The following is a 115,343-nucleotide window of genomic DNA, read 5'->3' on the forward strand; positions in this document are numbered from 1 at the left end:
TCGACGAGGGACGCTTTGTCGACATGCTGTGCCTTCTGGTCGGATCAACCAGAATTTAGAGTATCCGAATTCGGCCGTCAAAGCAAAACGGGCACGCCTTCCTGCGAAGGCATGCCCGCTTGAAACTCTATTCGTGCGACGTGCGCGTGCTCAGTGCACGCTCACCGCTTGCAGCTCGTTGCTCCAGGCGTTGGCGATCGCGGCTTCGCGGCTGTCGGTCAGCATGATCGGCGTGCCGTCGGCGGCGTGGAGCGCGAAGAGCTTGAGGCCCGGCGCGATCTTCGGCGCTTCGGGAAACAGGCCCGGCACATCCTCGGAGCGGATCTGCTTCACATAGGCGATATGGCCTTCGCCGAGGGTTGCCAGCGTCTCTGGCGAGACGTTCTTGGCTTCGTATTCGAACGCAACGTGACCTTCACTCATGGTCTCGACTCCTCTGGAACACTAAGCGGTCGAGTCCGCTACTCGTTCCATTATTCGTGCTCATTGATAGCGATTGTCTTAACGATCCTCTCCGGTTCCGGCCGGGCTAGATCGATCGCCAGCAATCCGTTCTTCAGATCCGCACCCAGCACCAGCATCCCCTCCGCCAGCACGAAGGTGCGCTGGAAGTGGCGCGCGGCGATGCCGCGATGGATGTATTGCCGGGTCTTGTCGTCCTGCTGCCGTCCGCGAATGACGAGCTGGTTTTCCTCAATGGTTACATCGAGTTGGTCGCGGGTGAATCCGGCGACCGCCAGCGTGATTCGCAACCGCTCGGGCTGGCCCTCCGATCGGTCGCACCTCTCGATATTGTAGGGAGGGTAACCGTCGGCACCTTTGACGACCCGATCGAGCACGCGCTCGATCTCGTCGAAGCCCAAAAGGAACGGACTGGAAAGCGTGGGAACACGAGACATAGTTTACAAAGTCCTCTCGAAGCGACTTTGGTGCATCAGGGCCCGTCAAGGCACCCCTTGATCAGCAATATGGGCATATCCGCGTGTAGGTTCAAGGACGTAGCGGGGGCTGTGGATTGGCCATTTCCGCTTACGTGCACCGTTGCTTCCGCATCGTCATGGCCGGGCTTGTCCCGGCCATCCACGACCTTTACTCGCGCGTGAAGAACGTGGATGCCCGGGACAAGCCCGGGCATGACGACGAGTTAGCCGGCCGAATTCTCTCAACGAAAACAAACCCCCTTCTACTGTGCATGGGGTTGTTTTCGCGGTTTTTAATCGACGGCCCTGTGGAACCGGTCAGGCCTCGATCCGCGTCCGGCCGTCGCCGCTGAACAGATGCAGCTTTTGGCGCATTGCTGCGACGCGGATCTTCTCACCGATCGGCGGCGCCTCCGAGCCGGGAATGCGGACGATGACCTCGCCGGGTGGCAGCTCGCCGGGATTGGCGGCGATGCGCTGCTCGTCCTGAGCCCGCGTACCGTAGACGAAGGTTTCGGCGCCGACGCGCTCGATCGCTTCCACGGTGAGCGGAAGGGCGATGCCGCCCGCCGGCGTCTGGTCGGTGATGACGAAATCCTCCGGGCGGATGCCAAGGATGCCGGCATCGGTGCTGCCGAGCTGCGATCTGATTTCATCGGCGCGAATCGACATCAGATTCATCGGCGGTGCCCCGATGAAGGAGGCGACGAAAGTCGTCGCCGGCTTCTCGTAAATCGCGAGCGGATTGCCGACCTGCTCGACCTGGCCGCCATTCATCACCACGAGAACGTCGGCGAGCGTCATCGCCTCGAGCTGGTCGTGGGTGACGTAGATCGACGTGGTGTTGAGCCGGCGCTGCAATTTGCGGATCTCGACCCGCATCGCGATGCGGAGCTTTGCGTCGAGGTTGGACAGCGGCTCGTCGAACAGGAACACCTTGGGCTGGCGCACGATGGCGCGGCCCATGGCGACGCGCTGGCGCTGGCCGCCGGAGAGCTGGCGCGGCTTGCGCTCCAGCATGGATGTGAGCTCGAGCACGCGCGCGGCTTCGTCGACGCGGGTCTTGACCTCGGCCTCCTTCATGCCGCGGTTGCGCAGGCCGTAGGCCATGTTGTTGAAGACGCTCATATGCGGATAGAGCGCGTAGTTCTGGAACACCATCGCGATGTCGCGGTCGGCGGGCTCGATCTGGTTGACGATGCGGCCGCCGATGTCGATCTCGCCGCCGGTGACGGTTTCGAGGCCCGCGACCATGCGCAGCAATGTCGACTTGCCGCAGCCGGAGGGACCGACCAGCACGCAGAACTGTCCGTCGCCGACATCGACGTTGACGCCCTTGATGGCCTCGAAGCCGCCGGGGTAGGTCTTGCGGACGTTGCGCAGGGTGACGTTAGCCATGGGATCTACTTTTCCGTCTCCACGAGTCCGCGCACGAACAATTTCTGCATCACGACGACGACGAACACCGGCGGCAGCATCGCAAGCACGGCGGTCGCCATCACGATCGGCCATTCGGTCAGCGCGTCGGTGGTGGTGATCATCTTGCGGATGCCGACCTGGATGGTCTGCATGTCGTCACGGGTGGTGATCAGCAGCGGCCAGAGATATTGATTCCAGCCGAGGATGAAGAGGATCACGAACAGCGCCGCCATGTTGGTGCGCGACAGCGGCAGCAGCGTATCCCAGAAGAAGCGCAGGGGACCCGCGCCGTCGATGCGCGAGGCCTCCAGCAGCTCGTCCGGCACCGTCATGAAGAACTGGCGAAACAGCAGCGTCGCGGTGGCCGAGGCGATCAGCGGCAGCGACAGGCCCGCATAGCTGTCGAGCATGTGCAGATCGGCGACGATCTTGTAGGTCGGATAGATGCGGACCTCGACCGGCAGCATCAGGGTGATGAAGATGATCCAGAAGATCGGCATCCGGAACGGAAAGCGGAAATAGACGATCGCATAGGCCGAGATGATCGAGATCGCGATCTTGCCGACCGCGATCAGCAGCGCCATCACCAGCGAGTTCAGCATCATGTTGCCGACGGGCTCGCGGGTCGATCCGCTCGTGCCGACGAAAATGGTCTGGTAGTAGACTTCGAAGAAATGGCCGCCCGGCAACAGCGACATCTGCCCGTTGGCGATCAGCGCGTTGTCCTGGGTCGAGGCGACGAACGCGATGTAGACGGGGAAGGCGACGATCGCGATCCCGATCCACAAAATGGCGTGGGCGATGTAGCGCCGGAAGCCCTCTTCCTCGACCATCAGTAGGTCACCTTGCGTTCGACGAAGCGGAACTGGATTCCGGTGAGCACGATGACCATAACCATCAGGATCACCGACTGCGCCGCCGAGCTGCCGAGATTGCCGCCGAGCAAGCCGTCGGAATAGACCTTGTAGACCAGCGTGACCGTGGACGTTCCGGGACCGCCGCGGGTCATGGTGTCGATGATGCCGAACGTGTCGAAGAAGGCGTAGACGATGTTGACCACCAGCAGGAAGAAGATGGTCGGCGACAGCAGCGGGAAGGTCACGGTCCAGAACCGCCGCATCGGACGGGCGCCGTCGATCGCGGCGGCCTCGAACACGCTCTTCGGAATCGCTTGCAGGCCGGCGAGGAAGAACAGGAAATTATAGGAGATCTGCTTCCACGCGGCGGCGAGGATGATCAGAGCGGCGGCCTGGTCGCCGTCGAGCAGCGGATTCCAGTCGATGCCCATGTTGCGCAGATAGCGCGAGAGCACGCCGAGCGAGGGATGCAGCATGAAGATCCAGAGCACGCCGACCACGGGCGGCGCCACCGCATAGGGCCAGATCAGCAGCGTGCGGTAGAGCATCGAGCCACGCAGCGGCTTGTCCGCCATCACGGCGAGCAGCAGCGCGAAGGATAGCGACGAGACCGCGATGGCGAACGAGAACAAGAAGGTCCGGACGATCGCCTCGAAATAGGCCGCGTCCTTGAACAGCTCGACGTAATTCTCGAACCAGACAAAGGTGGTCGACAGCCCAAACGCATCCTGGAGCAGGAAGGACTGGATCACCGCCTGCAGCGCCGGCCAATAGAAGAAAATCAGGACGATCGCGAGCTGCGGCGCAACCAGCGCGTACGGTAACAGTCTTGACTGGAAAATGGCTTGCTTTTGCATGATGGGCGACGCCGGCAGGCCGTGCGGCCTGCCGGCGTCTTCGCCTTATTTTACGGCGGTCTTTTCGAACTGCCGCAGCATCGTGTTGCCGCGCTCGACCGCGGAATCGAGCGCCTGCTTGGCAGTCTTCTTGCCGGCCAGCGCCTGCTCGATCTCTTCCGACCAGACGTCACGCAGCTGCACCATATTGCCGAGGCGCAGACCGCGCGAATTCTCGGTCGGCTCCTTGTTGGTCAACTCGAGCAGCGGGGTCTCAAGATAGGGCTGGTCCTTGTAGAAGCCCTCTTCCTTCGCCTTGGCATAGGCCGCCTTGGTGATCGGCAGATAGCCCGAGGCCTTGTGGATATAGACCTGGCGATCGGTGTCCGAGAGGAAGGTCAGGAACTTTGCGACGCCCTTGTATTCCTCAGCCGACTTGCCGCCCATCACCCACAGCGAAGCGCCGCCGATGATCGAGTTCTGCGGTGCGCCCTTGATATCAGGATAATACGGCATCGGCACGGCGGTGAAGGCGAACTTGGCCTGCGCCTTGACGTTGCCGAAGAACGCCGACGAGGTCAGGTAGATCGGGCACTCGCCGGAGGTGAAGCGACCCTCGCCGGTATTGGTGCGGCCGGCGTAATCATACGTCTTGGTCTTCTGCAGCTCGACCAGGGTTTCGAGGTGCTTGACCTGAAGCGGTCCATTGAACTCGAGCACGGTGTCGAAGCCGTCGAGGCCGTTGGCCTTGCTGGCGAGCGGCACGTTGTGCCAGGCCGAGAGCTGCTCGAGGTTGACCCAGGTGACCCAGGAGCCGGAGAAACCGCAGGTGTCATGACCGGCAGCCTTCAGCTTCTTGGCGGCCTCGAACGTTTCGGGCCAGGTCTTCGGGATCTCGACGTTCGCCTTCTTCAGCTCGTCGAGGTTGACCCACATCACGGTCGAGGACGAGTTGAAGGGGAATGAGAGCATCTCGCCCTTGGACGTCGAATAATAGCCGGTGATGGCGGGCAGGTAGATCTTGGGATCGAACTTCTCACCGGCGTCGGCCATCAGCTTGTAGACGGGCTTCACGGCGCCGGTCGCGGCCATCATGGTCGCGGTGCCGACTTCGAACACCTGCATGATGTGCGGGGCGTTGCCGGCGCGGAACGCCGCGATGCCGGCGTTCATCGTATCGGGATAGTTGCCCTTGTAGGTCGGGATCACCTTGTAGTCGCTCTGCGACGCGTTGAAATCGGTGGCGAGCTTGACGATGACGTCGTTGTTGGCGCCGGTCATCGCGTGCCACCACTGGATTTCGGTCACGGCCAAGGCCGGCGAGGCCGATAGTCCAACCGTGAGCGCAATAGCGGCAGCCGCTCCAAAGTGTCTAAGAGCCATCAAGTAAACCTCCCTTGGCCGTTCTCTTGGGCCGTCAAAAATGATCGCTTGCGCTAGCAGCGCCATATGACGTTCACATGACTGTGTAAGCGGCCGAAACGAAAGCGGCAAGCGCGGCAAAAGGGAAGTCGTCAAATAGGCGAATGCCGCGCGCGCAGCGTCCTCCGTTCGCGGTGCACAGAGCGCCCGCGCCGCAGTGCGGCATTGCCGTCGGATGTGGAAGGCGAGGCGCTAGCGCTTGCGCTCGGGTCCGCAGACCGTGCCCTGCTCGACCATCGCGTCGATCTCGGACCTGGAGTAGCCGAACTCGCCCAGCACCTCGGCCGCATGCTGGCTGAATTTCGGCGGCAGGCGCCGCAGGCTCGGCTTGCTGCGATCGAGCCGGATCGGCGACGCCACGCCCTTGTACCAATCCTTCTCGATGATATCGCCGCGCGCGATCGTGTGCGGGTTGGTCAACGCCTGGTCGATCTTCTGTACGGGCCCTGCGGGCAGGCCCGCGGCGAGCAGGCGATTGCACAGCGGCTCGGCCTCGTGCTGGCTGAACACGGCGGCGAGCTCGGCCCGCAGAGCCTCGCGATTGGCGATGCGGTCCTTGTTGCGGGCAAAGCGCGGATCGGTGCCGAGCTCGGGCTTGCCGATCTCCTTGGCGAGCTTGCGGAAGGTGCCGTCATTGCCGACGCCGATGAAGATGTTGTCGGTCTTGGTCGGGAAGATCGCATAGGGCACGAGGTTGGGATGCTCGTTGCCGGTGAGCGCCGGCGGCTTGCCATGCATGAAATAATTCGCGGTGTGCGGATGCATGATGGCGAGGCCGGTCTCGTACAGCGTGGTCTCCAGGAACTGGCCCTGGCCCGAGCGCTGCCGCTCCGACAGCGCCATCAGGATGCCGATCGCCGCATAGAGGCCGGTGCCGATGTCGACCAGCGGCACGCCGATGCGCATCGGTCCGCTCTCGGGCGAGCCGGTCGCCGCGATCATGCCGGTCATGGCCTGGATGATGGCGTCATAGCCGGGATTGCCGCCGCGCGGGCCGTCGGCGCCGAAGCCGCAGATCCGGCAATGCACGAGGCGCGGAAATTTTTCCCGCAAGCTCTCGTTGCCGATGCCCCATTTCTCCAGCGTGCCCGGCTTGAAGTTCTCGATCAGGACGTCGGCGCTCTCCAGCATCTTGAGCAGCACGGCCCGGCCGCCCTCGGAGGCGAGGTCGAGGCCGATCGAGCGCTTGTTGCGGTTGATGCCGATGAAATAGGCCGCGTCCTCCTCGTGGAAGGGAGGGCCCCAGTCGCGCACCTCGTCGCCTGCGGGCGGCTCGACCTTGATCACGTCGGCGCCGTGGTCGGCGAGGATCTGGGTGCAATAGGGACCGCCGAGCACGCGCGTGAGATCGATGACGCGCAGGCCGCTCATTGCACCCGTGGCGGCTCCAGAACTGGCGGCTTCAGTCATGCCTTCGCGTCCCCTGTGTCGATATGATCACAGGCCTAACGAGGTTCGTCCGAGCCGGCAATGGCTTCCCGCGTAGGGCGTCATGCAGGCCGCTCGCCGCAATCCCGCGGGATGGCAAATCAAGCGAAGCGGCCGGCCCGAGGGGGATCCCGGGCCAGCCGCTTCAGTTACCCGATCAGACGACCGTCAGGCGGACGTCGACATTGCCGCGCGTCGCGTTGGAATACGGGCACACCTGGTGTGCCTTCTCGACCAGCGCCTCGGCTTCCGCGCGGGCGAGGCCCGGCAGCGAGACGGCAAGGTCGATGTCGAGACCGAAGCCGCCGGCCGCGCGCGGGCCGATGCCGACGGTCGAGGTCACGGAAGCGTCGGCCGGAACCTTGGGGCCGCCCTGCGAGGATACGAACTTCATCGCGCCGATGAAGCAGGCGGCATAGCCCGCCGCAAACAGCTGCTCGGGATTGTTGCCGGCACCGCCTCCGCCGCCGAGTTCCTTCGGCGTGGTGAGCTTGACGTCGAGCGCGCCGTCGAGGGTCGCAGCATGGCCGTCGCGGCCGCCGGTGGCTTTTGCGCTGGTCTTGTAAAGGACGTTCACTGACATTTTCGTCTCCCTGTGTTTTCGGGTGGGGTGCGATCTTTATCTCAAACAATTAGATTGCGCGCAATTGAAATTATGGGGTCTCACATTTAATTGTTCGCAATTGAATATGCCGCCGGCCGGCCCCAGAATGGAGCAAGTCCTGTGAGATTCTCCATGCCCCGGAAACATTCGGCAGCGGACGCGCCGCTGCGCCTCGAAAACCAGATCTGCTTCGCGGTCTATTCGGCCGCGCATGCCTTCAACCGCGTCTACAAGCCGCTGCTGGACCGGCTCGGCCTGACCTATCCGCAATATCTGGTGATGCTGGTGCTGTGGGAGCGCGACGACGTGCCGGTCAAGGACATCGGCGAAAAGCTGCACCTGGATTCGGGTACGCTGACGCCGCTGCTCAAGCGGCTCGAGGCGGCCCACCTCGTCAAGCGCACGCGCTCGAGCGAGGACGAGCGTCAGGTGCTGATCGCGTTGACCCCGCAGGGCCACGCCCTGAAGGACAAGGCCCGCGCCGTGCCGCAATCGATCCTGGCGGCGTCGGATTGTTCAGTCTCGGAACTGGTCGCGATGAAGGACGAGATTGTGGCGTTGCGCGATCGGCTGAATGCGGTGATCGGGGAGTAGGGGTTAGAGCCGTTTCTTGGCGAAGGCGCGACCGGACGCTGACTTCAGATACTTCTCGAATGCTACGGCTTGCTTCTCGTTGCTGAACGCAACGTAAGTCTTGAGACGCCAAGGCCCGTATTTCGAGGTGTGGGGCACCTCGCCAGCATTGTGCTTTGTCAGTCGGGCGCGCAGATCGTCGGTAATCCCGACGTAGAAGTGGAGCGAGTTGAGGCTTTCAAGGATGTAGACGTACTTCACAGCACACTCCCCAGTTGTCGAGGGAGAGCTTACATCCACTTCTGATCTGCTGAAGCCCGGCTTTGCCCTTCGGGCTACGCCGCGGCAGCCTTCGCTAGCTTCGCTACGATGGAGCGGAGCTGGCTTGCCGAGCCGTAGCTGGCGAAGCCAGCGAAGGCTGGTGGAGCCAGGCGGGATCGAACCGCCGACCTCTTGCATGCCATGCAAGCGCTCTCCCAGCTGAGCTATGGCCCCTTAACCGTCCGACGCGCCTTGGGCGACGCGTCGGGAAAGACCCAGAACCACAGTTCTGGAATTATCTCAAGTCTCTTCGTCACCGCCGACATCACCAATGATGTCGGTGACGTCCTCATCGCCTTCTTCGTCATCGGCGATAAAGGTCGAATCATCGTCGTCATCGTCCTCGATGGTCTCATCGACTTCGATGTCGTCCTCGGATTCGGGCACGACGGCCTTGACCTTGCCGGTGTTCTCCTCGGCATCGGCTTCCTCGAGCGAGACCTCCTCGACCTCCGCCGGCTCCGGTGTGGCGTCGGCGGCAGCGGCTGCGTGGCGAGCTTCGGCGCCGCGGGGCGCACGAGCCGGCGCGATGGGCGCGATCGGCACGACTTCACCGGTATAGGGCGAGATCACCGGATTCTTGTTGAGGTCATAGAACTTTTTGCCCGTGGTCGGGCAAATACGTTTAGTTCCGAGTTCGGACTTGGCCACGGCAGAGGAATCCTGGAAATGTCTGAAAAGCGGTGCTTCACTTGGCTAGTTGGCGGCCCGCTGTCAATAGCGCATTGCGGGAGAACGACATGCCCGTGACGGCGGGGGGACCATGTGGTACCTGCCCCGCGAGCCCCGCAGGGACATTTCGGGCCTATCCAAGGACACAAACTTGACCGATTCCGACAAGCCGATGCCGCTCCAGTCGCGCGCCAGCGGTCCCCTGACCGGGAAAGTACGGGTGCCCGGAGACAAGTCGATCTCCCACCGTGCCCTCATCCTCGGCGCGCTCGCGGTCGGAGAGACGCGGATTTCGGGCCTCCTGGAAGGCGAGGACGTCCTTAACACCGCCAAATCCATGCAGGCGCTCGGCGCCAGGCTCGAGCGCACCGGAGATTTCGCCTGGAAGGTGAACGGCGTGGGTGTCGCGGGCTTCGCGGAGCCCAAGGCACCGCTGTATTTTGGCAACTCCGGCACCGGCTGCCGGCTCGTCATGGGCGCCGTCGCGGGCTGCCCGATCTCTGCGATTTTCGACGGCGATGCCTCGCTGCGGACCCGGCCGATGCGCCGGATTCTGGACCCGCTGGAAAAGATGGGTGCGAAGGTCGTCGCCGGCGGCGAGGGCGGCCGTCTGCCGCTGACCGTCCAGGGTGCGCGCGATCCGCTGCCGATCACCTACAAGACGCCTGTCGCCTCGGCCCAGATCAAATCCGCCGTGCTGCTCGCGGGCCTGGCCGCGCCGGGCACCACCACCGTGATCGAGACTGAGGCCAGTCGCGACCACACCGAGCTGATGCTCAAGCATTTCGGCGCCGAGATCAGCTCGGTGCGGGAAGGTCAGCACGGCCGCCGTATCACGCTCGTAGGGCAGCCTGAGCTGCATGGCGCCAATGTCGTCGTGCCCGCCGATCCCTCATCGGCGGCGTTCCCCATCGTTGCTGCGCTGATCGTCGAAGGCTCCGACCTCGTCCTGTCCGATGTCATGACCAATCCGCTGCGCACCGGTCTTTTCACCACGCTGCGCGAAATGGGTGCCTCGATCGAGGAAAGTGAAGTTCGCGGCGACGCCGGCGAGCCGATGGCGAAGCTGCGCGTACGCGCCTCGAAATTGCGCGGTGTCGAAGTGCCGCCGGAGCGCGCACCGTCGATGATCGACGAATATCTGGTGCTGGCGGTAGCGGCCGCCTTTGCCGAGGGCACGACCATCATGCGCGGCCTCCAGGAACTGCGCGTCAAGGAATCCGACCGTCTCGAAGCCACTGCCGCCATGCTCCGCGTCAACGGCGTCAAGGTCGAGGTCTCCGGCGACGATTTGATCGTCGAAGGCCGCGGCCACGTTCCCGGCGGCGGCGTTGTGGCCACCCACATGGACCATCGCATCGCGATGTCCGCGCTGGTGATGGGCTGCGCGTCGGACCAGCCGGTGACCGTCGACGACACCGCCTTCATCGCCACCAGTTTTCCGGATTTCATCCCGATGATGCGTTCGCTTGGGGCCGATTTTTCATGATCATCGCCATCGACGGGCCCGCGGCGTCGGGCAAGGGCACGCTCGGCAAGCGTCTTGCCCACCATTACGGCTACCGTCATCTTGATACCGGCGTGATCTATCGCGCGGTGGCCTATTCCCTGATGCAGTCCGGTCATGATCTCCGGGACGAGGCGGCGGCGGTCGCTGCGGCGCTGGAACTCGATCCCGAGAAGTTCGGCAATCCCGCCCTGAAGACCCAGAAGGCCGGCGAGGGCGCCTCCATTGTCTCGGCGATCCCAAGGGTGCGCGAGGCTCTGGTCAGCTTTCAGCGGCAATTCGCCGCCGATCCGCCCGGCGCCGTGCTCGACGGTCGGGATATTGGAACGGTGATCTGCCCCCATGCCGACGTGAAGATCTTCGTCGTGGCCGACCCCAAGGTCCGCGCCCGCCGCCGGACCATGGAAGCCAAGGCGCGGGGCGAGGAGGCCGACGAGGCGGCCGTGCTCGCCGACATCATCCAGCGCGACGAACGCGACAAGAACCGGGCGATCGCCCCCCTGAAGCCCGCCGCGGATGCTTACTTGCTAGATAACTCCCAACTGGATATAGAAGGCGGCGTCCGGGCCGCCATCGACATTATCGAGGCCGTCCGAGCGGGCCGGTCGCGGGGTTAAGCCGCTGCCGTCATTGGAGGAAGCGCCCGCTCCCGCTCTTTGAGGTCGATACTCTCGGTCCCTGCTTGGGGCCGACGCGATCCAGGTTCCGGACAAAAGATTTCCACGTATCGAATGCGCGGGCCTCAGCCGGCCCGCTTCCGCTGTTCCGCCTCCAGGTCGGAACAGCGAGCGGTCGCTCGAAGGTTCTGCGGACCTTCCGACACTGCGCGTACGATGCGCCCAAGAACCCAACGGCCGGCACGACATCCGCAACTGGAGAACAAATGGCTTCGACTTCTGCTGATACCTATAGCCCGTCGCGCGACGATTTCGCCGCGATGCTCGACGAGTCCTTCGCAGGCGGCAACCTGCAGGAAAGCTCAGTCATCAAGGGCAAGGTTGTTGCAATCGAAAAGGACATGGCCGTCATCGACGTCGGCCTGAAGACCGAGGGCCGCGTTGCCCTGCGCGAATTTTCCGGCCCCGGCCGTGACAGCGAGCTCAAGGTCGGCGACGAGGTGGAAGTGTTTCTCGATCGGATCGAGAACGCCCTCGGCGAAGCCGTGCTGTCGCGCGATAAGGCGCGCCGCGAAGAGAGCTGGGGCAAGCTCGAGAAGGCCTTCCAGAACAACGAGAAGGTCAACGGCGTCATCTTCAACCAGGTCAAGGGCGGCTTCACCGTCGACCTCGACGGTGCCGTGGCCTTCCTGCCGCGTTCGCAGGTCGACATCCGTCCGATCCGCGACGTTGCGCCGCTGATGAACAACTCGCAGCCGTTCCAGATCCTCAAGATGGACCGTCGCCGCGGCAACATCGTCGTGTCGCGCCGCACGGTTCTCGAAGAGACCCGCGCCGAGCAGCGTCAGGAGCTGGTGCAGAACCTCGAAGAGGGTCAGGTCATCGACGGCGTGGTCAAGAACATCACCGATTACGGTGCGTTCGTTGATCTCGGCGGCATCGACGGTCTGCTCCACGTCACCGATATCGCGTGGCGCCGCGTCAACCATCCGACCGAGGTGCTCTCGATCGGCCAGACCGTGAAGGTCAAGATCATCAAGATCAACCACGAGACGCACCGCATCTCGCTGGGCATGAAGCAGCTGTTGGACGATCCGTGGCAGGGCATCGAAGCCAAGTACCCGCTGGGTGCCCGCTTCACCGGTCGCGTCACCAACATCACCGACTACGGCGCGTTCGTCGAACTCGAGCCGGGCATCGAAGGCCTGATCCACGTCTCCGAGATGTCGTGGACCAAGAAGAACATGCACCCCGGCAAGATCGTTTCGACCTCGCAGGAAGTCGAAGTGCAGGTGCTGGAAGTCGATTCCGTCAAGCGCCGCATCTCGCTCGGCCTCAAGCAGACCATGCGCAACCCGTGGGAGGTCTTCGTCGAAGGTCACCCGACCGGTTCGACGGTCGAGGGCGAAGTCAAGAACAAGACCGAGTTCGGTCTGTTCCTGGGCCTCGAGGGCGACGTCGACGGCATGGTCCATCTCTCCGACCTCGACTGGAAGCAGCCGGGCGAGCAGGTGATCGACAACTACAAGAAGGGCGACATGGTGAAGGCCGTGGTGCTCGATGTGGACGTCGAGAAGGAGCGCATTTCTCTTGGAATCAAGCAGCTCGAAGGCGACCCCTTCGCCGAGCCGGGCGATGTCAAGAAGGGCGCGGTCGTGACCTGCGAAGTGATCGAAGTGAAGGAGAGCGGCATCGAGGTGAAGATCACCGGTACCGACTTCACCACTTTCGTGAAGCGCTCGGAGCTCGCCCGTGACCGCAACGATCAGCGCGCAGAACGTTTCGCCGTCGGCGAGAAGGTCGATGCTCGCGTGATCCAGTTCGACAAGAAGGCCCGCAAGGTCCAGGTGTCGATCAAGGCGCTCGAAGTCGCCGAAGAGAAGGAAGCCATCGCGCAGTACGGCTCCTCCGATTCGGGGGCGACGCTCGGCGACATCCTCGGCACCGCGCTCAAGAACCGCGACACCAAGTAAGCGAAACGCAGGTTTCGCTGCATCAAAGCCCCGGCGCAAGCCGGGGCTTTTTTGTTGTTGAGGCCGTAGCCCGGATGGAGCGAAAGCGAAATCCGGGATTCGTGCGGCCGGCGGGATTCTCCCGGATTGCGCTCCGCTCCATCCGGGCTACGGACTCCATCCGGGCTGCGCCAGGCCTTGTTTTCTTCTAATTGCGCCGCAATTGATGTATCCAGATAAGCCAATGCTGATGCTGCGACGGCACAACGCGCTCGGCCTTTCATTTGGAGATATTGAGATGTCGCTCGATTCGGACATCATCGTCGATCGCCGCAGGATCCGCCGTAAGCTGACGTTCTGGCGCGTATTGGCCGCGCTGATCGCGATCGCGGCGATCGCAGGCTTCGCGCTGGTCGCGACGCCGGGTGCGCGCGGCACGTTCGCGTCCGCCGGCTCGATCGCGCGGGTCCAGATCGACGGCCTGATCCGCAGCGATTCCGATCGCACGCAGGCGCTGGAGCGGCTGGAGAATTCGCAGGCTGCCGCCGTCATCGTTCACGTCAACTCGCCGGGCGGCACCACCGCCGGCTCCGAGCAGCTCTATGATTCGCTTATGAGTCTGAAGGCAAAGAAGCCGCTCGTTGTGGTCGTCGAAGGCCTCGCCGCCTCCGGCGGCTACATCACCGCGATCGCGAGCGATCACATCATCGCCCAGCAGAGCTCGCTGGTCGGCTCGATCGGCGTGCTGTTCCAATTTCCGAACGTCTCGGAGCTGTTGAAGACCGTCGGCGTCAAGGTCGAGGAGGTAAAATCCACGCCGCTGAAGGCCGCGCCCAACGGTTTCGAGCCGACCAGCCCCGAGGCACGGGCAGCGCTCGATGCGCTGGTGAAGGATTCCTATGCCTGGTTCAAGGGATTGGTGAAGGAACGGCGTGGCATGGATGACACGCAGCTCGAGAAAGTGGTTGATGGCCGTGTCTTCACCGGACGCCAGGCCATCGATCTCAAGCTGATCGATCAGATCGGCGACGAGAAGACCGCGGTGACCTGGCTGGTCGAGCAGAAGGGCGTCAAGAAGGGGCTCTCCGTGCGCGATTACAAGCTGCAGCCGCGCTTCAGCGATCTGCCGTTCCTCAAGGCGGCGGCCGCAGTGACGCTGGAAGCACTGGGTTTAGGCTCGATTGCGCATCAAATCGCGCAAACCGGCGTCGTGCAGGCGGTCGATCGGCTCGGAATGGATGGGATGCTGGCTTTGTGGCAGCCGGCGGCGTCGAACTGACCGGAACCGGGCGAGCCCCAGAGGTTTTTCCCGTTCGGCGCGTGCAGGGCCAGCCCGCTTTTTCGGCATTTGTCACGTATTTTCACGACGCTCAACCTTCATTTAGCGTCTTGACAGATCACGGTATTTTCACGGAAATGGTCGTCCGCACGCTCCCGGGTCCTATCTCTCGATGATCAAATCCGAACTTGTTCAGCGTATCGCCGAGCACAACCCGCATCTGTACCAGCGGGATGTCGAGAACATTGTGAATGCGATTCTCGAAGAGATCGTAGCGGCTCTCGCGCGCGGTGACCGCGTCGAGTTGCGCGGCTTCGGTGCCTTCTCGGTCAAGCATCGCCCTGCACGCGCAGGGCGCAATCCGCGCACCGGCGCCCATGTGCCTGTCGATCAGAAGAGCGTTCCGTTCTTCAAGACCGGCAAGGAAATGCGCGAACGGCTGAATCGCGACCACCCGGATCCAGGCGCGCCAGACTGAGGTCCACCTCAGGGTTTCCCGCGGTCGCGAGCGATGCGGCCGCACCTTGATTCAAGGCGAGCGAGCCGAGATGCGAAAATTCCTGACCGCGCTGGTCGTAATTCCGCTGGGCCTGGTCCTGATGGTCTTTGCCGTCGCCAACCGGCATTTCGTCACGGTCTCGTTCGATCCCTTCGTTTCCAACGACCCGTCATTCTCGGTCACGCTGCCGCTGTTCCTGCTCCTGATCGTGGTGGCTGCGCTCGGGGTGGTCGCGGGTGGTTGTGCCGTCTGGTTCGGCCAGCGGCACTGGCGGCGTGCGGCGCGCCGGCATGACGCGGATGCCCGGGCCGCGCGAGGCGAGCTGGCTGATCTGCGGGCCCAGTCTGCCGCAGCAAGGCCCGAGGCCCAGCGCCTCCCCGTTCCCTCCGGTGTGGGGCTTTACGGGCCCGTCGGGCGAGACAAGCAGCGCGCGACGTTGTAGAAGCGGCCGCAACCGAAAAGCCCGTTTTCCGGCCGCGGACCTGCGGCCTCCATTTGCTTTGAGCCCACATCCCTCGAGAACATGTCCCTGCTCGTCAAAATCTGCGGCCTGTCCACGCCCGAGACGCTCGAAACGGCGCTCGAGGCGGGTGCCGACATGGTGGGCTTCGTGTTCTTCCCGCCGTCGCCGCGGCATTTGTCGCTGGAAGCCGGCCGGGAGCTCGGCCGGCAGGTGAAGCGGCGCGCGCTCAAGGTCGCGCTCACCGTCGATGCCGACGATGCGACGCTCGACAACGTCATGGACGCGCTGTCGCCGGACATTTTCCAGCTTCATGGCACGGAAAGCGTGGCCCGGCTGCGCGACATCAGGCAACGGTTCGGTCGTCCAGTGATGAAGGTCGTGCCGGTCGCAACGTCGGCCGATCTCGCCGTGCTGCCCGGTTACGCAGGGGTTGCCGAACGCATCCTGTTCGACGCGCGCGCACCGAAGGACGCAACGCGGCCTGGCGGCCTCGGTGCACCGTTTGATTGGCATCTGCTCGGAAACCTGGAGCTGAAGGTGCCGTATATGGTCTCGGGTGGCCTCAGCGCCGACAACATTGCCGAGGCCGTTCGCGTCACCCGCGCCGGCGGTGTCGATGTCTCCTCCGGTGTCGAGAGCGCCCCGGGCGTGAAGGACTCCGAGATGATCAAGGCCTTCATTCGCGCCGCGCGCGCAAGCCAAGATGCAAGTCAAGAGTTGAGCGTCCGATGAATGTTGTAAAACCAAATTCCTATCGCAGCGGCCCCGACGAGCGCGGCCATTTCGGCATTTTCGGCGGACGCTTCGTTGCCGAAACCCTGATGCCGCTGATCCTCGATCTGGAGAAAGCCTACACCGAGGCCAAGGCCGATCCGGCCTTCCAGGCCGAGATGAACGGCTATCTCAAGAATTATGTCGGCCGGCCCTCGCCGCTCTATTTCGCCGAGCGTCTGACCGAGCATCTGGGCGGCGCGAAAATCTATCTCAAGCGCGAAGAGCTCAACCACACCGGCTCGCACAAGGTGAACAATGTGCTCGGCCAGATCATGCTGGCGCGGCGCATGGGCAAGAAGCGCATCATCGCCGAGACCGGCGCCGGCCAGCACGGTGTTGCCACCGCGACGCTGTGCGCGCGTTTCGGGCTCGAATGCATCGTCTATATGGGCGCCGTCGACGTCGAGCGGCAGCAGCCCAACGTCATCCGCATGGAGATGCTGGGCGCGACGGTGATTCCGGTGCAGTCGGGCACGCGCACGCTGAAGGACGCCATGAACGAGGCGCTGCGCGACTGGGTCACCAACGTGCACAACACGTTCTACTGCATCGGGACGGTCGCGGGTCCGCATCCCTATCCGACGCTGGTGCGCGACTTCCAGTCGATCATCGGCAACGAGACCAAGGCGCAGATGCAGGAGATCGAAGGCCGGCTGCCGGATTCGCTGGTCGCCTGCATTGGCGGCGGCTCCAACGCGATGGGGCTGTTTCATCCGTTCCTCGACGATTCCTCGGTCGAGATCTTCGGCGTCGAAGCTGCGGGCCATGGGCTGACACAACTGCATGCGGCGTCGATCGCCGGCGGCCGTCCCGGCGTGCTGCACGGCAACCGCACTTATCTGCTGATGGATGCGGACGGCCAGATCCAGGACGCGCATTCGATCTCCGCGGGGCTCGATTATCCCGGCATCGGCCCCGAGCACTCCTGGCTGCACGAGATCGGCCGCGTGAACTATCTCTCCGCGACCGACGACGAGGCCCTCGCAGCGTTCCAGTTGCTGTCAAAGCTGGAAGGTATCATCCCCGCGCTCGAGCCGGCACATGCCATCGCCAAGGTGATGGAGCTCGCGCCGAAGCGGACGAAGGATCACCTGATGGTCGTCAACCTCTCCGGCCGCGGCGACAAGGACGTCCCGCAGGTCGGCGACATCCTGAGGGGCAAGAGCAAGTGACCACGCGTATCGACACCCGTTTCGCCGAGCTGAAAAAACAGGGCCGCGCGGCCTTCGTCACCTATGTGATGGCCGGCGATCCCGATCCGGCGACGTCGCTCGAGATCGTCAAGGCGCTCTCGAAATCAGGCGCGGACGTCATCGAACTCGGCATTCCCTTCACCGATCCGATGGCGGACGGTCCGTCGATCCAAGCCGCCGGGCTCCGCGCGCTCAAGGTCGGCATGACACTGAAGAAGACGCTCGATTTGGTGCGCGGCTTCCGCAAGGACGACAACGTCACGCCGCTGGTGCTGATGGGCTATTACAATCCGATCTACATTTACGGCGTCGACAAGTTTTTGGCTGATGCCAAATCGGCCGGCGTTGACGGTCTGATTATCGTCGATTTGCCGCCAGAGGAAGACGAGGAGCTCTGCATTCCCGCGCTGAAGGCGGGCCTGAATTTCATTCGCCTCGCGACCCCGACCACCGACGACAAGCGCCTGCCCGCGGTGCTCGCGAACACATCAGGCTTTGTCTATTACGTCTCTATCGCCGGCATCACCGGTGCGGCAGCGGCGGACGCGAATGCCGTCGGTGAAGCTGTCGCGCGCATCAAGCGGCATACCAAGCTGCCGATCTGCGTTGGTTTTGGCATCCGCACACCGGAGGCGGCACGCGCCATTGCCGAGAAGGCCGATGGTTCGGTGGTCGGCACCGCGCTGGTCGACGCCCTCAAGAACAGCCTCGATGCGGACGGGCGCGCCACCGGCAAAACCGTCAACGCCGTCGCCGAGCTGACGGCGGCCCTGGCCCAGGGCGTCAAAGGCGCGCAACAGGCCGCGGAATAGGCCATAATTCCGCTGCCAAGTCCGACGAGCAAGTCCGACGAGCAAGGCGGACGATCCGGCGGCTTGCCGGGCCGGGTCCCGGCCGCCATATATCCTTCAGGTGGTCCCCAGGCGGGATCGCACATCGGAGCAAACCATGAACTGGCTTACCAATGTGGTCCGGCCGAAGATCCGCAACATGCTGCGGCGGGAGACGCCGGAGAATCTGTGGATCAAGTGCCCGGATTCCGGACAGCTCGTGTTCTACAAGGACGTCGAGGCCAACCAGTTCGTTATCCCCGGCTCGAACTATCATATGCGCATGAATGCGGTGGCGCGTCTGAAGTCGATTTTCGACAACGAGACCTGGTACGACGTCGCGCTGCCCGACGTCACGCCCGATCCGCTCAAGTTCCGTGACGAGAAGAAGTACGTCGATCGCATCAAGGATGCGCGCGCACGAACCAACCTCAACGATGCGATCAAGGTCGGCTACGGCAAGCTCGAAGGTGCCGCCGTCGTTGTCGCCGTGCAGGATTTCGACTTCATGGGCGGCTCGCTCGGCATGGCCGCGGGCGAAGCCATCGTGCGCGGGCTCGAGCTCGCGGTCGAGAAGAAGTCACCCTTCATCGTATTCGCCGCCTCAGGTGGCGCGCGCATGCAGGAAGGCATCCTGTCCCTGATGCAGATGCCGCGCACCACGGTCGCGGTGCAGATGCTGCGTGAAGCGAAACAGCCCTACATCGTCGTGCTGACCAACCCGACCACCGGCGGCGTCACCGCATCTTATGCGATGCTCGGTGACGTGCAGATCGCCGAGCCCGGTGCGCTGATCGGCTTTGCCGGCGCGCGCGTGATCGAGCAGACCATTCGCGAAAAACTCCCGGAGGGGTTTCAGCGCGCTGAATACCTCAAGGAGCACGGCATGATCGACATGGTCGTGCACCGCCACGAATTGCGCCCGACGCTGGCGCGGCTCTGCCGCCTGTTGACCAGGGCGCCGGCGCTGGAGAGCGCATCGAAACCGGTGCAGCCGGTCGTGAGCCCGGCGCAGATCGTATCGGCTCCCGAGACGGCGCCGGCCGCGCCGCACGCGTGAACGCTTCCTCTGACAGCGCAAAGCCGCCGCTCGACGAATTGATCGGGCGGCTGTCGGCCCTGCATCAGAAACGCATCGATCTCGGGTTGGAGCGGATGCACCGCCTGCTCGATCGGCTCGGTCATCCCGAGCGCAAGCTGCCGCCGGTGATCCATATCGCCGGCACCAACGGCAAGGGTTCGACGCTCGCTTATCTGCGCGCGACGCTGGAGGCCGCCGGCCTGCGCGTCCACGCCTACACGTCGCCCTATCTCGTTCGCATCAACGAATGCTTCCGGCTCGGCCGCGTCGGGGGCGGCGTGCTCGTCAGCGACGACGAGTTGCGCGCGGCGCTGGAACAGGTCGAGCGTGTCAATGCCGGCGAGCCGGCCACCGTGTTCGAGCTCAAGACGGCGGCGGCGTTTCACCTGTTCGCGCAGAACCCGGCCGATGTGGTTCTGCTGGAAGTCGGCCTTGGTGGCCGGCTTGATTCAACCAACGTCATCGACGCGCCGGCAGCCTGCGTGATCACGCCTGTCAGCATGGACCACATGGATTTCCTGGGCGACACCTTGACGTCGATCGCGGGCGAAAAGGCCGCGATCATCAAGCGTGGCGTACCCGTGGTTTGCGCCGAGCAGTCGGGCGAGGCGATGGCCGTGATCGAGGCGCAGGCCAGGCGCATGCGCGCCCCGTTGTTTGCCGCGGGCGAGAGCTGGCACGCCAATGTCGAGCACGGGCGGCTGGTTTATTCCGACGAGCGCGGCCTGATGGATCTCACGGCGCCGCGCCTGTTCGGCCGCCACCAGTTCGACAATGCCGGCCTCGCCATCGCGACGCTGCGGGCCACCAACGCCTTCAAGATCAACCAGGCGGCATTCGAGGCCGGGATCGTCGGTGCGGAATGGCCGGCACGGATGCAGCGCATCGCGTCTGGAGAGCTGCTCGCTTGGGGGCCGCAGGGATCGGAGATCTGGCTCGACGGTGGCCACAACGCCGAAGGCGGCCGCGTCGCGGCGGCCGCGCTCGGCGATCTCGAAGAGCGGGTATCGCGGCCGCTGGTCGTGATCGCGGGCATGATGGCCAACAAGGATGCGCAAGCCTTTCTCGCCAATTTCGCTGGCCTCACCCGTCACATCATCGCGGTGCCGATTCCCGACACCGACAATGCCATGCCGGTCGACCGGCTCACGGATGCCGCCCGCAGCCTCGGCATGCGCGTCGAGCCCGCGCCCGGCGTCGAGGCCGCACTGCGCGCCTTGGCGAAACTCGCCTACGAAGTGCCGCCGCGCATCCTGATCACCGGCTCGCTCTATCTCGCCGGCCACGTGCTCGCCATCAACGGCACGCCTCCTGCATAGAGGTTGGGTAGCCCGGATGGAGCGAAGCGCAATCCGGGCCCGAACCAAAAGCGACAAAGGCCCCGGATTACGCTTCGCTCCATCCGGGCTACAGGAATCTCCATGCGTTTTGCCGTGATTGCCGACGTCCACGGAAATTACCTCGCGCTGGAAGCTGTGCTCGCCGACATCCGCGCGCAGGGCGTCTCCGACATTGTCAATCTCGGCGATATGCTGAGCGGCCCGCTCGATGCGCGCCGCACGATCGAGATTCTGATGAAGCTCGATGCCGTGCACGTGCTCGGCAATCACGACCGCTACCTGCTCGATCGTCCGCCGGAGAAGATGGGCTCGTGGGATCGCCCGGCCCATGCCGCGCTCGATGCCGCGCAACTGGATTGGCTGCGCGCGCAGCCGATGACGCGCGTGTTTCGCGAGCAGGTTTTCATGTGTCATGCGACGCCCGACAATGACGAAGTCTATTGGCTCGAAACCGTGCATCCCGACGGCGGGGTGGCGCTGTCGCCGCTCGACCGCATCGAGCAGTTTGCGCAAGGCATCGCGCAATCGCTGATCCTGTGCGCCCACACCCATCTCGCCCGTGCCGTGCGCCTTCGCGACGGAAGGTTGATCGTCAATCCCGGCAGCGTCGGCGGCCCGGGCTTTCGTGACAAGCATCCGTTCCCGCATGTCGTGGAGGCCGGCACGCCGCACGCGCGCTATGCGATCCTTGAGCTCACCGAGGGTGCCTGGCAGGTCACGTTCCGCCATGTCGTCTACGATCACGAGACGATGGCTGCGCTCGCTCGCCGCAACGGCCAGCCGGAGTTGGCGAACGCGCTGGCGACGGGATGGATCGGATAGTGGTCGGTTCGTAGCCCGGACGGAGCGAAGCGCAATCCGGGAATCGCACCACAAATGACGACCGCCCCGGATTACGCTGCGCTCCATCCGGGCTACCGGCTACAGCTGTTTTAGCAGCTTCATCGGATCCGCCACCTTCTGCTTCAGCTGCTCGAAGCTGCATTGCCGCGGCGCCTTGTCGGGGCGCCAGCGCAGGATCGAGGTGCCGTGGCGAAAGCGGTCGCCGCTGAAATGGTCGTAGCAGACCTCGATCACCAGCTTCGGCTTGAGCGGACACCACTTGGCCGAGCGCTCGGTGGACCAGCGGCTCGGCCCGCCCGGCGCGTTGCCGGTGAAGCCCGGCTCGCCGATCAGCGCCTCCAGTCGATCGGTCAGATCAGGCTTTTCCGTCGCCTTGATCGCCGAGGTGAAGCCGACATGGTGCAGGAGACCTTCGTCATCATACAGTCCGAGCAGCAGCGACCCCACCACCTTGCGGCCGGCGATCTTGTTGGTGGCATAGCGGAAGCCGCCGACCACGCAATCGGCGCTGCGGAATTTCTTGATCTTCTGCATGCCGTCGCGATTTCCGGCCTGGTAGGGCAGGTCGATGCGCTTGGCGATGACGCCGTCCGAGCCGCCTCCGGATTGCGCCAACCATTTCTTCGCAACGGCGTAGCTCGTCGTCGCTGGAGAGAGGCGGAAGATGCTGCCTGTCAGATTGGCTTTGGCAAACGCTTCCAGCGCCGGCCGTCGCTCACTGAGCGGCTGCTCGGCAAGCTGTTTCTCCCTGGCCGTCGCAAGCAGATCGAAGGCGAGATACAGCGCCGGCGTTTCCTGCGAGAGCTTCTTCACACGGCTCGCCGCCGGGTGAATCCGTTGCAGCAGCGCGTCGAAGGAAAACTCCTTGCCGTGTAGCACGACGATCTCGCCGTCCAACGTGAAGCGATCCGCCTTCAGCTTTAGCGCCGCGGCGACGATCTCGGGGAAATAACGCGCGAGGTCTTCGCCGGATTTCGAGCGCAGATCAATGCTGCCGCCGTTGCGCGACAGCAGGCAGCGGAAGCCATCCCATTTCGGCTCGTATTGCCACTCCTTGCCGCGCGGGATCGCGTCGACCGAGCGCGCCTCCATCGCCACGAGGGGGGCCGACTTTCGCGCGCGCTTTGCAGGAGGAGGAGGCAACAGGCGGGACTCATCAAACGCTGGACTGTCCCATCAACGCGAAACGGCCGACTTTCGCCGGCCGTTTCCAAAAATATTCTTGTGCGCGGCGGATCAGACCGCGGAGGTGATCCACTGCTGCAGCTTCGCCTTCGGCGCCGCGCCGACCTGACGGGAGGCCATCTCGCCGCCCTTGAAGATCATCAGGGTCGGGATCGACATCACGCCGTATTTCGACGCCGTCTTCGGGCTCTCGTCGACGTTGAGCTTCACGATCTTGACCTTGTCGCCCATCGCGCCGGCGATCTCGTCGAGCGCGGGTGCGATCATGCGACAGGGGCCGCACCATTCGGCCCAGAAATCGACGACCACGGGGCCGTTTGCCTTGAGCACTTCGGCTTCGAAATCGGTGTCAGAAACCTTACCAACGGCCATGGGAGTACCTCGTACCTGAGAGAAGGGCGCGACGGGAATCGCGCCAGAGATCATGGCGTCAACCTATGAATGGCTCCTTGCCGGGTCAAGGACGCTCACACCGAGATGAAGAGATGCCAGCGCCGCGTCCAGCGCGGGAGCCGAAATCTCCATATATTCAAGGGCCTCGGTCCAGAGCAGGACGGCGCGGACCGGCTTTTGGGGATAAAGCTTCGAAAGCACCGCCCGATATAGCGCCAGCTGCCGGACATAGGCGGCGGGCGCCGCGGCGGCGCTCTTGGGAGCCGCCTGATTGGTCTTGAAATCGACGATCAGGATCTCATCCGGCCGAACGACCAGCCGGTCGATCTGGCCGGACACCAGTGCAGGGGCGTGCCCCGGCCGTTCCAGCCGGCCGACAATCGCGACCTCCGCCCGGCTGCCGGCGGCAAACACCGGCGCAAACCGCGGCTCTGCGATCAAGGCGAGCACCTTGTCGGCCAGCGCGGCGCGGTCAGCCTCCGCCCAGTCCGCGGCATTGCGCGCCATGAAGCCGAGCGCGGCCTCGCGCCGGCGCTCAGTGGCGATGTCGGGGAGCGATTGCAGCAGCCGGTGCACCAGCGTGCCGCGTTGCAGCGCGAGCGCGCGGGAGTGCACTGATTCGCCCGACAGCACGGCGCGGCCGTCCCCGGACGGCTGGCCGGAGGGGCGAACCGGATCATCCTCGATGGTCTCGCGCGGTGCCGGTGTCCGCAGCCAGTCCGGGAGCGCGGTCGCCTGGTCCAACGAGGCCGCGGGCGTGCCCAGCGCCACGACATCCTCCGGTCGGGAGAAGCGCGTCACCTTTCCCAGCGGCGTCTCGATCGTCTCTTTGGCCAGCCCCGAGCCGGCGAGCCCGGTGTCGACCAGATCATACCAGCTCAGCTTGCGGACCGTCTTCATGTTGCCGGGCATGCAGCCGCCGACGATGAGCCGGTCGGCGGCGCGCGTCATCGCGACGTAGAGCAGGCGGCGATATTCGTCCTCGGTCTCCTCGAGCATCGCCTTGCGGGCGTCGGCGACGGGCTTGGGATCGTCCGCCTTGCGTCCGGCCCAGACCACCACCTCGCCGCCATTGCCGCGCGGGACGTGGATCAGCCGCAGCCGCTGCGAATCCGCGGGCGACGATGTGGTGTCGACCATGAACACGACCGAGGCCTCCAGGCCCTTGGCGCCGTGCACGGTCATCACCCGCACCTCGTCGCGCGAGATCTCCATGTCGCGCTTCACCTCGGTATCGGCCGAGCGCAGCCAGGCCATGAAGCCCTGCAGCGAGGCCGGCGCCTTGCGCTCGTAATTCAGCGCCAGCTCCAGGAACTCATCGAGCGCGTCATTGGCCTCATGACCAAGCCGGCGCAGCATGCGCGCGCGTCCGCCGTCGCCCCCGAGCAGCCAGGCGTAAAAGGCGAACGGCGTCTCTTCGCGGGCGCGGGTTTCGCAGGCTTCGAGGCGTCGCAACGCCGCGGTGAATTTTTCGCTTGTCGCGGCATGCTCGCCAAGCGCGCGGCGCAGCGATCCCTTGCGATCATGGGCCAGCTGGAACAGATCGTCGTCGTCGAGCCCGAACAGCGGGCTCTTCAGCGCCACCGCGAGCGCGAGATCGTCCTGCGGCAGCAGCAGCGCGTCCGCAAGATTCATCAGGTCGATGATTCCGATGTGCTCGGTCAGCTTGAGCCGGTCGGCGCCGGCGACCGGAACGTTGGCGTGCTTCAGCGCCTGGATCACCGCGTCGAACGCATTGCCGCGCCGGCGCACCAGGATCAGCATGTCGCCATAACGCAGCGGACGCCGCTCGCCCTCGTGCCCGGTCAGCGTGCCGCTCTCGACCAGCCGCTTGATCTCGGTCTGGATCCGGCGCGCGAGCTTCACCTCGGGGCTGGTGGCGGCGACGCCGTCGAACGGCGCGCGCCAGCCCTCGATCTCCTGCCTGTCGTCGGCTTCCGCAAGGTCCCAGAGCTCGATGACGCTGGGGCCGGCATCGCCGAGTGCATTGTGCAGGGGATGACCGGTCTCGAGCGAATGGATGCTCTTGTAGATCGCGGGCTCGCGGAAGACGTGGTCGACCGAATGCAGGATCGCCGCGCCGGAGCGGAACGAATAGGTGAAGGCGACCGGATCGAATTTCAGTCCGGCCGCCGTGAACTTGCGGTGCAGCTCGCGCCGGCGCGCGTCGAATTCTCGGGGCTGAGCACCCTGAAACGAGAAAATCGACTGCTTCTCGTCGCCGACGGCGAAGACGGTGCGGTTCAGCCCTTCGCGCGCGCCCTCGCCGGCGGTGAATTCCGAGATGATGTGCGCGACGATGTCCCATTGCCGCGGACTGGTGTCCTGGGCTTCATCGATCAGCACGTGATCGACGCCGCGGTCGAGCTTGTAATGCACCCAGCCCGAGGAAACGCGATCCAGCATCGCCAGCGTCTTGTCGATGAGGTCGTCATAGTCGAGCAGCCCGCGCTCCTGCTTCTCGCGGCGGTAGTTTGCGGCCGCCGCCGTCGCGATATGCAGCAGGGCTGCGGTGCGGTCCCGCAGGGTCACCGCACGGCGCTTCTCGACCAACCCACTGACGCGCTGCGCCTCGTTCTCGAACAGGCGGGCGACGGACGGCTTGTGATCGCAGAACTTCTTGGTCAGCACCGCCTTGCGCGGCAGCTTTTCGTCGGTCAGGAAAACGCTAAGATAGGCATCGACCTGCGCGGTGCCGGAAAAGACCTTTGCCTCGCGGAGCCGGCAGGCCTGGTCGTTGTCGGACTTGCTGCCGTCCTCCAGCGCAAAGGCGATGTCGTCCCAGCGCGATCGCGGCAGGAACGGACCGTCGACAATCTCGGTCTCGACGTCCTCGATCCGATCGCTCGCGTCCACGCCCAGCGCGGCCGCCATCTGCGCAGCAGCCAGTTCCGCGCTGCCGGCTTCATCAGTCCAGGCCATGAAATGATCGCGGCTCAGACAGGCCTCGCGCACCACCTCCTTGAAAGTGACGTCGGCGGCGCTCGCCATCGCGGTCAGCAGCGCGCGGCCGGTGACGCTGTCGGGGTCGCGCGCGGCCTCCAGCAGCACCTTCAGATTGGCGCGTTCCATCATGTCGGTCTGGTCGCGCTCGTCGATCACGGCGAAGCGCGCGGGGACGTTGGCCTCGAACGGAAACTGCTGGAGCAGGCGGGTGCACAGCGCGTGGATGGTCTGCACCTTGAGCCCGCCCGGCGTCTCCAGCGCACAGGCGAACAGCTTCCGTGCGTCGCGCCGTAGTTTTGCATTGGGGTGCGGGATGCCGACCGCGCGGATCGCCGCATCGAGTGCGGTGTCGTCGAGCGTCACCCAATGCCCGAGCGTGGTGAACACGCGCTCGGCCATGTTGGCGGCGGCCGCCTTGGTGAAGGTGATGCAGAGGATCTTTTCCGGCGGCACGCCCGCGAGCAGCAGGCGGGTCACGCGCTGCACCAGCACATGCGTCTTGCCCGAGCCCGCATTGGCCGACACGAAGGCCGACGCGGTCGGGTCCGATGCGCGCGCTTGCCTGGCGCGCACCTCATCCGGGATAGGGCGCGGTGCCTTCACCATTCCTCGATTCCCAATCCGCCGGCCGCGGACCATTCCTTGATCCGGGCGAGATCGTCATAGGCGCCGTAGCGGTTGGTCCACATTGGCAGGTTCAGCGAGGTGTAGGGCTGGTTCTCGTCCTCGAAGGCGCGGATCAGCGCCTCGAGCTTGGCCCTGGCCTCGGCAGCCGCGGTGTCCGGCGGCTGTGGCTCATCACCTTGCCTATACCTAAGCTCGAGAATGCGTTCTTCGCCCGGCGGATTGTTGCCGCTCAGGCGAACATAGACGAGCTGGCTCACCGACGCGCCGGCGTCGATTCCGGGAAAACCGCCCTCGCGCAGGATCGCGGCTTCCAGCGTGAGCTGCGGCGACAGGCCCATGCGGACCTGCTTGCCGGTCGGCGGCTGGCCGGTCTTATAGTCAAGGATGGCGTAGCCGCCGCCCTGGCGCCGTTCGATGCGGTCGGCGCGGGCGGAGAGACGGAAGCTGCGCCCATGGTCGAGCGGGATCGAAATCTCGCCGCGAGTTTCCGCGGCGATCGCCTCGATCGCGTCGCGCCGCGCCGTCTCCCATTCGCCGAACCAGCGCGCGATGCGCTGGAACCTCGGCCACCACAGCGCCCGCGCCTCGGGTCGCTCCATCAGCGGCGCGAAGTATTTTTCGCCGATCGCGCGTAGCACGCGTGCGGGATCATCGGGCAGATTCGTGGCGTAGCGCTCCGTGAACTCCCCGAGCGCATCATGGATGGCCGAGCCGCGGTCGGCGGCCGACAGCGGCATGTCGACGGGATCGAGCGCGTCGAGCCGCAAAATGTGTTTTGCGTAGATCGTATAGGGATCGCGCAGCCAGTCCTCGATCCCAGTCACAGACATCCTGAGCGGCCGGGTTGCGCGTGGCGGTCGCGGCTCGGGCTGCTTGATCGGCCTCACCTCGTCGGGCTGGTCCAGCGCGGCTGCGAATTGCACGTATGTCTCGCCCGCGCGAATCGCGGCCTTCCAATGCGCATCGCCCGCGACCGCCTCCAGCCGGTGCAGGAAGCGCGAGGCGACCGCCGGCGCGCCGCCAGCCTTTGCGGAGTGGGTGAGGATGACCTCGTCGCCGCCGAGCAGTTGCGCAAAATCGTGGGCGGAGAGGCCGATACGGCGTTCCGGCAGATCGAGGCCCAGCTGGTGCCGCATCGGCCGGCTCAGCCACGGATCGATGCGCGGCGCCGGCGGCCAGACCCCCTCGATCAGCCCGCCGACGATGATTCGGTCGGCCTGCATCAGGCGTGATTCCAGCGGGCCGTAAATCTGGAGCCGCGCGCCCGGCCTGTCCCGCCGCCGCACCGCGCGATCGCCGAAAGCGGTCTGGAACACGTCTGCGTAGTCGGGCAGCGTGACCATCAATCCGCTGGTGGTGCCGCCGCGCAGGAGATCGTCGAAGGCGCTCGCGAGCGCGAGGCCTTCGCGCTCCTCGAACGCCAGCGAGATGCCCTGCTCGTCGCGCGACAGCTCGATCATGATCTCGCGGTGCCGATGTGCGAGCTCGGCGAAGTCATACGGCTTTGATGACGCAAGACTCTCGATCGGCGCCAAGGCTTGTCGCAAGCCATCGATCAGCGCCTGAATGCGATCGAGGTCTTCCGCCTTGAGACGTGCCCGCGGCTCGGCCTTGTGCAGCGCGGAGACCTCGCTGCGCCACAGCTTTGCCAATTCCTCGCGAAAGCGATTGAACTCGCGCAACAGGCCGGCGGTGCCCGCAGGCGGCCGCGTGCCGCGCAATAAAGCGAGCTCCAGGCTTTCGATCGCCGTCTTCCATGCGCCGGGCGCCCGGCCGAGCCGACACAGCGGATGCTTCAGCATCGCCAGCAGCGTCGGCGGCTCCAATCCCTTGGTCGCCGCCTCCGCTGTCAGCCGCGCAAAGACGCCGGCGGAGGTTTCCATCAGGACGTCGCCGCCGGAATCATCGAATGCGAGATCCCATCGGCTCAGCGCGGCCATCACGCGCCGCGCCAGCGCGCGATCGGGCGTGACAAGCGCAGCGGATTTGTCGAGGTGCCGCGCCTCGCGCATCGCAATGGCGATGGCGAGCGCTTCCATTTCAGGATTGGGAGCTTCGACAACCGCGAGGTTCTTCATGCCGCCGGTGATCTTTAAGGCCACATCCGGCTGCTTCAGCCGGTCGTGCCAGATCTCGGTCTTGGCCGACGGCCGCATCGATTCCGACGCCAGCAGATCACGACCGCCTTCCGCCGGAGGCTTGAGGGTATCGACGTCGCTGCGCTTGATGCCAAAACGATCCAGCAGCGCGTGCATGGCGTATTGCGGATGGTTCGAGACCGGATGCTCCGCGAACTTGCCGAGCGAGTCGCGGACGCCGCCGATGCTGCGCCAGGCATCGTCGTCGAGATCGGTGTCGAGGCCGGGCAGCACCACGGCGCCATGCGGCAGCGAGGCGACTGCGTGGAGAAATCTTGCCGTGGCCGGCATCGAGCCGGTCGAACCGGCCGCGATCACGGGGCCATGGGGATGCGCGGTCAGCCGCTTGGCTTCGGCATCGATCAGAAGGTCGCGGCGGGCAGCTGGCTCGATCCGGTTGATCTCGGCGAGATGACCGGGCCAGGCGATGCGCGCGATGCACAAAAATTCAAGCGAGTGCTGCCAATACCGATCGAGCATATCGGGCACGAGGCCGTCGAGCGCGCTCCAGTCGACGCCGCGCGTGACCATGTCGTCGATCAGCCGCGCGAGATCGGACGCCAGTGCCAGCGTCGAGGCGGGGCCGCCGACGACCAGCGGAGACAGCACCGGGCCCTTAGCCCAGGCCGCGACGAGTTGCGCCAGGGTCAGCCGCCGTTCGAGCTCGCCGAGCCGCGGCGGAATATCGAGCGGCGTTGCGCCGGAAAACTGTTCGCCCTCATCGGCGAAGGCGAGTTCATCCTCGTCGATGTCGCCGAGCGCGACGATGCGCGGCAGCACGACGGCGTCCGCCTTCATCTCGTCGAGGAAGATCTCGCGGACGACACGCATGGCGCGCCGTGTCGGCAGGTACAGCGTGGCATCCGCCAGCCGTGCCGGCTCCTTGCGCGCCTCAAAGCCGTCGACCAGCCGACCGTCGAGCAGGCTCGAGACGACGGTGCGCAGGAACGGAACTGAGATGGGAACGCTGAAAACACGCATGAGCTGCCTGATTCGGGAATCAGGGGCCAATATAGGGAGGCGGAGTCAAATGGATATGGGCGGAGGGGGGATAGTCCCCGCTGTTCGTCGCACCTGGACCGGTGTCATCATCCGCGAAGGCGGATGATCCAGTATTCCAGAGCCGGTGGAGATTCAGCCGAGAAGCCGCGGCGTACTGGATGCCCCGCCCCCCGTGCGCAATTGCGCACTAGGCGGGGCATGACGGCACGGCTTAAGCCACGCTCTCCAGAAACGCCTCTTCCGCCGCGTGCACGGCATCAGGCGTGCCGACATGCATCCAGACGCCGTCGAGGCGGAGGCCGAACAGCCGCTCCTGCTCGTTGGCACGGTCGAACATCTTGGTCAGCGAGAACTCGCCCGTCGGAGCATCGGCGAAGATCGACGGCGACAGGATCGCCGCGCCGGCATAGACGAACGGAACGACCTCTTTTTCCTTGCGCTTGCGCAGGGCGCCGTCGGCCAGCATGCCGTAATCGCCGCGGCCGCTATAGCCGATGCTGGTCGCCGTCGGCGCCATCAGCAGCAAAATGTCCATCCGCTCAGGATCGAAGTTTTCGGCGAGCCGCGTCAGGTTGGAGCGCACGCCGTCGATCCACAGCGTGTCGGAATTGACGTGAAAGAACGGTGCGTCCCCGAGCAGTGGCAGTGCCTTGACCACGCCGCCGCCGGTGCCGAGCACCTGGTCTCGCTCGTCCGAGATGGTCACGCGCGGATGCTGGCGGGATGCGGTGTGATCGATGATCTGGTCCGGCAGGTAGTGTACGTTGACCACCGCCTCGTTCACGCCGGCCTGGGCGAGCTTGTCGAGCACGTGGTCGAGCAGCGGCTGGCCGGCCACCGGAACCATCGGTTTCGGCATCCTGTCCGTCAACGGACGCATGCGCAGGCCGAACCCTGCGGCGAGCACCATGGCTTTGGTCGGTTTGACGGACATCCTTCGCTTTCTCAGACCTACTGATCTCGCGTTCGCAGCAATCCTAACACGAGGCTGGACTGACCGCACCGCGTCTTAACCGCCTTAACCACCTGCCGTGACGCTTGTACGACGGGTGTTGCCGTTACGCCCCGATGGATGTGGAACGCGCCTTTTTCTTCTTGTCGCCGAGCTTGAGAAAGTTGACGCCGATCTGGTCGCCATTGACCCAGGCGAGCTCGCAGCGTCGGTACGCAAGTCCGGTGGACGACAGCAGCAGAAAGAACTCCTTCAGATGCAGGCCTTCGACCGAGCCGTCGATGGTCAGCTTGGCGCCGCTGTCGGAGACGTCCTCCATGGTGCACTCGCGCCGCCAGGTCCCGTCGATACCCATCATCTGGGCCGCGATCCCGCGCTCGAAAACAACCCGGCTGTTGCCGCGCTGGTCCGTCTTCACCGCCATCTGCCCTGCTCCAGCCCCGTAATCATCCCGGCTGCTCGCCGCCAGATTACCGGTGTCTTGGCTAACAGCCGGTAAATCGGGCCCCGAATCAGCCTTTTCAGCCCGTAATAGCCTTTCAGCCTTGGGCCGGCCTTTGGGGTGGCGGGACGTTGGCGAGATACCAGTCGCGCAGAGAGCTAAGCGCGGGATGCGCCAGGGAGCGCTGGAGATAGGTCCAGATCCGCGGCTGGTGACGCAGATAATGCGGCTTGCCGTCGCGGCGGTTGAGGCGGGCGAAGGTGCCAAGCAGACGCGTGTTCCGCTGCGCCGACATGATGGCGTAGAGCTCGGCGAAGCCGGCCGCGTCGAAGCTCGCGTCGCTGGCGCGGCGTGCCTTGATGTAGCGCGACAGCAGCGTCAGTTCGATCGCCTCGGGCACGTCGATGCGGGCGTCCTGGAGCAGCGACACCACGTCGTAGGATTGCGGCCCCAGCACGGTGTCCTGGAAATCGATCACGCCGACGCGTTCGATGCCGGTGCGATTCCCGAGCCAGATCAGGTTCGGCGAGTGATAGTCGCGGATGATCCAGGTCTTCGGTGCCGCCAGCGGTTTCTTGAGCAGCTCGCGCCACATCGCGAAAAATTCGGCGCGCTTCTCGTCGTCCAGTGGGGCATTGCGATCGGGCAGGTACCATTCCGGCATCAAGCCGATTTCAATCAGCAGCGCTTCGGCATCGAAGACGGGAATAGTGTAGGTCTGGCCCCCGAGCGGCAACGTTTCCGGCAGCGTCTTGCCGTGCAGCACGGCCAGCAAATCGACCGCGGCTTCGTAGCGTTCGGCGATCGGGCGCGGCGGATCGCCCTCGATCACGCCTTCGCTGCCGAAGTCTTCGCTGATCAGGAATCCATGCTCGAGGTCGCAATGATGGATCGCGGGCGCGGAGATTCCTTGCGCGCGCAGGCCCTCGTCGATGGCGACGAAGGGTTTGATGTTTTCGGCGAGATGCACCGCGGCGCTGTAGGATTTTCCGTTGTACATGGCAGCACCGTCCGGGCGCTGCGGAGAATTCATGAGGATGACGATCTGGTCGTCGCGCAGCAGCCGCGCATAGGAGCGGGTGGAGGCGTCGCCCGCCATGCGTTTGCGCGTTGCCTCCATGTAGCCGGATGCATCGAGGAATTCGCGCAGCGCCTGCAGCCGCGCGACGATAGCGACGGCCTTTCCATGGCCGGTGATGTCGGCGGCGCGTGCATTCGAGCCCAGTGCCGGCCGGTGCGTCAGCGCGATGTCGATGCGATCTTGAGGCATCGCCGACGGCGCGCGCTCCGGCCATTCGATCAGGACGAGGGTTGCTTCCGGCAACGGCGCCAGCCCGATCTCTTCGAGCTCGCTCTCGTCCTCGACGCGGTAGAGGTCGGCATGCATCACCGGGAATGGCGGCAGCTCGTAGCCCTGCACCAGCGTGAAGGTCGGGCTTGGCACTTCCAGTACATCATCGCCGGCGAGATAGCGGATCATGGCCCGCGCCGCCGCGGTCTTGCCGGCTCCGAGATCGCCGGTGAGCGTGATGACATCGCCGGAGCCAACCAGCAGCGCGAGGTCGGCCATCAGTTGCGCAGTGGCCGTCTCGTTGTGGAGCGCGACAGAGAATGTGGTTGGCGCAGTCATTCGGCGGCGTCGCGATGCGCCGCCTGGTCGGTCGGGAAATCACAGATCACGACCGTGCCCCTGCCCACGATCGAATCGACCCGGATATTGCCGCCATGCAGCTCGACGAAGGAACGCACCAGCGACAGGCCCAGCCCGGCGCCGCGATGACGCGAGCCTTGCGAGCGGCTTTCGAACCAGTTGAACACCTTGTCCTTCATGTCGGCAGGTATTCCAGGCCCGGAATCTGTCACAGTGAAGACCACACTGCGTTCGGTGCGGCGGGCGCTGATGCCGACGGTGGAATCCGGGGGAGAAAACCCGACGGCGTTGGCGAGGAGGTTATAGAGCACCTGCACCACGCGCTTCTCGTCGCCGGTGAAGCTGCCGACATCGGGCGCGATCTCGACCTTGAGGCGGATGCGGTCGGTGGCGAGCCGATCCTGGAGACCTTCGGCGGCGAGCTCGATGGTCTTGCTGACGTCGACCGGACCGAGTTCCAGCTTCATGGCGCCGGCGTCGATGGTGGCGAGATCCAGGATATTGTTGGTCAGCGCCAGCAGCGCATTGGTCGATTTGGTGACGTAGTCGAGATATTCGGCCTGTTTCGGCGTCAGCGGCCCGGTCGAGGGATCGCTGAGGAAATGCGCGAAGCCGATGATGGTGGTGAGCGGCGAGCGCAGCTCGTAGGAGACGTGGTGGACGAAATCCACCTTCATCTGATCGGCCGCCTCCAGCGCCTCGTTGCGCTCGCGCAGCGCGCGCTCGACGTTCTCGGTGTCGGTGATGTCCTGGAACGTCAGCATCGTGGCGCCGTCGTGCAGGGGCCGGATCATGCCGTCGAGCACGCTGCCGTCCTTGCGCTCCAGCTTCAGCGGAATGTCGGCGCGGCTCTCGATCGAGGTGACGGCCTCGCGGATCTGTCGCCAGACGATCGCGTCGTCGAACAGCTGATGGCACCAGCCCTCGACCGTCTGGATGTGCGGCTCGTCGCGCATGGCGTCAACGGACAGCTTCCACATCCGGACGAAGGCCGGATTGAACAGCTGCGCCTTGCCGTTGCTGCCGAACACCGCGACGCCCTCGGCGAGGCTGTCCAGCGTCTCGCGCTGGACCCGGATCATGCCGTCGAAGCGGCGGGCGAGCTCAAGGCTCTCGGTGACGTCGTCGAACAGATAGGTGACGCCGCCTTCGGGGTTCGGCGTGGTGACGACGGAGAGCGCGCGGCCGTCGGGCAGGTACCAGGTGTCCTTGGCAGCCTCGACCGCGCGATAGGCCTCGTGCAGCTTGGCCTTCCAGGCGCGGAAGTCCGGCTGTTCCGGCAATTTGCGCGCGGCGCGGAGCTTGTCGAGCACGCTGGAATCATCGGGGTTGGCGTCGAGAAAGGTACGGTCGAGGTCCCACAGCTGGCGGTAGGAATCATTGTAGAACGCGAGCCGGCGCTGGCCGTCGAACACGGCAACGCCGGAGGAGAGCTGGTCGAGCGTGCGGCGATGCGCCTCCGCCATCCGCACCAGCGCCGAGCTCAACGCATCCGCCTCGCTGGCATCGATGGCAACGCCGACATTGCCACCTCCGACATTGACGGCGCGCACGTCATAGATGCGCCGCTCGCCGCCGATCACGATCGGCAGGCGCGAGGTGAAATTGGCCGCTTCCTTCAGCCCCCGCTCCATCGCGCTCCGGTCGGCGCTGTCGAGCAGCTCGAGCTTGCGCTCCTGGGCGTCGGTGATGCTGGCCGCCTCGGTGGCACGGACATAGGCGGGGTTGGCGTAAGCCAGCGCGCCGTTCTCGCCCTTGGCCCAGATCGGCCAGGGTGCGGCGGTCGCGAAACCGCGCAGCATCTCCGTCTCGTCGGAGAGGGCCTTGTAGCGCAGATTGGTCTCGGCCAGATCGCGGCGGAGCCCTGAGAGCTCGCGAATCCTGACGATGGCCTGGCCTCCGATGGCGCGGCCGATCGCCTCCAGCGTGTGGCCATGCGCGGTGGTGAGCGTCAGCTGGAACCCGTCGCCGCGGTCGCGCAACGCATCGACGGCGTGATCCATCCGGAGCGCTGGTTCCGGCGGCAACCAGGTTCCAAACGCCAGCACACGTTGTGGAGAGGAGTCGCGCGGCAGCACCATGGAGGTGTCACCGGAGATCTGTGCGCGATTGTCGCCGGCCGGCCAGGAGATCAGGATCTGCGGCTCGGCGAACAGCAGTGCGCCGAAGCGGTCGGCCTGGAGCTGGAGTTCCCCGATCCGTGCGCGCAGTCGCGCCTCGTTCCTCGCCGTGCGCACGCGCGTGCGCATCAGGAGGATCGCGGCCACCACCGAGAAGCCGAGCAAGGCCAGCGCGGTGGCCAGCACCGCGAGCTCCTGCCGGTTGAAATCCAGCAACGATGAGAGTGTGTCGACGAGGTCGGCGGCCTCAGCCGGCGCAGCCGGCAGCAGCGCTGCGAGAGCGCTTCCTAACAAGCCGTTGCGCACGAGCGATGTGCACGACAGCAGCGTCCGACGCATCGACACGATCACGCCTGACATAGTTGCCCCAAGATCGCACGAATTTGCGCGCGGCGACCCCCGTCGCGCGCGAATCAAACGACAATACCCTCACCGTGACTCCAGCGGTAAGAGTCCAGATCGTGAACGCAAAGGCGGTCCCAAAAAAATGCGGGGCGCGGTGTTCCAATTCACGTAGTTCCTCGGTGATTCGGCCGGATGTGCCGCGCCTAGCGGCCGGTCGAGCCGAATCCGCCGGCGCCGCGGTCGGTCGTGGACAGGGTCGCCACGGGAACCAGCGCGGCCTGCACCATTGGCGCGATCACCATCTGCGCGATGCGCTCGCCGCGCTTGACCACGAAGGCGGTCTGGCCGTGATTGATCAGGATCACCTTGATCTCGCCGCGATAGTCCGCGTCGATCGTGCCCGGCGAGTTCAGCACGGTGACGCCGTGCTTGGCAGCAAGCCCAGAACGCGGCCGCACCTGCGCCTCGTAGCCGGGCGGCAACGCGATCGCGAGTCCCGTCGGCACCAGTGCGTATTGGCCGGGCGCGAGCGTCAGCGGCTCGTTCTCGGCCACCGCCGCCATCAGGTCGAGACCGGCGGCATCATTGGTCTGATAGGCCGGCAGCGGCAGCCCCTCCGCATGGGGCAGGCGTTGCAGTTCGACGGTGACTTTGGTGCTCAAGATGCGGGCTCCGGGGCTTTGTCGTTCAAGGATTTGCCGGTCACGCTCCTTGCGATGTGCGCGACCAGTTCAATGGCGACCTGTTCCTTGGTCATCGCCGGCCAGGAATCAACTGCAATCTCGCTATCCTTCTCGCCATCCTTCTCACCGCTCTTGCGACTGATGAGGTGCACGGTGTTGCGGTCCCCGCCCATCACGCCGGTTGCGGGAGAGACGTCGTTGGCGACGATCCAGTCGCAGCCCTTGCGGGCAAGCTTCGACTTGGCGTTGTCGATGAGATGCTCGGTCTCGGCGGCAAAGCCGATCACCAGTGGTGGACGCGTGTCGGTCAGCTTGGAGATCGTCGCCAGGATATCGGGGTTCTCGACCAGCTGGAGCGGCGGCATGCCGGCTGAAGTCTTCTTCAGCTTCTGCTCGCCTTCGTTGACGACCCGCCAGTCGGCGACGGCGGCGGCGAAGATCGCGATATCAGCGGGAAGCGCGGCCTGCACCTGCTCCAGCATCTGCCGTGCCGATTCCACATGCTTGACCGTCACGCCCTGGGGATCGCGAAGCTCGACCGGGCCGCTGACCAGGATCACCTCGGCGCCCGCGGCCTGTGCGGCGGCGGCGATCGCAAAGCCCTGCTTGCCGGAGGATCGATTGGCGATGTAGCGCACCGGATCGATCGGCTCGTGGGTCGGACCCGCTGTGATCAGCACGCGCTTGCCGGCGAGGGGGCGCGGCACTGGCGGCCGCAGCAGGCGCTCGGCGGCGGTCGCAATTTCGATCGCCTCGGACATGCGGCCGATCCCGGCTTCACCTGCTTCCGCCATCTCGCCGGAATTCGGCCCGATCAGCATCACGCCGTCGCGTTGAAGCTGCGCGACATTGCGCCGCGTCGCCGCGTTGTTCCACATCAGCGGATTCATCGCCGGCGCGAGCAGGACCTTGCGGTTGGTCGCGAGCAGGATGGCGCTGGCGAGATCGTCGGCATGGCCATTGGCGATCTTGGCCATCAAATCCGCGGTCGCAGGCGCCACCACGATCAGGTCGCACTCGCGCGCGAGGCGGATATGACCGGCGTCGAACTCGCTCTGGGGATCGAACAGGTCGGTGTAGACGCGCTCGTGCGAGAGCGCGCTCACGGCCAGCGGCGTGACGAATTGCTGCGCCGCCTTGGTCAGTACGCAACGCACCTCAATCCGCCGCTCCTTGAGCCTTCGGATCAGGTCGAGCGATTTGTAGGCCGCAATCCCACCGCCGATGATCAGGGTGACGCTGGCTTCTGGAACGGCGCCGGTGCGTTGGGGCAGCGGGGTGGTGGCCGAGGCCGCGGGCGGCGCCGTGAATGGCGTCAGGGGCTCCTCGCGGCCCTCGATCAGCTCCCCGAGGATGACCCGGACCTCTTCCTCGACCGACCTGCGGTTCTTGGCCGAGCGCAGGCGGAGGAAGGTTTTGACGTTCTCGTCGAGCTTGCGGATGGTCAGACTTGCCATGGCACTCTCCGGCGCGAAATGATAGCGATGCTATCATTCGCATGATTGCACTGCAATCAAAGATTCCGGACGGCGATCAGAATGCCGATGAAGGTCGCGGCGATGATCCAGAGCGCCACGGTGCGCCAACGGTTCTTGCGGCCCTCGCTGCGGCCCATCGCCGCGATGCTCTCCGGCGACAGCCGGATCCCCTCGCGGGTCATGGTCTCCAGCTGTTCGAGCACCGCAACCGAGCGCGCGGCGATATCAGGCAGACGCATCAGGATACGGGCGAGATCGCCGGTGCCGGAGATCGCGCCCTGGACCCGGCCGATCGGGCCGAGATTGCGCTCGATCCATTCCCGCACCACGGGGTCGGCGACTTTCCAGATGTCGAGCTTGGGATCGAAGCCGCGTGCCACGCCCTCGACCACCACCATGGTCTTCTGCAGCAGGATCAGCTCGGGCCGCGTGGTCATGTCGAAAAGGCCGGTGACCTCGAGCAGCAGCGTGAGCAGCCGCGCCATCGAGATCTCTTCCGCCGTGCGGTTGTGAATGGGCTCGCCGATGGCGCGGATCGCTTGCGCGAAGTTCTCGACCGAGTGATGCGCGGGCACATAGCCCGCCTCGAAATGCACTTCGGCGACACGGCGATAGTCGCGGGTGATGAAGCCGAGCAGGATTTCGGCGAGGAAGCGCCGCTCCTTCATGCCGAGCCGGCCCATGATGCCGAAATCAACCGCGACGAGGCGACCCGCGTCATCCAGGAACAGATTGCCTGGGTGCATGTCGGCGTGGAAGAAGCCGTCGCGCAACGCGTGGCGCAGGAAGCTCTGAATCACCTTGCGGCCGAGATCGGGCAGGTCGACCTGCGACTCGGCCAGGCGCTTGTGATCGTTCAGCGCGATGCCGTCGATCCACTCCATCGTCAGCACATTGTGCGTGGTACGGTCCCAGTCGACGGTCGGCACGCGGAAATCAGGATCGTCGCGCGTGTTCTCCGCCATCTCCGACAACGCCGCGGCCTCGAGGCGCAGGTCCATCTCCATCGCGACCGAGCGCGACATGGTGTTGATGACCTCGATGAGGCGCAGGCGCCGCGCCTCGGACGAATAGGATTCGGCCTTGTATGCGACGAAGAAGAAGTCGGAGAGATCGCGGCGGAAGCGTGCGGCCACGTTGGGCCGCAGCACTTTCACGGCGACCGCCTTGCGGATGCCGTCGCGCAGGACTTCGCCGCGATGCACCTGTGCGATCGAGGCGGCTGCGACCGGCGCACTGAGGCTCACGAACACATCGGTCAGCGGCCGTTCCAGCGACGTCGCGATCGCAGCCTCCGCCTCGGCTTGCGAGAACGGCGGCAAGCGGTCCTGCAGGCTTTCGAGGTCGCGCGCCATGATGACGCCGACGACGTCGGGACGGGTCGCCAGAAATTGTCCGAGCTTGAGATAGGCCGGGCCCATCCGGGTCAGCGCGCGCGACAGCCGCGGGCCCTGCTTCGGGCCGCGCCGCTCGATGATGCGCGCAAGTTTCAGCGCGAGCTGTCCGTGCGGCGGTACCAGACTCGGATCGACGGCGCCGAATACGCCCTCGCGCGCGAATACGAACGCGGCGCGCATCAGGCGCGCACTATGGGTTATAGCAGAGATCACAAACGCCAGCCCGAATGCAGTGCGACTATGCCGCCGGACAATATCTGCCAGTTCACGCGGGCGAAGCCGGCGTTGCGGATCATGTCGGCGAAGGCGTTGGGTCTCGGAAACTTGCGGATCGACTCGACCAGATATTGGTAGGACTCGGCGTCACCCGTGATCATGCGCCCGAGCGGCGGGATCACCTTGAACGAGAACAGGTCATAAAGGCGATCCAGCCCGGGCATCTCGACGGTGGAGAATTCCAGACAGAGGAAGCGGCTGCCTGGTTTGAGCACGCGATAGGCCTCGGCCAACGCAAGGTCGATCCGCGGCACGTTGCGAATGCCGAAAGCGATCGTATATGCGTCGAAGCTGCGGTCGGCGAAAGCGAGCGCTTCGGCATTGCCCTCGACGAAATCGACCTGGGTCTCGAGATGGCGCTTTGCGGCGCGCTCGCGGCCGACCTCCAGCATCCCGGAATTGATGTCGCAGACGGTGGCATGGAAGCCCGCGCCTGCGGCCTTGGCGGCGCGGAACGAGATGTCGCCGGTGCCGCCGGCAACGTCGAGCAGCGCGAACGGCCGGTCGCCTCTGGGCGGGTCGAGCGCGGTGATCATGATGTCCTTCCAGACCCGGTGCAGGCCACCGGACATCAAATCGTTCATCAAATCATAGCGCGACGCCACGCTGTGAAACACATCGTTCACCAGCGTCTGCTTGTCGCCCAGGGGCACGTCCCTGAAGCCAAAATGCGTGGTTTCGCCCGGCCGATCCATTACTCTACTCCACGAGGCGGACCATAGCGCGCCCGCCGCAATGGCGCTATCACACCGCCCTCATAAGGTGAATGCCTGACCATGCCCGAATTGCCCGAAGTCGAGACCGTCCGCCGCGGCCTTCAGCCTGTCATGGAGGGTGCGAAAATCCTGGTCGCGGAGGCCCGCAGGCCCGATTTGCGCTTTCCCTTCCAGCCCGACTTCGTGGCCCGACTGAAGGGGCAGGTCGTCACGGGGCTCGGCCGCCGTGCAAAATATCTCATGGCCGATCTCGCCTCCGGCGACGTGCTGTTGATGCATCTGGGCATGTCGGGCTCGTTCCGCGTCATCAAGCCGGACAACGAGGTAGCGCCCGGCGAGTTTCACTATCCGCGAGCCAAGGACTCCACGCACGATCACGTGCTGTTTCGGATGTCCTCCGGCGCCGACATCATCTTCAACGATCCGCGCCGCTTCGGTTACATGAAAGTGATCGCGCGCAGTGCGCTCGACGACGAGCCGCTGTTGCGCGGGCTCGGCCCCGAGCCGCTCGGCAACGAATTCGACGCAACGATGCTGGCCCGATCCTGCGCTGGCAAGACCACGAGCCTGAAAGCCGCGCTGCTCGATCAGCGGGTGGTCGCCGGGCTCGGCAATATCTATGTCTGCGAAGCCCTGCATCGCTCGCATCTGTCACCGCGCCGGATCGCCGCGACGCTGTCGACCAAGAAGGGCGAGACCACCGACCATGCGAAGCGACTGGTCGGCGCGATCCATACCGTGCTGAACGACGCCATCAAGGCCGGCGGCTCCAGCTTGCGCGATCATCGCCAGACCTCGGGCGAGCTCGGCTATTTCCAGCACTCGTTCAAGGTCTATGACCGCGAGGGCGAGAAATGCACCACGCCGCGCTGCGGCGGCACCGTGAAGCGGTTTACGCAGAACGGCCGGTCGACGTTCTGGTGTCCGAAATGTCAGAAGTGAGTCAGCAGCGTCGCGATGATGGAGTGCCGTAGCCCGGATGGAGCGCAGCGCAATCCGGGATCTTCATGCAATGGATGGAGGCGTCCCGGATTGCGCTTCGCTCCATCCAGGCTACGAAAGCGAATTCGCTGCGCTCGCAATGACGGCCGAGATAGAGTTTCCCCAGAAAGCGAAGCGAAGCAATCCGGCCGGGCTGGTGGCCGGATTGCTTCGTCGCTAAGGCCCCTTCCGGATGGTGAAGGGCCGGCTGGCGTCTGAGCGATTGCCCCGCTCAGGACGCCAGTATCGTGGTCTCGTCGGCTGCAAGCTCGGCGGCGACGTGCAACATTCCGTCCGCGGCCGCGATGACCTGGTCGATCAAGACGTTGGTGGTGGCGGCGAGCTCGAGCCGGGTCTCGATCCAATGCCAGAGGCCGCGGATCTCCTCGGTCGACTTGCCGTTCGGGGCGAATTCGCTGACGGCAAGGCCGCTCGCAAGCGAGTCCTGGTGGTCGTTGCGCATCACGATCAGCGGCCGCGCGAGCACCTCGGCGAGATCGAGGGCGGCTTCCTCGGCGAGGGTGTTGGCGGCATTGTCGATACGCTGGCCGCGGATCGGCGTTTGGTTCAACACGAAGCTGTAGGGCCGCTTCCAGGCACGCGCGACGCTGAGCGTCGAAACGGTCGCCTCGATGTCGGCGACGCTCGGGCGGGCCGGGATCAGGCAGAGGTCGGAATGGCGGATCGCGGCGGTGGTCGCGGCGCTGAGGCCGGCGGCGGTATCGACGATCGCGAGCTGGAGGCCGCTGTCGGCCAGCATCTTCAGCCGCGGCTCGATATCGGCGGCGTGATAGATCGGCTCGACGACGAGATCATCGGTGGTGCGGCGGCGCTGCCAGTTGGACAATGTGCCCTGCGGGTCGGTCTCGATCAGGCGAACGGTGAAGCCGGCTTGCTTGGCTGCCAGCGCGAGGCCGATGGCGAGCGTGCTCTTGCCGCTGCCACCCTTTTGGGTGGCCAGTACGATCGTGTGCATTGAAGATCAATCCTTTGGAGTGCTTGGGTCTCGGGAAACGCCACGCGAACGTGCATCGATCTCGATGCTGAGCTCTTCTCGCTCAGGACGTGCCGGCCCAATCCAAAGGGGATCGCGGAGGTCCGAATCAGCAGTCACGATGATGTCGGAATCCGGAATGCCAGCGAATCCGTACCATTACTGGACCCGTACTCGTACGTGTGCTGTGCTTGCTGCCGTGAATAAGAAGGACAAGAGGCATGGGCGGAAACTGGCGCGACCGGACGGCGACGAATTTTGAATGCCAGAAGATGCCCGCGGTATCGAGCCGCGGCATGGTGGTCAGCAACCATCCACTGGCCTCAAGCGCCGGCGCGGAGATGCTGGCCGCCGGTGGCAACGCCATCGACGCCGCGATAGCGACCCTGTTCACGCTGACCGTGGTCGAGCCGATGATGGTGGGCATCATCGGCGGTGGCATGGCGCACATCCGGCTCGCCGACGGCAGCCACCGTTTCGTCGACGGGCAGAGCACCGTGCCCGGGGCGGTGCTTGACACCAGCTACACCCCCACGCCGGGTTCCCCGCATGACGTGTTCGACACCGTCGGCAATGAAAATCTCAACGGCCCAAAGGCGGTCGCCACACCGGGTTCGCTGAAAGCCTGGTGCGAGACGCTGCGCCGCTTCGGCACCATGAGCCTTGCCGATGTCATGCAGCCCGCGATCAAGCACGCCGCGCGCGGCTACGCGGCGACACCCTATCTGCACGAATGCATCAGCGAGAGCGCCGCCGAAATGCGCAAGGACAAGCCGATCGCGGCGATTTACTTGCCTGATGGAGAGCCGTTGAAGGTCGGTGAACGCGTGGTACAGGCCGAATATGCCGAGACGTTGCGGCATATCGCCGACCACGGCGAGATCGCGCTCTACGAGGGGCCGCTTGGCGACATCCTGGTCGATTACATGGAAAAGGCCGGCGGCTTCATCCGGCGCAAGGACCTCACCAGCTACAAGACCGTCGAACGGCAGCCGATCCGCGCCGATTACCGAGGCTGGACCATCTTTGGCCCGCCGCCGCCCGCGGCCTCGGGCGTGCATATCGCGCAGATGCTGAACATCCTGGAGGGTTACGACGTCGGCAGCCTCGGCTTCGGTACGCCCGAGACCATCCACTATCTCGCCGAGGTCCTGAAGATCGCCTTCGCCGATCGCGCCGCGGCCAGCGGCGATCCTGATTATGTCGGCGTCCCCGTGGAGCGGCTGACCTCGAAGGCCTATGCCGAGGAGCGCCGCGCTGCGATCGATCCGGCGCGGGCGCAGAGCTGGGGCGCCGGCGTGTCGCAGCTTGAAGGCGCGCACACCACGCACGTGACTGCGGCCGATGCGTTCGGCAACGTGGTTGCGACCACGCAGACCATCAACAATCTGTTCGGTGCCAAGATCATGATCCCGGGCCTCGGCGCCATCGCCAACAACTACATGAACCTGTTCGATCCGCGGCCAGGCCACGCGTTGTCGCTTGCGCCGGGCAAGCGGGTGACGACCTCGATGTCGCCGATGATGGCGCTGCGTGATGGAAAGCTGCGCTACGCGCTGGGTTTGCCTGGGGGAAAACGAATCTTTCCGAGCGCGATGCAGGCGCTGGTCAATCTGATCGACCACGGTATGAGCTTGCAGGAAGCGGTCGAGGCGCCGCGGGTCTGGACCGAGGGCAATGCGCTCGAGGTCGAGCAGAAGGTGCCGCAGAGCGTGCGCGCGAAGCTCGAGAGCCTGGGCCACAAGGTGCAGCCTGTCGCGACAGTCGCTGGCGGTATGAACGGTATCGCCTTCCACGAGGACGGCACCATGAGTGGCGCCGCTTGCTGGCGGGCGGACGGCACGCCGGTCGGAATTTCCGGCGGGCTCGCGAAGGCCGGGATCAGGTTCAGGCTGAGCTAGGGAGCTACTTCCGCACGCAGATCACCCGCACGACGGCGGCTTTCGCATCCGTGGACGTGCCGTTCGCGGTGACGGCGTTCGCCTTCAGGAAATCACGTACGGCTTCCGCGGAGACCATCACCGCCTGCGACGCCGGTACCGACGTTGCGGGGCCCGCAACCATCGCCGGCTTCAACAGCGCGATGCCGGCGAACTTGCCGTCGGCGTCAATCGCGGCGCTGCCGGAAAATCCGACGGCCGGTGGCGGTGAGAGCGGGGAATCGCCGCCACCTACGGATGCCGGCGCGGCCTTGAGGGTCGACACACCGGCGGCTCCGCCCTGGCTCTGCGGGTCGGCGATGCCGATGACATCGACACTCGTCTTTGCCGCGCCCGCGACGAGGCTGAGCGGCTTCAGGCCGCGTGCGCCGTAGATGTGCAGCAGCGCCAGATCGTGCTCCTTGTCCTCGGCGAGACGATCGGCGCTGCCGTAGCCGGCGACCGTGATCGCAAGACAGCTATCGGTGACGAGGCGGTCCGTGATGATCGCGCCATCGTCGCTGACGACGAGGCCGGTGCCATATTCGACGGTCTTGCGCGGCGGCGGCCCGGCCTGTGGTCCCGATGGGAATGCATTGAACGCGCTCGACATCGCGATCACGACCGGCTCGACCGTGTTTTCGGTCGCCTGATCGTAGAGGATCGTCATGATGCGGACTTCATCACCCCGAGAGGTGCCGCGCATGTAAAATTTCTTGAGGCCCTGCAGACCCGACAGCACGAAGAAGTCGGGCTTCACCACGGTGTAGTCGACCTTGCGACCCGGCTCTTTCTTCTCCGCTTCGGCGAGCTTGGCTGTGGTCGGGTTCGCCTCCTTGCGGCGGCTGAGCAGCACCTGCACCGTACCGGTGGGCGAGGTCCATTTCGAGCCGTTGGCGTCGGTCGCCTGCTGCGGCACCAGTTTTGAGGGAATGCCAAGCCGCGCGCCGCTGGTCATCTCCGTCACGATCTTCCAGCCGACGCTGTCCTGTTTGCGGCGCGCGGTCTCGGCGAGCGCGGCGCGTTCCTGCGGATTGAGCACGCCCGTCGGCTTGCCGCCCTTGGCCTTCTGATACTCCTTGATCGCCTCGACCAGGCGCGCACTGACGTCGCCGGTGATAGCGCCGTTATATTGGCCAACCCAGGCAAGGTCGGACTGCAGCGACAGCCGCTCCGCCTGCGCCATGGCATCGGCCGTCGCAGCCGGCGTCTGCAATGCAGGAGGCCGGATCGGAACGGTCTGGACCGGCTTCGGCTTGGTGCCGGGGATCTGCGGTGTCGTCATCTGGGCGTGTGCGCCTGTCGCAGCCGCAAACATCAGTGTTGCCGCAAGCATCGATCTCATGACAAATCCAGCCAGCCCATTGAACGCAATGCCATTGAAGCACATCTCGTTGGTCGCGAACAATGTTGCCGTGGTTCAGGCGGGGAGAAGAGGTCTAGCTCCTCATCCTGAGGAGCCGCGTAAGCGGCGTCTCGAAGGATGAAGGCCGTGCAGCTGCAGCGGGGCCTTCATGGTTCGAGACGGCGCTTCGCGCCTCCTCACCATGAGGGGAGGATCTGGAAGGATAACGATGCTGAGCCCGGACGAACTCGAACGTTATGCCCGCCATATCGTGCTGCGCGATGTCGGTGGTCCCGGCCAGGCTGCGCTGAAGCGGGCCTCCGTGCTGGTGATCGGGGCCGGCGGGCTCGGTGCGCCCGCGTTGATGTATCTGGCGGCCGCCGGCATCGGTACGCTCGGCGTGGTCGATGACGATGTGGTGTCGCTGTCGAACCTCCAGCGCCAGGTTATTCACACCACGCCCGATATCGGCCGGCACAAGGTCGAGAGCGCCGCCGAACGGATTTCGGCGCTCAATCCGCATGTCCGCTTCGTCGGCCACGCCACCTGGCTCAATGCCGACAATGCGCTGTCGCTGATCGGCGACTATGACCTCGTGCTCGACGGCTCCGACAATTTCTCGACCCGCTATCTAGCCTCGGACGCCTGCTTCTTCGCCAAGAGGCCGCTGATCACGGCGGCGCTCGGCACCTTCGACGGCTCGCTCACCACCATCCGCGCCCATGAGAAGAACGAGCAGGGCGAATTCAATCCGACCTATCGCTGCCTGTTCCCGGAAGCGCCGCCGCCCGGGACCGTGCCGGCCTGCGCGGAAGCCGGCGTCATGGGCGCGCTGGCGGGCGTGATGGGCTCGATGATGGCGCTGGAGGCGATCCGCGAGATCGTCGGCTTTGGCGACGGCCTGGTTGGCCGCCTCCTGATGATCGATGCGCGCGCGATGCGCTTCGAGACGCTGCGTTACGCGCGCGATCCGGCCAATCCGCTCAATGGCGACGGGCCTGTGATCACTGACCTCAGCGTCCATCGCACCTGATCGCAGCCGCTACGCCGTGGCCGGCTTCTCGCTGTCGAGATGCGCCATCTGCTCGGCCGCGTAACGCGTACCGGCGGCGACATGGGGCGGGAAGGCCTTTGCCAGCACCGCGAGATGAGCCGGCGTCAGCGTGACCTTGGCCGCACCAAGTGCCTCGCTGAGGCGGTTGCGGGTGCGGGCGCCGACCAGCGGCACGATCTCCTTCCCTTGCGCCGCCACCCAGGCGATCGCGACTTGTGCCGGCGTCGCGCCAATCTCGGCGGCGATGGCGCGCAGCTGCTCCACCAGTGCCAGATTGACGTCGAGATTCGGTCCCTGGAAGCGCGGCGTCATCAGCCGGTAGTCCTTGCCCGTCTTGCCGGAGTCCTTCGACCAATGGCCGCTGATCAGGCCGCGTGCCAGCACGCCGTAAGCCGTGATGCCGATGCCGAGCTCGCGGCAGGTCGTCAGGATGTCGCGTTCGATGCCACGCTCGATCAACGAATATTCGATCTGGAGATCGGCGATCGGGTGCACGGCATGCGCGCGGCGGATGGTGTCGGAGCCGACCTCGGACAGGCCGATATGTTTGATGTAGCCGGCCTTCACGAGATCGGCGATGCCGCCGATGGTTTCCTCGATCGGAATGTTGGGATCGAGCCGCGCCGGGCGGTAGATGTCAATGTAGTCGGTGCCGAGCCGCTGCAGTGAATAGGCCAGGAAGTTCCTCGTTGCGGCCGGCCTCGTGTCCATGCCGGTGAATTCGCCGGCAGGACCGCGCAGCGCACCGAACTTGACGCTGATCTGCACCTTGTCGCGCGGCACGTCCTTGAGCGCTTCGCGCACCAGCATTTCATTGTGGCCCATGGCGTAGAAATCGCCGGTGTCGACCAGGGTGATGCCGGCATCCAGCGCGGCGTGGATCGTGGCGATGCTCTCGCCGCGATCGGCGGGGCCGTAGACCTCGGACATGCCCATGCACCCGAGACCGAGAGCGGAGACGGTGGGACCGGTTGAACCGAGTTTGCGCTGTTCCATGATGGCTCTCCTCGAAAGGGCGCTGACTGCGCCGCGTGACGAGGCCTGATATGCGCCTGATCGATTGCGCCGATAAGCTGGACAATCGAGAATGGCTTGTTCACATTGGCGAACAATGACTGAGCCCGACCTGCGTGATCTCGACGTCTTCGTGGCGGTCGCCCGCACCCGCAATTTCCGGCGCGCGGCGGTCGAAATTCGCGTGTCGGTGTCGAGCCTTAGCCAACGATTGCGAGACCTCGAAGAGCGCCTCGGCGTCCGCCTGATGAACCGCACCACCCGCAGCGTCGCCCTGACCGAGGCGGGCGATCTGCTGCTGTCGCGCTTGGCGCCGGCGCTGCGCGATGTCGGCGACGCCCTGGATCAGGTCCGCGGCCTGCGCGAAGTGGCCTCGGGCAGGCTGCGCATCAACGCGCCGCCGCCCGCGGTCGATCTCGTGCTTGCGCCGATGATCGGGCCGTTCCTTCAGGCCTATCCGCAGGTCGACCTCGACATCGTCTCCGAGAGCGGGTTCGTCGATATCGTCAGCGCGGGCTTCGATGCCGGCGTGCGCTATGGCGAGCATCTCGCGCAGGACATGGTCGCGATCTCGCTCAGCGGCCCGCAGAGCTATGTCGTGGTCGCTTCGCCCGATTACCTCGCGCGCCGCGGCAAGCCTGAGCATCCGAAGGATCTGCTCGACCACGATTGCATCCGCGCCCGCTACTCCAGCGGTGTCATGCATGATCTGGAGTTCGAGAAAGCCGGTCAGCTGGTGAAAGTCGATCCGCCGGCAAAGCTGATCTCGACCAACATGGGCCTTTCCATGCGCGCCGCGCTCGACGGCGCCGGCATCTGGGCGACGCTTGATGGATATGTCGGCGAAGCCCTGAAGTCGGGCGCGCTGGTCAGGCTGCTTGAAGACTGGTGCGAGCCGTTTCCGGGCCCGTTCCTGTATTATCCAAGCCGGCGGCAAACGCCCCCGGCGCTGCGGGCCTTCATCGATTTCGTCGCCGACTGGCGCAAGCGCAACGCCCGAGGATAGCAAACCCTCATGGTGAGGAGCGCGGAACGCGCGTCTCGAACCATGAAGGCCCGGATCTCGCCTGTCGCCATCCTTCGAGACGACCGCTACGCGGTCTCCTCAGGACGAGGCTGGAGAGCTTGTCGCGCAGTAAGTTGGACTCAGAGCATGCTCGGCAGCACGCGATCCGGCGGCTTGTGGGCGTCGAGGAAGGTGCGGATGTTGATGATCACCTTCTCGCCCATCTCGACGCGGCCCTCGATCGTGGCCGAGCCCATGTGCGGCAGCAACGTCACCTTGCCGGCCTTGGCGAGCCGCACCAGCTTCGGATTCACCGCGGGCTCGTGCTCATAGACATCGAGGCCGGCGCCGCCGATCTCGCCGCCTTCGATCAGCTTGATCAGCGTGTCCTCGTCAGTGACCCCGCCGCGCGCGGTGTTGACGATGTAGGCGTCCTTGCGAATGAGCTTCAGCCGGCGCGCCGACAGCAGATGGTAGGTCGCAGGCGTGTGCGGACAGTTCACCGAGATGATGTCCATCCGCGCCAGCATCTGGTCGAGGCTTTCCCAATAGGTCGCGCCCAGCTCTTCGGCGATCTTCGGCGCCACCGGTCGGCGGTTGTGGTAGTGGATCTGCAAGCCGAAGGCGCGTGCGCGGCGTGCAACCGCTTGGCCGATGCGGCCCATGCCGATGATGCCGAGGCGCTTTCCGCCGATGCGATGGCCAAGCATCCAGGTCGGCGACCAGCCCGGCCAGGGTTTTCCTTCCGTCAGGATCGAGGCGCCTTCGATCATCCGCCTGGGCACGGCGAGGATCAGCGCCATCGTCATGTCGGCGGTGTCTTCGGTCAAAACTTTGGGCGTGTTGGTGACGGTGATGCCGCGGGCATGCGCGGCCTCGACATCGATGTTGTCGACGCCGTTGCCGAAATTGGCGATCAGTTTCAGCCTGCAGTCGGGCTGGTTGACGATATCGGCGGAGATGTGATCGGTCACGGTGGGGACCAGCACGTCGGCGGTGCGGGCGGCTTCCGCGATCTGCTCGGGCGACATCGGCGTGTCGTCGAGATTGATCCGCGCGTCGAACAGCTCGCGCATCCGGGTCTCGATCGAGTCCGGAAGCTTGCGCGTCACGACGACGAGGGGCTTTTTCTTCACCGACATGTCCTGCCCTCATGAGGCGTTGCGAGCCGCCTCTGTCGCCAAAGGCCGGCCGTTGAGGCCTCATTAACCCGGTTGTTCGAGACTGCCTTTGCCGTGTCGTCCCCGGCGTTTCCTTCAAGCTCTCCCGACATTTCCGGCCGGAAAATCGGGACAAACCGGTTGTTCAGACGTCCGTCCTCTCTAGCAGAAGGCCGGGCCAAGACAAGAACCACGGGCAAAGGGCTCGGGAACACCCGCGTGGGGCGGGTCAGGGGCGACAGTGGCCTGGTTTTGGAATTTTGGGGTGAGGGCCCGGCTCGGCTGGACCTTCGACAGGAGACGGGTTGATGGCGTTGGGGCGTTTTTGTTCGGTGATGGCGCTCGTTTGCACCTGGTTGAGCGCTTCGGTCAGTCCCGGGCATTCGGCAAAGGACAGCACACCCCAGACGGCCTCGGGCCTCCCGGTGCCGCGCTACGTCAGCCTGAAATCGGATCACGTCAACGTCCGCGCCGGCCCGACCAAGGACAATGACGTCGCCTGGGTCTACACCCGCTCCGGCCTGCCGGTCGAAATCACCGCCGAGTTCGAGAACTGGCGCCGGGTGCGCGATTCCGAGGGCGCCGAGGGCTGGGTCTATCACTCGCTGCTGTCGGGCCGCCGCACCGCGGTCGTCACGATGAAGCACAAGGACGAGCTCGCGCCGATCTACGATCGCGCCGATCCCGACAGCGCGGTGGCCGCAAAGCTCCAGGCCGGCGTCGTCACCCAGGTGAAGAAGTGCAGCGCAAACTGGTGCCACGTTCTCGGCAACGGCTTTGACGGCTGGATTCAGCAGGAGCGCCTCTGGGGCGTCTACTCGGACGAGCAGGTGAACTGATCTCGTGGTCGTCCCGGCGAAGGCCGGGACCCATAACCACAGGCAGTAGTTTGAGGAAGAGTGGTAGTTACCCGGTCGTCCCGCGATACAGATTGCTGTGATTATCGATAAATCACGCGGTATGGGTCCCGGCCTTCGCCGGGACGACGCGAGATTCGAAGCTCAGCGCTTCTTGCGCAGCCGTACGACCATGTCGATGCGGGCGATCTCGTAACCCGCGGGCACCTCCGGCATCTTGGACAGCGCCAGATGCGGATCCTCGATATCGACCAGCTCATGGCTGTTCTCGAGGTAGTAGTGATGGTGGGTGGTGACGTTGGTGTCGAAATAGGTCTTGGTGCCGTCGACGCTGACCTGACGCAGTAGACCGGCGTCGGTGAGCTGGTTAAGGGTGTTGTAGACGGTCGCCAGCGAGACCGGCACCTTGGCCAGCGTCGCTTCTTCGTAGAGCATTTCAGCCGTGAGGTGACGTGCACCCTTGCCGAACAGGAGCCAGCCGAGCGCCATACGCTGGCGGGTCGGGCGAAGCCCTGCGGACTGGAGCATTTCGTTGACGTCGTGCCACGGGCAACCGGTCAAAGCCGGCTGGCGGCCGGACATTAGAGCCGCCGCATGGGCCTCTTCGTCGCGATGGGGCGCGTTATTTTCGTTCATTTCCAGCTTCGGGCACGCGTGAACACTGTGATCCCCAAACATATATGGAGAGATAGATGCAGATGCAAGTTTCTCGCAACTAGAGTGGTTCTAATCAGGTAGGGAACCGGCTTGGTGGCCCGTCATTTTACCTTCATGAGAGCGCTTTGCTACCCGAAATGGCCTGTGTTAGAGAGCCCGCGGTTCCGCTTAACCGATTTTGGCGCGACCCGGCATTGAAGGCCGCTCGCTATCGATCCAGGGTCCTTCGGTATTCTCGTCCGACAATGGCAACAGCTGTTGCCTTTCGAACAGGAGAGGGCCCATTTTCGCCGGAAACGCCGCTCAATCGGGGTTTGAACACAAAGGCTTCCGCATGCTGAACAGGCGCAACGGTTACGAATATGAAGATCTGCTGGCATGTGCCCGCGGCGAGATGTTCGGCCCTGGCAATGCGCAATTGCCGCTGCCGCCGATGCTCATGTTCGACCGCATTGCGGACATCAGCGAGACCGGCGGTGAATTCGGCAAGGGCGTGGTGCGCGCCGAGCTCGACGTGAAGCCCGACCTCTGGTTCTTCGGCTGCCACTTCAAGAACGATCCGGTGATGCCCGGCTGCCTCGGGCTCGATGCACTGTGGCAAATGGTCGGCTTTTATCTGGGCTGGAGCGGCGGTGAAGGTCGCGGTCGGGCGCTTGGCCTGAACGAGCTGAAGTTCAGCGGCCAGGTGCTGCCGGAGGCCCGCAAGGTTGTGTACAACATCGATATCAAGCGCGTGATGCGTTCAAAGCTGGTGCTCGGTATCGCCGACGGATGGCTTTCGGTCGATGACCAGATTATCTATCGCGCGAAGGATTTGAAGGTCGGCCTGTTCAAGCAGGGCACGAGCCTGGGCTGAGCGCATCACCACGAAGACAACGATTGAGGCGAGGCTGTCATGAGGCGGGTTGTGGTCACCGGGATGGGCATTGTCTCCTCCATCGGAAACAACACCCAGGAAGTGCTTGCGAGCCTTCACGAGGCGAAGTCGGGCATTTCGCGGGCTGAGAAATATGCCGAGCTCGGCTTCCGTTCACAGGTGCAGGGTGCGCCGACGCTCGATCCTTCGACGGTAGTCGACCGCCGCGCCATGCGTTTCCTCGGTCAGGGCGCGGCGTGGAATCACGTCGCGATGGAACAGGCGATCCAGGATTCCGGGCTTTCGCCTGACGAAATTTCCAATATTCGCACCGGCATCATCATGGGCTCCGGCGGCCCGTCGGCGCGCACCATCGTCGAGGCCGCCGACATCACCCGCACCAAGGGACCGAAGCGCGTCGGGCCGTTTGCAGTGCCGAAGGCGATGTCCTCCACGGCCTCCGCGACGCTTGCGACCTGGTTCAAGATCAAGGGCGTGAACTATTCGATCTCGTCCGCCTGCGCCACGTCGAACCATTGCGTCGGCAACGCCTATGAGACGATCCAGATCGGCAAGCAGGACGTCATCTTCGCCGGCGGCTGCGAGGAGCTGGACTGGTCGCTGTCGGTGCTGTTCGACGCCATGGGCGCGATGTCCTCGAAGTACAACGACACGCCTGCCACGGCCTCGCGTCCCTACGACGTCAACCGCGACGGCTTCGTGATTGCCGGCGGCGCCGGCGTGCTGGTGCTGGAAGAGCTCGAGCATGCCAAGGCGCGCGGCGCGCGCATTTACGGCGAGATCGTCGGCTACGGCGCGACGTCCGACGGCTACGACATGGTCGCACCGTCAGGCGAGGGCGCCGAGCGCTGCATGCGCATGGCGATGTCGACCGTGAAGACCAAGGTCGACTACATCAATCCGCACGCGACATCGACGCCGGCCGGCGATCCGCCGGAGATCGACGCGCTCCGCAGGGTGTTCGGAAGTGGCGAGAAGTGCCCGCCGATCTCGGCGACCAAGGCGCTGACCGGTCACTCCCTGGGCGCAACCGGCGTGCAGGAAGCGATCTATTCGCTGCTGATGATGAACAATGGTTTCATCTGCGAGAGCGCACACATCCAGGAACTCGACCCCGCGTTCGCCGATATGCCGATCGTGCGCAAGCGCATCGACAACGTCAAGATCGGCACCGTGCTGTCGAACTCCTTCGGCTTCGGCGGCACCAACGCCACGCTGGTGTTCAGCCGGCTGGATGCGTGACGTCCTTGCGGACGCGCTGGTAATTTTCTCGTCATGGCCGGGCTTGTCCCGGCCATCCACGTCTTGGTCCCGGCTTCGAAGGGCGTGGATGCCCGGGACGAGCCCGGGCATGACGAAAGCGGAAAGCGATCGTAACGATGCAGGAATTAATGAAAGGCAAGCGCGGTCTGATCATGGGCATCGCCAATGATCATTCGATCGCCTGGGGCATGGCGAAGACGCTGCATGCCCATGGCGCCGAGCTCGCCTTCACCTTTCAGGGCGAGGCACTGGGCAAGCGCGTCAAGCCGCTGGCGGAGCAGCTTGGCGTCGACATGGTGCTGCCCTGCGACGTCGAGGACATCGCCAGCGTCGACGCCACATTCACGGCCTTGCGCGAAAAGTGGGGCCGGCTGGATTTCGTGATCCACGCGATCGGCTTCGCCGACAAGAACGAGCTCAAGGGCCGTTACGCCGACACCAGCCGCGAGAATTTTTCGCGCACCATGGTGATCTCCTGCTTCTCCTTCACGGAAGTGGCAAAACGCGCCGCCGAGCTGATGACGGGGGGCGGCAGCATGATCACGCTGACCTTCGGCGCCTCGGAACGCGCGATGCCGAACTACAACGTGATGGGCGTGGCCAAGGCGGCGCTGGAAGCCTCGGTGCGCTATCTTGCGTCCGATTTCGGACCGCGCGGCATCCGCGTCAACGCGATCTCCGCAGGCCCGATCCGCACGCTCGCCGGCTCCGGCATCGGCGAGGCGCGCGCGATGTTCGCCTTCATGCAAAAGCATTCCCCGCTCCGCCGCGGCGTCACGCTCGACGAACTCGGCGGCTCGGCGCTGTATCTGTTGTCGGATCTCTCCGGCGGGGTGACCGGCGAAATCCATTATGTCGATAGCGGCTACAACACCGTCCTGATGCCGAGGCCGGACGATCTGAAGACGCAGGATTAGCTCTCGTAGAGTGGGCAAAGGCGCGCAAGCGACGTGCCCACGATTTCTCAATAATTCGAGACCAGTTCCTGCTGCGAAGGACGTGTTGATCAGCGCGCGTCGCTGTTGCGTGTCGCTCGTTGAAACCCGAGCAAGAGCGGCAGCGTCTTGTCGAGGCTTTCCGTCAGCATGGCGCGCACGCCGTCGCGCAGTGCGGGATTGTCGGCGGCATCTTCAGGGCGGGTTGGAAACGATTCTGCGGGTAGTTCGCGATAGGGGCCGCCGATCTGCACGCCCAGAAGCCTCTGCACCATGAGGGAATGATGCGTGTTGATCAGCGCAGAACTCTGTCTGACAACAGAAAAGTCGCGCCCGTCGAAGACGCGGACAAACGCCAGGGCGTAGAGATAGATGCGACGCCCGAGCACCACATCATGGTTGAGGATGCCGAAGCCGCGGACCGTATAGTTGGATGACCCGAAAGGGCTGATTGAATTGAGGATCTGGATGTAGTGCCGGCAATTCGTTCCTTTCACGACCTCGCGCATGTATTGGGCCAGCTCCGCATTGAGATCGCGGAACAACCTTTCCTTCAATGTATCCTTGGACTCATCGCGGGGAGGAAATTTCGCCGGGTTGTAGGGGATTCTCAGAACGGATACGCCGGCAGGGATCGCGGCGCGAGTCCGCGCGAAGATCAGATCATTGAGTCCCCAGCCCGGGATCGGGACGACCGTCTTCTTGTTCTGAAATACGGTCAGGCCGGTCGTCAACACGGTGAACTCATCGCCGGTGGTGATGACGACCCCGAAGTCGCACAGGCCACCGACCACGGGAGCAGGCTTGGCCGTCCGCGTGGTCGTCTTGTTGTTGCTTTGCCTGACGGCTGATCCTGCCGTCTCCGTCCCTTGTGGTACCGATTTGGTCTGCGCCCAGGCAGATGTCGAAAAGCACCACACGACAGCCGCCACCACGAGCAGCCGGGCCACGACCTCAAATACAGCCCAGCCGCAGGAAGCGGACGAGCGATAGCCTTTGTCGCGTCCCGTCGGCAAAGGCGCTTACTCGCCCTTGATATACGCGGGTAGATACTGGTCCAGCTGGGCCGTGAGCAGGCCGCGTGTGCTGTCGCGCAGCAATGCGCTGTTGGTCACCTGTTCAGGGGTCTTGGGAAATTCGAGATTGTTGAGGATTCGCATATTGTCGTTCTTGTTGGAGAAACTCGAAGCAATCACATCGCCGAAGCTGCGGGTAGGCGCCCGATGGACGTCGAAAGTCCGTCCTTCAAAAACGTTGATGCGGAAATAGGAAACCACGACGCCGCGCCCGGAAGGGCTCGCCCAATTCTTGTAGACCCCGAGGCCCTCGATTGATTGATTGGTGCCATCAACCGAAACGCGGGCTTTCGTGGCTACGACGTAACGTTCGCAGTTCGAAGTTCCGGCGATCTGCCGCACCAGCGCCGTCAGGTCGTCACGGTCCTTGCGGAACAGTTTCGCTTCCGGATGATAGTAAGGCTTGAAGGCTCCGCTTGCGTAAGCGATCTTTCGGACAGCGGTGCCGGGCGCCGCGGCGCGAACCCTCGCGACGAACAGATCATCGATACCCCACGTCTCGATCGGCGCCTCCATGTACTCGTTGCCGAGCATCGTGAGGCCAACATGTTGCACCGAGAACTGGTCTCCGATGGCGGAAATGACGCCGATCTGACAGGGGCCACTCTCCGCCCCGACTGGCTGTTGTGCAGCCGGTTTGGCCTTCGGCGCCGCCTTCTTGACTGCCTTCTTGGCCGGCGCCGCCGTCTGAGCGGGAGGCGCGGCGGTTGCGGGAAGGGTTTGCGCGGCTGCCGTAGTGAGCAGGGACAGCACCGCGATCAGCGAGACAGCAATTCGAAACATCGATTCCGGGAGATCAGGGGCAGGAGGACGGCGGATACACCACACTAAATTGGACGGGTGACAACCGCAAGCTGCACCAGGCGACCACTGCCTATCCGGTACGTCCCGGCCGCCGCCACCGATAATACTTCATCATGAACCCGTTCGACGGCTCGACCTCTTGCTTCTCGAACACAAAGCCCTCGCGCTCGTACCAGCGCCAGGCTTTTTCGTTCTCGCGGACGCAGCGCAGAGACATCTCATCCGGCATTTGCGTGCGCGTGAAGGCGAGCAATTGGCGGCCGAGCGATTGGCCCTGATAGGCGGGCGCGACGAACAGCATGTCGAGATAGAATTTTGGCAGATGCAGCGCCAGCATCGCGGCGATCGTGCCGTCGTCGTCGGCGACGAACAGGCTCCAGCCGTCCTCGATCTCGCGCCGGATCCGTGCGCGCAGGTTCGCCAGCAGGAATTCGCTCGCCTCGCCAAGCCCGGTCGAGACCCAGCTCTCCATCCAGACACGGCCGATCTCGTCGTATTCGTCCGCGCGGGCCGGGCGGATGGTGGGATGCGACATCGAGGCCTCAAATCGGCTTGCTGCGCACGGATGGGCGCGCGCGCACCTTGCCCGCCGATAGGCACACCACCTCGGAGATCTGCAGAAGTTGCCGCGCCAGCGGGCTGGTCTTGCGCCAGACCATGCCGATGGTGCGTGACGGCTGCGGGTCGCGGAAGCGCGCCAGCGAGACCGAGGCCGATCGCGTCTCCACCGACACGGCCATCTCCGGGATCAAGGTGACGCCGATGCCGGCGCTGACCATCTGGACCAGCGTCGACAGCGAATTGGCATCCAGCATCTCGCGCGGCGGTGCCGATTGCATGTTGCAGAATGACAGCGCCTGATCGCGGAAGCAGTGTCCTTCCTCGAGCAACAGCAGCCGCATCTCGCGCATCATCTCCCGCGATGGTGCCGGCGTTCCCTCATCCGCGCTCGGTCGCACCAGCAGGAATTTTTCCTCGAACAGGGCGACCTCGGTGAGCGAGGGCTCGGACACCGGCAACGCCACGATGGCGGTATCGAGCCGGCCTTCCACCAGTTCCTGGATCAGCCGCGGCGTCATCGTCTCGCGCACGCGGATGTCAAGCTCCGGATGCATGCGCGTCAGATTCTTGGTGATTGTCGGCAGCAGATAGGGCGCAATCGTCGGGATCATGCCGATGCGCAGCCGTCCGGAGAACCGGTCCTGCGAGGCGCGGGCAAAATCGCCGAGCTCGTCGACCGAGCGCAAGATGTCGCGGACGCGTTGCGCGAGCTCCTCGCCAAACCGGGTCAGCGCCACCTGCCGGGCGCTGCGCTCCAGCAGCAGGCCGCCGAGCGCCTCCTCCAGCTCCTTGATCTGCATCGACAGGGCGGGCTGCGAGATTGAACAGGACTCAGCCGCGCGGCCGAAATGACTGTGACGCGCCAGGGCGTCGAAATACCGGAGCTGGCGCAGGGTGAGGTTTAGCATCAGAAAATCTTATCGCTGCGATCATTAAAGTCAACTTCCCCTGATCGAACGTGAAGCTTAGAGTGCTTCTACCTGGTCAAAGGCGCGAGTTCGACGCCACCAGAGGAGGTATTCATGGACGACTCTTCAAAGTGCCCGTTTTCGGGTGGAAAACGCGTGCCGGCGAACCGCGATTGGTGGCCGACCCAGCTCAGCATCGAGATGCTGCACAAGAATTCCGCCAAGTCCGACCCGATGGACAAGGACTTCGACTACGCCAAGGAATTCAAGTCGCTCGACCTGAACGCGGTCATCAAGGACTTGACCGCTCTGATGACCGAATCGCAGGAATGGTGGCCCGCCGACTTCGGTCACTACGGCGGCCTCATGATCCGCATGGCCTGGCATAGCGCGGGCACCTATCGCACCACCGACGGTCGCGGTGGCGCCGGCGCGGGACAGCAGCGTTTCGCGCCGCTCAACAGCTGGCCCGACAACGCCAATCTCGACAAGGCACGCCGTCTGCTCTGGCCGATCAAGCAGAAATACGGCCGCAAGATCTCCTGGGCCGATCTGATGGTGCTGGCCGGCAACGTCGCGCTGGAGTCGATGGGCTTCAAGACCTTTGGCTTTGCCGGCGGCCGCGTCGACGTCTGGGAGCCGGAAGAGCTGTATTGGGGTCCCGAAGGCACGTGGCTGGGCGATGAGCGCTACAGCGGCGAACGCCAGCTCGCCGAGCCGCTCGGCGCGGTGCAGATGGGCCTCATCTACGTCAATCCGGAAGGCCCGAACGGCAAGCCGGATCCGATCGCCGCGGCCAAGGACATTCGCGAAACCTTCTTCCGCATGGCGATGAACGACGAGGAAACCGTCGCGCTGATCGCCGGCGGCCACACCTTCGGCAAGACCCATGGCGCGGGCGATCCGTCGCTGGTCGGACCGGAGCCGGAAGCGGGCGCGCTCGAGGATCAGGGTCTCGGCTGGAAGAGCAAGCACTCTTCGGGCCACTCGGGCGACGCTATCACCAGCGGTCTCGAGGTGACTTGGTCGCAGACCCCGACCAAGTGGAGCAACTACTTCTTCGAGAACCTGTTCAACTTCGAATGGGAGCTGACCAAGAGCCCGGGCGGTGCGAACCAATGGACGGCAAAGGGCGCCGACCCCGTGATTCCCGACGCTTTCGACAAGTCGAAGAAGCATCGGCCGACCATGCTGACGACTGACCTCTCGCTGCGCTTCGATCCCGCGTATGAGAAGATCTCGCGCCGCTTCCTGGAGAATCCCGATCAGTTCGCAGACGCCTTCTCCCGCGCCTGGTTCAAGCTCACCCATCGCGACATGGGTCCGGTCGTGCGCTATCTCGGCCCGCTGGTGCCGAAGGAAACGCTGATCTGGCAGGACCCGATCCCGGCCGTGAATCACGAGCTGGCCAGCGAGCAGGATATCGCCTCGCTGAAGACCAAGATCCTGGCCTCGGGTCTGTCGGTCTCGGAGCTGGTCTCGACCGCATGGGCGTCGGCCTCGACGTTCCGCGGCTCGGACAAGCGCGGCGGCGCCAACGGCGCGCGCATTCGCCTTGCCCCGCAGAAGGACTGGGAGGTGAACGAGCCGGCCCAACTCTCGAAGGTTTTGGGCAAGCTCGAAGCGATCCAGAAGGACTTCAACGCGTCATCCGGTGCGAAGAAGGTCTCGCTCGCGGACCTCATCGTGCTCGGCGGTACCGCCGCGGTCGAGAAGGCCGCGAAGGATGCCGGCATCGACGTCAAGGTTGGCTTCACGCCGGGCCGCATGGATGCCTCGCAGGAGCAGACCGACGCCGCTTCGTTTGCTCCGCTGGAGCCGCGGGCCGATGGCTTCCGTAACTTCATCGGCAAGCGGCAGCAGTTCATGATGCCCGAGGAGGCTCTGGTCGATCGTGCGCAGCTGCTCCGGCTTACCGGCCCGGAGATGACGGCGCTCCTCGGCGGTCTGCGCGTGCTCGGTGCCAATGCGAACGGTTCGAAGAACGGCGTCCTCACCTCGAAGGTGGGAACGCTGAGCAACGACTTCTTCGTCAACCTGCTCGACATGAGCACGCAGTGGACGCCGGCCGGCACCGACGGCACCTATGAGGCCCGCGACCGCAAGACCAACGCGGTGAAGTGGACCGGCACGCGCGTCGACCTGATCTTCGGCGCACACTCGCAGCTTCGCGCCTACGCCGAGGTCTATGCCACGTCGGATTCCAAGGAGCAGTTCGTCAAGGACTTCGCCAAGGCCTGGACCAAGGTGATGAACCTGGACCGGTTCGACATCGCGGCCTGATTCCGAAGCTCAGCAAGCGACAAACAAAAAGGGCGGCCGCGAGGCCGCCCTTCGTGTTTCTGGCAGGTGGCGAGATTTACTCGCCGGCCGCTTCGCGCGCGGGCTGCTGGCTCTCGCCCTTGCCCTCGAGGTCTTCGCCGGTCTCCTGGTCGACCACCTTCATCGACAGGCGGGTCTTGCCGCGGTCGTCGAAGCCGAGCAGCTTGACCTTGACCTTGTCGCCTTCCTTGACGACGTCGGAGGTCTTCTGCACGCGCGCCGAGGCGAGCTGGCTGATGTGGACGAGACCGTCCTTGGAGCCGAAGAAGTTCACGAAAGCGCCGAACTCCATCACCTTGACGACGGTGCCGTCATAGATCTGGCCGACTTCCGGATCGGAGGCGATCGACTTGATCCACTTGATCGCGGCCTTCATGGCCTCGCCGTCGTTGGAGGCGACCTTCACGGTGCCGTCGTCCTCGATGTTGACCTTGGCGCCGGTCTTCTCGACGATCTCGCGGATCACCTTGCCGCCGGTGCCGATCACTTCGCGGATCTTGTCGGTGGCGATCTTGAAGGTCTCGATGCGCGGCGCGTATTCGCCGAGCTCGGCACGGGCGTTGGTGAGCGCCTTCGACATCTCGCCGAGGATGTAGATACGCCCATCCTTGGCCTGGCCGAGCGCGACCTTCATGATCTCCTCGGTGATGCCCTCGATCTTGATGTCCATCTGGAGCGAGGTGATGCCCTGCTCGGTACCGGCGACCTTGAAGTCCATGTCGCCGAGATGATCCTCGTCACCGAGGATGTCCGAGAGAACCGCGAAGCGCTTGTCTTCGAGGATCAGGCCCATCGCGATGCCCGCGGTCGGCCGCTTCAACGGCACGCCGGCGTCCATCAGCGCGAGCGAGGCGCCGCAGACCGAAGCCATCGACGAGGAGCCGTTGGATTCGGTGATCTCCGACACCACGCGCGTGGTGTAGGGGAATTCGTGGTGCGGCGGCAGCACCGGGTGGATCGCGCGCCAGGCGAGCTTGCCGTGGCCGATCTCGCGGCGCTTGGTACCGCCGAGGCGGCCGGTCTCACCGACCGAGTAGGGAGGGAAATTATAGTGCAGCAGGAACGTCTCTTTGTACGTTCCCGACAGCGCGTCGATGTACTGCTCGTCCTCGCCGGTGCCGAGCGTGGTCACGACCAGCGCCTGGGTCTCGCCGCGGGTGAACAGCGCCGAGCCGTGAGCGCGGGGCAGCACGCCGACTTCGGCGACGATGTTGCGCACGGTCTTGGAATCGCGGCCGTCGATGCGCTTGCCGGTGTCGAGAATGTTCCAGCGAACGATCTTGGCTTCGAGCTCCTTGAACACGCCGCCGATGCGCAGCTTGTCGTATTTCGGCTCCTGGCCTTCCGGGAAGTAGTGCGCGATCACCTTTTCCTTGACCTTGCCGACCGCGGCGTAGCGATCCTGCTTGACCGGAATGGCGTAGGCGGCGCGCAGTTCCTGCTCGACCATGCCGAGCATTTCCTTTTCGAGCGCCGAATTGTCGATCGTGGTGACCTCGCGCGGCTCCTTCGCGGCCTTTTCGGCGAGCTCGATGATCGCGTTGATCACGGGCTGGAAGTGGCGGTGACCGAACATCACGGCGCCGAGCATGATCTCTTCGTTCAGCTCCTTGGCTTCCGATTCCACCATCAGCACCGCGTCTGCGGTGCCGGCGACGACGAGGTCGAGCTGGGTGTCGACCATCTCGTCGAGCGTCGGGTTGAGGATGAACTCGTCATTGGCGAAGCCGACGCGCGCGGCGCCAATCGGGCCCTTGAAGGGGGCGCCCGACAGGGTCAGCGCAGCCGACGAGGCCACCAGCGCGACGATATCGGGATCGTTCTCCATGTCGTGCGAGAGCACGGTGACGATCACCTGGGTCTCGTTGCGCCAGCCGTCGACGAACAGCGGACGGATCGGACGGTCGATCAGGCGGGAAACCAGCGTTTCCTTCTCGGTCGGACGACCTTCGCGCTTGAAATAACCGCCGGGAATGCGGCCGGCTGCGTAGGTCTTCTCCTGGTAGTCGACGGTCAGCGGCAGGAAGTCGACGCCTTCGCGCGGCGACTTCGCGGCAACGACGGTGGCGAGCACCACGGTCTCGCCGTAGGTCGCGACGACGGCGCCGTCGGCCTGGCGGGCGATCTTGCCGGTTTCGAGCTTGAGAGGGCGTCCACCCCAGTCGATCTCGACTGAATGCTTATTGAACATAGAGGTCTTCTTTCATGGGTTCTCGAAAGAAGGACGGGTCGAAAAACAAAAACCATGCGCAAGATTGCGGGACGTTGATCGAAGCGGGCGATCAGCGTCCTGCGATCCTGCCATGGTTTTTGGATTTCGGATGGCGTCCATCCCTTCGGGTCATACGGGCGCCTTGCCCGTTGTGCCCAGCCGCCGGATTGCTGCTGGACTGTCAGTCGGCACGAACGCGAACACCGAAGCGCGGTGTTCGCCCACCATGCCTCGGATGCTCGCCGTCAACGGCTCGCATCCGACGCGCACGCAGCCTCGACGAAAAACCTTTAAACAAACGCTTTCGTTCGAAATCACGCGCGAAAACGCGCGCCGTTTGGCGCGCGCAAGAACTCTTAACGACGAATGTTGTGCTTCTCGAGCAGCGCCTTGTAACGCGCCTCGTCCTTTTTCTTCACATAGTCGAGGAGCGAGCGGCGGGTCGAGACCAGCTTCAAGAGACCGCGACGCGAATGGTTGTCCTTCACGTGGGTCTTGAAATGGTTGGTGAGGTTGGCGATGCGTTCCGACAGGATCGCGACCTGAACCTCTGGCGAGCCGGTATCGCCGGCCTTGTTGGCATTCGTCTTGATGACTTCCGCTTTGCGTTCTGCGGCAATCGACATCGGTCAATTTCTCTCGTTGCGATCGGCGCTGGCAGTCAGGCCGGTCAGGTTGAACACACGCTTGGGGATGATTTCGCCATTGCCGACTTCGGCAAGCGCGAGAAGTCGGCCTGCCACCGTGACATAGACTGTGCCGCTACAAGTGGGCGCATCCCGTCCGCGCAACAAAACGGCTTGGCCCCGATGGAGCCTTGCCGCATCAGCCCGAGTGACGGCCAGTGCCGGGATGTCGTCCAGCGCGGTCTCAACGGGCATAAGCGCGTCGGCGAGGCTACCCTCGCCGGACGCGGCTCTATCGCACAAAGCCTCCAACTGATCCAGCGGAATCATGTCGTTCTCGCCAAATGGGCCGACCAGGGTCCGCCGCAGCGCGCAGATATGGCCGTAAGTGCCGAGAATCCGGCCCATATCGCGGGCCAGCGCGCGGACATAGGTGCCCTTGCCGCACTCGGCCTCGAACACGGCCCGGTCGCTATCCGGTTGATCTACAAGGCTTAAACGGTGAATCTCGACCGGGCGGGGGGCCAGTTCCACGATCTCGCCGTCGCGGGCGAGGTCGTAGGCGCGCTCGCCCTGGACCTTGATCGCGGAGTAGCGCGGCGGGATCTGCTGGATCACTCCGGTGAAACGGGGCAGCAGGGCCTCGATGGCGTCCCGGGTCGGGCGCTGGTCCGAGGTTGCGGTCGCCCGGCCCTCGATGTCGTCGGTGTCGCGCTCCTCGCCCCAGCACACGGTGAACCGGTAGCGCTTGCGGCCGTCCATGACGAACGGAACGGTCTTGGTGGCCTCGCCGAGCGCGATCGGCAGGCCGCCGGAGGCGAGCGGATCGAGCGTGCCGGCATGGCCGGCGCGTTTGGCGTTGAACAGGCGCTTGAGCACGGCAACGGCCTGCGTCGAGGTCATGCCGATCGGCTTGTCGAGCACGACCCAGCCGTGGACGTCGCGGCGGTCGCGGCGCGGCTGGTTGCCCTTCTGCTTGTTGGCGCGCGGATCGTTGTTGACGCGGCGCGGCTCCTGAGGCGGCTGAGAATTGCCGCCCATGTCCGCAAAATTATTTTTCTGCACGTCGAGCTGATCGGCCTCTTCGCCGCCGATCGTGCCGTGAGCCGGGTCCATCGTCATCGTTCTTCTTCCCGATCCGTATCCGGATCCTGTTCCAGGTCCTTCTGCACCGCGGGTGTTCGCAAAAGCTTCTCGATCCGTTCCGCTTCGTCGAATCGTTCGTCGACGCGGAAGCGAAGGTCAGGTGCAAATTTCAGGTTAACGCGCCGCGCGACCTCGCCGCGCAGGAATTTCTTGTTGCGCTCGAGCGCAGCGAGGACGATCTCGGTATCGCGGCCACCGAGCGGCATCACATAGACTGTTGCGAGCTTCAGGTCGGGCGACATCCGCACCTCCGGCACGGTGATGATGTGACCTTCGAGGTCTGCATCATGCACGCTGCCTTGCGCCAGAATCTCGGCTATCGCATGGCGAACCTGCTCGCCGACCCGCAACTGACGTTGCGAGCCGCCGGGCGCGGAACTCTTTTTCTGATGATGGCGGGGCATGGTCTGAAAATCACCTCGTCGTGCCCGCTTTTGGGACACGGGCATTGTCATTTGTCTTGCTGAAACGAAGAGGGGTGGATGGCCGGAAAAAATCCGGCCATCGCACTCCCGCAATTCAGTTCAAAAAAGATCCAGGCGCTTCGGTAAGATTTGGACTTACAGGGAGCGCTGGATCGTCTCCACGCGGTAACACTCGATGACGTCACCGGCGCGCATGTCGTGATAGTTCTCGAAGGCCATGCCGCATTCCTGACCGGACTGGACTTCCTTCACTTCGTCCTTGAAGCGCTTCAGCGTCGACAGCTTGCCTTCGTGCACGACGACGTTGTCGCGGATCAGGCGCACATTGGCGCCGCGTTCCACGGTGCCGTCGGTGACGCGGCAACCGGCGACCTTGCCGACCTTGGAGATGTTGAAGATCTCCAGGATCGCGGCATTGCCGAGCATGGTTTCCCGCAGGGTCGGCGCGAGCAGGCCGCTCATGGCCTTCTTCACGTCGTCCACGAGGTCGTAGATGATGTTGTAGTAACGGATCTCGATGCCGTTGCGCTTGGCGGCCGCAGCGGCCTCCTTGTTCGCACGAACCGAGAAGCCGATGATCGCGGCGTTGAAGCCTTCCGCGAGCGTCACGTCCGATTCCGAGATGCCGCCGACACCGGCATGCAGGATACGCGCGGCGACCTCGTCGGTGCCGAGCTTCTCCAGCGAGCCGAGGATCGCTTCCAGCGAGCCCTGCACGTCGGCCTTGATGATCAGCGGGAATTCCTTGCGGCCCGCCGTCTTCAACTGCGACATCATCTGCTCGAGCGAGCCGCGCATGCCGGAGATCGAGGCAGCCGCATTCTCGCGCTTCTGGTGCGCGCGGTAGCTGGTGACCTGACGGGCACGGGCTTCGTTCTCGACCACGGCGAGACGATCGCCGGCTTCCGGCGGACCGTTGAAGCCGAGCACCTCGACCGGCACTGACGGACCTGCCTCCTGCACCGTCTCGCCCTGATCCGAGATCAGCGCGCGGACGCGGCCCATTTCGGCGCCGGCGACGATGATGTCACCGACACGGAGCGTGCCGCGCTGCACCAGAACGGTCGCGACCGGACCGCGGCCACGATCGAGCTTGGCTTCGATCACGGTGCCTTCGGCCGGACGATCCGAATTGGTCTTGAGGTCGAGGATGTCGGCCTGGAGCGCGATCATCTCGAGCAGCTTGTCGAGATTGGTCTTGTTCTTCGCCGACACTTCGACGTCGACGACTTCGCCGCCGAAGGATTCCACCTGCACCTCGTGCTGGAGCAGCTCGGTGCGCACGCGCTCGGGCTTGGCGTCGGGCTTGTCGATCTTGTTGATGGCAACGATGATCGGCACCCGCGCCGCCTTGGCGTGGTTGATGGCTTCGATCGTCTGCGGCATCACGCCGTCGTCGGCCGCAACCACCAGCACGACGATGTCGGTCACCTTGGCGCCGCGGGCGCGCATCGCGGTGAACGCGGCGTGGCCGGGCGTGTCGATGAAGGTGATCTTCTTGCCGCTTTCGGGCGACAGCACCTGATAGGCGCCGATATGCTGGGTGATGCCGCCGGCTTCGCCGGAGACCACGTTGGCATGACGGAGCGCGTCGAGCAGCGAGGTCTTGCCGTGATCGACGTGACCCATCACGGTCACCACCGGCGAGCGCGGCTCGGTGTCGGTGGAATCGTCGATGGCGTCGAACAGGCCTTCTTCAACGTCGGACGCGGCAACGCGCTTGACGGTGTGACCAAGCTCCTCGGCGATCAGCTGCGCGGTGTCGGCATCGATCACGTCGGTGATCTTGTGGATCGCGCCCTGCTTCATCAGCATGCGGATGATTTCCACCGCGCGCTCTGACATGCGGTTGGCGAGCTCTTGGATGGTGATCGCTTCCGGAATGACCACCTCGCGAATGAGCTTTTCCTTCGGCTCGTTCGCGGCATGGCCCTTCAGGCGCTGGGTGCGGCGGCGGAACGAGGCGATCGAGCGCTCGCGGACGTCGTCGGCATTGAAGGCGGTGACGACCGTCAGGCGGCCGCGCTCCTTCTGCGGGCCGGGCTTGTGGGTGGGCTTGGGAGCGACCACAGGCCGCGCAGCGCCGCCGGGGCCGCGACGGATCTGGCGCGGACCCTCGTCCTCGTCCGGTCCGGCCGCGACAGCGGGGGCGCGGCCCACCGGGCCTCCCGGCCGTTGCGTGGTCGTTCCGGGCCGCGCGGTCGTTGTTCCCGGGCGTGCCGTGGTGGTTGTGCCGGGTCGCGCCGTGGGCGCTCCGGGCCGCGCTGCAGGAGCGGCCGAGGTCGCGGTTGCAGGGCGCGCCGCAGATTGCGGTTGCTCGCCTTCGCCAAAACGCTTCTTGGCCTCGGTTTCGGCCTTCCGCTTGGCTTCCTCTTCGTGGCGGTGACGCTCCTCCTCGGCCTTGCGGCGGGCTTCGGCGGCCTCGCGATCGGCACGCTCGGCGCTTTCGCGGACCGCGCGGCGCTGGGCCTCTTCCTCGGCATGGCGGCGCTCTTCGACTTCGCGCACCTTGGCATCGGCCAGCGCGCTGGCGCGGGCGGAACGTTCGTCCTCGGTCAGCGTGCGCAGCACCACGCCGGAGCCGGCGTTGCGCGGCGGCGCGGGGCGGGCCGGAGCAGGCTTGGGCGCGACGGCGGCCGGCGCGGGCTTCGCCACCTCGGCCACCTGCGGCTCGGGGCTGCCGTCGACACGGCGCTTGCCACGCTTCTCGACCACGACCTGCTTGCTACGGCCATGACTGAAGCTCTGGCGCACGGTGCCCGTTTCGACGCGCGGCTTGAGCGATAGCGTCTTGCTCGGAACGCTCAGCTTCTTGTCGCCAGGGGTCTTGGTATCAACCATTAAGCAGTCCTAATCCTGATCTTGTTGTCTTGTGCGTTGCCGCACCGTGCTATCGGGTGGTCGTTGTCTCTCAGAAATCCTGGCCGGGCTTTTCGGCAGTCCTGTCAGCGTCCGCCATCCGGTATCGGACCAGCATCTGGCTACGTGACAGGAATGACTTGCTCGCCGGGCCCGCGAGCAGGGCAGCATGTATCACATTTGACCGGGTAAGTGCCAAATCCAATTCTGTCGATTTTAGTGCGGTGACGACGGGAATCGGCGGCTTGGCGCCGCGATTTCCCTCATTTTGACGCGCCAGCATGTCCAATTTGCGGATTCCGTCCGCGGCCCCGTCGCTGGCATGGATCAGGACCTCGACCGTACCTTCCCGAAGCGCGCTTTCGACCTTGCCGAAACCGGCTACGATCTGGCGCGCCTTGGCGGCAATCCCAAGGGCTTCGACCACGCTCCGGACCAGGAGCGCCTCGAGGTCGGCGGGAAGCGTCTGAGGGATGCGCAGCTCGCGCTTGAAGGCTTTGGTGAAATGGTGACGCCGAACGGCTTCCGCAACCACCTCGCGCGAGGCGGTGACCCACATGCCGCGTCCGGGCAGCTTGCGCTTGAGATCGGGAACTATGTGCCCTTGCGGCGAGACGACGAAGCGGATCAGCTCGTCGATCGGCCGGACCTCGCGGCTGACCACACACATCCGCATGGTCGCGGACCTTTCGGTCCGCGGTCCATGGTCGAGTTCGGGGTCAGTATCGGCGAGCATCCGGGTGACATCCTCCTTCGCCTTAAGCCGGCTGATCTTCGGTCGCCTCGGCCTCTTCGGCGGGCTTGGCGAGATCGGCCTCGGTGATCCAGCCGGCCTTGACACGGGCCTGCATGATCATCGCTTCAGCATCGTCACGGGAAATTTCGAGGCCATCGAGCGCGCCCGGATATTTGGTCTGCTCGCCGCCCTCCTTGCGCTCGGTCCAGCCGACCAGATCGTCCGTGGCGCAGCCGGCGAGGTCGTCGACTGTCTTGATGTCGTTCTCGCCGAACTTCACCAGCATCTTCGAGGTGACGCCGGGCACGTCCTTCACGGCGTCCTCGACGCCGAGCTCCTTGCGCCTGGCCTCGAGTTCGGCTTCCAGCTGTTCAAGATATTCCCGGGCGCGGTTCTGGAGTTCCTGCGCAGTCTCCTCGTCGAAACCTTCGATGCCGGCGAGTTCCTTGACGTCCACCATCGCGAGTTCCTCGACCGAGGTGAAGCCTTCCGACGCCAGCAATTGGCCGACCACTTCGTCGACATTGAGCGATTCCATGAAGACGCGGGTGGAGTTCTCGAAATCGGCCTGGCGGCGCTCCGATTCCTCCTGCTCGGTCAGGATGTCGATGTCCCAGCCGGTGAGCTGCGAGGCCAGACGCACATTCTGGCCGCGGCGGCCGATCGCCAGCGAGAGCTGGTTGTTGGTGTCGGGCACGACGACCTCGATGCGCTCGCGGTCTTCGTCGATGACGACCTTGGAGACTTCGGCCGGCGCCAGCGCGTTGACCACGAAGGTCGCGATGTCGGGCGACCAGGGGATGATGTCGATCTTCTCGCCCTGCAATTCGTTCACCACCGCCTGCACGCGCGAACCGCGCATACCGACGCAGGCGCCGACCGGATCGACCGAGGAATCGCGGGAAATTACGCCGATTTTGGCGCGCGAGCCGGGATCGCGGGCGACAGCCTTGATCTCGACGATGCCGTCATAGATCTCCGGCACTTCCTGCGCGAACAGCTTGGCCATGAACTGCGGATGGGTGCGGGAGAGGAAGATCTGCGGCCCGCGGGTCTCGCGGCGGACGTCGAAGATGTAGGCCCGGACGCGGTCGCCGTTGCGGAACACTTCGCGCGGCAGCATCTCGTCGCGGCGGATGATGGCCTCGCCGCGGCCGAGATCGACGATCACGCTGCCATATTCGACGCGCTTGACGACGCCGTTGACGATGTCGCCGATGCGGTCCTTGAATTCCATATATTGCCGGTCGCGCTCGGCCTCGCGCACCTTCTGCACGATCACCTGCTTGGCCGACTGCGCGGCGATGCGGCCATATTCCAGCGGCGGCAGGGTGTCGGCGATGGTGTCGCCGACCTGGGCACCGGGATTGGCGCGCTGCGCATCCACCAGCGAGATCTGGTTGGAATGGTTTTCGACCGTCTCGACCACCAGCATGTGGCGCGACAACCGGAGCTCGCCCTTCTTCGGGTCGATCTCGGCGTGAACGTCGGTCTCGCTGCCGTAACGGGCCCGCGCCGCCTTGGCGATGGCATCCTCCATCGCCGCGATGACGATGCCGCGGTCGATCGATTTCTCGCGCGCAACGGCGTCGGCGATCTGAAGCAATTCAAGTCGGTTGGCGCTGACTGCCATGGCTAGTCTCCTTCGTCAGGATCGATCTCGCCCCGTCGCGCGCGTTCGGCGGCCAGGCGATGTTTCTTGGTGTTTGTCGGAGCCGGCTTCTTCGTAGTTGCCGGCGCCGGCTTCTTAGCCGGCTTGGTGTTCTTGGTCGTCTTTTCGCTGATGCTGGCGTGCGGCGCAGCCGGCGGCTCCAGGCCGAGATTGCGGCGCATCTCGCGTGCCTGGGCTTTGCCGCGGCGCATGGATTCCGCGATCAGCTCGTCGGTCAGCACCAGCCGCGCCTCGGCGATGTCTTCCATCGTCAGGAGCACGTCGGCAGCCTCGGCCGCCTTGACGTCGTCGCGATGCAGATGCACCTGGTCGCCTTCGACGGGGCCGATCGTGCCGCGGAACCGCTTCCGCCCGTCATGGGCGACCGCCATCTCGATCTTCACCAGATGCCCGGCATAACGCTCGAAATCGGAGCGGCGCACCAGCGGGCGGTCGATCCCCGGTGAGGAGATTTCCAGCCGATAGGCGCGATCGACGGGATCGGCGACGTCGAGCACGGGCGACAGCGCCCGCGAGATCGCCTCGCAATCCTCGATCTGCATGGAGCCGTCCGGCCGCTCGGCCATAACCTGCACGGTGCAGCCGGATTCCCCGGAAATGCGGATCCGCACCAGGCGGTAGCCCATGCCTTCGAGCACTGGCCCCGCGACCGCGGACACCCGTGCCGCCACGCCCGGCTCGACCACGAGCCTTGGCTCGGCCAGCAATTCGGCATCCGTGGAACCAGGGTTCGGTTCGGTCATGTCAGAGGTCAAGGCGCTCGATATGGTTAAGGCTTGGTTTAAGATCTCAAAGCTCGCTTCGGAACTCTCCCGACAGATCGCCGGGCCGCACATCTTCCACCAAGCCGCGTTCAGGTAATAAAAAAGAGCGGGTCCTTTCGGGCCCACTCTCACTACGCGGATCGTATGAGAAGATGAATTGGCGCTGATATAGCCCTTTCCGTCTTCCCGGACAAGGCCCATGCAGGGTCGGCTGGGCTTTTTGCGCCCGGCCTGGGGCCCCGCGCAACGCTTCCTTCACCTCCGAGGCCTAAATTCCTGATTGTGGGGCGGCTTGGACTAAGGGCGCACCCGCGGCGTGCCCCGTACGAGTTTGCGTTTTCATGACCGTTGCCACGTCGCTCATTCCCGGACTGGACGATATCGTCAAACGCGGCGACCCGCGGCGTCGCGGCGAGATCGCGCACGCCATCTCCCAATTGTTCTTTCAGGACGCCGAGAACCTCCGTCCCGATGTCATCGATCTCTTCGACAATCTGCTGATCGATCTCGTCCCGCATGCCGAGCTCGCCTCGCGCGTCGATCTCGCCGAACGCTTCTCGCGCCTGAACAACGCGCCGCGGCATCTCGTGAGTCAGCTCGCGCGCGAAAACGAAATCGCGGTGGCGGGCCCCGTGCTGCGCCATTCGCCCGTGCTCGACGACGCCGCTCTCGTCGAGATTGCGCGACTGAAAGGCCAGGGCCATCTGCTGGCGATGAGCGAACGCCCCACGCTGTCGGCTGTCATCACCGACGTGCTGATCGAGCGCGGCGATCGCGACGTGGTGCGCCGCGCCGCGGGCAATTCCGGTGCGGTGTTCTCGCCTGGCAGCTATTCCGAGCTGATCAAGCGTGCCGCGCAGGACGGCGTGCTGACGCTCAGGATTGGCCAGCGCAGCGATCTTTCGGGCGAGAACCTGAAACAGCTTCTCGACGGTACGCTCGACGTCATCCGCCGTCGCCTCTCGAGCGTGGTCAATCCCGTGCGCCAGGTCGAGATCAAGCGCGCCATGGCGGCCATCGAGGAAGCCACGCTGCCGCCCGGACCGCGTCGCGATTTCTCGGGAGCGCAACGTACGATTCTGGCCTTGCATCGCGGGGGCCATCTTGGCGAGAGCGCGCTGTTTGGCTTCGCGAAGGCCCACAAATACGAGGAAGCGATTGCTTCGCTCTCGGCGATGTCCGGCGTCCGCCTCTCGGTCCTCGACCGCCTGATCACGGGTGACCGCTACGATCCAATTCTGGTTCTGGCGCGTGTGCTGAATGTCAGTTGGCCGACGGTGCGTGCACTGATCCTGATGTGGTACGGCCCGAATCGCACGCCAGCCGATGCCGATCTTGAGCAAGCGCGCGCGAATTTCACGCGGCTGATGCCGACGACCGCCGAGCGCGTCGTGAATTTCTGGCGCAACCGGCAGACGATCTAAACCCGTCGAAACCGCAGATACGCCGCCTTGCGGCCTTCGCGCGTGGCCTTTCGGCCATAGCGCGTCATCGTGTATCCGTCCCACGGCAGGCGAAAATCATCGGCGCGCTCCGCGAGCCAGACAAAGTCCTGCGAGCGCGACAGATGCGACAGTGTCCAGGCGCAGTAATCGTCGATGTCGCAGACGAAACGAAATTCGCCGCCGGCTTTCAGCACGCGCGCCATCGCGGCGATGGTCCGGTCCTGGACGAAGCGCCGCTTCCAGTGCCGCCGTTTCGGCCAGGGGTCGGGATGGATCAGGTCGATCCGCGACAGCGAAGCCTTCGGCAGCCAGGCCAGGAGCTCGGCGGCATCGCCTGCGAACAGGCGGATGTTGCCGATCTCGGCGGTCTCGATCTGCGCGAGGATCTTCGCCATGCCGTTGACGTAAGGCTCGCAGCCGATGAAGCCGGTCGTGGCGAAGTTTTGCGCTTCCGCCGCAAGATGCTCGCCGCCGCCGAAGCCGATCTCGAGCCGCAAATCGTCGGCTACGGGGACGAAGATCTCGCGGCCATCCGCCGGTGCTTCGCGGTCGATGGCGAGCGCAAGACGCGGCAGCAGATGATCGATCAGCTCGGCCTGGTGCTGCCTGAGCTTGTGGCCTTTACGGCGTCCGAAGAAGGCGCGCTCGCTGTCCTCGCGATCGGGATCTGATTTGCGCTCACTCATCGGAGCGTCTGGTACAGGCGATGGAGCAGCCGCGCGCGCGGTTCGAGCGACGAGACATAGAGCTGCTCATAATGGGTGTGCGCGCCCTTGCCGTCGACGCCGAGCCCGTCGAGCGTCGCGGTGTGGGCCGCGGTGAAATTACCGTCCGAGCCGCCGCCGGTGTGAACGTCGACCAGCTCGAAACCGATCTCCGCGGCAACGGTCTTTGCATGCTCGTACAGCGAGGCGCCTGCATTGCTCTTCTCGTAAGGCGGACGATTGAGTCCGCCCGTGACCTTGACGGTGACGCCATCCGTCCTCGATGTCAGGGCGAGGATCTTGCCGACGAATTCATCCGCGTCCTTGAGGCTCGGCACGCGCAGATCGATTTCGGCATGGGCTTCTTCCGGCGTCACATTGGGCCGCGTGCCGCCGCGCACCACGCCGACATTGACGGTGACGCTGCGCGCCAGATCATTCATCGCTTCCAGCGCCAGGATGACGTTGGCGAGCTCGCGGATCGCGCTGCGGCCATCCTGGGGCCGTGTGCCGGCATGCGCGGGCACGCCCTTGATGAAGACTTCGAATCGCCCGACGCCCTTGCGGCCGGTGACGATCTTGCCGCCATCGCGGGCCGGCTCCGTCACCAGGACGTACTTCGCCTTGCGCCCTTCGGTCTCGATGAGTGCGCGAGAGGTGGGGCTGCCGATCTCCTCGTCGGAGGTGAACAGGTGGGTGATGCCGAGCGGCGAGCGATCGGCCGTGGCGCAAAGCGCGCGAAAGGCGTGATGGGCGATGTAGGCACCGCCCTTCATGTCGTAGATGCCGGGACCGAACGCGCTGTCGCCTTCGACCTTGAACGGCAGGCGCTCGATGAATCCCATGGGATGAACGGTATCGAGGTGGCTCAGCACCAGGATGCCGGGCCGGTCCTGGCCCCAGGTCGAGCGCGCCACGAGATGATCGCCGCAGCCATCGACGCCGGCGATGCGCTCGAGCGTGACAGGGAGATCGCGGTATTGCTCCGCGACCATTGAGACCAGCTTGTTGACCTGTTCAGGTGCGTCCGTTGGCGTCTCGACCTCTACCCAGCGGCGGATGCCATCGAGAATAGTTTGGGAATCGAACCAATTGGAGCTGACCATGAGTGCATCTGTGCCTTTGAATCGCATCATCGAGGAAGACGCGCATCAAAGCGCGGCCGCAAATGACGACATAGGCCAGATTTGACGCAGTCTCAAATCGGATTGAGATGGCGCGTCAGCGCTTGTCGGGGCCTTCGCGGGCCGCGATCTGCTCGACGAGATCGACGATCGAGCGGCGCATCTTCGAATCGGTGATTCGGGTGAACGCCTTGGTCAAAGCGAGTCCTTCGGACGTCGCGAGGAAATCCGAGACGTAAGACGGCGATGCGCCTTCTGCGAAGCCGTCCGGCCCCGCCACGCCGCTCGGACCGCCCTCGAACAGGAAGGACACCGGCACCTGGAGAATCTCGGCAATTTGCTGGATGCGGCTCGCGCCGACCCGATTTGTGCCCTTCTCGTATTTCTGAACTTGTTGGAAGGTCAGGCCCAAAGCTTCACCGAGCTTTTCCTGGCTCATGCCCAACATGATGCGGCGCATCCGCACGCGACTGCCGACATATTTGTCAACAGGGTTGGGCGCTTTCGACATTTCCTCAGCCCTCCAAACATCACCTTCGGCGCAATCAGGAATGCCTCAGGTGTAAGCAACGTCAAAATCAGACCCTGTTATTGGAAAACATTGCGGAGAAATTTAGCAATGCCCACTGTCTTTTGCAGCCGGTGCAGAATGAGGAGGCCGCGTGCAGTCTGTCAACCGTGGGACTACGGTTGTCAAAAGTTATCGGCCGCGGCTGCGTGATCAGGGATGCCGTTTGGCAACACGTCGGCGGACCGCCCAAAACACGGCGAGCGCGACAAGCATGGCCGCGGGTACATCGCCCACGCGCGCATAGATGGTCGGCGGGATCGCGGCGGGCAGATTTGCATCCAAAATGCCTTCGATCCCGAGACCGAGGCTGGCGACGATGCGTCCCACTGGATCGATCACCGCGGAAACGCCGGTATTGGCGGAGCGAACCAGCGGCAATCCGAGCTCGATCGCGCGCATCCGCGCCTGTTCAAGGTGTTGGTAGGGGCCGGTCGAGATTCCGAACCAGCCGTCATTGGTGAGATTCACGATCCAGCCCGGACGCTCATTGGGTCCAGCCACTTCGCCGGGGAAGATTGCCTCGTAGCAGATCAGCGGCAGCGCGGACGGCGCGCCGGGGACCGCCAGCGCGTGGCGCACGGTGCCGGCAATGAAGCCACCGCGCACACGCGTGAGTTGCTCGAAACCGAGCTTCTCCATCAGGCCCTGGTAGGGAAGAAACTCGCCGAACGGCACCAAATGCAGCTTGTCGTACATGGAGAGCACGCTGCCGTCGTGGTCGATCACGTAGATCGAATTATAGGCGCGTGTGATCGGCGTGCCCCGCGGCAGGTCGGGCGCGCGGACCGAGCCCGTGATCAGCACCGTGCCCTTGGGCAGAAGCTCCGCGATTTGCGCCATCGCATCGGCTTCGCGAGTGAGGAAGAACGGAAAGGCGGATTCCGGCCAGATCAGGATGGTGGCATCGCGCACGCCGGTCGATTGCGGCCCGGAGGCGCGGTCCGACAAGGCCAGATATTTCTTCATCACCTCCGCCTTGGCGGCGTAGTTGAATTTCGCGTCCTGCTGGAGATCCGGCTGCATCAGGCGCAATTTGGTGCCCGCGACTATCGTGGTCGGATGCAGCGACAGGCGGATCGCGCCGAAGATACTCATGACCAGCAGGAGCGCCAGGGCCGCGGCCGGTGCGCGCCACGCCAGGCGGCGATCGGGCGTGCGGTCGATCAGCGCCGCGGGGCTTGCGAAGATCGCAACCGTCAGGAACGTCATGCCCCAGAGGCCGATCAGCGACGCCGTTTGTGCCAGCGGCAGCGGCTCGGACAGCGCATAACCGAACGCGTTCCAGGGAAAGCCGGTCAGCGCATGACCGCGCAGCCATTCGGTGATGGTGAGACTTGCCGCGAGCGCAAGCACGCGCGTGGCGTTCTTGGTCCAGAGCAGGCGGGCGAGCGCAAAGCCCATTGCCGTGAAGATGGACAGATAGGCCGGCAGGCCCAGCACGGCGAACGGCGTCAGCCAGGCGAACACATCGGCATCGACGAAGAAGGCGTAGCCGATCCAGTAGAGGCCGGGCACGAAATAGCCGAGGCCGAACCAGTAGCCGGTCAGCGCCGCGGCGGGGACGCCGCGATATCGGCCGGCGCCGGCGCCGTCGATCAGCCAGACCAGCACCGGGAAGGTGATGAAAAGCACCGGGAAGGCGTTGAACGGCGCCAGTGCCAGCACCGAGAGCGCACCGGCAGCCATCGCGACGAGCGCGCGCTTCCATCCCCAGGTCAGGATGATGGCAAGCGCGATCTGGCGAAATCGCTGGAAAGGGCTCACTGCGGACCGGTCCCGTCGCTTGGCGGCGGGGTGGGCGTGTCGCTGGCCGTCGACTGGCTGCCATCCGGCGCAGCCTCGCGGCGCCGGCTCTCGCGCTGGGTGCGCGGCGCGGGGCGCTCCTTTCGCGTCGAGATCCGCAGCCGCTTGACCCGGCGCGGATCGGCATCGAGCACCTCGATCTCGTAATGGCCGGGGCCCGAGATCACCTCGCCGCGCACCGGCAGGCGCCCGACGAAGCTGACGAGATAGCCGCCCAGCGTCTCCACTTCCTCGCCGGCCTCTCCCGTGACGAAGTCCTCGCCGATCACGGTGCGGACGTCGTCGAGGCTGGCGCGGGCGTCGGCGATGAAGGCGTTGTCGGGCAGCCGCACGATCGAGGGCGGCTCGTCGCTGTCATGCTCGTCGTCGATCTCGCCGACGATCTGCTCGACGATGTCCTCGAGCGAGACCAGGCCGTCGCTGCCGCCATATTCGTCGACCACCAGCGCCAGATGGATGCGGGTAGCCTGCATCTGCGCGAGCAGGTCGATCGCCCGCATCGACGGCGGCACGTAGAGCAGCTTGCGGATGATGCGCGCTTCTTCGAGCGGCAGCGCGAGATCGACCGAACGCAGATCGAGCCCGGCCGGCAGCGGTTTCTTGCGCTTGGTTTTCGTGCCCCCCGACACGCGCGCACGCGCGGTCATGAAGGCGAGTAGATCGCGGATATGGACGATGCCGACGGGATCGTCGAGCGTCTCGTTGTAGACTACAAGGCGCGAATGGCCCGCGCTCTCGAAGCGGTCCATCAACTCGCCGAGCGGGATGTCGCGCTTCACCGCGACGATGTCGGCGCGATGCACCATGACGTCGGCGATGCGACGCTCGTGCAGGCCGAGGATGTTGCGCAGCATGGTGCGCTCGACCGTCGAGAAGCCGGTGTCGTCGGGCGTCGTGGCGTCGAGCACGACCTGGAGGTCGTCGCGCACCGAACCCGCCTTCCAGCCGAACAACGTCCGGATGGCGCGCAGCAGCCAGCCATCGGCGGTCGGGCGCATCACCTCGCCTGAGGTCACCACGACCGGTAAATTGGCCGTGTTGCGCGGATTGTCGTGAATCGGGTCCGAATCCGGCATCTCAATGCGTCCCTGGGCGGTCGGCATAGGGGTCGGGAATGCCGAGATGAGCCAGGATCTCTCGTTCGAGCGCTTCCATTTCCTCGGCGTCGTCTTCGTTTTCGTGGTCGTAGCCGACCAGATGCAGGAAACCGTGCACGGCGAGATGGCTCAAATGATGATCGAACGGCTTTTGTTCCTCGTCCGCCTCACGCCGCATGGTCTCGTAGGCGATCGCGATGTCGCCGAGCATGCGCGGCGCATCGCCTGGCTTCCAGTCGCCTTCCGGCTGCAGCGCGGGAAACGACAGCACGTTGGTCGGCTTGTCGATGCCGCGCCAGTTGCTGTTCAGGGTGCGGATGCCGGCATCATCGGTCAGCATTACCGCCACTTCCGCCCCCGCAACGTCTTCCTCGACATTCTCGGCGGCGGCCGCCACGGCGCGCTGGATCACGGCTTCGGATTCGGGCTCCCGCTGCCAGCAATCGGCGACGACGAGGACCTCGGTGATGGGAAGGTTGGGGTGTGACATTGTCCTTGTTCCGAACGAAGGGGTGCCGTGTCCGCGCCCATATGGTCCGGTTGCTGCCTCGTCAGGATTTACCGGCGGCCGGCCGCTGCGGCGCCCCTTCGTAGGCGGAGACGATCCGCGCCACGAGTTCGTGGCGGATCACGTCTTCGGCCTTGAAATGAACTTGCGCAATACCTTCGACGCCGCTCAGCAGGCGCGTCGCCTCGGCGAGGCCCGAGGTCTGGCCGTTCGGCAAGTCGATCTGCGAGGGATCGCCGGTGACGATCATGCGGCTGTTTTCGCCAAGGCGGGTCAAAAACATCTTCATCTGCATCGACGTGGTGTTCTGCGCCTCGTCCAGGATGATGGCCGCGTTGGTCAGCGTGCGACCGCGCATGAAGGCGAGTGGCGCGATCTCGATCTCGCCGGTCTGCAGCGCGCGCTCGACAATGCGCGCGTCCATCAGGTCATAAAGCGCGTCGTAGATCGGGCGAAGATAAGGATCGACCTTCTCGCGGAGATCGCCGGGCAAAAAGCCGAGCCGCTCGCCGGCTTCCACCGCCGGGCGCGACAGGATGATCTTGTCGACTTCCTTGCGCTCGAACAGCTGCGCGGCATGCGCGACCGCGAGCCAGGTCTTGCCGGTGCCGGCGGGGCCGATGCCGAACACCAGCTCGTGGCGCTTCAGCGCGCGAATGTAGGAATCCTGCGCCGCCGTGCGCGCACGCACCGGGCGCTTGCGCAGATTGATGCTGTCGAAGGTGGATTTGGCCGACTTGGCGTCGAACTCGAACAGCGAGCCCTGCGCGATCACGGCTCGGATCGCGCCCTCGACCTCGCCCTGGTCGAGATCCTGTCCCTTCACGGCCTGGGCGTAGAGCGTCTCGAGCACCCGACGCGCGGCATCGCAGCCGTCGCGCGAGCCGCCGATCGTGATGTGGTTGCCCTTGGAATCGACGACGACGCCGAGCCGCCGTTCGATCTGTGCCAGATGCTGGCCATAAGGGCCAACCAGCGCGGAGGCGGCGCGGTTGTCATCGAAATCGATGACGACCTGGGTCTCGGGCGGAACCTGCATGTCGCGGTCAAATTTGCGGCTGGGAGCGATGGAAGAAGACGAATCCGATGCGCTTTTGGGCAAGGGTTCAGGCTCCAGTGGCGATGGGCGATAAAGCGGGCTCGTGCGCCATGGCGAGCTCACCGAGGAAGCTGTAGCGTTCGAGGCTGTCGATCCGGACCGGCAGGATCTGTCCGATGATGTCGGGCGAGGCCATCACATGCGCGGGCTGGAGGAAGGCGGTGCGGCCGACGATCTGGCCGTCCTTGCGGGCCGGACGCTCGAACAGCACATCAACCGTTGAGCCAATCGCAGCCTTGTTGAAGGCCGATTGCTGGCTGTCGATCAGTTCCTGGAGCCGCTCCAATCGCTGGTCCATCTCGGAGGGGGACACCGTCTCCTGCATATCCGCGGCCGGCGTTCCCGGCCGGGCGGAGTATTTGAACGAATATGCTGCAGCGTAGCCGATTTGCGTGACAAGCGCGAGGGTCGCGAGAAAATCTTGCTCGCTCTCGCCCGGGAAGCCGACGATAAAATCTGATGAGAAAGCAATGTCTTGGCGTGCGGACCGGAAACGGTCGATGACATCAAGATAATCATCGGCGGTATGTTTCCGGTTCATGGCGGCCAAAATCCGGTCCGAGCCCGACTGCACCGGCAGGTGCACGAACGGCATCAAGGCATCGAGATCGCGATGGGCTGCAATCAGACTGTCATCGACATCGCGCGGATGGCTGGTCGAATAACGCAGCCGCGCGACGCCCGGGAGCGCCGCGAGGTGCTCCAGCAGCCTGCCGAGCGGCCAGCTTTTTCCGTCCGGTCCCTCGCCGTGATAGGCGTTGACGTTCTGTCCGATCAGCGTGAGCTCGCGGACGCCATTCTCGGTGAGCCGCTTCACGTCGTCGACGATCTTTGTCACCGGCCGCGAGACTTCCGAGCCACGCGTGTAAGGCACGACGCAGAAGGTGCAGAACTTATCGCAGCCTTCCTGCACCGTGACGAAAGCGGAGATGCCGCGGGCGCGAATCGCGCCGGGCTTGGGCTGGGCGAGAAAGCCGAACTTGTCCTGAGCCGGGAATTCGGTCTCGATGGCGCGGCCTTCATTGCCGGCGCGCTTCAACAGCTGCGGCAAATGATGGTAGCTCTGCGGACCGACGACGACATCGACCGCGGGTGCACGGCGCACGATCTCCTCGCCCTCGGCCTGTGCCACGCAGCCCGCGACCGCGATCTGCATCGTACGCCCGTCGCGCGCGGCGGCGTCCTTGGCGACGCGCAGGCGGCCGAGCTCCGAATAGACCTTTTCTGAGGCCTTCTCGCGGATATGACAGGTGTTGAGGATGACGAGATCGGCGTCATCAGCGCTGGCCGTCTCCACGAATCCTTCCGGGGCCAGCGTGTCCACCATGCGCTGGGCATCGTAGACGTTCATCTGGCAGCCATAAGATTTGATGTGCAGCTTGCGCGGCGGCGTCATGGAACCCGGAAATGAGGTGGGAGGACTGCCCTCAGATATAGGCTGGGAAGGCGAAAATCCAGCGATTGGCGGTCTTTTCGGTCGTCATTCCGGGGCGCGACGCAGTCGCGAACCCGGAATCCCGAGGTTTTGGCACGGGATTCCGGGTTCGATGCTGGCGCATCGCCCCGGAATGACGCGGAGAGGAGGGATTCAGCCCGCCGCGATGTTCGCCGCGACCCGGCGGACCAGCTCCGGCAATTGCCGCATATCGTCGAACGTCAATCCGGCCCCGGCGGCCCGTAGTCTTTCCGCGTGGCCTGGCGGGCAATGGCTGCCACCGTGAAAGCCCAGCACGGTCATCCCGGCGGCATGCGCGCCGGTCACCCCGGGGACGCTGTCCTCGATCACGAGACACCGCTCCGGCGCGACTTTCATCTGGGCGGCGGCGAACAGAAAAAGATCGGGCGCGGGCTTGCCGCGTGCGACCTGGCTCGCCGAAAAGATGTTCGGAGCGAGCAGATCGTAGAGGCCGGCGCAGGTCAGGCCGTGGTGGATCTTCTGCGGCGTGCCGCTCGACGCAACGCATTTGGGCAAATCGATTGCGCCAATCGCTGCGGCCACGTGGGTGATCGGCTGCAAATCGCTGGCATAGAATTGCAGCGTCGCCGCATTCACTTGGCTTTCGAGATCATCGGGAAGATTGCGGCCGATCTCCTGTTCGACCATTCGCCGTGCATCTTTCTCGGATACGCCGAGAAAGCGGACCAGCACCTGCTCCGATGTGATCGGATAGCCGTGTCTGGACAGCACGTCCGCATGCGCGCGACAGGAGATCACCTCGCTGTCCACGAGCACGCCGTCGCAATCGAAGATGACGAGATCGATCGCCACTTAACTTGTGGGTTTGTCGTCGTCGAGCGGCACGCAATAGAGCTCGAGCCGATGATCGACCAACTTGTAACCGAGCTTGCGGGCGATCTCCGCCTGGAGCTTCTCGATCTCCTCGGAGGTGAACTCGATCACCTTGCCGTCGCGCAGGTTGATGAGGTGATCGTGATGGCTGTCGCGCATCTGCTCGTAGCGCGCGCGGCCTTCGCGGAAGTCATGGCGCTCGATGATGCCCGCATCCTCGAACAGTTTGACGGTCCGATACACGGTCGAGATCGAGATCTTGTCGTCGACGGCGACACAGCGGCGGTACAGTTCCTCGACATCGGGATGGTCGACCGCCTCCGCGAGCACGCGGGCGATGACACGGCGCTGCTCGGTCATGCGCATGCCGGTGGCGGCACAGCGCGCCTCGATGCCGGACGCCTTGGAAGCGGGGGAAGGTTTAAGACCAGTCATGTGATGTCCGCCTGACGGGGCGCTTTCTGCCATCAATGTTACGACAAGTCACGTCGCATCAGAAGTGCGTTCAATTGTTCCCCGTTCGGCTGCTTATAGTAGCGTTCGCGCCGTCCGACCACCACGAATCCGGTCCGGTCGTAGAGCCGCCGCGCCGGCTGGTTATTTTCCTCGACCTCGAGAAATATTGTGCGCACGCCACATCCTGCCAGGTGGCCGAGATGGGTCATGAGCAGCGTGCGAGAGAGGCCGCGTCCGCGATGGGCCTGGTCGACCGCGATCGAGAGGATCTCCGCTTCGTCCGCGCCGATCCGGGACACCGCGAAGCCCACGGTGTTGCGGCCGAGGCGCAACCGGTGCACCAGCGTGTTGCGCTCGCTGAGCATGCTCTCGAACTCGCCTTCGCCCCAACCGCGCGCGAACGAGGCGCCGTGGAGCTGCGCGAGCCGCGCGACGTCGCGCGCAACAGCCGGCTCGACGACCGCCGCACCGCCGCGCCACCATTCCGACAACCATTTCATCATGAGCTTGCGGCTTGTGCTGCAAGCGGCAGTTGGGCGGACGGCTTTGCGTCGGGCGCCCGCAGATAGAACGGCCGCGCCGGATTTGTCGCGGGATCGGCCGCGGCGCCAAGCCATGCGACCCAGCCGATGTCGGGCGCGGGCTGCGCGTCCACCGCGACCGGCTGCGGCATATCTTTAGGCCAGCGCTCGGCGAGGATGTTTGCGGCATTGCCGACCAGATGCGGCGCGCCGAATTGCGAAGCCGCGATTGCCTCGTCGATGGGAGCGACGCCCGGCCGCACCAGCTGACTGCCGTCACCGGCCACGATCTGGAAATAGACGTGGTCATGCCGCGCGTCGATCGCCGAGATCACCGGCGCCGCTCCGCTCTGGCCGACGACGGCGGCGGCATAGGCCGACAAGGTGGTCAGGCCGACGGCGGGCCGCTTCGCAGCAAGCGCAAGGCCGCGGGCCGCCGAAATGCCGACGCGCAGGCCGGTGAAACTTCCGGGGCCCATGGTGACCGCGATGCGGTCGAGCGCGGTGAAGGCAAGATTGGCTGAGTGCATCACGCGCGCGATCATCGGCATCAGCGCTTCGGCGTGGCCGCGCTTCATCAGAAGCTGCTCCTGCGCGAGGAGCTGGCCGGAATCGGTGTCGAGAACGGCAACCGCGCACGCTTCCAGCGCGGTATCGATGGCGAGGATCAGCATGGAACGATCATAGCATCATCCCGGTCGTCATGGCCGGGCTTGACCCGGCCATCCACGACTTTGCGCCCCAAGAACGTGGATGCCCGGGACAAGCCCGGGCATGACGGAGTCCAATTGATGGGTCGCGCGTGCAATTTACATCGGCCGGACTTCGACCACGTCGGGGACGAAGTGCTTGAGCAGGTTCTGAATGCCGTGCTGGAGCGTCGCGGTCGATGACGGGCAGCCGGCGCAGGAGCCCTTCATGTTGAGATAGACGATACCGTCCTTGAAGCCGCGGAAAGTGATGTCGCCGCCATCATTGGCGACCGCCGGGCGCACGCGGGTCTCGATCAGATCCTTGATCATGTCGACCGTCTCGGCATCGGCTTCGTCGAAGAATTCGTCTTCGTCGTCGAGATCGACATCGCTCGCGGCCGCACCGTCGGCGAGCAGCGGTGCGCCGGACATATAGTGCTCCATGATGGCGCCGAGGATCGCGGGCTTGAGCTGTTGCCATTCACCGTTCGCCTTGGTCACGGTGATGAAGTCCGATCCGTAGAACACGCCGGTGACACCGGGGACCTCGAACAGCTTTTCGGCGAGCGGCGAGCGTGCAGCCGATTCGCGGTTGGCAAATTCCATCGGACCGCCGTCGACCACGACGCGGCCGGGAATGAACTTCAGCGTGGCGGGATTGGGAGTGGCTTCGGTTTGAATGAACATGGTTTTCTCCAGACGTCGCCGGTTCAAGGCCGGCGCGTGCTCTATCCACTAGCAGATGGCGACGGCGAACGCACGGTCAAGGGGTAAGTTGGCCGTTCACCTGTTATATCAGCGGGTTAGGGCGCCCGCTTCTCCCTCTCCCGGCCATCAAGGCGAGGTGAAGAGCAGCGGTCTAGGACAGCGAATCCACGCTCTGGTCGCTTAGCGCGCCGGAAATGACCGTTACCGGCACCGGGAACGTGCCCAGCGCATGCACCAGCAGGTTGACCAACGGCCCCGGGCCTTCCGCGCCCGGGTTCGCGGCGAGCACCAGCATGGCGATGTCGGGGTCCTCGTCGATCACCGCCAGCAGCTGTTCCATTGCGGCGCCTTCGCGGATCACCCGTTCCGGCGTGATCGCGGCGATGCCGTTGGCGCGGCCGGCGGCACGGTCGAGCGCGGCTTCTGCCGCCTCCTGCGCCTCGGCGCGCATGATGTCGGCGACCCCCAGCCATTCCTGGCTCTGCTGTTCGGGCTCGATGATGCGGAGCATCACCACGCCGCCACCGGCCCGGATCGCCCAGCGGCTGGCGTAATAGACCGCGCGATCCCATTCGGCGGTGTCGTCGACGATGACGAGGCATTTGGGCTTGTGACCCGGCTCGAAGCAAAGTCGCTTGCTGGTCATGCATGTCCCGGAATGTGCACGGCTGACATGCTGCCACACTCCGTCTCGCTTGGGGAGAGCAGAAGCGGCCGGCGCCGTGGCGTCGGTCGCGCTTTCGCGAACGCGCCTCAGCGCCGGCGAATGAAGCCGACGATGTCCTTCGAGAGCTTCATGGTCTCGTCGGCAATCGCACGCGCCCGGTCGGCACCGTCGTTCAGGATCGCGTCGATATGGCCGGGGTCGGCGACGAGGCGCTTCATCTCGCCGGCGATCGGCGCGAGTTTGGTGACGCACAAATCCACCAGCGCGCTCTTGAAGCTGGAGAACTGGCCGCCGCCGAAATCCCTGAGCACGTCGGCTTTGGAGCGGCCGGAGAGCGCGGCGAAGATACCGACGAGATTGTCGGCCTCGGGACGCGCTTCCAGACCCTTCTCCTCGGTCGGCAGCGGCTCCGGGTCGGTCTTGGCCTTACGCACCTTCTGCGCGATGGTGTCGGCGTCGTCGGTCAGATTGATGCGTGAATTATCGGACGCATCCGATTTCGACATCTTCTTGGTGCCGTCGCGCAAGCTCATGACGCGCGTGGCCGGGCCCGTGATCAAGGGTTCCGGCAACGGGAAGAACAGGCCGTCATTGGCGCCGAGGTTGCGGATCGAGTCGCCGAAGTCATTGTTGAACTTCTGCGCAATGTCGCGCGAGAGCTCGAGATGCTGCTTCTGGTCCTCGCCGACCGGCACGTGGGTGGCGCGGTAGAGCAGAATGTCGGCCGCCATCAGCACGGGATAGTCGAACAGCCCGACGGACGCGTTCTCGCGGTCCTTGCCGGCCTTCTCCTTGAACTGGGTCATGCGACCCAGCCAGCCCATGCGCGCGACGCAGTTGAAGATCCAGGCGAGCTCGGCGTGGCCCGAGACCTGGCTCTGGTTGAACACGATGTGCTTGCTCGGGTCGATGCCGCTGGCAATGAACGCCGCGGTGACCTCGCGGGTGTTGCGCGCGAGCTCGACCGGTCCACCCCAGACGTCCACGCCCTGCGTGATCGCGTGCATGTCGACGACGCAATAGATGCAGTTGTGGGTTTCCTGCATCTTCACGAAGTTGACGATCGCGCCGAGATAATTGCCGAGGTGCAGATTGCCCGTCGGCTGGACGCCCGAAAAAACCCGTTCAACGAATGCCATGGCAGCTTCCCTGCAAGATACGGGGCGTCGTTTCCAACAGCGACGCTGCCCCGTCAAGGGAATTTCGCTAAACTCAGGCGCTGGGATCGGGCTGGGCGGGGCGCTTCAAGGCACCGGCGGCCTCGCGCCAGGACGCGACGCGGAGGATTTGCAGGAGCAAGCCATAGACGACGATTCCGGCGGCGATCTGTGATCCCAGCGCAATGAAGCGGATGAGCCCATGGGCCTCTGAAGGCAAGAGGCCCGCGGTCAGCCAGAGCAGGGCGCCCATGGCGAGCGCGGCGAGCACGATTCGCGGCAGCCGCTTGCGGGCGGCGGCATCGACCGAGAAGCCGAATTCACGCGTGCCTTTCCGCAGCAGCGAGATCGCACTGCTCCAGGCGCCGGCGGCAATGCCGGCGGCGATCCCGCTTGCGCCGAAGAAGTGACCGAGCAGCACCGCGAGCGCGACCGCGACCACGAACCCTTTCGCGGTCGCCAGCAGCGGCGTCATCGTGTCGCCGCGGGCGAAATAGGCCGGCGACAGCGCCTTGATCAGCACGTGCGCCGACAGTCCCAGCGCCAGCCACATCAGTGCATGCGCCGTGGCCGCGCTGTCCTCCGCGCCAAAGGCGCCGTGTTCGAACAGCAGCCGCACGATCGGCTCCGCCAGCACGATCAGGCCGAGCGTCGCCGGCAATGCCAGCCCGGTCGCGAGTTCCAGCGCACGCGATTCCGCATGCGCAACCGCATCACGGTCGCCGCTCCTCACCGCGCGCGTCAGCTCCGGCACCAGCACGGTCCCCATGGCGACGCCGACAATACCAAGCGGCAGCTCGATCAGGCGGTTGGCGAAATAGAGCCAGGAGACCGCGGCGGGCGTGGCGGAGGCGATGATCGCACCGGCCACCATCAGCCATTGCGGGCCGGAGCTCGCGATCATGCCCGGGATCGCCTTGGCGAAGAAGCCGCGCATGGCCTTGTCGAAGCTCACGCGCAGCGGGGTCGCCAGACGCGCACTTCGCTGCGACAGCAGCATCAGGAGCTGTAACAGGCCGGCGATGCCGACAGTGGCCGCCAGCATCCACGCGGCGAATGTTGCATCGGCGTGCCCCAGCAGGAGTGCTGCGATCGCCGCGATCAAGGCGATGTTGAACAGCAGCGGCGAGAACGCGGTGAGTGCAAAACGCCCCTGCGCGTTGAGCAGGCCCATCAGCACCGTGACGGGTCCCGCGAAGGCGAGATAAGGCAGCATCAGCCGCGCATTCTGGACGGCGAGATCGAGCGATGCACTGCCGACGAAGCCCGGCGCGATGATCATGATGATCAGCGGCATCAAAAGTGCAATCACGACCGAGATTGCGATCAGGCCCGCGCTGACGGTGCCGAGCACGCGTCCCGCGAACGCCGCCGCAGCCGCCTCGCCATCGCGGTCACGAACGCGCAACCAGGCCGGGATCAAAGCCGCATTCAGGGCCCCCTCGCTGAGCAGGCGTCGCACCACATTGACGAGCTGAAATGCCGCCAGAAACGCGTCCGCCACCGCACCGGTGCCGAGCAGCGCCGCGATCAGGGAATCGCGTGCAAAGCCCAGCAGCCGTGAAGCCAGTGTCCCCGTCGAGACGGTCAGGAAGGAGCGGATCATCGGAACTGCATAATACCGTTGCTTGCCCGCGAAGGGCCGGTCGTGATAGGCCGCGAGCAGATTTCAGACCGACAGGAAGCGGATTTCCGCGGGTATCGCAATCCGCCAAACAGGATCAAGGTGAATGGCTGACGTGAAATATGACGTTCTCGGCATCGGCAACGCGCTGTTCGACGTGTTGGTCAAGACCGATGAAGCCTTCCTGGGCAAGCACGGCATGACCAAGGGCAGCATGTCCCTGATCGACGAGGCGCGGGCCGCCGCCATCTACAAGGACATGGGCCCGGCGACGGAAGTTTCCGGCGGTTCGGCTGCCAACACCATCGTCGGCATCGGCAGTCTCGGGGCCCGCGCCGCCTATGTCGGCAAGGTCAAGGACGACCAGATCGGGAAGCTCTACGTCCACGACATCCGCGCGGCCGGCGTCGCCTTCAACACGCCCGCGGCGAAGGACGGTCCTGCCACCGGCTGCTCCTACATCCTGGTGACCGACGACGGCGAGCGCACCATGAACACCTATCTCGGCGCGGCGCAGGATTTGTCGCCCGCCGACATCGACCCGGCCGAGATCGCAGCGGCCGGCATCGTCTATCTCGAGGGCTATCTCTGGGACCCCAAGAACGCCAAGGACGCCTTCGTCAAGGCGGCCAAGATCGCCCATGACGCCAAGCGCAAGGTGGCGCTGACGTTGTCGGATTCCTTCTGCGTCGATCGTTATCGCGACGAGTTCCTGGGGCTGATGCGCGACGGCACCGTCGATATCGTGTTCGCCAACGAGTCCGAGTTGCATTCGCTCTACCAGACCTCCGATTTCGACACCGCGCTCAAGCAGTTGCGCAACGACGTCAATCTCGGCGTGGTCACCCGCAGCGAGAAAGGTTGCGTGGTGGTGACGCCAACTGATGCCGTCGCAGCGCCGGCGTCTCCGATCGTGAAACTCGTGGACACCACCGGCGCCGGCGACCTCTTCGCTGCCGGCTTTCTGTATGGTCTGGCGCGTAACCTGTCCCACAAGCAGTGCGGCGAGCTCGGCGCGCTCGCAGCCGCCGAAGTGATCCAGCACATCGGCGCGCGTCCGCTTGTGTCGCTGAAGGAGCTCGCGGGGCAGCGCGGCCTGACGGTGTAACGCGGTCTCTCTCGCGTCATTGCGAGGAGCGCAGCGACGAAGCAATCCCGACTGCCTCTGCGGAAAGATTCTGGATTGCTTCGCTGCGCTCGCAATGACGATGGGGTTGGCAACCTACGCAGTCTTCGCGGCCTTCAGCCCAAGCCGTTGCTCGACCTCGTCGCGCATCAGGAATTTCTGGATCTTTCCGGTCACGGTCATCGGAAACTCGTCGACGAATTCCACGTAGCGCGGGATCTTGTTGTGGGCGATCTGGCCGTCGCAGAAGGCGCGCACCTCTTCCATCGTCAGCGTCTCGCCGGACCTGACCCGGATCCAGGCGCAGAGCTCCTCGCCGTAACGGGTATCGGCAACGCCAAAGATCTGCACGTCCTGAATCTTGGGATGGCGGTAGAGAAATTCCTCGATCTCGCGGGGATAGAGGTTCTCGCCGCCGCGGATCACCATGTCCTTGATGCGGCCGACGATGTTGCAATAACCCTGGTCGTCGATGACGGCGATGTCGCCGGTATGCATCCAGCCGTTGGCGTCGAGCACATCGGCGGTCTTCTCCGGCTCCTCCCAGTAGCCCAGCATCACGCTGTAGCCGCGGGTGCAGAGCTCGCCCCGTTCGCCGCGCTTGACGATCTTGCCGTCGAGATCGACGATTTTGACCTCGACATTCGGATGGATTCGTCCGACGGTCGAGACGCGGCGATCGAGCGGATCGTCGACGGCGCTCTGAAAGCTGACCGGGCTCGTCTCGGTCATGCCATAGGCGATCGTGACCTCGCCCATGTTCATCTCGCTATTGACGCGCTTCATCACTTCGATCGGGCAGGGTGCGCCGGCCATGATGCCGGTGCGCAGCGATGTCAGATCGAAGTTTGAGAATTCGCCGTGGTCGAGTTCGGCGATGAACATCGTCGGTACACCGTACAGCGCGGTGCATTTTTCCTGCTCGATCGTCCGCAGCGTCGCCAGCGGATCGAACCCCTCGCCGGGATAGACCATCGTCGTGCCGAGCGTGACGGAGGCGAGGTTGCCCATGACCATGCCGAAGCAATGATAGAGCGGCACCGGAATGCAGATGCGGTCCGCTTCGGTCAGGCGCATCGCGCGGCCGACGAAATAGCCGTTGTTGAGAATGTTGTGATGGGTCAGCGTCACGCCCTTGGGCGATCCCGTCGTTCCGCTGGTGAACTGGATGTTGACGGCATCGTCGAATTGCAGGGAGGCACCAAGCGCGGCGAGCTGCTCGCGGTGCAGGGGTCCGGCGATGCCGGCGACCTCGTCGAACGGAATCGTGCCCGGGCAGGCGGGGCCGCCGATCTGGATCACGATGCGCAAGGCCGGCAGCCGCGCGGCGCGCAATTGCCCGGGCTTGGCGCTCGCAAGCTCCGGCAACAGCGTGTTGAGCATGTCCATGTAGTTGCTGGTCTTGAACGCCGTCGCGGTGACGATGGCGCTGCATCCGACCTTGTGAAGCGCGAATTCCAGCTCGCTCAGCCGGTAGGCCGGATTGATCGTCACCAGGATGAGACCGGCCTTGGCGGCGGCGAATTGCGTCAGTGTCCATTCCGGCCGGTTCAGCGACCAGATGCCGATCCGTTCGCCGCGTTCGAGGCCGAGCGCGACAAAGCCGGCGGCGAGCGCGTCGACCCGCGCGGCAAATTCCTTCCATGTCCACCTCACGCCGTGGCTGGGCGAGACAAGCGCCTCGCGATCGCCCCAGCGCCGCGCGGCCTGATCGAGGCTGCGCCCGATGGTGTCGCCGAGCAGCGGCGTGTCGGAGATGCCGCAAACGTAACTGTCGGCTTTGTCTGCCAAGATCGTGTCCTCCAGTCAGGTGCGTGGACGGCCGGGACAACAAGCCCGGCCGTCACGCGTCGTGAGAGCTAGGCGCGCCTCAGGCCGCCTTCTGCCCGCTGCCAGCATCGAGTCCGGCATAGACGCCGCGCTCGAAGCCGGCAAAAGCCTCGAGACACTTTGCATCGGCGAATGGCAGCAGCTGCATCAGGATCACGCCGGTGACGTCGCGCGCCGGGTCGATCCAGTAATAGGTGTTGGCGAGGCCCGCCCAGGCGAGGCTGCCCGCGCTGCGTCCCTCGGCGGTCTTCGCGGTGTTGATCATGAAGCTGAGGCCCCACTTCTTCACCTGCTCCGGATAGAGATCGACGTCGTTGGTGTACATCGGCGCCGCCGTGGTCATCTTGCCCATGGCGAGGTCGCCGATGTGGTTCTGCCCCATCGTCGCGATGGTCTCGGCCTTCAGCACCTGATTGCCGTTACCGCGGCCCTTGTTGAGGATCATCTGGGTGAACCTGATGTAGTCGGCCGCGGTCGAATAAAGGCCGCCGCCACCCATGTGGAATTCCGGCTCCTGCTCGAGCTCGAACGGGATCGCGGCGAGCTGGCCGTCCTCGCCGCGCGCATGCATGCCGACGAGGCGCTTGCGCATGTCGTCGGTGATCTTGAAAGCGGTATCGCTCATGCCGAGCGGTGTGAACAGATTGTCGCGCAGATAGGCATCGAGGCGCTTGCCGCTGGCGGCTTCCACGGCCTTGCCGACGAAATCGATATTGGTGCCGTATTCCCAGCGCGTGCCGGGGTCGGTCATAATAGGCGTCTTCAACGCGGCGTTCTGGCAGGTGGTGATGGCGGGGATGCCGTTCTTGTCCAGATAGACCGCGAGATCGCCGTTCCACATATTGTAGCAGAAGCCTGCCGTGTGGGTCATGAGCTGGCGCAGCGTGATCGGCCCCTTGGCCGGGCGCAGCTTGGCCTCGCCCTTGGCATCGAAGCCTTCGAGCACCTGCGGCTTGGCGAGATCGGGCAGCACCTCACCGATCGGCGCATCCAGCGACAGCTTGCCTTGCTCGACGAGCTGCATCGCGCCCGCCGATGTCACCGCCTTCGTCATCGATGCGATCCAGAACACGCTGTCGGCGGTCATCGCATCCGGCTTGGACAGGTCGCGCTTGCCGAACGCGCCTTGATACAGCACGTCGGTACCGCTGGCGGCGATGGCGACGACGCCCGGAATCTCCTTGGCCTCACTCTTCTGGCGCAGAATCTGGTCGATCTCAGCTTTGCCCTGCATACGCGTTTCCTCCGGTTTGATTATTGTTGGAAGCGATCGATTGTCCTCCCGCGTGCGCCGCGCGGCAAGCACATCCACGTACCTGCCGCGGTCGCGATGTCGTGACTTGACGGTCGGCTCCCCGTGCACGACGACAAGGCGGCTGAACTACAACACACCGTCACAATCTGCGGTGGATGGCCGCAGCCAGCCGTCACCGTGGATGGGTGTTGGCGATATGTTTCGACTGTTTGAAGCACTTGAAACATTTTGTGAGCTGCGGCGTTCAGCTCTCGGCCGATCGACGGCCAACGTTAAGACTTGATGCAAATTTCGCGGCCGCCCACCGGCCGCGAGGGGGACCTCAGATGATTTCGACCTGGAGCGAATGGAAGCGCTATCCCCGTCCCGGACGGGGCGAAAACCTGGAAGCGCCGATCGCGCCCGGGATCTACGAGGTCCGCATCGCCGGCACCGGTGCGCTCTATTCATTCGGCGCGGTCGACAATCTGGCGCAGGCGCTGGCGCTACTGCCGGTCGGTTCAAAGTCCTGGTTCGGCCGCCGCAACGCATCCGACGTCCCTGATCTCGAATACCGGACCTGCGCGACCTCCTCGAAGGCCGACGCCAAGGCCGCCGCCGAGCGCATGATCGGGCGGCGCGAGACCTATCTGAGCGGCGCGGCGTAACTCCGCCGCTCCGAGCCTGGCTCCCAGCAGATGTGCGTTGCGGGACGGTGCATTGCGCGCCGCTTCTCCCTATATTCCGGCCGAACCGGAACAGCCCGCAAAAGCCCCTTGGGAGTAACGCCATGACCCCGACCGCCGCCGCACGTGCTCAGCACGCCACGTCCAATCTGCGCGACCGGTTGAAGGACCCGTCGCTTCTGAAGGAGGCCTGCTACATCGACGGGGCCTGGGTCGGCTCGCCGGTCTTCGCCGTCAACAATCCCGCGACCGGCGTCGAGCTCGCAAAGGTTCCGCAGCTTTCGGCCGATGACGCCACCAGGGCGGTCGAGGCCGCCGAGCGCGCCTTTCCGGGCTGGGCCAAGCACACCGCCAAGCAGCGCTCCAATATCTTGCGCAAATGGTTCGAGCTGATCATCGCCAACCGCGAGGACCTCGCGCTGATCCTCACCTCCGAGCAGGGCAAGCCGCTCGCCGAAGCGCTCGGCGAAGTCGACATCGGGGGCGCCTATGTCGAATTCTTCGCCGAGGAGGCCCGCCGCGTCTACGGCGAGACGATTCCGACGCAGCGGCCGGATGCGCGCTTGCTCGCGATCAAGCAGCCGATCGGCGTCTGCGGCGCGATCACGCCGTGGAATTTCCCGAACTCGATGATCACGCGAAAGGTTTCGCCGGCGCTTGCGGCTGGGTGCACCGTGGTGCTGAAGCCCGCCAATGAAACGCCGCTGTCGGCGCTCGCGCTGGCCGCACTCGCGGAGAGAGCCGGCGTGCCCAAGGGCGTGTTCAACATCATCACCGGCGATGCAGCGCCGATCGGCAAGGTGCTGTGCGAGCATCCGGCCGTGCGCTTCGTCGGCTTCACCGGCTCGACCGCGGTCGGCAAGATTCTCTACCGGCAGGCCTCCGTCGGCGTGAAGCGGCTCGGGCTCGAGCTCGGCGGCAACGCGCCGTTCGTGGTGTTCGACGACGCCGATATCGATGCGGCGGTCGAAGGCGCGATCGTCTCGAAATACCGCAACATGGGCCAGACCTGCGTCTGCGCCAACCGCCTCTACGCCCAGGACAAGATCTACGACGAGTTCGTGCAGAAGCTGTCGAAGAAGGTCGCGGCGATGAAGATCGGCGACGGCACGGAAACCGGCGTCACGCAGGGCCCGCTGATCAATCTGAAGGCGGTCGACAAGGTCGAGCGCCACATCGCGGACGCCGTCAAGCGCGGCGCCAAGGTCGTCACCGGCGGCAAGCGCAGCGAGCTCGGGCGCTCGTTCTTCGAGCCGACGGTGCTCTCGGACGTCAAGCCGGACTCGCTGGTGGCGCAGGAGGAAACCTTCGGTCCGCTCGCACCGGTGATCCGCTTCAAGGACGAGGCCGACGTCATCGCGATGTGCAACGCCTCGCCGTTCGGATTGGCGTCGTACTTCTACTCCCGCGATCTCGGCCGCGTCTGGCGTGTCGCCGAGGCGCTGGAATCCGGCATGGTCGGCGTCAACACCGGCCTGATCACCACCGAAGTCGCACCCTTCGGCGGCGTCAAGGAGAGTGGCCTCGGCCGCGAAGGCTCGCATCACGGCATGGAAGAATATGTCGAGATCAAATACGTGATGATGGCGGGGGTGTAGGACGCCGTCATTCCTCCACGTCATTGCGAGCGAAGCGAAGCAATCCAGAATCTTTCCACCGAGACAGTCTGGATTGCTTCGTCGCAAGAGCTCCTCGCAATGACGAAGCTACGGCCTCGCTAGCGCCTCAACACCGCGATCGTCCGGTTCGCAAAGGTCAGCCGCTCGGCCATCACCGACACGAAATAGGTCAGCAGCTTGTGGCTGAGCGCGGGATCCTCGGTCTTGATGGCGTCGAACTGGTGCGTGTTCAGCACGTAAAGCACGCTGTCGACTTCGGCCTGGATGGTGGCGCTGCGCGGTGTCTGTGACACCAGCCCCATCTCGCCGATCGTGGTGTAGCGGCCGAGGCTGCGCACGCGCGTGGTGCGGTCGTCGTCGGCCGGAATCATGATGCCGACGCGCCCGTCGAGGATGAAATGCATGGAATCGGCGGGGTTGCCGGCCTGCACGATGACCTCGCCGGCTTCGACCTCGATGCGCTGGCAGCGGCGGATCAGCTCGTCGGCGCCATCCTCGCTGCCGAGCATTCGCGTGAACCAGTCGCGCAGGCTGGCTTCTTCCTGCGCCAGCTCCTGATGCTGCGAGATGAGCTCGTTCTCGCACCATTCCAGCGCGCGATCGAGCTCGGGGATGATGGTGACGCCCTCGCCGACGAAGTCGCTGGAGCGCAGCACCTTCTCGGCCGCAGCCGACAGATGCACCAGGATCAGCTCGACGCCGAGTTCGCCAGCGCTGCGCTTGATCTGGGCAAAGCTATAGGCAGCCGATGAATCGACGCCGGTGACGAGCTTGAAGTCGAACAGCAGATAGCGACATTCGGGGCGCTCCTGAAGCAGCCGCTTGACGTGCTGGTAGAGCCGGTTGGCCGAGCCGAAGAACAGATAGCTCTGGAGATTGAGGCCCTGGATCTTGCCGCCATGGGCCAGCAGCACGTCCTGATCGTCGCGCGAGCGGTCGAGCGAGGAGCGATATTCCGAGCCGTCGAAACTGTACTTGATCGACTCGACCCGCGCTGCGCTGAACGCAAACGTCGCGCAGCCGATGACGACGCCGATCAGGATGCCAGGCACGAAACCCCAGGCCACGATGATCGCGATGATGGCGATCAGCGACAGATATTCCAGCTTCGACAGCCGCTTGCGCGACTCGATGATCCATTTGTGCAGCTGGTCGGCGCCGAGATAGAGCAACAGGCCGCCGAGCACGAATTTGGGGATGAAGCCGAGCAGCTCGGGTGCGACGGCGAGCACCAGCAGCGACAGCGCTGCGGCGGTGAGGCCGGACAGGCGCCCGCGGCCGCCGCTGCTGAAATTGAGCATCGAGCGGCTGGTCGAGCTGCAGCCGGGGTACCCGCCCAGCATGCCGGTCAGGATATTGGCGGCGCCGGTGACGTTCAGCTCACACTCCAGATTGGCTTCGCGATGCGTGGCCACCTCGATGCCGGTGGTGTTGAACAGCGTACTGGAGGCCGTGACGAAGATGACCGCGACGACGTTGCCGAGCAGGTCCGGTATGACAAACCAGGGATAGCGGGCGAGATCGTCGGTGTGCCAGGGCAGCACGAAGACCGCTTGCGGTGGGGACTGAAAGGTCCAGCCCAATGTGTGCGCCTCATCGAAGGAAACGCCGGTGATCCAGAACGCCAGATGCGCGGTGAGCACGCCGCCGACCAGGATAATCGGCAGTCCGAACGGGCTGCGCGAGCGGTGCCAGGTGAGGTACAGCACCAGCGCCATCGCGCAGGCGGCACCCAGCTCCAGCAGGATGGTGCGGTTGGCGAAGTGCGACAGTGTCGCCAGTTGCAGCGGGTGGTCGGTGATCACCCGGACCGCACCCATGACGATGAGAAGTCCGGTTGCGCCCAGGAAGCCGCCGACCACCGGATAAGGCACGTAGCGGATGGCGCGGCCAAGCCGCGTCAGGCCCAGCCCACACAGCACCAATCCTGTCAGCATCGTCGACAGGCCGAGCGTGATCAGGATCGGTGACAGCAACGGCGTAGCCAGGTTCGCCGTCTCGATGCGTTCGACCACCGAAGCCGCCAGGATTCCCGTCACCGCGGCGGTCGAGCTGTCGGGGGCTGCAATCGCGAAGGGCAGGGAGCTGCCTAGCCCGACGACGGCCGCAAGCACCGCGGAGCTGACGAAAGTGGCCGTGATGCCGTAGGACAGATAGGGCGACAGCGGGCCCGCGAAGATCAGCAGCGAATAGGACAGTCCGAATGTGACGGTCAGGACGCTGGCGGCGCTCCCGCCCAATATATCAGTCAGCGCACGCTTGAGGGCCGGAGTGAGCCCGGCCGACGGAGTGAAGCCAATTGCTGGATCTGTCACGCCGTGCCACTCGCTCATGAATATTTCCCTCCGAGAGGTAGACGACTGCGAGCCTAGCGCAACAGGATTCTTGCAAGCCGGAAGTATCCGACGGTTTCGCGGCAATGTTGTTGCTTAAATCTCCGCGAATTCGGCGTCGTCCTGGCGAAAGCCAGGACCCATTACCCCAGGGAGGAGTTTGGCGAGGATTGGTCGTTCGGGATTGGCACCGCCTGCGATCGGAACACCTCGCGGTATGGGTCCTGGCTTTCGCCAGGACGACCACAAATAGCGGGGCTAGATCTTCAGTTCGCTTCCCGTCACCCGGCGATATGCTTCCAAATACCGCTTGCTGGTCGCGTCCACCACGCTTGCGGGCAAAGGCGGCGGCGGGGCGTCTCCGTTCCAGCGGCCGGCGCGGCGTTCGACGTCGAGATAATCGCGCAGCGGCTGCTTGTCGAAGCTCGCCTGCGGCTGGCCGGGCTTGTAGGCGTCGACGGCCCAGAAGCGCGAGGAGTCCGGCGTCATGACTTCGTCGATCAGGATGATGCGGCCGTCTTTGTCGCGGCCGAATTCGAACTTGGTGTCGGCGATGATGATGCCCTGCTCGCGGGCGAGCTCCTCGCCGAGCGTGTAGATCGCGCGGGTCATGCTCTCGAGCGTGTAGGCCGTCTCGTCGCCGACGACCTCGCGCATCTTCGCGATGGTGATGTTCTCGTCATGGCCGGTCTCGGCCTTGGTCGCCGGGCTGAAGATCGAAGGCTCCAGCTCCTCGCTCTCGACCAGGCCTGCTTTCAGCTTCTCGCCGGCCAGCGTGCCGCTTGCTGCATATTCCTTCCAGGCCGAGCCCGAGAGATAACCGCGGATCACGCATTCGATCGGAAATACCGTGGTGCGGCGGCAGAGCATGGCGCGGCCGAGAATTTCGGCGCGATGCGGCTTCAAGGCCGGCACGGCGGCGATGATCTCGTCAGTGTCGGCGCTGATCATGTGATGCGGCACCACGCCTTCGAGCTCGTTGAACCAGAACGCGCTGATTTGCGTCAGCACCGCGCCCTTCATCGGGATGGTCTCGCCCATCACGACGTCGAAGGCGCTGATGCGGTCGGTGGTGACGAGCAGCAGGCGGTCGTCATCGACGGCGTAGATATCGCGCACCTTGCCGCGCCCGATCTTGGGCAGCGGCAGGTCGCTGGAGAGCATGGTGGTCATCGGCAGAACTTTCGGAGCAAGGCCTTGCGACAGGACATCCGGCCGCGCCTGATCGCGCGACCGGAAACCGGATTAGCCTATTCCGGCAGCGGAATGAACTCATGTTCCTGCGGAACCGCAGCGAAGCGGCCGGTTTTCCAGTCCTGCTTGGCCTGCTCGATCCGCTCCTTGCTGGAGGAGACGAAATTCCACCAGATGTGGCGCGGGCCCTCCAGGGCGTCGCCGCCCAGAAACATCATCCGCGTGGCTTTGAGCGCCTTCACCGTAATACGGTCGCCCGGGCGGAAGATCAGCAGTCGCGGCCCTTCGTAGCGCTCGTTCGCGATCTCGACCTCGCCGTCGACGACGTAGATGGCGCGCTCCTCATGATCGGGATCGAGCGGCACGGTCGCGCCTGCCACCGCCGTGACCTCGGTATAGAACCAGGGCGACACCATCGTAACAGGCGAGGTGACGCCGAAGGACGAGCCCGCGATCACCTTCGCGGCGAAGTCGCGCTCGGTGACCATCGGCAGGTCACCCGCGCCGTAGTGCTGGAATGACGGGGCGATTTCTTCCGATCCTGCCGGCAGCGCGATCCAGCTTTGCAGGCCCAGCATCTTCTGCCCCGAGGCGCGCTGCACGTCCGGCGTGCGCTCGGAATGCGCGATGCCGCGGCCAGCCGTCATCAAATTCATCGCGCCGGGCTGGATCTCCTGGATGTTGCCCTCGCTGTCGCGATGCATGATCGCGCCGTCAAACAGATAGGTGACGGTGGCAAGCCCGATATGTGGATGCGGCCGCACGTCCATGCCCTTGCCGGAGACGAATTGCACTGGCCCGAAATGGTCGAAGAAGATGAAGGGACCGACCATCTGCCGCTTGCCGTGCGGCAGCGCGCGCCTCACCGCGAAGCCGTCGCCGAGATCGCGCGTGCGCGGCACGATGACGAGATCGAGCGCATCGCAGGACATGGGATCGCCGAGCACGGGATCGTTCGAGGGTTGCCAGCTCATGGTAAAACTCCGTCTGAATTGCTTGGGCTCGATCCTAGCAGGATTCCGCGCCAGCGTCGCGGCTAAGCCTGCTGTCATGCCCCGCGAAGGCGGGGCATCCAGTACGCCGCGTCCACTCGGTTCGATCACTGTCGTCTCGGAGTACTGGATCGTCCGGTCAAGCCGGACGATGACAGCTGTGGTGCGGATGGTGCTTGAAAAAATCAACCCGACGGACGATGTTCGGCTCGCCCATACCGATGGCCACAGCATCTGATGACGTCAGCCGCCCTTGAACTCGCATTTCGCGCCGCTTCTGTGGCGTTGCTATTAGTGCTGGCGGCATCGCTTGTCAGCGATTTCCGCAATGTGCTGGCGGCCCGGCTCGGCGCGGCCTTTGCGCTCGGCTCGGCCGCGCATGCCGCGAGCTATTCCGTCGGAATATCGTCGCTGGTGCCGGCATGGCATGCGCCGCTGATCGCGGTGTCGACCGGCAATATCGTGGTGTTCTGGCTGTTCACGCGGGCACTATTCGACGATGAGTTTCGCCTGCGCCGGTGGCACGGATTGACCTGGGCGTTGGTGGCAGCCTTCAGCTTCGTCAGCTGTCTCTGGATCGCAGCCGGCGGACATGTCCGGGTCGCCGTCACCGCGGTGAACCTGATCGTGCTCGGCTTCATTGTGCTCGCGATCATGCAGACGATCGCTTCATGGTCGGCCGATCTGGTCGAGCGCCGCCGCCGTGTTCGTGTCTTCATCGTCTGTGCTGCCGCGCTCTATGGCGGATTGAACGCGCTGCTCCAGATCCTTGTCGTCGGCAGCGACGTCGGCGACGTCGCCAACACCGTCAATACAGGCGTGCTCGCCGGCATCGTCGCGGCCATCGCTTATGCGATGATGCGCGTCGACGGCGCCGACCTGTTTCCGGCCGCCACGGAGACTGCGCCGGCGATCGCGGCGAGCCAGCCTGTGGGCGAGGACGCCGCCGACCAAAAGCTCATCGACGCCCTGATGCGGCTGATGGCGGACGAACGGATCTATCGCCAGGAGAACATCAGCATCGGCGTGCTGGCGGGCCGGCTGAAAATTCCCGAATACCGGCTGCGCCGGCTGATCAACCAGGGGCTCGGCTACCGCAATTTCAATGTGTTCCTGAACAATCACCGGATCGAGGAGGCCAAGGCCGCGCTGGCCGATCCCGCCCAGGCCGAGGTCCCCGTCATCACCATCGCGATGGATTCCGGCTTCCAGTCGCTTGGCCCGTTCAACCGCGCCTTCAAGGCCGTGACCGGCGTGACGCCGACGGAATACAGGCGGCTGAAGGTGAATGCTGCCTAAGCTTTAGGGTACTGTAATATCTGGGTTATTTTGGAATCGGCGAGCGTCTTCCGGTTTCGGCTATGCCGTTTTCCAAATCCGGCGAGCGGGCATCGCGTGAATGCCGCTTCGTCTCCGGCACATGCCTCAAGCCGGAGCAAGCCTGTGACCCGCCGCCGCAAGATCGTCCTTCTCGCCACCGCCATCGCCTTTGCCGGCCTCGCGCTCGGCGCGGTTCGCGCCCATGACGTGCCCAAGGTCGCCACCGGCTTCATCGCCGACGTGCTCTGCGCGGAGACGTTTGTCTCCGGCCTCGATGTCAGGCGTAATTTGACCGAGACCACCGACGCAATGCCGGGCGCCGGTTTGCTGACCTGGGCGATGGACTATCAGGTCGATCGCATGCGCAAGGACGTTACGGTGACGCTGTTCGGCATCGGTCGCAGCCACGCCGTCTATCGCGAGGGTCTCGGCTGCACGCTCGAGCACGGCACTGATATCGCCGACGTCAGGCTGCTCCCTGATGACCGGCAGCCGGCGTTGCTGCCCGAGATTGCTGGCCCCGCGCTCGTGTCGCCGCAAAGCCAGGAGCTGTCAGCCGCGCTCGATCGCGCTTTCGCCGAGCCGACATCGCCGCCATACCGCCGCACCCGCGCGATCGTCGTCATGAAGTCGGGCCGCGTCATCGCCGAGCGCTATGCGGACGGCATCGGACCGGAGACGCCGCTGCTCGGCTTCTCCATGACCAAGTCCGTGATCTCGGCTCTCACCGGGATCCTCGTGCGGCAGGGCCGACTGAAGCTCGACGGGCCCGCACCGGTCGCCGCCTGGACAAATCCGGACGATCCGCGCCACGCCATCACCGTCGATCAATTGCTGCGCCACACCGCCGGCCTGGCGCTCGGCAGCTCGCTCCAGACCTCGCTTGGCTCCGCGTTCGAGCCGGTCAATCGCATGAAATTCACCGAAGACGACATGGCCGCCTATGCCGCGAGCATGCTGCTTGCGACTGCGCCGGGCACCGTGTGGAATTATCACGATGGCAACACCATCATGCTCGCGCATCTGATCCGCAACGCTGCCGGCGGCAATCCTGCGGATGCGCTGGCCTTCGCGCGCCGCGAATTGTTCGCGCCGCTCGGCATGCGACACGTCACGCTCCAGCTCGACGGCGCCGGCACGATCAAGGGGTCGAGCGAGATGCTCGCATCCGCGCGCGACTGGGCGCGCTTCGGTCAGCTCTATCTCAACGATGGCCTCGCCGGCGGCCGGCGCATCCTGCCCGAGGGATGGGTGAATTACTCGGCGTCGGCGACGCCCAACGCCTGGGTCGGTATCGGCGCCGGCTTCTGGACCAACCAGGGCGACAGCTTTGGCGCGACCTTCCGCATCGACCACGGCTGGCCGCGCGATGCCTTCTTCGCCAAGGGCACGATCGGGCAGTACACGATCGTGATTCCGTCGGAGCGTCTGGTGATCGTGCGGTTAGGCCGTTCGCCGAACGCACCGCCGGAAGCGGACGGTGTGTTCGATCTGGTGCGGGATGTGGTTGCGGCTACGCGCGAGAAGGGAAAGGTGGCGGGGGTAAATTGAGGTGCTCTCTTCCCTTCTCCCCTTGCGGGAGAAGGTGGCGCGAAGCGCCGGATGAGGGGTATGGTTCTGCGAATGCAATTGTGAGAGGTGTGCTCGCGGAGAGAACCCTCACCCGTCTCGTCGCTGCGCGGCGAGCCACCCTCTCCCACAAAGGGCGAGGGTGCAGCATTCGTGTGGCGAGAGCTACTATCTCCCCAGCTCCGTCGCCTTCGCCACGCGATCGAACCGCTCCAGTGTCATGATCGCGTCGGCGAATTTCTCCGCGCGCGCATTCAGCACCGGACGTGCCAGCGTCAAAAACTTCTGCTGCATCGCCTGCGCGTCGGGGAAGGATGTCGGCTCGCCGGAAGGATCGGCATACAGCCGCTCATGCACGCCGTCGTCCGTCGTGATACTCACGCGCGCGCCGAACGGGTGGGTGCGGCCGATCTCGAGGCGATCGTCCTGCACCACGTCGAACTTGTCGGCGAGCGCGTCGATGGCGGCGTCGCCAAGGCGGGTGTAGTCGTCCCAGCCAAATGAGCCCTGGTCGAGCGCGAGCGCGCCGGTGAAGAACATCGAGAACTGGCCGCCGACGATCGAGGTCGGGTGCCGCTTGGTCGCGGCGTCGCCGGTGAGCGTGATGCCGTTGCGATGCAGGCCGATCTCGACGCGCTTGACCTGGTCGGGCGTCAGATTGTGCTCGCGCCGCATCGCGATCAGTGCGTCGATCGCGGCGTGGGTATAGCGGCAGCTCGGATACGGTTTGACGCCGATCTTCATGGTCTCGTAGGTCTTGCCGAGTTCGGCCACCGCCTTGTCCGGATGCGCATCGTCGGTGTAGCCGGCGAGCAGGCCGTGCTTGCCCTCGACCGATTCCGTCGCGCCGACGAAGTCGTTGCGCGCCAGCGTCGCGGCGATCACCCCGTTCATCGCGGCGGCGCCGACCTGGTAGCGCTTGTTCCAGGCGCCGTTGACCAGGAATTGCAGCGAGCCCGCGGCCTGGCTGCCGGCGACGCCGAAGGCGGCGATGAGCTGTGGCTCGGACAGGCCGAACAGTTTGCCGGCGGCGGCCGCTGCGCCATAGGTGCCGGCGGTGGCGGTCGGATGGAAGCCGCGGGCATAATGCGAGGTCGGGTCGAGTGCGTTGCCGAGCCGGCAGCAGACCTCGTAGCCCGCAACGATCGCGGTCAGCACGTCGCGCCCGGAGGCGCCGACCATCTCGCCGACGGCGAAGGCGGCCGGAACCACCGGCGCGCTCGGATGCAGCGAGGAGTCCGCATGGGTGTCGTCGAAGTCGAGGGAATGGCCGAGCGCGCCGTTGAGCAGCGCCGCGACCGCCGGCGTCCAGGTCTTGCTGTCGCCGAACACGGTGGATTCGCCCTTGGTATCTAGCGCGAGGGCCTCCAGCATCTTCAGGATCGAGGGGGTGGATTCCGCTTCGCTGCGGGCCCGGATGGCGCTGCCGAGGAAGTCCAGCGTCAGCACTTTGGCCCGATCCAGCACTTCCGCGGGAATATCCTGGAATTTCAGGTTGGCGACATAGGCGGCGAGCGTTGCGGTTTCGTGAGCCATCGTGTTTCCTCGTTTTGGCGCGCAAGTTAGGCGGGCTGATTTGGCCTTTCAAGCGGCCTCGGGGCTGCGGGCATCAGCTATGCTTTGGGCTGGCTTTGCGAGGATCGGACCGGGATACGCGACCATGGCATTCGCAGGAGAGCTGTTCGACCGGGTCTGGTCGCGAAAAACCCAATTGGGGTTGGCGATCCGGGTCACCGTGGCGGCCACCGGCGCCTATGCGCTCGCCACCGCGCTGCATCTCTTGTTGCCGCTCTGGGCCGTCCTCACCTCCATCATCGTGACCCAGATGAGCGTCGGGCGCTCGCTGAAGGCGACACGCGACTACATGCTCGGCACCATCGGCGGCGCGGTCTATGGCGGTGCCATCGCGATCCTGATCCCCTATTCGGGCGAACTGGGCCTGCTGGGTCTGCTGGTGCTGGCCGTGGCGCCGCTTGCCTTCGTCGCATCAATCTATCCGAATCTGAGCTCTGCTACGGTGACGGCCGTGATCGTGCTCGTGCTTCCCTCGATGCATCATGCCGATCCCATGGCCTCGGCGATCGATCGCGTCAGCGAAGTCGCGGTCGGCGCGGTGACGGGGCTGCTCGTCTCGTTCCTGGTGCTGCCATCGCGCGCCGTGCGGCAAATCCGCGCCAGCGCGGCGAAGCTGCTCGAATTGATCGCAGAGGCCTTCACCGAATTGCTCGCGGGCCTGACGCACGGCCGGGACAATGACGCGCTGCATCGGATTCAGGACGGTATCGGCACCGCAATGGTCGGCATGAATACCATTGGCGCCGAAGCCGAGCGCGAGCGCTCTGCGCGATTGTCGAGCGGGCCGGACACCGGCCCATTGTTGCGCACGATCTTGCGCTTGCGCCATGACGTCGTGATGATCGGCCGCTCGACCGTGGTGCCGCTGCCGGCCGAGGTGCAGACACGGCTTGCCGCGCCGCTGACGGAAGTCTCGACGGTGATCGCACGCTTCCTGCGTTCGGCCGCCGCGGCGTTGCGCGAAGGCGCCGGCGCGCCGCCGATTCATCCCGTCCATGTCGCGCTCCAGCATTATGCCGAGGCGGTCGCCGCTGTGCGCCAGGACGGCCTGATCCGCGGCCAGCCCAGCGACACCGCGGAGCGATTTTTCGCGCTCGGCTTTTCGCTGGAGCAGATGCACCAAAATCTCTGCGATCTCGACCGCGTCGTCGGCGAATGGTCGGAGGCCGCGGCCGACAAGCCCGCGCGCTTGGCGGAGTGAGCTAGCGTCGCGTCAGGCCCTTGCCTTGCATGCGCCAGACCAGCAAATCGATGCGGTCCTGGCCGAAGAACGGCTCGTTGTTGAACACGAAGGTCGGCACGCCCCAATGGCCGGAGGCGGCGTGGTCCTTCTCGTTCTCCGTGATCACCTGCTCGTAGCGATCCGGGTCGGCGGCGATCGCGGCATCCATCGCGGCGAGATCGAAGCCGGCCTTGTCGGCGGCGCGCGCGAGATGATCGCCCTCGTTCCATCCCGCCACCGAGCCGTCCCACAGCACGCGGGCGATCGCATCGGTGAATGCGAGCGAGCGTCCCTCGAGCTGCGCCATGGCACCAAGCCGGGTCAGGCGGTGGATGTAGGGCTGCTCCGCCGCGACGTCGAACGTGACCTTGTCCTGCACGATCGGATCGGGCCTCGGAAAGCGGAACGGAATGCCTTCGTGCTGCGCCACGCGCGTGCTGTCGAGCACCACATAGCGAATGAAGTTCGGGCTGGCCTTCTTGAAAAATCCGGGCACACGGACGGCGAGCGGATAGACCGGCCGCAAATTCACCGCCAGATCGTAGATTTCGACGAGCTTCAGCGTCTTGGGTAGCGCCAAATAGCTGAACGGGCTGCGAAAGGAATAGAAGAGGTCGACGGAGAGCGTCATCGCGCCAGTCTGCGCGTCAGCATCCGGAAGCGCAAGATCAGAAGTCCGGCATAGACGAACGATCCGATCGACAATCCGATCCAGACACCGACCGCGCCGAGATCGGCGTGAAAGGCAAGCCACCAGGCGATGGGAAAGCCCACGCACCAATAGCCGATTGCGGCGAATACCAATGTCATCCTGGTGTCATTGATGCCGCGCAGCGCGCCGCCCATGATGGTCTGGATCGCATCGGCGATGAAGAAGGTCGCGCCGACCAGCAGCAGGGTCGCGGTCAGCTCGACGGTCGCCATGCTCGCGTCGCCGTCGCCGAAGAACAGCCGTCCGAGCTGATAGCGGCCGAGAATGATCGCAACGGTCAGCGCCGAGACGAACGCGACCCCGATCACGGCTGCGACGAGACCCGCGCGCTTCACCGCGAGCGGCTCACCGCGCCCGAAGGCATGGCCGACCCGCACGGTGGCCGCCATGCCGATGCCGAGCGGGACCATGAACAGCACGGCGGTGACCTGGAGCGCGATCTGATGCGCCGCGAGCGCCGTGGTCGAGATCAATCCCATCAGCAGCGCCGCCGAAGAGAACAGGCCATATTCCAGCAGCAGCGAGAACGAGATCGGGGCGCCGATCGCGATCAGTTTGCGCATCAGGGGCCAGTCGATCCGCCAGAGATGGGCAAGCGGATGGTAGTCCGCGAACGGCTTGCGCAGCCCGGCAATGGCGAACGTGGCGACGAACGTGCCGAGATTGACGATGGTGGTCGCAAGCCCCGCGCCGAACAGGCCGAGCTCCGGCAGGCCGAACAGGCCGTGGATCAGGACGTAGACTAGCGCGGCATTGACGGGGATCGCCGCGAGCGTGATCCACAGCGGCGCCTGCGGACGGTTCACCGCGCTCATCATGCTGCGCAGCGCGATGAAGCCGAGCGCCGGCGCGATGCCCCAGGCCAAGCCATTCAGATAGCGCTGGGCGAGCGCGGCCGAATGCGGCGCCTGACCGAGTGCGACCAGGATGTGCTCGCCATAGAGCGGCGAGGCCATCATCGGCAGCGAGATCAGCAACGCGACCCACAAGCCGACGCGCAAGGAGCGGCGGATGCGCCTGACGTCACCGGCGCCGAACGCCTGCGCGACCAGGGGCGACACCGCCGCCATCAATCCGAGCCCGAACGTGAAGCTGACGAAATAGACCGTATGCGCGAGTGCTGCTGCTGCGACCGCGCTCTCGCCGAGCCGCCCAATCAGCGCGAGATCGGTCGTGATCATCGCGATCTGCCCGAGCTGGGTCAGCATCATCGGCACGGCCAGCCGCAGCGTCTCGACGAATTCGTCGGCGAGAGGATTTGGCGGCACGCCGGCTTGCGGCTGCGAACGAGGCTGGACGGTGTCGAGCATGGCCGGGTCAATAGCACAGCCGGGCGACGAAAACATGGCCTTGGCTTCTTCCCCTCTCCCCTTGTGGGAGAGGGTGGCTCGCCGCGAAGCGGCGAGACGGGTGAGGGGTTCTCTCCGCGATTCCAATTCTCAATTGGATTCGCGGAGACAACCCCTCATCCGGCGCCATAGCCGATGCGAAGCTTCGGCGTTCTCAAAAACGGCGGCCGAAGGCCGCCTACGCCACCTTCTCCCACAAGGGGAGAAGGGAAGAAAACTCTCAGCCCTTTCGTTCAGGCACGCGCCTGATCTTCGCGCCGAGCGCATTCAGCCGTTCGTCGATGCGCTCGTAGCCGCGCTCGATCTGGTCGGCGTTGTTGATCGTGGAGGTGCCCTCGGCGCAGACGGCCGCGAGCAGCATGGCCATTCCGGCGCGAATGTCGGGTGAGGTCATCGTCGCGCCGTGCAGCCGGCTTGGACCGGCGATGATGGCGCGATGCGGGTCGCACAGCACGATGCGCGCGCCCATCGCGATCAGCTTGTCGACGAAGAACATCCGCGATTCGAACATCTTCTCGAACATCAGGATCACGCCCTCGCATTGCGTGGCGGTGACGATCGCGATCGACATCAGATCGGCCGGGAAGGCCGGCCAGGGCTGGTCCTCCAGCTTCGGCACGTGGCCGCCAAAATCGTCCTGGATCTTCAGCGTCTGGTTCGAGGGCACGATGAGATCGTCGCCCTCGATGCGGCAGACGATGCCGAGCCGTTCAAATCCCATGCGGATCGAGCGCAGATGCTCGACGCCCGCGCGCACGATGCGAAGCGGCGACCGCGTGACGGCAGCAAGTCCGATCAGCGAGCCGACCTCGATATGGTCGGGCTGGATCCGGTAGGTCGCACCGCCCAGCGTCGCCGGACCGTGCACGATCATCGTGTTGGTGCCGATGCCCTCGATCCCTGCGCCGAGCGCGACCAGGAAGTTCGCGAGGTCCTGCACATGCGGCTCGGACGCGGCGTTGCGCAAATAGGTGGGGCCTTCGGCGGCGACGGCTGCGACCAGCGCGTTTTCGGTCGCGGTCACGCTGGGCTCGTCCAGGAACACGTCGGCGCCGGTCAGTTTCGAAGCGCGGAATTCGAGCCGGTCGGTCGCGGTGACCTTGGCTCCCAATTGCTCGAGCGCGAGCACATGCGTGTCGAGCCTGCGGCGGCCGATGACGTCGCCGCCGGGCGGCGGCAGCATCACTTCGCCGCAGCGGGCGAGTAGGGGCCCCGCGAGCAGGATCGAGGCGCGGATGCGCACGCATAGCTCAGGATCGAGATCGGCGGCGCGGATGCTCTTGGCGTGAATATGAAGCGTGTTGCGGGCGGTCCATTCCGCGGCAGCGCCGACCGAGCGGATCAGCTCGACCAGCGTCTCGGTGTCGCGGATCCGCGGCACGTTTTCCAAGGTCACCGGATGCTCGGTGAGCAGGGCTGCCGCGATGATCGGCAGGGCCGCATTCTTGTTGCCGGACGGCTCGATCGAGCCCGAGAGCCGGTGACCGCCCTCGACAATGTACTGGATGGGCGCCACGGGGTCTCTCGCTGTCGTGTTGAGTGGGGGGGCGGGTTTTCGAGGCGGAAACTACAGAGAATTGAGCGCGGTAGCAATTGCGCCGGCCGCGGCCGCCCGCGCCGATGTGGCTGCCAGACCCTCATGGTGAGGAGCGCGGAACGCGCGTCTCGAACCATAAGGCCCGTAGTCCCCTGCGGCCATCCTTCGAGACGCCCGCTTGTGCAGGCTCCTCAGGATGAGGTCGGCGTGTGTGGCGGGTGCTCAGAACAACCCGATGATATTCCCCACCACATAGAGGATGGCGATCAGGATCAGGGCTCCGATCATGACGAAGGAGATCTCGATCGCAATGGCGCCGGTGCCGAGGATGGCGGCGACGCCTGCGAGGAGCCGTTCCTCTCGGAAGATCAGCGAGAGGACCGACAGCAGGATCGCCAGCAGGCCGAGCGAGATCGCGGTGGCTGAAGCGGTTTCGCTCCAACTGCGTCCGGCCGATTTCTCGACCTTTGGCGCCTGATATTCGACGCCCTTCACGCGCGCGATCACGCGGTCCTTGATTCGATGCCCGGTGTCGACGATGACCTGGTCAGCCGGTGGCGGCGGAAACACGATCGGCACGACCCAGTGCGGCAAGACCGCCGCCATCAGCGCCAGCACGCCGACAATGCTGCCGATAATGCCGAGACGGCGGGATGGGACGGCGGAACTGCTTGCTGCGGAGCTGGTCATGGCGTGGCGCTTCCCGGCCGGAACAGGCCTTGCGGGTTTATGCCACTTCGTCGCGATGGCGGGTGGTGAGGTTCAGCGCTTGTGTTTCCACAAGGTCATGGCCGGGCCTGTCCCGGCCATCCACGCCTTGCCTCGTCGCACGAAGAACGTAGATGCCCGGGCCTTCGCCTCGCCGAAGCGGCTTCGGCCGCGCAGGCGGGACAAGCCCGGGCATGACGACCGTCCAAGCATCCGATCTCAGATATCGATCGTCGCGCTCAGCGAATGTTCCTGGATGAAGTCGCGGCGCGGCTCGACCACGTCGCCCATCAGCTTGGTGAAAATGTCGTCGGCCTCGTCGACCTCCTTGACCTTCACCTGGAGCAGCGATCGCGCATTGACGTCCAGCGTCGTCTGCCAGAGCTGCTCTGGATTCATCTCGCCCAGCCCTTTGTAGCGCTGCAGCGAGACGCCCTTGCGGCCGGCGTCGGTGACGGCTTCGAACAGATCGACCGGGCCGTAGACCATGTGCTCGGTGTCCTTGCGCCGCAGCTTGCCCGGGCGGGCATAAACGTCCTGGAGCTTGAGTGTGTACTCGTCGAGCTTGCGGGCTTCGACCGAGCCCAGGAACGCGTCATCGATGAGGGCGACGTCCTTGACGCCGCGCACGGTGCGCTCGAACTGGAAACCATGGCCTTCGACGTATTGACCGATCCAGCCGCGCTCGACCTCGTCGGCGAGCGTGTCGAGCCGGGCGGCGATGTATTGCGCGGCCGCGGCGGCTTTCTCCGGATCGCCGTAGATCGCCTTGTTGAGCACGCCGGTGATGGCAGCCTGCTCGATCACCTTGCGATTGTAGCGGGTGTGCAGGCTGCGCAGGATGCCGCGGACGGCGCGGGCGTCGTCGACCAGCGAGCGCAGGTCGCGGCCGGTACGATCGCCGCCGGTGCCGGGGATATAGACGCAATCGTCCAGCCCGGTATCGATCAGATAATCTTCCAGCGCCCGCTCGTCCTTCAGATATTGCTCGGACTTGCCGCGGTTGACCTTATAGAGCGGCGGCTGGGCGATGTAGAGATAGCCGCCGTCGATGATCTCGCGCATCTGCCGGTAGAAGAACGTGAGCAGCAGCGTGCGGATGTGGGCGCCGTCGACATCGGCGTCCGTCATCACGATGATCTTGTGATAGCGCAGCTTCTCGATCGAGAATTCGTCGCCGATGCTCGTTCCGAGCGCGGTGATCAGCGTGCCGATCTGCTCGCTGCCCAGCATCTTGTCGGGACGCACGCGTTCGACATTGAGGATCTTGCCGCGCAGCGGCAGCACGGCCTGGAATTCGCGGTTGCGGCCCTGCTTGGCGCTGCCGCCTGCCGAGTCACCCTCGACGATGAAGAGCTCGGACTTGGCCGGATCCTTCTCCTGGCAGTCGGCGAGCTTGCCGGGCAGCGAGGAGACCGAGAGCGGGCTCTTGCGCGTCAGCTCGCGCGCTTTTCGCGCGGCTTCGCGGGCTGCCGCCGCCTGGATCACCTTGCCGACGATCATCTTGGCTTCGGAAGGGTGCTCCTCGAACCAGGCCTGCAGCGCCTCGTTGAGCACGTTCTCGACCACGGGCCGCACTTCCGAGGACACCAGCTTGTCCTTGGTCTGCGACGAGAATTTTGGGTCCGGCACCTTCACCGAGAGGACGGCGGTCAAGCCCTCGCGGCAATCATCGCCGGTGAGCGCGATCTTTTCCTTTTTCGCATTGGCCTCGGCATAGCCGTTGACCTGGCGCGTCAGCGCGCCGCGGAAACCGGCGAGATGGGTGCCGCCGTCGCGCTGCGGGATGTTGTTGGTGAAGCACAGCACGTTCTCGTGGTAGCTGTCGTTCCACCACAATGCGGCCTCGACACCGATGCCGTTGGATTCCGCGCGCACCATGATCGGCGCCGGCACGATCGCCTTCTTGTTGCGGTCGAGATATTTGACGAATTCCTCGACGCCACCGGAATAGTGCATCTCCTCGCGCTTCTCGACCGCGTGACGCATGTCGGAGAGGGCGATGTTGACGCCGGAGTTGAGGAAGGCGAGCTCGCGCAGCCGGTGCTCCAGCGTGGCGAAGTCATACTCGATGTTCTTGAAGGTTTCCGTCGAGGCCTGGAACGTCACCTCGGTGCCGCGCCTGCCGGGCGCGTCGCCGACCACCTTGAGCGGCGCGACCGCATCGCCATGGGCGAATTCGATGTAGTGTTCCTTGTTGTCGCGCCAGATGCGCAAGCCGAGCTTGCTCGACAGCGCGTTGACGACGGAGACGCCGACGCCGTGCAGGCCGCCGGAAACCTTGTAGGAATTCTGGTCGAACTTACCGCCGGCGTGGAGCTGGGTCATGATGACCTCGGCTGCCGAGATGCCTTCGCCCTTGTGGATGTCGACGGGAATGCCGCGGCCGTCGTCGCGCACGGTGACGGAATTGTCGGCATTGAGCACGACGTCGACGCGCGTGGCGTGGCCCGCGAGCGCCTCGTCGATCGCATTGTCCACGACTTCGTAGACCATGTGATGCAGGCCCGAGCCGTCATCGGTGTCGCCGATATACATGCCCGGGCGCTTGCGGACGGCATCGAGACCCTTGAGCACGCGGATCGATTCCGCCCCGTAATCGCTCGGATTTGAGGGTTCGTTTTCGGCAGGCGTCTGCCGAGCAGGTTCTGTCATGAGAGGCCTTCGAGATGTCGCCCGAATCAGCGGCGCAAAAGGCGCTGATATGCGGGCTATTTGTGCCACGAAAGACGGATTGCGCCTAGCGCAAAGTATCTCCCGGCAAGTCCTTGATTAGTTAGGATTTTTCGGCCGATTTTCAAGGCCTTCGAAGGCCGATTCGGCGGCTTGGAAAAAGCGCGATTCGAGACGCGGTTTCGGGCTCTGGAAGGCGTGGATTTTTCGCGGAGGAGGGGCGTTCCGAGGCGCCTGGAACGCCCCGGAACGGCCTTGCAGCTCAATACATCTGAAGCGGCAGCACATCTCCGCTTGGCCCCACCAGGAGGCCCCACGCATCGCCGGCGGCCACGGTGAGGGTCTCGGTGCGAGCAGGGCGTCCCGGCAGACGCAGCGCGTACTGGTGCTTGCCGGGCGGCAGATCGAGCATCGGGCCTTTCGGCGATTGCGGACCGCCGGCGCCGGCCGCGATCTTCACGGTTTGATTGTTGATCGTCAGCGATGCTTCCTTCGGCCCCATATTGCCGAGCATCAGCCTCGCCTGTCCCGCCTTCGGGATGATGTCGGCCTTGGCCGCGGCCTGCGGATTCCGCTGCATCAGGCTGACCGTGGTCTCGTCCCTGGCGCGGCCGAGCTTCAGCACGGCCGGTCCCTGCGGCGAGGTGAACGCGAGCTCCGCCCGCTCGGCCGTCACGGTCGCGCCGTCGGCCTTCTCCTGCCAGCCCCGCTTGGTCAGCTCCGCGCGATAGAAGGCGAGGACCTCGCCAAGCTCGGCGGGGATGCTGGCTTCGAGCTCGGTCCGGAACGACTGGTCGCTGCCGGGGAATTTCGTGGAGCTGATGCCGGTCGAGCTGTGCTGCGCCGGCACTGGCAGGGCGGAATCGGGATCGGGCGTGAGCGGCTCCTTCGATTTGGTCTGGACCGTCTTGGCTTGCGTCGATTTGGCCTCGACGGGCTTCGCCGCGGCGACGACAAGACCGGAGCCGTTGGCGCTAACGTTTACCTTCGGCCCCATCTGCATCACGGTCATCGAGATCGACTTGCCGCTCTTGGAGAATTCCATCACCGCCATGTTGGGCTGGTTGATGACGGAAGGCTGCTCCTTCCAGCCCGCCGGCTTAAGCGATGCGCGATAAAACGCGGCAAGCGCCTTCACGCTCGATGTCGAGGAGAATTCGAGCTGGCCGTCGTCGCCCTCGAACTTCACGCCTTCGGCGTTTTCAGGCAGCGGCACCGGCGTCTTGCTGTCGGCCAGCGCATTCAGCGGCGCGTCGGACAATGCGGCCGCCTGCACCTTGCGTCTGGCTTCGTCGGCAGTGATGAGCTGCTTGGCCGCACCTAACGCATCTCCGAGGAACTTGTCGTCCGCCTCCTTCTTCGCCTTGGCACGGGCGGCAAGCGCGGAGTCCTTCACCTGCGCGGCCAGGCTGATCATGGTGAAATCGTATTTGCGGCCAAGCCGCAGCAGGCCGGTTTCCTCCGCCGAAGAGATCTTGATCGCGACCTCGTCGCCGGGTGCGAGCGGCGCGCTGCCGTCCTCCTGCCAGCCGCGCGCGGCGAGCTCGCGGTGATAGAAGGCGAGCACGGCGGGCAGCTCGGCCATCGCGGCGGCCGACATTTCGCGCTTGTTGTCGCTCGCGCCGCCGAGGCCCCTGGCCGTCTTGGTCGGGCTCGGCCGCGGCAGGCCGGCCATATCGCTATCGGCCTTGAGCTCACTGGGCAGCGCGAAGGGCGCGACCCGGATATCGACATTGGTGCGGCCGTCGTCGCGGCGCGTCAGCGTCAGCATTACGGGCTTCTGCTGATAGAAGCCGGTCTCCTTGCTATCGGCATGCGCGTAGAACGCGCGCAGGCCGTTGGGAGCAGTCTCATCCAGGCTGGTGGTCCAGCGCGCAGCGGTTTCCGGCGTGAGCTTCTGCCAGCCGATCGCAGCCATCTGGCTGCTGTAGAAATCCGACGTCGCATCGAGCGGCGTCGGCGCGATGCAGCCGAGATAGGGCCGGGTCCCGTCAAACACGATCTCGCTTGCGCCTTCCGGAAACGGCACGTTCCCGTAGATCCGGTCGGTGGTGTAGTAAACCACGGACTGGTCTGGCCGGCCGGGCGCCTGCGTGAAATGAACCGAAAGCCCGTGTCGTCCCTTCCTGAACTTCAGCAGGCTGCTTTTCTCCTCAAGCGGCATCACATAGGGCACCCAGCCGTTGTCGCTCAGGAGCTTTTGGACCGCGGGCAGTGTCACCGCCTGCCGCGTCGGCACGCGATATTCGACGCGATAGGGATCGGGGCGCGAAATGTCTTCCACCGCACCTTCGAGCTGGGGCAGCGCGTGAACGTCCACGATACCCTCGTCGGCGCCGGCCGCGATCGAGCAGCTCGCCATCAGGAAGAGACCGCATGCAAGCAGCCGCCATCGTGCCGGGATTTGCATCCCGCGCGGGATCATCGCCATCGTTACGTCTCCAGGATGCCGCGCGGCGCTTTGGCGCGCGCGATTGCAACGGCTGCGACACCGTCGGCGGGGCCTCAGACCAGAAGTCGCGGCAGGAACCGGGCAGGTTCAAAACTCCCGGACTTGGTCAATACAGCTGGAGCGGCGACCATGCCTCGCCGTCGCGCCCGACGGTGAGCTCCCAGGCGTCGCCGGCCGCGAGGTTAAGGATGTCAGTGTGGGCCGGACGGCCGGGCACGCCCAGTTCGTAGGAATATTGGCCGGGCGCCAGATCCAGCGAGACGGCGTTGGCGCCGGCGGCGCGCTTGATGATCCGCGCGTCGATCCCGAGCACGGCTTCCGTCTCACCGATATTGCTGAACACCAGCTTCGCCTGGCCCGGTTCGGGCATGACATTCGCCCGGGTCGCAGTATCCGAGTTCTTCTGCACGAGATGGACCGAGGTGCTGCTGTCCTTGCGGCCGAGCTCCAGAATGGCCGGCCCGAGCGGAGATGCGAACGCGAGCCGGACGTGATCAGCGGAGAGGACAGCGCCATCGTGCTGCTCCTGCCAGCCGAGCTTTCCGAGCTCCCTGCGGTAGAAGGAAAGAACGTCGCCGAGCTCGGCGGGCACGGTGGCTTCGAGCTTGACCCGAAGCGGCGCTTCGACGCCCCGCATCAGTGTGGTGTGGATTCCTCGAAAGCTGTAGCGGGTCGGTGCGGGTAGCCTGGCATCGGGATCCGGCGTGAGATCGGCCGAAAACAGCGGCTGCGGCATCCAGGCGCCGGCGCTTGCAGCGAGCATGCACGTCGCGAGCAAGACGAGGCCGCACGCAAACGCCCGCCATCGTGCCGGGGCTCGCGCCCCGGACCTTGCCGCCCGCATCTCACTCTCCAGGGTATCGCGCATCCAGGGTCTCGCGCGCGACGTCATTGCGCGATTGCAAACCGGCTGCGACGCCGTCGGCGCCGCCTCCGGCAACTAGTCGCGGCGGAAATGGGGCTGGTTCAACGGCTGCGACTAGCGCCGGGCCGATACCTGTCCGCTTTCGACGTCAAAGATCTCGCCCCCGGCGCCGATCTCGGCGAAGGCGGCGGGATCTGCGCCGGTCAGCCACACCTGCGCACCGAGCTTGCGCAGCTCGTCGAACAGCGCCGCGCGCCTGCCGGGATCGAGATGCGCGACGACCTCGTCGAGCAGCAGCAGCGGCACGATGCCGGTCATCTCGGCGACCAGGCTCGCATGCGCCAGCACCAGCCCGATCAGCAACGCCTTCTGCTCGCCGGTCGAGGCATCGCGCGCCGGCATGCTTTTCGGCGCGTAGATCACCTGCAGATCGGTGAGATGCGGACCGTCCGTGGTGCGGCCGGCGATGGCGTCACGCGGACGGTTGTCGCGCAGGATCTGGCGGTAGCGGTCCTCGACCGACGTCGCGGTCTCGTTGAGCAGCGCGTTCTCCATCCAGCCGTCGAGCGCGATCTGTGCCGAGGGGAAGGCGGAGGCTTGCGCGCGTGCATTCAGCATGCCGGTGAGACGCGCCGCGGTCTGGCCCCGGGTTGCGGCGACCGCGACCGCAAGCTCCGCGGTCTCGCGCTCGATCGCGTCACACCAATGGTCGTCGTAATTGCGCGTCTCGAGCAGGCGGTTGCGCGAACGCAGCGAACGTTCGAGCGCGGAGATGCGGCTGGAATGGTCGCTGTCGATGGCAAGCACCAGGCGGTCGAAGAAGCGCCGCCGCTCGGACGCCGCGCCCATGAACAGTCCGTCCATCGCCGGCGTCAGCCACACCATGCGGATGTGGTCGCCGAACGACGCCGCCGAATTGACCGGTTCGCGGTCGATGCGGCAGCGCCGGCTGACCGGGCTATCTGCGCGCGGCGGATCGATGCCGGTGCCGAGCGTGGCAAGGCCCAGCGCGCCCTCGACCTGTGCCGACACCGCCCAGGAGCCGTCGCCTTGATTGTCGGCGACGTCGTCCAGCGTCGCGCGCCGCAGGCCGCGTCCCGGCGACAGGAACGAGATCGCCTCGATGCAATTGGTCTTGCCCGCTCCGTTCGGCCCGACCAGCGCCACCATGTCAGCCTTCACCTCGAGCCCCGCCGCCCGGTAATTACGAAAATGCGTCAGCGTCAGGCGATGAATGCGGGAGGGGGTCATTGTGCTCGTCGTGCCGGGCGGTGCGTCCCCTCTCCCCTTGTGGGAGAGGGTGGCGCCTCACGAAGTGAGGCGACGGGTGAGGGGTATGTTACCGCAGGGCGAGCTTTGCAAGGATGTCCTCCAATACAGAAGCGGGCTGCTGCAACACGTCATTGTTCCAGTAGCGCGCGATGACAAAGTCTTCAGCGGAGAGTGTTGCGTCACGAGCTGCGTCGCGTTGCGATTCCGCATGCTGACCGCCGTCGATTTCGATCACGAGGCGCTTTTCCAAGCAGACGAAATCGAGAATGTAGGTGTTGAACGGGACTTGTCGGCGAAACTTGAAAGCGGAGAGTTGCCGATGCCTGAGCAGGCGCCACATTGCCGCTTCCGCATCCGTCGGTTCGTGCCGCATGTTCTTCGCGAACTGGCGGAGACGCTTGGGGACCAGCCGATGGGATGGCTCCTGCGGCACGAACCCCTCACCCGACTGAGTATGTATCCGCCCGCGGAGATGCCCTCTCCCACAAGGGGAGAGGGCGCAGCAACGTGCATTGCGCTTGTTTCGTCGGGCGAAGCTGCCGCTTCACCCTCTCCCCTTGTGGGAGAGGGTGGCTTCGCGCAGCGAAGCCGGGTGAGGGGTTGTCTCCGCATAAAAGGTGCCGCGAGAGGAGGAGCACGTCCCTCACACCCGCAT

Annotated in this window: 101 protein-coding genes and 1 tRNA gene (2 of these 102 only partly in view); 29 read left to right on the forward strand and 73 right to left on the reverse strand. The window is 64.9% G+C overall.

Features of this window, described 5'->3' with window-relative positions; genetic code table 11:
* The 9 genes from AC0L20_RS09290 to AC0L20_RS09330 form a co-directional block, all read right to left on the reverse strand.
* A protein-coding gene (locus tag AC0L20_RS09290) for a type II toxin-antitoxin system Phd/YefM family antitoxin (protein WP_219681904.1) crosses the window boundary here: on the reverse strand, positions 1-25 show its 5' portion. It extends 269 nt beyond the left edge of the window; 25 of the gene's 294 nt are visible here — the first part of the coding sequence; the start codon lies at positions 23-25; the stop codon falls past the left edge of the window.
* Between the two features lie 125 nt (positions 26-150).
* Complete coding sequence (locus AC0L20_RS09295) at positions 151-423, reverse strand: BQ00720 family protein (RefSeq protein ID WP_007598581.1); 273 nt, start codon at positions 421-423, stop codon at positions 151-153.
* Between the two features lie 50 nt (positions 424-473).
* The gene (locus tag AC0L20_RS09300; RefSeq protein WP_007598583.1) at positions 474-899 is read right to left on the reverse strand and encodes an Hsp20 family protein; all 426 of its coding nucleotides are present in this window, start codon (positions 897-899) and stop codon (positions 474-476) included.
* A gap of 339 nt (positions 900-1,238) precedes the next feature.
* Positions 1,239-2,318 (reverse strand): sn-glycerol-3-phosphate import ATP-binding protein UgpC, encoded by a 1,080-nt coding sequence (locus AC0L20_RS09305; RefSeq protein ID WP_473288276.1) that lies wholly within the window; start codon positions 2,316-2,318, stop codon positions 1,239-1,241.
* A 5-nt stretch (positions 2,319-2,323) separates the two neighbouring features.
* Positions 2,324-3,172: a sn-glycerol-3-phosphate ABC transporter permease UgpE gene (ugpE, locus tag AC0L20_RS09310; RefSeq protein ID WP_354168476.1), complete on the reverse strand. Its 849-nt coding sequence runs from the start codon at positions 3,170-3,172 to the stop codon at positions 2,324-2,326.
* Complete coding sequence (gene ugpA, locus AC0L20_RS09315) at positions 3,172-4,053, reverse strand: sn-glycerol-3-phosphate ABC transporter permease UgpA (RefSeq protein WP_027566174.1); 882 nt, start codon at positions 4,051-4,053, stop codon at positions 3,172-3,174. Before ugpA ends, ugpE begins: the two co-directional genes overlap by 1 nt.
* A gap of 45 nt (positions 4,054-4,098) precedes the next feature.
* Positions 4,099-5,415 carry a sn-glycerol-3-phosphate ABC transporter substrate-binding protein UgpB gene (ugpB, locus tag AC0L20_RS09320; RefSeq protein ID WP_473288277.1) on the reverse strand — a complete coding sequence of 439 codons (1,317 nt, stop codon included), beginning with the start codon at positions 5,413-5,415 and terminating at the stop codon, positions 4,099-4,101.
* A 231-nt stretch (positions 5,416-5,646) separates the two neighbouring features.
* Positions 5,647-6,864 (reverse strand): CaiB/BaiF CoA transferase family protein, encoded by a 1,218-nt coding sequence (locus tag AC0L20_RS09325; protein WP_473288278.1) that lies wholly within the window; start codon positions 6,862-6,864, stop codon positions 5,647-5,649.
* Positions 6,865-7,039: 175 nt separating this feature from the next.
* Positions 7,040-7,465, reverse strand: a complete 426-nt coding sequence (locus AC0L20_RS09330) for an organic hydroperoxide resistance protein (RefSeq protein WP_007598424.1) — start codon at positions 7,463-7,465, stop codon at positions 7,040-7,042.
* Between the two features lie 153 nt (positions 7,466-7,618).
* Here AC0L20_RS09330 and AC0L20_RS09335 point away from each other — a divergent pair, with 153 nt between their 5' ends.
* On the forward strand, positions 7,619-8,080 hold the full coding sequence (locus AC0L20_RS09335) for a MarR family winged helix-turn-helix transcriptional regulator (RefSeq protein ID WP_473288279.1): 462 nt from the start codon (positions 7,619-7,621) through the stop codon (positions 8,078-8,080).
* 3 nt (positions 8,081-8,083) lie between these two features.
* On the opposite strand, the gene AC0L20_RS09340 is transcribed toward AC0L20_RS09335, so the two are convergent.
* The 3 genes from AC0L20_RS09340 to AC0L20_RS09350 form a co-directional block, all read right to left on the reverse strand.
* Complete coding sequence (locus AC0L20_RS09340; protein WP_456766989.1) at positions 8,084-8,320, reverse strand: GIY-YIG nuclease family protein; 237 nt, start codon at positions 8,318-8,320, stop codon at positions 8,084-8,086.
* A 158-nt stretch (positions 8,321-8,478) separates the two neighbouring features.
* Positions 8,479-8,554 (reverse strand) — tRNA-Ala (locus AC0L20_RS09345).
* Positions 8,555-8,620: 66 nt separating this feature from the next.
* A complete protein-coding gene (locus tag AC0L20_RS09350) occupies positions 8,621-9,031 on the reverse strand; it encodes a TIGR02300 family protein (RefSeq protein ID WP_007598417.1) in 411 nt (136 codons plus the stop codon).
* Positions 9,032-9,224: 193 nt separating this feature from the next.
* Here AC0L20_RS09350 and aroA point away from each other — a divergent pair, with 193 nt between their 5' ends.
* The 12 genes from aroA (at position 9,225) to AC0L20_RS09410 (ending at position 21,409) form a co-directional block, all read left to right on the forward strand.
* Complete coding sequence (aroA, locus tag AC0L20_RS09355) at positions 9,225-10,541, forward strand: 3-phosphoshikimate 1-carboxyvinyltransferase (protein WP_473288515.1); 1,317 nt, start codon at positions 9,225-9,227, stop codon at positions 10,539-10,541.
* Positions 10,538-11,176: a (d)CMP kinase gene (gene cmk / locus AC0L20_RS09360; protein WP_027514724.1), complete on the forward strand. Its 639-nt coding sequence runs from the start codon at positions 10,538-10,540 to the stop codon at positions 11,174-11,176. Before aroA ends, cmk begins: the two co-directional genes overlap by 4 nt.
* 266 nt (positions 11,177-11,442) lie before the next feature.
* Positions 11,443-13,149 carry a 30S ribosomal protein S1 gene (gene rpsA, locus AC0L20_RS09365; RefSeq protein WP_027566167.1) on the forward strand — a complete coding sequence of 569 codons (1,707 nt, stop codon included), beginning with the start codon at positions 11,443-11,445 and terminating at the stop codon, positions 13,147-13,149.
* Between the two features lie 277 nt (positions 13,150-13,426).
* The gene (gene sppA, locus AC0L20_RS09370; protein ID WP_473288280.1) at positions 13,427-14,407 is read left to right on the forward strand and encodes a signal peptide peptidase SppA; all 981 of its coding nucleotides are present in this window, start codon (positions 13,427-13,429) and stop codon (positions 14,405-14,407) included.
* Positions 14,408-14,579: 172 nt separating this feature from the next.
* On the forward strand, positions 14,580-14,885 hold the full coding sequence (locus AC0L20_RS09375; protein WP_007598410.1) for an integration host factor subunit beta: 306 nt from the start codon (positions 14,580-14,582) through the stop codon (positions 14,883-14,885).
* 70 nt (positions 14,886-14,955) lie between these two features.
* A complete protein-coding gene (locus AC0L20_RS09380) occupies positions 14,956-15,348 on the forward strand; it encodes a lipopolysaccharide assembly protein LapA domain-containing protein (protein WP_473288281.1) in 393 nt (130 codons plus the stop codon).
* Positions 15,349-15,429: 81 nt separating this feature from the next.
* Complete coding sequence (locus AC0L20_RS09385; RefSeq protein ID WP_473288282.1) at positions 15,430-16,101, forward strand: phosphoribosylanthranilate isomerase; 672 nt, start codon at positions 15,430-15,432, stop codon at positions 16,099-16,101.
* Positions 16,098-17,315: a tryptophan synthase subunit beta gene (trpB, locus tag AC0L20_RS09390; protein ID WP_473288283.1), complete on the forward strand. Its 1,218-nt coding sequence runs from the start codon at positions 16,098-16,100 to the stop codon at positions 17,313-17,315. The genes AC0L20_RS09385 and trpB overlap by 4 nt, the downstream gene beginning before the upstream one ends.
* Positions 17,312-18,148, forward strand: a complete 837-nt coding sequence (gene trpA, locus AC0L20_RS09395) for a tryptophan synthase subunit alpha (RefSeq protein WP_473288284.1) — start codon at positions 17,312-17,314, stop codon at positions 18,146-18,148. The genes trpB and trpA overlap by 4 nt, the downstream gene beginning before the upstream one ends.
* A gap of 136 nt (positions 18,149-18,284) precedes the next feature.
* Entirely contained in the window at positions 18,285-19,226 is a 942-nt protein-coding gene (gene accD / locus AC0L20_RS09400; RefSeq protein ID WP_377828630.1) for an acetyl-CoA carboxylase, carboxyltransferase subunit beta, read from the forward strand.
* Entirely contained in the window at positions 19,223-20,566 is a 1,344-nt protein-coding gene (locus AC0L20_RS09405) for a bifunctional folylpolyglutamate synthase/dihydrofolate synthase (protein ID WP_473288285.1), read from the forward strand. Before accD ends, AC0L20_RS09405 begins: the two co-directional genes overlap by 4 nt.
* Positions 20,567-20,668: 102 nt before the next feature.
* Positions 20,669-21,409 carry a metallophosphoesterase family protein gene (locus AC0L20_RS09410; protein WP_473288286.1) on the forward strand — a complete coding sequence of 247 codons (741 nt, stop codon included), beginning with the start codon at positions 20,669-20,671 and terminating at the stop codon, positions 21,407-21,409.
* Between the two features lie 99 nt (positions 21,410-21,508).
* Here the strand turns inward: AC0L20_RS09410 and AC0L20_RS09415 are convergent, their stop codons facing one another.
* From AC0L20_RS09415 to ubiE, 12 genes are all read right to left on the reverse strand, one after another.
* Positions 21,509-22,528 (reverse strand): ATP-dependent DNA ligase, encoded by a 1,020-nt coding sequence (locus AC0L20_RS09415; protein WP_473288287.1) that lies wholly within the window; start codon positions 22,526-22,528, stop codon positions 21,509-21,511.
* 138 nt (positions 22,529-22,666) lie between these two features.
* Complete coding sequence (gene trxA, locus AC0L20_RS09420; protein ID WP_007598398.1) at positions 22,667-22,987, reverse strand: thioredoxin; 321 nt, start codon at positions 22,985-22,987, stop codon at positions 22,667-22,669.
* Positions 22,988-23,050: 63 nt separating this feature from the next.
* Positions 23,051-26,560, reverse strand: a complete 3,510-nt coding sequence (gene addA / locus AC0L20_RS09425) for a double-strand break repair helicase AddA (protein WP_473288288.1) — start codon at positions 26,558-26,560, stop codon at positions 23,051-23,053.
* Positions 26,554-29,700, reverse strand: a complete 3,147-nt coding sequence (gene addB / locus AC0L20_RS09430; RefSeq protein ID WP_473288289.1) for a double-strand break repair protein AddB — start codon at positions 29,698-29,700, stop codon at positions 26,554-26,556. Before addB ends, addA begins: the two co-directional genes overlap by 7 nt.
* A 232-nt stretch (positions 29,701-29,932) precedes the next feature.
* Positions 29,933-30,655 carry a nucleotidyltransferase family protein gene (locus AC0L20_RS09435; protein WP_473288290.1) on the reverse strand — a complete coding sequence of 241 codons (723 nt, stop codon included), beginning with the start codon at positions 30,653-30,655 and terminating at the stop codon, positions 29,933-29,935.
* Positions 30,656-30,779: 124 nt separating this feature from the next.
* Positions 30,780-31,097 (reverse strand): PilZ domain-containing protein, encoded by a 318-nt coding sequence (locus tag AC0L20_RS09440; protein WP_456767004.1) that lies wholly within the window; start codon positions 31,095-31,097, stop codon positions 30,780-30,782.
* A 115-nt stretch (positions 31,098-31,212) separates the two neighbouring features.
* The gene (tsaE, locus tag AC0L20_RS09445; protein WP_473288291.1) at positions 31,213-32,745 is read right to left on the reverse strand and encodes a tRNA (adenosine(37)-N6)-threonylcarbamoyltransferase complex ATPase subunit type 1 TsaE; all 1,533 of its coding nucleotides are present in this window, start codon (positions 32,743-32,745) and stop codon (positions 31,213-31,215) included.
* Positions 32,742-35,246 carry a sensor histidine kinase gene (locus tag AC0L20_RS09450; RefSeq protein ID WP_473288292.1) on the reverse strand — a complete coding sequence of 835 codons (2,505 nt, stop codon included), beginning with the start codon at positions 35,244-35,246 and terminating at the stop codon, positions 32,742-32,744. The genes tsaE and AC0L20_RS09450 overlap by 4 nt, the downstream gene beginning before the upstream one ends.
* A 188-nt stretch (positions 35,247-35,434) precedes the next feature.
* Positions 35,435-35,893: a dUTP diphosphatase gene (gene dut / locus AC0L20_RS09455; protein ID WP_473288293.1), complete on the reverse strand. Its 459-nt coding sequence runs from the start codon at positions 35,891-35,893 to the stop codon at positions 35,435-35,437.
* On the reverse strand, positions 35,890-37,371 hold the full coding sequence (gene coaBC / locus AC0L20_RS09460) for a bifunctional phosphopantothenoylcysteine decarboxylase/phosphopantothenate--cysteine ligase CoaBC (protein WP_473288294.1): 1,482 nt from the start codon (positions 37,369-37,371) through the stop codon (positions 35,890-35,892). Before coaBC ends, dut begins: the two co-directional genes overlap by 4 nt.
* A gap of 56 nt (positions 37,372-37,427) precedes the next feature.
* A complete protein-coding gene (ubiB, locus tag AC0L20_RS09465) occupies positions 37,428-39,002 on the reverse strand; it encodes a 2-polyprenylphenol 6-hydroxylase (RefSeq protein WP_247817709.1) in 1,575 nt (524 codons plus the stop codon).
* Entirely contained in the window at positions 38,999-39,760 is a 762-nt protein-coding gene (gene ubiE / locus AC0L20_RS09470; RefSeq protein WP_473288295.1) for a bifunctional demethylmenaquinone methyltransferase/2-methoxy-6-polyprenyl-1,4-benzoquinol methylase UbiE, read from the reverse strand. Before ubiE ends, ubiB begins: the two co-directional genes overlap by 4 nt.
* Positions 39,761-39,841: 81 nt before the next feature.
* Between ubiE and mutM the strand changes: the two genes are divergently transcribed.
* A complete protein-coding gene (gene mutM / locus AC0L20_RS09475) occupies positions 39,842-40,723 on the forward strand; it encodes a bifunctional DNA-formamidopyrimidine glycosylase/DNA-(apurinic or apyrimidinic site) lyase (RefSeq protein WP_473288296.1) in 882 nt (293 codons plus the stop codon).
* A gap of 271 nt (positions 40,724-40,994) precedes the next feature.
* On the opposite strand, the gene AC0L20_RS09480 is transcribed toward mutM, so the two are convergent.
* Positions 40,995-41,738, reverse strand: a complete 744-nt coding sequence (locus AC0L20_RS09480; RefSeq protein WP_473288298.1) for a nucleotide-binding protein — start codon at positions 41,736-41,738, stop codon at positions 40,995-40,997.
* A 239-nt stretch (positions 41,739-41,977) separates the two neighbouring features.
* On the opposite strand from AC0L20_RS09480, the gene ggt reads away from it, so the two are divergent.
* Entirely contained in the window at positions 41,978-43,657 is a 1,680-nt protein-coding gene (ggt, locus tag AC0L20_RS09485; RefSeq protein ID WP_473288299.1) for a gamma-glutamyltransferase, read from the forward strand.
* A gap of 4 nt (positions 43,658-43,661) precedes the next feature.
* Here ggt and AC0L20_RS09490 read toward each other — a convergent pair whose 3' ends face one another.
* Positions 43,662-45,020, reverse strand: coding sequence for a serine protease (locus AC0L20_RS09490; protein ID WP_473288300.1), 1,359 nt, complete (start codon positions 45,018-45,020; stop codon positions 43,662-43,664).
* Positions 45,021-45,249: 229 nt separating this feature from the next.
* Between AC0L20_RS09490 and AC0L20_RS09495 the strand changes: the two genes are divergently transcribed.
* Complete coding sequence (locus AC0L20_RS09495) at positions 45,250-46,053, forward strand: HesA/MoeB/ThiF family protein (RefSeq protein ID WP_473288301.1); 804 nt, start codon at positions 45,250-45,252, stop codon at positions 46,051-46,053.
* A gap of 9 nt (positions 46,054-46,062) precedes the next feature.
* Here the strand turns inward: AC0L20_RS09495 and AC0L20_RS09500 are convergent, their stop codons facing one another.
* A complete protein-coding gene (locus tag AC0L20_RS09500) occupies positions 46,063-47,070 on the reverse strand; it encodes an aldo/keto reductase (RefSeq protein ID WP_473288302.1) in 1,008 nt (335 codons plus the stop codon).
* A 115-nt stretch (positions 47,071-47,185) separates the two neighbouring features.
* Between AC0L20_RS09500 and AC0L20_RS09505 the strand changes: the two genes are divergently transcribed.
* Complete coding sequence (locus AC0L20_RS09505; RefSeq protein WP_473288303.1) at positions 47,186-48,094, forward strand: LysR family transcriptional regulator; 909 nt, start codon at positions 47,186-47,188, stop codon at positions 48,092-48,094.
* Positions 48,095-48,234: 140 nt separating this feature from the next.
* Here the strand turns inward: AC0L20_RS09505 and AC0L20_RS09510 are convergent, their stop codons facing one another.
* The gene (locus AC0L20_RS09510) at positions 48,235-49,236 is read right to left on the reverse strand and encodes a 2-hydroxyacid dehydrogenase (RefSeq protein WP_018455785.1); all 1,002 of its coding nucleotides are present in this window, start codon (positions 49,234-49,236) and stop codon (positions 48,235-48,237) included.
* Positions 49,237-49,562: 326 nt separating this feature from the next.
* Between AC0L20_RS09510 and AC0L20_RS09515 the strand changes: the two genes are divergently transcribed.
* Entirely contained in the window at positions 49,563-50,093 is a 531-nt protein-coding gene (locus tag AC0L20_RS09515; RefSeq protein WP_456767017.1) for an SH3 domain-containing protein, read from the forward strand.
* Positions 50,094-50,255: 162 nt separating this feature from the next.
* Here AC0L20_RS09515 and irrA read toward each other — a convergent pair whose 3' ends face one another.
* Entirely contained in the window at positions 50,256-50,747 is a 492-nt protein-coding gene (irrA, locus tag AC0L20_RS09520) for an iron response transcriptional regulator IrrA (protein ID WP_018455787.1), read from the reverse strand.
* 355 nt (positions 50,748-51,102) lie between these two features.
* Between irrA and fabA the strand changes: the two genes are divergently transcribed.
* The 3 genes from fabA to fabI all read left to right on the forward strand — a co-directional run bounded on the left by fabA (position 51,103) and on the right by fabI (position 53,825).
* A complete protein-coding gene (gene fabA, locus AC0L20_RS09525) occupies positions 51,103-51,624 on the forward strand; it encodes a bifunctional 3-hydroxydecanoyl-ACP dehydratase/trans-2-decenoyl-ACP isomerase (protein ID WP_456767018.1) in 522 nt (173 codons plus the stop codon).
* 39 nt (positions 51,625-51,663) lie between these two features.
* Positions 51,664-52,887: a beta-ketoacyl-ACP synthase I gene (fabB, locus tag AC0L20_RS09530; protein ID WP_473288304.1), complete on the forward strand. Its 1,224-nt coding sequence runs from the start codon at positions 51,664-51,666 to the stop codon at positions 52,885-52,887.
* 137 nt (positions 52,888-53,024) lie between these two features.
* Complete coding sequence (gene fabI / locus AC0L20_RS09535; protein ID WP_473288306.1) at positions 53,025-53,825, forward strand: enoyl-ACP reductase FabI; 801 nt, start codon at positions 53,025-53,027, stop codon at positions 53,823-53,825.
* 89 nt (positions 53,826-53,914) lie between these two features.
* Here the strand turns inward: fabI and AC0L20_RS09540 are convergent, their stop codons facing one another.
* From AC0L20_RS09540 to AC0L20_RS09555, 4 genes are all read right to left on the reverse strand, one after another.
* A complete protein-coding gene (locus AC0L20_RS09540; RefSeq protein WP_473288307.1) occupies positions 53,915-54,859 on the reverse strand; it encodes a hypothetical protein in 945 nt (314 codons plus the stop codon).
* Positions 54,860-54,865: 6 nt separating this feature from the next.
* Positions 54,866-55,672 carry a hypothetical protein gene (locus AC0L20_RS09545; RefSeq protein ID WP_473288309.1) on the reverse strand — a complete coding sequence of 269 codons (807 nt, stop codon included), beginning with the start codon at positions 55,670-55,672 and terminating at the stop codon, positions 54,866-54,868.
* 121 nt (positions 55,673-55,793) lie between these two features.
* On the reverse strand, positions 55,794-56,258 hold the full coding sequence (locus AC0L20_RS09550) for a GNAT family N-acetyltransferase (RefSeq protein ID WP_473288310.1): 465 nt from the start codon (positions 56,256-56,258) through the stop codon (positions 55,794-55,796).
* A 7-nt stretch (positions 56,259-56,265) separates the two neighbouring features.
* Entirely contained in the window at positions 56,266-57,192 is a 927-nt protein-coding gene (locus tag AC0L20_RS09555) for a hydrogen peroxide-inducible genes activator (protein ID WP_027514694.1), read from the reverse strand.
* A 114-nt stretch (positions 57,193-57,306) separates the two neighbouring features.
* Here AC0L20_RS09555 and katG point away from each other — a divergent pair, with 114 nt between their 5' ends.
* Positions 57,307-59,475: a catalase/peroxidase HPI gene (gene katG, locus AC0L20_RS09560; protein WP_473288311.1), complete on the forward strand. Its 2,169-nt coding sequence runs from the start codon at positions 57,307-57,309 to the stop codon at positions 59,473-59,475.
* Positions 59,476-59,551: 76 nt separating this feature from the next.
* Here the strand turns inward: katG and pnp are convergent, their stop codons facing one another.
* The 8 genes from pnp to rimP form a co-directional block, all read right to left on the reverse strand.
* Entirely contained in the window at positions 59,552-61,705 is a 2,154-nt protein-coding gene (gene pnp / locus AC0L20_RS09565) for a polyribonucleotide nucleotidyltransferase (RefSeq protein ID WP_007598347.1), read from the reverse strand.
* 377 nt (positions 61,706-62,082) lie between these two features.
* Positions 62,083-62,352 (reverse strand): 30S ribosomal protein S15, encoded by a 270-nt coding sequence (rpsO, locus tag AC0L20_RS09570; RefSeq protein WP_007598346.1) that lies wholly within the window; start codon positions 62,350-62,352, stop codon positions 62,083-62,085.
* Between the two features lie 3 nt (positions 62,353-62,355).
* Positions 62,356-63,474, reverse strand: a complete 1,119-nt coding sequence (truB, locus tag AC0L20_RS09575; protein ID WP_473288312.1) for a tRNA pseudouridine(55) synthase TruB — start codon at positions 63,472-63,474, stop codon at positions 62,356-62,358.
* Positions 63,471-63,902 (reverse strand): 30S ribosome-binding factor RbfA, encoded by a 432-nt coding sequence (gene rbfA, locus AC0L20_RS09580; RefSeq protein ID WP_473288516.1) that lies wholly within the window; start codon positions 63,900-63,902, stop codon positions 63,471-63,473. The genes truB and rbfA overlap by 4 nt, the downstream gene beginning before the upstream one ends.
* A gap of 156 nt (positions 63,903-64,058) precedes the next feature.
* Positions 64,059-66,764, reverse strand: a complete 2,706-nt coding sequence (infB, locus tag AC0L20_RS09585) for a translation initiation factor IF-2 (RefSeq protein ID WP_473288313.1) — start codon at positions 66,762-66,764, stop codon at positions 64,059-64,061.
* A gap of 70 nt (positions 66,765-66,834) precedes the next feature.
* Positions 66,835-67,518, reverse strand: coding sequence for an RNA-binding protein (locus tag AC0L20_RS09590; RefSeq protein ID WP_456767029.1), 684 nt, complete (start codon positions 67,516-67,518; stop codon positions 66,835-66,837).
* Between the two features lie 22 nt (positions 67,519-67,540).
* Positions 67,541-69,151 carry a transcription termination factor NusA gene (gene nusA / locus AC0L20_RS09595; RefSeq protein WP_007603900.1) on the reverse strand — a complete coding sequence of 537 codons (1,611 nt, stop codon included), beginning with the start codon at positions 69,149-69,151 and terminating at the stop codon, positions 67,541-67,543.
* A gap of 2 nt (positions 69,152-69,153) precedes the next feature.
* On the reverse strand, positions 69,154-69,933 hold the full coding sequence (gene rimP, locus AC0L20_RS09600) for a ribosome maturation factor RimP (protein ID WP_473288314.1): 780 nt from the start codon (positions 69,931-69,933) through the stop codon (positions 69,154-69,156).
* Positions 69,934-70,295: 362 nt separating this feature from the next.
* Here rimP and AC0L20_RS09605 point away from each other — a divergent pair, with 362 nt between their 5' ends.
* Positions 70,296-71,378, forward strand: a complete 1,083-nt coding sequence (locus tag AC0L20_RS09605; RefSeq protein ID WP_456767031.1) for a DUF2336 domain-containing protein — start codon at positions 70,296-70,298, stop codon at positions 71,376-71,378.
* Here the strand turns inward: AC0L20_RS09605 and trmB are convergent.
* The 16 genes from trmB to murJ form a co-directional block, all read right to left on the reverse strand.
* Entirely contained in the window at positions 71,375-72,085 is a 711-nt protein-coding gene (trmB, locus tag AC0L20_RS09610) for a tRNA (guanosine(46)-N7)-methyltransferase TrmB (protein ID WP_473288315.1), read from the reverse strand. The genes AC0L20_RS09605 and trmB overlap by 4 nt on opposite strands.
* Positions 72,082-73,239, reverse strand: a complete 1,158-nt coding sequence (locus tag AC0L20_RS09615; protein ID WP_473288316.1) for a M20 family metallopeptidase — start codon at positions 73,237-73,239, stop codon at positions 72,082-72,084. The genes trmB and AC0L20_RS09615 overlap by 4 nt, the downstream gene beginning before the upstream one ends.
* Before the next feature lie 85 nt (positions 73,240-73,324).
* Positions 73,325-73,738 (reverse strand): helix-turn-helix domain-containing protein, encoded by a 414-nt coding sequence (locus AC0L20_RS09620; RefSeq protein WP_007598327.1) that lies wholly within the window; start codon positions 73,736-73,738, stop codon positions 73,325-73,327.
* Between the two features lie 210 nt (positions 73,739-73,948).
* Positions 73,949-75,562 (reverse strand): apolipoprotein N-acyltransferase, encoded by a 1,614-nt coding sequence (lnt, locus tag AC0L20_RS09625; protein WP_473288317.1) that lies wholly within the window; start codon positions 75,560-75,562, stop codon positions 73,949-73,951.
* Entirely contained in the window at positions 75,559-76,677 is a 1,119-nt protein-coding gene (locus AC0L20_RS09630) for a hemolysin family protein (RefSeq protein ID WP_473288318.1), read from the reverse strand. The genes lnt and AC0L20_RS09630 overlap by 4 nt, the downstream gene beginning before the upstream one ends.
* 1 nt (position 76,678) lies before the next feature.
* The gene (gene ybeY, locus AC0L20_RS09635) at positions 76,679-77,188 is read right to left on the reverse strand and encodes an rRNA maturation RNase YbeY (protein ID WP_473288319.1); all 510 of its coding nucleotides are present in this window, start codon (positions 77,186-77,188) and stop codon (positions 76,679-76,681) included.
* A 61-nt stretch (positions 77,189-77,249) separates the two neighbouring features.
* Positions 77,250-78,308: a PhoH family protein gene (locus AC0L20_RS09640; protein WP_219678884.1), complete on the reverse strand. Its 1,059-nt coding sequence runs from the start codon at positions 78,306-78,308 to the stop codon at positions 77,250-77,252.
* 4 nt (positions 78,309-78,312) lie between these two features.
* The gene (miaB, locus tag AC0L20_RS09645; RefSeq protein ID WP_473288321.1) at positions 78,313-79,701 is read right to left on the reverse strand and encodes a tRNA (N6-isopentenyl adenosine(37)-C2)-methylthiotransferase MiaB; all 1,389 of its coding nucleotides are present in this window, start codon (positions 79,699-79,701) and stop codon (positions 78,313-78,315) included.
* 192 nt (positions 79,702-79,893) lie between these two features.
* The gene (locus AC0L20_RS09650; protein WP_473288322.1) at positions 79,894-80,574 is read right to left on the reverse strand and encodes an HAD family hydrolase; all 681 of its coding nucleotides are present in this window, start codon (positions 80,572-80,574) and stop codon (positions 79,894-79,896) included.
* Positions 80,575-81,030, reverse strand: coding sequence for a Fur family transcriptional regulator (locus AC0L20_RS09655; RefSeq protein ID WP_007598312.1), 456 nt, complete (start codon positions 81,028-81,030; stop codon positions 80,575-80,577).
* A 38-nt stretch (positions 81,031-81,068) separates the two neighbouring features.
* Positions 81,069-81,554 (reverse strand): ribosomal protein S18-alanine N-acetyltransferase, encoded by a 486-nt coding sequence (gene rimI / locus AC0L20_RS09660; RefSeq protein ID WP_473288323.1) that lies wholly within the window; start codon positions 81,552-81,554, stop codon positions 81,069-81,071.
* Entirely contained in the window at positions 81,551-82,246 is a 696-nt protein-coding gene (gene tsaB, locus AC0L20_RS09665; protein WP_473288324.1) for a tRNA (adenosine(37)-N6)-threonylcarbamoyltransferase complex dimerization subunit type 1 TsaB, read from the reverse strand. The genes rimI and tsaB overlap by 4 nt, the downstream gene beginning before the upstream one ends.
* A gap of 135 nt (positions 82,247-82,381) precedes the next feature.
* The gene (locus AC0L20_RS09670; RefSeq protein ID WP_354170455.1) at positions 82,382-82,951 is read right to left on the reverse strand and encodes a NifU family protein; all 570 of its coding nucleotides are present in this window, start codon (positions 82,949-82,951) and stop codon (positions 82,382-82,384) included.
* A gap of 172 nt (positions 82,952-83,123) precedes the next feature.
* Complete coding sequence (locus AC0L20_RS09675) at positions 83,124-83,618, reverse strand: universal stress protein (RefSeq protein WP_473288325.1); 495 nt, start codon at positions 83,616-83,618, stop codon at positions 83,124-83,126.
* 107 nt (positions 83,619-83,725) lie between these two features.
* A complete protein-coding gene (trpS, locus tag AC0L20_RS09680; protein ID WP_473288326.1) occupies positions 83,726-84,778 on the reverse strand; it encodes a tryptophan--tRNA ligase in 1,053 nt (350 codons plus the stop codon).
* A 73-nt stretch (positions 84,779-84,851) separates the two neighbouring features.
* Positions 84,852-86,402: a murein biosynthesis integral membrane protein MurJ gene (gene murJ / locus AC0L20_RS09685; RefSeq protein ID WP_473288327.1), complete on the reverse strand. Its 1,551-nt coding sequence runs from the start codon at positions 86,400-86,402 to the stop codon at positions 84,852-84,854.
* 124 nt (positions 86,403-86,526) lie between these two features.
* Here murJ and AC0L20_RS09690 point away from each other — a divergent pair, with 124 nt between their 5' ends.
* Positions 86,527-87,528 (forward strand): adenosine kinase, encoded by a 1,002-nt coding sequence (locus AC0L20_RS09690; protein WP_456767041.1) that lies wholly within the window; start codon positions 86,527-86,529, stop codon positions 87,526-87,528.
* 114 nt (positions 87,529-87,642) lie between these two features.
* Here the strand turns inward: AC0L20_RS09690 and AC0L20_RS09695 are convergent, their stop codons facing one another.
* Both AC0L20_RS09695 and AC0L20_RS09700 read right to left on the reverse strand, forming a co-directional pair.
* Positions 87,643-89,337 carry an AMP-binding protein gene (locus AC0L20_RS09695; protein WP_473288328.1) on the reverse strand — a complete coding sequence of 565 codons (1,695 nt, stop codon included), beginning with the start codon at positions 89,335-89,337 and terminating at the stop codon, positions 87,643-87,645.
* A gap of 79 nt (positions 89,338-89,416) precedes the next feature.
* A complete protein-coding gene (locus tag AC0L20_RS09700) occupies positions 89,417-90,610 on the reverse strand; it encodes a serine hydrolase domain-containing protein (protein ID WP_473288329.1) in 1,194 nt (397 codons plus the stop codon).
* A gap of 347 nt (positions 90,611-90,957) precedes the next feature.
* Here AC0L20_RS09700 and AC0L20_RS09705 point away from each other — a divergent pair, with 347 nt between their 5' ends.
* On the forward strand, positions 90,958-91,278 hold the full coding sequence (locus tag AC0L20_RS09705) for a hypothetical protein (protein ID WP_007603877.1): 321 nt from the start codon (positions 90,958-90,960) through the stop codon (positions 91,276-91,278).
* 122 nt (positions 91,279-91,400) lie between these two features.
* Positions 91,401-92,894, forward strand: a complete 1,494-nt coding sequence (locus AC0L20_RS09710) for an NAD-dependent succinate-semialdehyde dehydrogenase (protein ID WP_473288330.1) — start codon at positions 91,401-91,403, stop codon at positions 92,892-92,894.
* 119 nt (positions 92,895-93,013) lie between these two features.
* Here the strand turns inward: AC0L20_RS09710 and AC0L20_RS09715 are convergent, their stop codons facing one another.
* From AC0L20_RS09715 to AC0L20_RS09725, 3 genes are all read right to left on the reverse strand, one after another.
* A complete protein-coding gene (locus AC0L20_RS09715) occupies positions 93,014-95,230 on the reverse strand; it encodes a SulP family inorganic anion transporter (RefSeq protein ID WP_473288517.1) in 2,217 nt (738 codons plus the stop codon).
* A gap of 276 nt (positions 95,231-95,506) precedes the next feature.
* Positions 95,507-96,421, reverse strand: a complete 915-nt coding sequence (locus tag AC0L20_RS09720; protein WP_473288331.1) for a phosphoribosylaminoimidazolesuccinocarboxamide synthase — start codon at positions 96,419-96,421, stop codon at positions 95,507-95,509.
* 77 nt (positions 96,422-96,498) lie between these two features.
* Positions 96,499-97,416: a pirin family protein gene (locus tag AC0L20_RS09725; protein ID WP_473288332.1), complete on the reverse strand. Its 918-nt coding sequence runs from the start codon at positions 97,414-97,416 to the stop codon at positions 96,499-96,501.
* Between the two features lie 255 nt (positions 97,417-97,671).
* On the opposite strand from AC0L20_RS09725, the gene AC0L20_RS09730 reads away from it, so the two are divergent.
* Complete coding sequence (locus AC0L20_RS09730) at positions 97,672-98,733, forward strand: helix-turn-helix domain-containing protein (RefSeq protein WP_473288333.1); 1,062 nt, start codon at positions 97,672-97,674, stop codon at positions 98,731-98,733.
* Positions 98,734-98,877: 144 nt separating this feature from the next.
* Complete coding sequence (locus tag AC0L20_RS09735; RefSeq protein WP_473288334.1) at positions 98,878-100,305, forward strand: serine hydrolase domain-containing protein; 1,428 nt, start codon at positions 98,878-98,880, stop codon at positions 100,303-100,305.
* Between the two features lie 186 nt (positions 100,306-100,491).
* Here AC0L20_RS09735 and AC0L20_RS09740 read toward each other — a convergent pair whose 3' ends face one another.
* Complete coding sequence (locus AC0L20_RS09740) at positions 100,492-101,859, reverse strand: MmgE/PrpD family protein (protein WP_473288335.1); 1,368 nt, start codon at positions 101,857-101,859, stop codon at positions 100,492-100,494.
* A 124-nt stretch (positions 101,860-101,983) separates the two neighbouring features.
* On the opposite strand from AC0L20_RS09740, the gene AC0L20_RS09745 reads away from it, so the two are divergent.
* The gene (locus tag AC0L20_RS09745; protein ID WP_473288336.1) at positions 101,984-103,099 is read left to right on the forward strand and encodes an FUSC family protein; all 1,116 of its coding nucleotides are present in this window, start codon (positions 101,984-101,986) and stop codon (positions 103,097-103,099) included.
* Position 103,100: 1 nt separating this feature from the next.
* On the opposite strand, the gene AC0L20_RS09750 is transcribed toward AC0L20_RS09745, so the two are convergent.
* The 10 genes from AC0L20_RS09750 to dnaN all read right to left on the reverse strand — a co-directional run.
* The gene (locus tag AC0L20_RS09750; protein ID WP_473288338.1) at positions 103,101-103,751 is read right to left on the reverse strand and encodes a DsbA family protein; all 651 of its coding nucleotides are present in this window, start codon (positions 103,749-103,751) and stop codon (positions 103,101-103,103) included.
* Positions 103,748-105,142 carry an MATE family efflux transporter gene (locus AC0L20_RS09755; RefSeq protein ID WP_473288339.1) on the reverse strand — a complete coding sequence of 465 codons (1,395 nt, stop codon included), beginning with the start codon at positions 105,140-105,142 and terminating at the stop codon, positions 103,748-103,750. Before AC0L20_RS09755 ends, AC0L20_RS09750 begins: the two co-directional genes overlap by 4 nt.
* Before the next feature lie 259 nt (positions 105,143-105,401).
* Entirely contained in the window at positions 105,402-106,697 is a 1,296-nt protein-coding gene (murA, locus tag AC0L20_RS09760; protein ID WP_473288340.1) for a UDP-N-acetylglucosamine 1-carboxyvinyltransferase, read from the reverse strand.
* Positions 106,698-106,940: 243 nt separating this feature from the next.
* Entirely contained in the window at positions 106,941-107,408 is a 468-nt protein-coding gene (locus AC0L20_RS09765) for a hypothetical protein (RefSeq protein WP_456767052.1), read from the reverse strand.
* A 237-nt stretch (positions 107,409-107,645) separates the two neighbouring features.
* On the reverse strand, positions 107,646-110,081 hold the full coding sequence (gene gyrB, locus AC0L20_RS09770) for a DNA topoisomerase (ATP-hydrolyzing) subunit B (RefSeq protein WP_473288341.1): 2,436 nt from the start codon (positions 110,079-110,081) through the stop codon (positions 107,646-107,648).
* Between the two features lie 280 nt (positions 110,082-110,361).
* A complete protein-coding gene (locus tag AC0L20_RS09775) occupies positions 110,362-112,530 on the reverse strand; it encodes a hypothetical protein (protein ID WP_473288342.1) in 2,169 nt (722 codons plus the stop codon).
* A gap of 127 nt (positions 112,531-112,657) precedes the next feature.
* Complete coding sequence (locus tag AC0L20_RS09780) at positions 112,658-113,395, reverse strand: hypothetical protein (protein WP_473288518.1); 738 nt, start codon at positions 113,393-113,395, stop codon at positions 112,658-112,660.
* A gap of 135 nt (positions 113,396-113,530) precedes the next feature.
* Entirely contained in the window at positions 113,531-114,667 is a 1,137-nt protein-coding gene (gene recF, locus AC0L20_RS09785; RefSeq protein WP_473288343.1) for a DNA replication/repair protein RecF, read from the reverse strand.
* Between the two features lie 88 nt (positions 114,668-114,755).
* A complete protein-coding gene (locus AC0L20_RS09790) occupies positions 114,756-115,121 on the reverse strand; it encodes an endonuclease domain-containing protein (RefSeq protein WP_473288344.1) in 366 nt (121 codons plus the stop codon).
* A 210-nt stretch (positions 115,122-115,331) separates the two neighbouring features.
* A protein-coding gene (gene dnaN / locus AC0L20_RS09795; RefSeq protein WP_106943766.1) for a DNA polymerase III subunit beta crosses the window boundary here: on the reverse strand, positions 115,332-115,343 show its final stretch. The gene runs 1,107 nt beyond the window's last position; the window shows 12 of its 1,119 coding nt (coding positions 1,108-1,119); its start codon lies off the right edge, out of view; the stop codon is at positions 115,332-115,334.

It is taken from the genome of Bradyrhizobium sp. Kon58, from assembly GCF_055807455.1.

Bases quoted from the DNA above. Each gene is read 5' to 3' on its own strand.
- irrA (WP_018455787.1), bottom strand. From the start codon at position 50,747: ATGAACGAAAATAACGCGCCCCATCGCGACGAAGAGGCCCATGCGGCG.
- AC0L20_RS09450 (WP_473288292.1), bottom strand. From the start codon at position 35,246: ATGTCAGGCGTGATCGTGTCGATGCGTCGGACGCTGCTGTCGTGCACA.
- AC0L20_RS09690 (WP_456767041.1), top strand. From the start codon at position 86,527: ATGGCTGACGTGAAATATGACGTTCTCGGCATCGGCAACGCGCTGTTC.
- AC0L20_RS09630 (WP_473288318.1), bottom strand. From the start codon at position 76,677: ATGCCGGATTCGGACCCGATTCACGACAATCCGCGCAACACGGCCAAT.
- trpB (WP_473288283.1), top strand. From the start codon at position 16,098: ATGAATGTTGTAAAACCAAATTCCTATCGCAGCGGCCCCGACGAGCGC.
- AC0L20_RS09550 (WP_473288310.1), bottom strand. From the start codon at position 56,258: ATGTCGCATCCCACCATCCGCCCGGCCCGCGCGGACGAATACGACGAG.
- trxA (WP_007598398.1), bottom strand. From the start codon at position 22,987: ATGGCCGTTGGTAAGGTTTCTGACACCGATTTCGAAGCCGAAGTGCTC.
- AC0L20_RS09700 (WP_473288329.1), bottom strand. From the start codon at position 90,610: ATGCAGGGCAAAGCTGAGATCGACCAGATTCTGCGCCAGAAGAGTGAG.
- rpsA (WP_027566167.1), top strand. From the start codon at position 11,443: ATGGCTTCGACTTCTGCTGATACCTATAGCCCGTCGCGCGACGATTTC.
- ubiE (WP_473288295.1), bottom strand. From the start codon at position 39,760: ATGGATCGGCCGGGCGAAACCACGCATTTTGGCTTCAGGGACGTGCCC.
- AC0L20_RS09655 (WP_007598312.1), bottom strand. From the start codon at position 81,030: ATGACTGGTCTTAAACCTTCCCCCGCTTCCAAGGCGTCCGGCATCGAG.
- infB (WP_473288313.1), bottom strand. From the start codon at position 66,764: ATGGTTGATACCAAGACCCCTGGCGACAAGAAGCTGAGCGTTCCGAGC.
- AC0L20_RS09295 (WP_007598581.1), bottom strand. From the start codon at position 423: ATGAGTGAAGGTCACGTTGCGTTCGAATACGAAGCCAAGAACGTCTCG.
- tsaE (WP_473288291.1), bottom strand. From the start codon at position 32,745: ATGACTGCGCCAACCACATTCTCTGTCGCGCTCCACAACGAGACGGCC.
- AC0L20_RS09480 (WP_473288298.1), bottom strand. From the start codon at position 41,738: ATGCACACGATCGTACTGGCCACCCAAAAGGGTGGCAGCGGCAAGAGC.
- trpS (WP_473288326.1), bottom strand. From the start codon at position 84,778: ATGGCATTCGTTGAACGGGTTTTTTCGGGCGTCCAGCCGACGGGCAAT.
- AC0L20_RS09605 (WP_456767031.1), top strand. From the start codon at position 70,296: ATGACCGTTGCCACGTCGCTCATTCCCGGACTGGACGATATCGTCAAA.
- sppA (WP_473288280.1), top strand. From the start codon at position 13,427: ATGTCGCTCGATTCGGACATCATCGTCGATCGCCGCAGGATCCGCCGT.
- fabI (WP_473288306.1), top strand. From the start codon at position 53,025: ATGCAGGAATTAATGAAAGGCAAGCGCGGTCTGATCATGGGCATCGCC.
- aroA (WP_473288515.1), top strand. From the start codon at position 9,225: ATGCCGCTCCAGTCGCGCGCCAGCGGTCCCCTGACCGGGAAAGTACGG.
- AC0L20_RS09745 (WP_473288336.1), top strand. From the start codon at position 101,984: ATGGCATTCGCAGGAGAGCTGTTCGACCGGGTCTGGTCGCGAAAAACC.
- AC0L20_RS09780 (WP_473288518.1), bottom strand. From the start codon at position 113,395: ATGCGGGCGGCAAGGTCCGGGGCGCGAGCCCCGGCACGATGGCGGGCG.
- AC0L20_RS09435 (WP_473288290.1), bottom strand. From the start codon at position 30,655: ATGTCCGTCAAACCGACCAAAGCCATGGTGCTCGCCGCAGGGTTCGGC.
- rpsO (WP_007598346.1), bottom strand. From the start codon at position 62,352: ATGTCGATTGCCGCAGAACGCAAAGCGGAAGTCATCAAGACGAATGCC.
- AC0L20_RS09375 (WP_007598410.1), top strand. From the start codon at position 14,580: ATGATCAAATCCGAACTTGTTCAGCGTATCGCCGAGCACAACCCGCAT.
- gyrB (WP_473288341.1), bottom strand. From the start codon at position 110,081: ATGACAGAACCTGCTCGGCAGACGCCTGCCGAAAACGAACCCTCAAAT.
- rimP (WP_473288314.1), bottom strand. From the start codon at position 69,933: ATGACCGAACCGAACCCTGGTTCCACGGATGCCGAATTGCTGGCCGAG.
- AC0L20_RS09330 (WP_007598424.1), bottom strand. From the start codon at position 7,465: ATGTCAGTGAACGTCCTTTACAAGACCAGCGCAAAAGCCACCGGCGGC.
- fabB (WP_473288304.1), top strand. From the start codon at position 51,664: ATGAGGCGGGTTGTGGTCACCGGGATGGGCATTGTCTCCTCCATCGGA.
- AC0L20_RS09725 (WP_473288332.1), bottom strand. From the start codon at position 97,416: ATGAGCTGGCAACCCTCGAACGATCCCGTGCTCGGCGATCCCATGTCC.
- murJ (WP_473288327.1), bottom strand. From the start codon at position 86,402: ATGATCCGCTCCTTCCTGACCGTCTCGACGGGGACACTGGCTTCACGG.
- AC0L20_RS09325 (WP_473288278.1), bottom strand. From the start codon at position 6,864: ATGACTGAAGCCGCCAGTTCTGGAGCCGCCACGGGTGCAATGAGCGGC.
- ybeY (WP_473288319.1), bottom strand. From the start codon at position 77,188: ATGTCACACCCCAACCTTCCCATCACCGAGGTCCTCGTCGTCGCCGAT.
- AC0L20_RS09490 (WP_473288300.1), bottom strand. From the start codon at position 45,020: ATGAGATCGATGCTTGCGGCAACACTGATGTTTGCGGCTGCGACAGGC.
- katG (WP_473288311.1), top strand. From the start codon at position 57,307: ATGGACGACTCTTCAAAGTGCCCGTTTTCGGGTGGAAAACGCGTGCCG.
- AC0L20_RS09555 (WP_027514694.1), bottom strand. From the start codon at position 57,192: ATGCTAAACCTCACCCTGCGCCAGCTCCGGTATTTCGACGCCCTGGCG.
- recF (WP_473288343.1), bottom strand. From the start codon at position 114,667: ATGACCCCCTCCCGCATTCATCGCCTGACGCTGACGCATTTTCGTAAT.
- AC0L20_RS09440 (WP_456767004.1), bottom strand. From the start codon at position 31,097: ATGGCGGTGAAGACGGACCAGCGCGGCAACAGCCGGGTTGTTTTCGAG.
- ggt (WP_473288299.1), top strand. From the start codon at position 41,978: ATGGGCGGAAACTGGCGCGACCGGACGGCGACGAATTTTGAATGCCAG.
- ugpE (WP_354168476.1), bottom strand. From the start codon at position 3,172: ATGGTCGAGGAAGAGGGCTTCCGGCGCTACATCGCCCACGCCATTTTG.
- addA (WP_473288288.1), bottom strand. From the start codon at position 26,560: ATGGTGAAGGCACCGCGCCCTATCCCGGATGAGGTGCGCGCCAGGCAA.
- AC0L20_RS09615 (WP_473288316.1), bottom strand. From the start codon at position 73,239: ATGATGCGATTCAAAGGCACAGATGCACTCATGGTCAGCTCCAATTGG.
- AC0L20_RS09505 (WP_473288303.1), top strand. From the start codon at position 47,186: ATGACTGAGCCCGACCTGCGTGATCTCGACGTCTTCGTGGCGGTCGCC.
- trmB (WP_473288315.1), bottom strand. From the start codon at position 72,085: ATGAGTGAGCGCAAATCAGATCCCGATCGCGAGGACAGCGAGCGCGCC.
- AC0L20_RS09675 (WP_473288325.1), bottom strand. From the start codon at position 83,618: ATGACCAGCAAGCGACTTTGCTTCGAGCCGGGTCACAAGCCCAAATGC.
- rimI (WP_473288323.1), bottom strand. From the start codon at position 81,554: ATGATGAAATGGTTGTCGGAATGGTGGCGCGGCGGTGCGGCGGTCGTC.
- addB (WP_473288289.1), bottom strand. From the start codon at position 29,700: ATGCGTGTTTTCAGCGTTCCCATCTCAGTTCCGTTCCTGCGCACCGTC.
- coaBC (WP_473288294.1), bottom strand. From the start codon at position 37,371: ATGGCAAGTCTGACCATCCGCAAGCTCGACGAGAACGTCAAAACCTTC.
- AC0L20_RS09410 (WP_473288286.1), top strand. From the start codon at position 20,669: ATGCGTTTTGCCGTGATTGCCGACGTCCACGGAAATTACCTCGCGCTG.
- ugpB (WP_473288277.1), bottom strand. From the start codon at position 5,415: ATGGCTCTTAGACACTTTGGAGCGGCTGCCGCTATTGCGCTCACGGTT.
- AC0L20_RS09750 (WP_473288338.1), bottom strand. From the start codon at position 103,751: ATGACGCTCTCCGTCGACCTCTTCTATTCCTTTCGCAGCCCGTTCAGC.
- AC0L20_RS09755 (WP_473288339.1), bottom strand. From the start codon at position 105,142: ATGCTCGACACCGTCCAGCCTCGTTCGCAGCCGCAAGCCGGCGTGCCG.
- tsaB (WP_473288324.1), bottom strand. From the start codon at position 82,246: ATGCTGATCCTCGCCATCGATACCGCGCTGGAAGCGTGCGCGGTTGCC.
- AC0L20_RS09335 (WP_473288279.1), top strand. From the start codon at position 7,619: ATGCCCCGGAAACATTCGGCAGCGGACGCGCCGCTGCGCCTCGAAAAC.
- mutM (WP_473288296.1), top strand. From the start codon at position 39,842: ATGCCCGAATTGCCCGAAGTCGAGACCGTCCGCCGCGGCCTTCAGCCT.
- rbfA (WP_473288516.1), bottom strand. From the start codon at position 63,902: ATGCCCCGCCATCATCAGAAAAAGAGTTCCGCGCCCGGCGGCTCGCAA.
- cmk (WP_027514724.1), top strand. From the start codon at position 10,538: ATGATCATCGCCATCGACGGGCCCGCGGCGTCGGGCAAGGGCACGCTC.
- AC0L20_RS09620 (WP_007598327.1), bottom strand. From the start codon at position 73,738: ATGTCGAAAGCGCCCAACCCTGTTGACAAATATGTCGGCAGTCGCGTG.
- AC0L20_RS09710 (WP_473288330.1), top strand. From the start codon at position 91,401: ATGACCCCGACCGCCGCCGCACGTGCTCAGCACGCCACGTCCAATCTG.
- AC0L20_RS09705 (WP_007603877.1), top strand. From the start codon at position 90,958: ATGATTTCGACCTGGAGCGAATGGAAGCGCTATCCCCGTCCCGGACGG.
- AC0L20_RS09515 (WP_456767017.1), top strand. From the start codon at position 49,563: ATGGCGTTGGGGCGTTTTTGTTCGGTGATGGCGCTCGTTTGCACCTGG.
- AC0L20_RS09500 (WP_473288302.1), bottom strand. From the start codon at position 47,070: ATGGAACAGCGCAAACTCGGTTCAACCGGTCCCACCGTCTCCGCTCTC.
- AC0L20_RS09590 (WP_456767029.1), bottom strand. From the start codon at position 67,518: ATGCTCGCCGATACTGACCCCGAACTCGACCATGGACCGCGGACCGAA.
- AC0L20_RS09305 (WP_473288276.1), bottom strand. From the start codon at position 2,318: ATGGCTAACGTCACCCTGCGCAACGTCCGCAAGACCTACCCCGGCGGC.
- AC0L20_RS09765 (WP_456767052.1), bottom strand. From the start codon at position 107,408: ATGACCAGCTCCGCAGCAAGCAGTTCCGCCGTCCCATCCCGCCGTCTC.
- AC0L20_RS09720 (WP_473288331.1), bottom strand. From the start codon at position 96,421: ATGACCACCATGCTCTCCAGCGACCTGCCGCTGCCCAAGATCGGGCGC.
- nusA (WP_007603900.1), bottom strand. From the start codon at position 69,151: ATGGCAGTCAGCGCCAACCGACTTGAATTGCTTCAGATCGCCGACGCC.
- ugpA (WP_027566174.1), bottom strand. From the start codon at position 4,053: ATGCAAAAGCAAGCCATTTTCCAGTCAAGACTGTTACCGTACGCGCTG.
- AC0L20_RS09740 (WP_473288335.1), bottom strand. From the start codon at position 101,859: ATGGCTCACGAAACCGCAACGCTCGCCGCCTATGTCGCCAACCTGAAA.
- AC0L20_RS09670 (WP_354170455.1), bottom strand. From the start codon at position 82,951: ATGTTCATTCAAACCGAAGCCACTCCCAATCCCGCCACGCTGAAGTTC.
- AC0L20_RS09730 (WP_473288333.1), top strand. From the start codon at position 97,672: ATGACGTCAGCCGCCCTTGAACTCGCATTTCGCGCCGCTTCTGTGGCG.
- AC0L20_RS09385 (WP_473288282.1), top strand. From the start codon at position 15,430: ATGTCCCTGCTCGTCAAAATCTGCGGCCTGTCCACGCCCGAGACGCTC.
- accD (WP_377828630.1), top strand. From the start codon at position 18,285: ATGAACTGGCTTACCAATGTGGTCCGGCCGAAGATCCGCAACATGCTG.
- truB (WP_473288312.1), bottom strand. From the start codon at position 63,474: ATGACGATGGACCCGGCTCACGGCACGATCGGCGGCGAAGAGGCCGAT.
- pnp (WP_007598347.1), bottom strand. From the start codon at position 61,705: ATGTTCAATAAGCATTCAGTCGAGATCGACTGGGGTGGACGCCCTCTC.
- AC0L20_RS09775 (WP_473288342.1), bottom strand. From the start codon at position 112,530: ATGGCGATGATCCCGCGCGGGATGCAAATCCCGGCACGATGGCGGCTG.
- AC0L20_RS09510 (WP_018455785.1), bottom strand. From the start codon at position 49,236: ATGTCGGTGAAGAAAAAGCCCCTCGTCGTCGTGACGCGCAAGCTTCCG.
- fabA (WP_456767018.1), top strand. From the start codon at position 51,103: ATGCTGAACAGGCGCAACGGTTACGAATATGAAGATCTGCTGGCATGT.
- AC0L20_RS09380 (WP_473288281.1), top strand. From the start codon at position 14,956: ATGCGAAAATTCCTGACCGCGCTGGTCGTAATTCCGCTGGGCCTGGTC.
- AC0L20_RS09300 (WP_007598583.1), bottom strand. From the start codon at position 899: ATGTCTCGTGTTCCCACGCTTTCCAGTCCGTTCCTTTTGGGCTTCGAC.
- AC0L20_RS09495 (WP_473288301.1), top strand. From the start codon at position 45,250: ATGCTGAGCCCGGACGAACTCGAACGTTATGCCCGCCATATCGTGCTG.
- miaB (WP_473288321.1), bottom strand. From the start codon at position 79,701: ATGACGCCGCCGCGCAAGCTGCACATCAAATCTTATGGCTGCCAGATG.